General features: G+C 71.3%; 103 protein-coding genes (2 of these 103 cut by a window edge). 42 read left to right on the top strand and 61 right to left on the bottom strand.

Going from position 1 to position 113,658, the window contains the following annotated elements; translation table 11 throughout:
• Together KZC57_RS10965 and KZC57_RS10960 are read right to left on the bottom strand one after the other, a co-directional pair.
• A protein-coding gene (locus tag KZC57_RS10965) for a fumarylacetoacetate hydrolase family protein (protein WP_247641744.1) crosses the window boundary here: on the bottom strand, positions 1 to 529 show its 5' portion. 329 nt of this gene lie to the left of the window's left edge; the window shows 529 of its 858 coding nt (coding positions 1-529); it begins with the start codon at positions 527 to 529; the stop codon falls past the left edge of the window.
• Positions 530 to 539: 10 nt separating this feature from the next.
• Positions 540 to 1,514 (bottom strand): C-terminal binding protein, encoded by a 975-nt coding sequence (locus KZC57_RS10960; protein WP_247641743.1) that lies wholly within the window; start codon positions 1,512 to 1,514, stop codon positions 540 to 542.
• 77 nt (positions 1,515 to 1,591) lie between these two features.
• Between KZC57_RS10960 and KZC57_RS10955 the strand changes: the two genes are divergently transcribed.
• Positions 1,592 to 2,341, top strand: coding sequence for an SDR family NAD(P)-dependent oxidoreductase (locus KZC57_RS10955; RefSeq protein WP_144881537.1), 750 nt, complete (start codon positions 1,592 to 1,594; stop codon positions 2,339 to 2,341).
• The gene (locus KZC57_RS10950; RefSeq protein WP_062633303.1) at positions 2,334 to 2,684 is read left to right on the top strand and encodes a nuclear transport factor 2 family protein; all 351 of its coding nucleotides are present in this window, start codon (positions 2,334 to 2,336) and stop codon (positions 2,682 to 2,684) included. Before KZC57_RS10955 ends, KZC57_RS10950 begins: the two co-directional genes overlap by 8 nt.
• A 69-nt stretch (positions 2,685 to 2,753) precedes the next feature.
• Here the strand turns inward: KZC57_RS10950 and dinB are convergent, their stop codons facing one another.
• From dinB to KZC57_RS10895, 11 genes are all read right to left on the bottom strand, one after another.
• A complete protein-coding gene (dinB, locus tag KZC57_RS10945; protein ID WP_247641742.1) occupies positions 2,754 to 3,950 on the bottom strand; it encodes a DNA polymerase IV in 1,197 nt (398 codons plus the stop codon).
• A gap of 60 nt (positions 3,951 to 4,010) precedes the next feature.
• A complete protein-coding gene (locus KZC57_RS10940; protein WP_247641741.1) occupies positions 4,011 to 4,814 on the bottom strand; it encodes an SDR family NAD(P)-dependent oxidoreductase in 804 nt (267 codons plus the stop codon).
• A gap of 1 nt (position 4,815) precedes the next feature.
• Positions 4,816 to 5,892 carry an enolase C-terminal domain-like protein gene (locus tag KZC57_RS10935; RefSeq protein WP_247641740.1) on the bottom strand — a complete coding sequence of 359 codons (1,077 nt, stop codon included), beginning with the start codon at positions 5,890 to 5,892 and terminating at the stop codon, positions 4,816 to 4,818.
• Positions 5,889 to 6,647: an SDR family NAD(P)-dependent oxidoreductase gene (locus tag KZC57_RS10930; protein ID WP_060921272.1), complete on the bottom strand. Its 759-nt coding sequence runs from the start codon at positions 6,645 to 6,647 to the stop codon at positions 5,889 to 5,891. The genes KZC57_RS10935 and KZC57_RS10930 overlap by 4 nt, the downstream gene beginning before the upstream one ends.
• Before the next feature lie 110 nt (positions 6,648 to 6,757).
• A complete protein-coding gene (locus KZC57_RS10925; protein ID WP_247641739.1) occupies positions 6,758 to 8,146 on the bottom strand; it encodes a hypothetical protein in 1,389 nt (462 codons plus the stop codon).
• 34 nt (positions 8,147 to 8,180) lie between these two features.
• Complete coding sequence (locus KZC57_RS10920; protein WP_247641738.1) at positions 8,181 to 10,397, bottom strand: peptidase C14; 2,217 nt, start codon at positions 10,395 to 10,397, stop codon at positions 8,181 to 8,183.
• Positions 10,394 to 12,157 (bottom strand): ABC transporter ATP-binding protein, encoded by a 1,764-nt coding sequence (locus KZC57_RS10915; RefSeq protein ID WP_247641737.1) that lies wholly within the window; start codon positions 12,155 to 12,157, stop codon positions 10,394 to 10,396. Before KZC57_RS10915 ends, KZC57_RS10920 begins: the two co-directional genes overlap by 4 nt.
• A complete protein-coding gene (locus KZC57_RS10910) occupies positions 12,154 to 13,002 on the bottom strand; it encodes an ABC transporter permease (RefSeq protein WP_247641736.1) in 849 nt (282 codons plus the stop codon). Before KZC57_RS10910 ends, KZC57_RS10915 begins: the two co-directional genes overlap by 4 nt.
• Positions 12,995 to 13,957 (bottom strand): ABC transporter permease, encoded by a 963-nt coding sequence (locus tag KZC57_RS10905; protein WP_025104137.1) that lies wholly within the window; start codon positions 13,955 to 13,957, stop codon positions 12,995 to 12,997. Before KZC57_RS10905 ends, KZC57_RS10910 begins: the two co-directional genes overlap by 8 nt.
• Before the next feature lies 1 nt (position 13,958).
• Entirely contained in the window at positions 13,959 to 15,494 is a 1,536-nt protein-coding gene (locus KZC57_RS10900) for an ABC transporter substrate-binding protein (protein ID WP_247641735.1), read from the bottom strand.
• A 132-nt stretch (positions 15,495 to 15,626) separates the two neighbouring features.
• Positions 15,627 to 16,988 carry an MFS transporter gene (locus KZC57_RS10895; protein ID WP_060922907.1) on the bottom strand — a complete coding sequence of 454 codons (1,362 nt, stop codon included), beginning with the start codon at positions 16,986 to 16,988 and terminating at the stop codon, positions 15,627 to 15,629.
• A 152-nt stretch (positions 16,989 to 17,140) separates the two neighbouring features.
• Here KZC57_RS10895 and KZC57_RS10890 point away from each other — a divergent pair, with 152 nt between their 5' ends.
• The 3 genes from KZC57_RS10890 to KZC57_RS10880 are packed head-to-tail and all read left to right on the top strand — an operon-like array spanning position 17,141 to position 19,574.
• On the top strand, positions 17,141 to 17,791 hold the full coding sequence (locus tag KZC57_RS10890) for a GntR family transcriptional regulator (RefSeq protein WP_060922906.1): 651 nt from the start codon (positions 17,141 to 17,143) through the stop codon (positions 17,789 to 17,791).
• Between the two features lie 8 nt (positions 17,792 to 17,799).
• Positions 17,800 to 18,642, top strand: coding sequence for an SDR family NAD(P)-dependent oxidoreductase (locus tag KZC57_RS10885; RefSeq protein WP_247641734.1), 843 nt, complete (start codon positions 17,800 to 17,802; stop codon positions 18,640 to 18,642).
• A gap of 20 nt (positions 18,643 to 18,662) precedes the next feature.
• Entirely contained in the window at positions 18,663 to 19,574 is a 912-nt protein-coding gene (locus tag KZC57_RS10880; protein ID WP_247641733.1) for a phosphotransferase family protein, read from the top strand.
• A 27-nt stretch (positions 19,575 to 19,601) separates the two neighbouring features.
• Here the strand turns inward: KZC57_RS10880 and KZC57_RS10875 are convergent, their stop codons facing one another.
• Positions 19,602 to 20,189, bottom strand: a complete 588-nt coding sequence (locus KZC57_RS10875) for a helix-turn-helix domain-containing protein (protein ID WP_231919557.1) — start codon at positions 20,187 to 20,189, stop codon at positions 19,602 to 19,604.
• Between the two features lie 77 nt (positions 20,190 to 20,266).
• On the opposite strand from KZC57_RS10875, the gene KZC57_RS10870 reads away from it, so the two are divergent.
• The 3 genes from KZC57_RS10870 to KZC57_RS10860 are packed head-to-tail and all read left to right on the top strand — an operon-like array spanning position 20,267 to position 22,981.
• Positions 20,267 to 21,181, top strand: coding sequence for an NAD(P)/FAD-dependent oxidoreductase (locus tag KZC57_RS10870; protein ID WP_247641732.1), 915 nt, complete (start codon positions 20,267 to 20,269; stop codon positions 21,179 to 21,181).
• 25 nt (positions 21,182 to 21,206) lie between these two features.
• Positions 21,207 to 21,473 carry a hypothetical protein gene (locus KZC57_RS10865; protein WP_247641731.1) on the top strand — a complete coding sequence of 89 codons (267 nt, stop codon included), beginning with the start codon at positions 21,207 to 21,209 and terminating at the stop codon, positions 21,471 to 21,473.
• A 32-nt stretch (positions 21,474 to 21,505) separates the two neighbouring features.
• Positions 21,506 to 22,981 carry an APC family permease gene (locus tag KZC57_RS10860; protein WP_247641730.1) on the top strand — a complete coding sequence of 492 codons (1,476 nt, stop codon included), beginning with the start codon at positions 21,506 to 21,508 and terminating at the stop codon, positions 22,979 to 22,981.
• Between the two features lie 55 nt (positions 22,982 to 23,036).
• Here the strand turns inward: KZC57_RS10860 and KZC57_RS10855 are convergent, their stop codons facing one another.
• The 8 genes from KZC57_RS10855 to KZC57_RS10820 all read right to left on the bottom strand — a co-directional run bounded on the left by KZC57_RS10855 (position 23,037) and on the right by KZC57_RS10820 (position 32,485).
• Entirely contained in the window at positions 23,037 to 25,190 is a 2,154-nt protein-coding gene (locus KZC57_RS10855; protein WP_247641729.1) for a peptidase C14, read from the bottom strand.
• 104 nt (positions 25,191 to 25,294) lie between these two features.
• Positions 25,295 to 26,221 (bottom strand): GNAT family N-acetyltransferase, encoded by a 927-nt coding sequence (locus tag KZC57_RS10850; RefSeq protein ID WP_083370978.1) that lies wholly within the window; start codon positions 26,219 to 26,221, stop codon positions 25,295 to 25,297.
• On the bottom strand, positions 26,218 to 27,231 hold the full coding sequence (locus KZC57_RS10845) for a hydroxyacid dehydrogenase (protein WP_247641728.1): 1,014 nt from the start codon (positions 27,229 to 27,231) through the stop codon (positions 26,218 to 26,220). The genes KZC57_RS10850 and KZC57_RS10845 overlap by 4 nt, the downstream gene beginning before the upstream one ends.
• Complete coding sequence (locus KZC57_RS10840) at positions 27,228 to 28,313, bottom strand: dihydrodipicolinate synthase family protein (RefSeq protein WP_247641727.1); 1,086 nt, start codon at positions 28,311 to 28,313, stop codon at positions 27,228 to 27,230. Before KZC57_RS10840 ends, KZC57_RS10845 begins: the two co-directional genes overlap by 4 nt.
• Positions 28,313 to 29,347 carry an NAD(P)-dependent oxidoreductase gene (locus tag KZC57_RS10835; RefSeq protein ID WP_247641726.1) on the bottom strand — a complete coding sequence of 345 codons (1,035 nt, stop codon included), beginning with the start codon at positions 29,345 to 29,347 and terminating at the stop codon, positions 28,313 to 28,315. Before KZC57_RS10835 ends, KZC57_RS10840 begins: the two co-directional genes overlap by 1 nt.
• 21 nt (positions 29,348 to 29,368) lie before the next feature.
• Entirely contained in the window at positions 29,369 to 30,274 is a 906-nt protein-coding gene (locus KZC57_RS10830; protein WP_060923532.1) for a carbohydrate ABC transporter permease, read from the bottom strand.
• A complete protein-coding gene (locus tag KZC57_RS10825; RefSeq protein WP_247641725.1) occupies positions 30,271 to 31,176 on the bottom strand; it encodes a carbohydrate ABC transporter permease in 906 nt (301 codons plus the stop codon). The genes KZC57_RS10830 and KZC57_RS10825 overlap by 4 nt, the downstream gene beginning before the upstream one ends.
• Before the next feature lie 67 nt (positions 31,177 to 31,243).
• Entirely contained in the window at positions 31,244 to 32,485 is a 1,242-nt protein-coding gene (locus tag KZC57_RS10820; RefSeq protein ID WP_247641724.1) for an ABC transporter substrate-binding protein, read from the bottom strand.
• A 186-nt stretch (positions 32,486 to 32,671) separates the two neighbouring features.
• Between KZC57_RS10820 and KZC57_RS10815 the strand changes: the two genes are divergently transcribed.
• The 5 genes from KZC57_RS10815 (at position 32,672) to corA (ending at position 38,236) form a co-directional block, all read left to right on the top strand.
• A complete protein-coding gene (locus tag KZC57_RS10815; protein WP_247641723.1) occupies positions 32,672 to 33,841 on the top strand; it encodes an ROK family protein in 1,170 nt (389 codons plus the stop codon).
• Positions 33,838 to 34,857 carry a Gfo/Idh/MocA family protein gene (locus tag KZC57_RS10810; protein WP_247641722.1) on the top strand — a complete coding sequence of 340 codons (1,020 nt, stop codon included), beginning with the start codon at positions 33,838 to 33,840 and terminating at the stop codon, positions 34,855 to 34,857. Before KZC57_RS10815 ends, KZC57_RS10810 begins: the two co-directional genes overlap by 4 nt.
• Positions 34,854 to 35,876, top strand: a complete 1,023-nt coding sequence (locus tag KZC57_RS10805) for a Gfo/Idh/MocA family protein (RefSeq protein WP_247641721.1) — start codon at positions 34,854 to 34,856, stop codon at positions 35,874 to 35,876. The genes KZC57_RS10810 and KZC57_RS10805 overlap by 4 nt, the downstream gene beginning before the upstream one ends.
• Before the next feature lie 271 nt (positions 35,877 to 36,147).
• The gene (locus KZC57_RS10800; RefSeq protein WP_247641720.1) at positions 36,148 to 36,942 is read left to right on the top strand and encodes an SDR family NAD(P)-dependent oxidoreductase; all 795 of its coding nucleotides are present in this window, start codon (positions 36,148 to 36,150) and stop codon (positions 36,940 to 36,942) included.
• Positions 36,943 to 37,234: 292 nt separating this feature from the next.
• Entirely contained in the window at positions 37,235 to 38,236 is a 1,002-nt protein-coding gene (corA, locus tag KZC57_RS10795; RefSeq protein ID WP_025104158.1) for a magnesium/cobalt transporter CorA, read from the top strand.
• Positions 38,237 to 38,305: 69 nt separating this feature from the next.
• On the opposite strand, the gene KZC57_RS10790 is transcribed toward corA, so the two are convergent.
• Complete coding sequence (locus KZC57_RS10790) at positions 38,306 to 40,486, bottom strand: S8 family serine peptidase (RefSeq protein WP_247641719.1); 2,181 nt, start codon at positions 40,484 to 40,486, stop codon at positions 38,306 to 38,308.
• 152 nt (positions 40,487 to 40,638) lie between these two features.
• On the opposite strand from KZC57_RS10790, the gene KZC57_RS10785 reads away from it, so the two are divergent.
• Positions 40,639 to 41,166, top strand: a complete 528-nt coding sequence (locus KZC57_RS10785; RefSeq protein ID WP_060922753.1) for a hypothetical protein — start codon at positions 40,639 to 40,641, stop codon at positions 41,164 to 41,166.
• Between the two features lie 88 nt (positions 41,167 to 41,254).
• Here KZC57_RS10785 and KZC57_RS10780 read toward each other — a convergent pair whose 3' ends face one another.
• The 9 genes from KZC57_RS10780 to KZC57_RS10740 all read right to left on the bottom strand — a co-directional run bounded on the left by KZC57_RS10780 (position 41,255) and on the right by KZC57_RS10740 (position 52,498).
• The gene (locus tag KZC57_RS10780) at positions 41,255 to 42,997 is read right to left on the bottom strand and encodes a DUF11 domain-containing protein (RefSeq protein ID WP_060922754.1); all 1,743 of its coding nucleotides are present in this window, start codon (positions 42,995 to 42,997) and stop codon (positions 41,255 to 41,257) included.
• Positions 42,998 to 43,031: 34 nt separating this feature from the next.
• Positions 43,032 to 43,703: a hypothetical protein gene (locus KZC57_RS10775; protein ID WP_105949030.1), complete on the bottom strand. Its 672-nt coding sequence runs from the start codon at positions 43,701 to 43,703 to the stop codon at positions 43,032 to 43,034.
• A 77-nt stretch (positions 43,704 to 43,780) separates the two neighbouring features.
• Entirely contained in the window at positions 43,781 to 44,374 is a 594-nt protein-coding gene (locus tag KZC57_RS10770) for an exosortase/archaeosortase family protein (RefSeq protein WP_247641718.1), read from the bottom strand.
• Complete coding sequence (locus KZC57_RS10765; RefSeq protein WP_247641717.1) at positions 44,374 to 45,732, bottom strand: glycosyltransferase family 2 protein; 1,359 nt, start codon at positions 45,730 to 45,732, stop codon at positions 44,374 to 44,376. Before KZC57_RS10765 ends, KZC57_RS10770 begins: the two co-directional genes overlap by 1 nt.
• The gene (locus KZC57_RS10760; protein ID WP_247641716.1) at positions 45,732 to 45,956 is read right to left on the bottom strand and encodes an LPXTG cell wall anchor domain-containing protein; all 225 of its coding nucleotides are present in this window, start codon (positions 45,954 to 45,956) and stop codon (positions 45,732 to 45,734) included. The genes KZC57_RS10765 and KZC57_RS10760 overlap by 1 nt, the downstream gene beginning before the upstream one ends.
• Entirely contained in the window at positions 45,956 to 47,053 is a 1,098-nt protein-coding gene (gene wecB / locus KZC57_RS10755) for a non-hydrolyzing UDP-N-acetylglucosamine 2-epimerase (RefSeq protein ID WP_231919556.1), read from the bottom strand. The genes KZC57_RS10760 and wecB overlap by 1 nt, the downstream gene beginning before the upstream one ends.
• A 110-nt stretch (positions 47,054 to 47,163) precedes the next feature.
• Complete coding sequence (locus tag KZC57_RS10750; protein ID WP_247641715.1) at positions 47,164 to 49,260, bottom strand: DUF11 domain-containing protein; 2,097 nt, start codon at positions 49,258 to 49,260, stop codon at positions 47,164 to 47,166.
• Between the two features lie 103 nt (positions 49,261 to 49,363).
• On the bottom strand, positions 49,364 to 50,791 hold the full coding sequence (locus tag KZC57_RS10745) for a sigma-70 family RNA polymerase sigma factor (protein WP_247641714.1): 1,428 nt from the start codon (positions 50,789 to 50,791) through the stop codon (positions 49,364 to 49,366).
• A 117-nt stretch (positions 50,792 to 50,908) separates the two neighbouring features.
• Positions 50,909 to 52,498 carry a DUF5979 domain-containing protein gene (locus KZC57_RS10740; RefSeq protein ID WP_247641713.1) on the bottom strand — a complete coding sequence of 530 codons (1,590 nt, stop codon included), beginning with the start codon at positions 52,496 to 52,498 and terminating at the stop codon, positions 50,909 to 50,911.
• A 526-nt stretch (positions 52,499 to 53,024) separates the two neighbouring features.
• Between KZC57_RS10740 and KZC57_RS10735 the strand changes: the two genes are divergently transcribed.
• From KZC57_RS10735 to KZC57_RS10720, 4 genes are all read left to right on the top strand, one after another.
• Positions 53,025 to 53,762 (top strand): SGNH/GDSL hydrolase family protein, encoded by a 738-nt coding sequence (locus KZC57_RS10735; protein ID WP_144881567.1) that lies wholly within the window; start codon positions 53,025 to 53,027, stop codon positions 53,760 to 53,762.
• A 97-nt stretch (positions 53,763 to 53,859) separates the two neighbouring features.
• Complete coding sequence (locus tag KZC57_RS10730) at positions 53,860 to 54,600, top strand: peptidase E (protein WP_247641712.1); 741 nt, start codon at positions 53,860 to 53,862, stop codon at positions 54,598 to 54,600.
• The gene (locus KZC57_RS10725; protein WP_247641711.1) at positions 54,597 to 55,952 is read left to right on the top strand and encodes an anaerobic C4-dicarboxylate transporter family protein; all 1,356 of its coding nucleotides are present in this window, start codon (positions 54,597 to 54,599) and stop codon (positions 55,950 to 55,952) included. Before KZC57_RS10730 ends, KZC57_RS10725 begins: the two co-directional genes overlap by 4 nt.
• 1 nt (position 55,953) lies before the next feature.
• A complete protein-coding gene (locus KZC57_RS10720) occupies positions 55,954 to 57,288 on the top strand; it encodes a threonine/serine exporter ThrE family protein (protein ID WP_217583118.1) in 1,335 nt (444 codons plus the stop codon).
• On the opposite strand, the gene KZC57_RS10715 is transcribed toward KZC57_RS10720, so the two are convergent.
• The 5 genes from KZC57_RS10715 to KZC57_RS10695 form a co-directional block, all read right to left on the bottom strand.
• Positions 57,285 to 57,539, bottom strand: coding sequence for a type II toxin-antitoxin system RelE/ParE family toxin (locus tag KZC57_RS10715; protein WP_060923246.1), 255 nt, complete (start codon positions 57,537 to 57,539; stop codon positions 57,285 to 57,287). The genes KZC57_RS10720 and KZC57_RS10715 overlap by 4 nt on opposite strands.
• Entirely contained in the window at positions 57,536 to 57,799 is a 264-nt protein-coding gene (locus KZC57_RS10710) for a type II toxin-antitoxin system Phd/YefM family antitoxin (RefSeq protein ID WP_247641710.1), read from the bottom strand. Before KZC57_RS10710 ends, KZC57_RS10715 begins: the two co-directional genes overlap by 4 nt.
• A gap of 101 nt (positions 57,800 to 57,900) precedes the next feature.
• Positions 57,901 to 58,494, bottom strand: coding sequence for a DUF305 domain-containing protein (locus KZC57_RS10705; RefSeq protein ID WP_105949021.1), 594 nt, complete (start codon positions 58,492 to 58,494; stop codon positions 57,901 to 57,903).
• Between the two features lie 66 nt (positions 58,495 to 58,560).
• Entirely contained in the window at positions 58,561 to 58,950 is a 390-nt protein-coding gene (locus KZC57_RS10700; protein ID WP_247641709.1) for a DUF6153 family protein, read from the bottom strand.
• 44 nt (positions 58,951 to 58,994) lie between these two features.
• Positions 58,995 to 59,549 carry an ECF transporter S component gene (locus KZC57_RS10695; RefSeq protein ID WP_186326346.1) on the bottom strand — a complete coding sequence of 185 codons (555 nt, stop codon included), beginning with the start codon at positions 59,547 to 59,549 and terminating at the stop codon, positions 58,995 to 58,997.
• Between the two features lie 48 nt (positions 59,550 to 59,597).
• Between KZC57_RS10695 and KZC57_RS10690 the strand changes: the two genes are divergently transcribed.
• A complete protein-coding gene (locus KZC57_RS10690) occupies positions 59,598 to 62,159 on the top strand; it encodes a LuxR C-terminal-related transcriptional regulator (protein ID WP_247641708.1) in 2,562 nt (853 codons plus the stop codon).
• 52 nt (positions 62,160 to 62,211) lie between these two features.
• Here the strand turns inward: KZC57_RS10690 and KZC57_RS10685 are convergent, their stop codons facing one another.
• The 3 genes from KZC57_RS10685 to KZC57_RS10675 all read right to left on the bottom strand — a co-directional run bounded on the left by KZC57_RS10685 (position 62,212) and on the right by KZC57_RS10675 (position 70,921).
• Positions 62,212 to 67,410 (bottom strand): isopeptide-forming domain-containing fimbrial protein, encoded by a 5,199-nt coding sequence (locus KZC57_RS10685; protein WP_247641707.1) that lies wholly within the window; start codon positions 67,408 to 67,410, stop codon positions 62,212 to 62,214.
• Positions 67,411 to 67,649: 239 nt separating this feature from the next.
• Positions 67,650 to 70,154 carry an FtsX-like permease family protein gene (locus KZC57_RS10680; protein ID WP_247641706.1) on the bottom strand — a complete coding sequence of 835 codons (2,505 nt, stop codon included), beginning with the start codon at positions 70,152 to 70,154 and terminating at the stop codon, positions 67,650 to 67,652.
• Entirely contained in the window at positions 70,154 to 70,921 is a 768-nt protein-coding gene (locus KZC57_RS10675; RefSeq protein ID WP_144881576.1) for an ABC transporter ATP-binding protein, read from the bottom strand. The genes KZC57_RS10680 and KZC57_RS10675 overlap by 1 nt, the downstream gene beginning before the upstream one ends.
• Positions 70,922 to 71,029: 108 nt before the next feature.
• Between KZC57_RS10675 and KZC57_RS10670 the strand changes: the two genes are divergently transcribed.
• The 6 genes from KZC57_RS10670 to KZC57_RS10645 all read left to right on the top strand — a co-directional run bounded on the left by KZC57_RS10670 (position 71,030) and on the right by KZC57_RS10645 (position 75,416).
• Positions 71,030 to 72,274: a sensor domain-containing protein gene (locus tag KZC57_RS10670; protein WP_247641705.1), complete on the top strand. Its 1,245-nt coding sequence runs from the start codon at positions 71,030 to 71,032 to the stop codon at positions 72,272 to 72,274.
• On the top strand, positions 72,262 to 72,900 hold the full coding sequence (locus tag KZC57_RS10665; protein WP_247641704.1) for a response regulator transcription factor: 639 nt from the start codon (positions 72,262 to 72,264) through the stop codon (positions 72,898 to 72,900). The genes KZC57_RS10670 and KZC57_RS10665 overlap by 13 nt, the downstream gene beginning before the upstream one ends.
• A 231-nt stretch (positions 72,901 to 73,131) precedes the next feature.
• A complete protein-coding gene (locus KZC57_RS10660; RefSeq protein ID WP_247641703.1) occupies positions 73,132 to 73,482 on the top strand; it encodes a PadR family transcriptional regulator in 351 nt (116 codons plus the stop codon).
• 1 nt (position 73,483) lies between these two features.
• Positions 73,484 to 73,855, top strand: coding sequence for a DUF1048 domain-containing protein (locus tag KZC57_RS10655; protein WP_060923281.1), 372 nt, complete (start codon positions 73,484 to 73,486; stop codon positions 73,853 to 73,855).
• Positions 73,852 to 74,652, top strand: coding sequence for an ABC transporter ATP-binding protein (locus KZC57_RS10650; RefSeq protein ID WP_247641702.1), 801 nt, complete (start codon positions 73,852 to 73,854; stop codon positions 74,650 to 74,652). Before KZC57_RS10655 ends, KZC57_RS10650 begins: the two co-directional genes overlap by 4 nt.
• Positions 74,649 to 75,416, top strand: coding sequence for an ABC transporter permease (locus KZC57_RS10645; RefSeq protein ID WP_126894264.1), 768 nt, complete (start codon positions 74,649 to 74,651; stop codon positions 75,414 to 75,416). The genes KZC57_RS10650 and KZC57_RS10645 overlap by 4 nt, the downstream gene beginning before the upstream one ends.
• Before the next feature lie 135 nt (positions 75,417 to 75,551).
• On the opposite strand, the gene KZC57_RS10640 is transcribed toward KZC57_RS10645, so the two are convergent.
• The 6 genes from KZC57_RS10640 to KZC57_RS10615 form a co-directional block, all read right to left on the bottom strand.
• Positions 75,552 to 77,054 (bottom strand): lipase maturation factor family protein, encoded by a 1,503-nt coding sequence (locus tag KZC57_RS10640; protein WP_247641701.1) that lies wholly within the window; start codon positions 77,052 to 77,054, stop codon positions 75,552 to 75,554.
• Positions 77,055 to 77,110: 56 nt separating this feature from the next.
• On the bottom strand, positions 77,111 to 78,088 hold the full coding sequence (bsh, locus tag KZC57_RS10635) for a choloylglycine hydrolase (RefSeq protein ID WP_247641700.1): 978 nt from the start codon (positions 78,086 to 78,088) through the stop codon (positions 77,111 to 77,113).
• A 146-nt stretch (positions 78,089 to 78,234) separates the two neighbouring features.
• A complete protein-coding gene (locus KZC57_RS10630) occupies positions 78,235 to 79,143 on the bottom strand; it encodes a glycine betaine ABC transporter substrate-binding protein (RefSeq protein ID WP_247641699.1) in 909 nt (302 codons plus the stop codon).
• A 158-nt stretch (positions 79,144 to 79,301) separates the two neighbouring features.
• Complete coding sequence (locus KZC57_RS10625; RefSeq protein WP_060923286.1) at positions 79,302 to 80,261, bottom strand: proline/glycine betaine ABC transporter permease; 960 nt, start codon at positions 80,259 to 80,261, stop codon at positions 79,302 to 79,304.
• Positions 80,261 to 81,604, bottom strand: coding sequence for a glycine betaine/L-proline ABC transporter ATP-binding protein (locus tag KZC57_RS10620; RefSeq protein WP_247641698.1), 1,344 nt, complete (start codon positions 81,602 to 81,604; stop codon positions 80,261 to 80,263). The genes KZC57_RS10625 and KZC57_RS10620 overlap by 1 nt, the downstream gene beginning before the upstream one ends.
• Positions 81,605 to 81,935: 331 nt before the next feature.
• Positions 81,936 to 83,129, bottom strand: coding sequence for a methyltransferase (locus KZC57_RS10615; protein ID WP_247641697.1), 1,194 nt, complete (start codon positions 83,127 to 83,129; stop codon positions 81,936 to 81,938).
• A gap of 204 nt (positions 83,130 to 83,333) precedes the next feature.
• On the opposite strand from KZC57_RS10615, the gene KZC57_RS10610 reads away from it, so the two are divergent.
• The 4 genes from KZC57_RS10610 to KZC57_RS10595 all read left to right on the top strand — a co-directional run bounded on the left by KZC57_RS10610 (position 83,334) and on the right by KZC57_RS10595 (position 86,617).
• Positions 83,334 to 83,723: a GntR family transcriptional regulator gene (locus KZC57_RS10610; RefSeq protein WP_060923259.1), complete on the top strand. Its 390-nt coding sequence runs from the start codon at positions 83,334 to 83,336 to the stop codon at positions 83,721 to 83,723.
• The gene (locus tag KZC57_RS10605) at positions 83,720 to 84,637 is read left to right on the top strand and encodes an ABC transporter ATP-binding protein (RefSeq protein ID WP_247641696.1); all 918 of its coding nucleotides are present in this window, start codon (positions 83,720 to 83,722) and stop codon (positions 84,635 to 84,637) included. The genes KZC57_RS10610 and KZC57_RS10605 overlap by 4 nt, the downstream gene beginning before the upstream one ends.
• A complete protein-coding gene (locus KZC57_RS10600) occupies positions 84,637 to 85,323 on the top strand; it encodes a hypothetical protein (RefSeq protein ID WP_247641695.1) in 687 nt (228 codons plus the stop codon). The genes KZC57_RS10605 and KZC57_RS10600 overlap by 1 nt, the downstream gene beginning before the upstream one ends.
• A 175-nt stretch (positions 85,324 to 85,498) precedes the next feature.
• Positions 85,499 to 86,617 (top strand): aromatic acid exporter family protein, encoded by a 1,119-nt coding sequence (locus KZC57_RS10595; RefSeq protein ID WP_217583166.1) that lies wholly within the window; start codon positions 85,499 to 85,501, stop codon positions 86,615 to 86,617.
• A 1-nt stretch (position 86,618) separates the two neighbouring features.
• Here the strand turns inward: KZC57_RS10595 and KZC57_RS10590 are convergent, their stop codons facing one another.
• Positions 86,619 to 87,209: a transcriptional regulator gene (locus KZC57_RS10590; RefSeq protein ID WP_060923262.1), complete on the bottom strand. Its 591-nt coding sequence runs from the start codon at positions 87,207 to 87,209 to the stop codon at positions 86,619 to 86,621.
• A gap of 70 nt (positions 87,210 to 87,279) precedes the next feature.
• On the opposite strand from KZC57_RS10590, the gene KZC57_RS10585 reads away from it, so the two are divergent.
• Complete coding sequence (locus KZC57_RS10585) at positions 87,280 to 88,578, top strand: MFS transporter (protein WP_247641694.1); 1,299 nt, start codon at positions 87,280 to 87,282, stop codon at positions 88,576 to 88,578.
• Positions 88,579 to 88,593: 15 nt separating this feature from the next.
• On the opposite strand, the gene KZC57_RS10580 is transcribed toward KZC57_RS10585, so the two are convergent.
• Positions 88,594 to 88,812, bottom strand: coding sequence for an SCO4848 family membrane protein (locus KZC57_RS10580; protein ID WP_247641693.1), 219 nt, complete (start codon positions 88,810 to 88,812; stop codon positions 88,594 to 88,596).
• Positions 88,813 to 88,931: 119 nt separating this feature from the next.
• On the opposite strand from KZC57_RS10580, the gene KZC57_RS10575 reads away from it, so the two are divergent.
• Genes KZC57_RS10575 through KZC57_RS10560 form a run of 4 tightly spaced genes read left to right on the top strand, consistent with a single transcriptional unit; the run spans position 88,932 to position 94,122 of the window.
• Positions 88,932 to 89,555 carry an RNA polymerase sigma factor gene (locus KZC57_RS10575; RefSeq protein ID WP_231729557.1) on the top strand — a complete coding sequence of 208 codons (624 nt, stop codon included), beginning with the start codon at positions 88,932 to 88,934 and terminating at the stop codon, positions 89,553 to 89,555.
• On the top strand, positions 89,552 to 90,007 hold the full coding sequence (locus tag KZC57_RS10570) for a hypothetical protein (protein WP_025104190.1): 456 nt from the start codon (positions 89,552 to 89,554) through the stop codon (positions 90,005 to 90,007). The genes KZC57_RS10575 and KZC57_RS10570 overlap by 4 nt, the downstream gene beginning before the upstream one ends.
• A gap of 50 nt (positions 90,008 to 90,057) precedes the next feature.
• A complete protein-coding gene (locus tag KZC57_RS10565) occupies positions 90,058 to 91,629 on the top strand; it encodes a S8/S53 family peptidase (protein WP_247641692.1) in 1,572 nt (523 codons plus the stop codon).
• A 48-nt stretch (positions 91,630 to 91,677) separates the two neighbouring features.
• Positions 91,678 to 94,122 carry a CHAT domain-containing protein gene (locus KZC57_RS10560; RefSeq protein WP_247641691.1) on the top strand — a complete coding sequence of 815 codons (2,445 nt, stop codon included), beginning with the start codon at positions 91,678 to 91,680 and terminating at the stop codon, positions 94,120 to 94,122.
• 257 nt (positions 94,123 to 94,379) lie between these two features.
• Here the strand turns inward: KZC57_RS10560 and KZC57_RS10555 are convergent, their stop codons facing one another.
• The 5 genes from KZC57_RS10555 to KZC57_RS10535 are packed head-to-tail and all read right to left on the bottom strand — an operon-like array spanning position 94,380 to position 98,940.
• On the bottom strand, positions 94,380 to 95,156 hold the full coding sequence (locus KZC57_RS10555) for a DeoR/GlpR family DNA-binding transcription regulator (RefSeq protein WP_247641690.1): 777 nt from the start codon (positions 95,154 to 95,156) through the stop codon (positions 94,380 to 94,382).
• A complete protein-coding gene (locus KZC57_RS10550) occupies positions 95,153 to 96,085 on the bottom strand; it encodes a class II fructose-bisphosphate aldolase (protein WP_247641689.1) in 933 nt (310 codons plus the stop codon). The genes KZC57_RS10555 and KZC57_RS10550 overlap by 4 nt, the downstream gene beginning before the upstream one ends.
• Positions 96,082 to 97,026 carry a 1-phosphofructokinase family hexose kinase gene (locus KZC57_RS10545; RefSeq protein ID WP_247641688.1) on the bottom strand — a complete coding sequence of 315 codons (945 nt, stop codon included), beginning with the start codon at positions 97,024 to 97,026 and terminating at the stop codon, positions 96,082 to 96,084. The genes KZC57_RS10550 and KZC57_RS10545 overlap by 4 nt, the downstream gene beginning before the upstream one ends.
• Positions 97,023 to 98,015: an ROK family protein gene (locus KZC57_RS10540; protein WP_083370966.1), complete on the bottom strand. Its 993-nt coding sequence runs from the start codon at positions 98,013 to 98,015 to the stop codon at positions 97,023 to 97,025. Before KZC57_RS10540 ends, KZC57_RS10545 begins: the two co-directional genes overlap by 4 nt.
• Positions 98,016 to 98,040: 25 nt before the next feature.
• Positions 98,041 to 98,940, bottom strand: coding sequence for an SIS domain-containing protein (locus KZC57_RS10535; protein ID WP_247641687.1), 900 nt, complete (start codon positions 98,938 to 98,940; stop codon positions 98,041 to 98,043).
• Between the two features lie 282 nt (positions 98,941 to 99,222).
• Here KZC57_RS10535 and KZC57_RS10530 point away from each other — a divergent pair, with 282 nt between their 5' ends.
• Genes KZC57_RS10530 through KZC57_RS10520 form a run of 3 tightly spaced genes read left to right on the top strand, consistent with a single transcriptional unit; the run spans position 99,223 to position 102,399 of the window.
• Positions 99,223 to 100,467 (top strand): extracellular solute-binding protein, encoded by a 1,245-nt coding sequence (locus tag KZC57_RS10530; protein WP_105948999.1) that lies wholly within the window; start codon positions 99,223 to 99,225, stop codon positions 100,465 to 100,467.
• A 31-nt stretch (positions 100,468 to 100,498) separates the two neighbouring features.
• Positions 100,499 to 101,470, top strand: a complete 972-nt coding sequence (locus KZC57_RS10525; protein ID WP_060923387.1) for a carbohydrate ABC transporter permease — start codon at positions 100,499 to 100,501, stop codon at positions 101,468 to 101,470.
• A gap of 2 nt (positions 101,471 to 101,472) precedes the next feature.
• A complete protein-coding gene (locus KZC57_RS10520; protein ID WP_082750161.1) occupies positions 101,473 to 102,399 on the top strand; it encodes a carbohydrate ABC transporter permease in 927 nt (308 codons plus the stop codon).
• Between the two features lie 116 nt (positions 102,400 to 102,515).
• On the opposite strand, the gene KZC57_RS10515 is transcribed toward KZC57_RS10520, so the two are convergent.
• Complete coding sequence (locus KZC57_RS10515) at positions 102,516 to 103,679, bottom strand: ROK family protein (protein ID WP_247641686.1); 1,164 nt, start codon at positions 103,677 to 103,679, stop codon at positions 102,516 to 102,518.
• Between the two features lie 122 nt (positions 103,680 to 103,801).
• Between KZC57_RS10515 and KZC57_RS10510 the strand changes: the two genes are divergently transcribed.
• From KZC57_RS10510 to KZC57_RS10495, 4 genes are all read left to right on the top strand, one after another.
• Complete coding sequence (locus KZC57_RS10510; RefSeq protein ID WP_247641685.1) at positions 103,802 to 104,899, top strand: ROK family transcriptional regulator; 1,098 nt, start codon at positions 103,802 to 103,804, stop codon at positions 104,897 to 104,899.
• Positions 104,900 to 105,003: 104 nt separating this feature from the next.
• Positions 105,004 to 105,597 carry a short chain dehydrogenase gene (locus KZC57_RS10505; protein WP_083370964.1) on the top strand — a complete coding sequence of 198 codons (594 nt, stop codon included), beginning with the start codon at positions 105,004 to 105,006 and terminating at the stop codon, positions 105,595 to 105,597.
• Positions 105,597 to 106,139, top strand: coding sequence for a GNAT family N-acetyltransferase (locus tag KZC57_RS10500; protein WP_144881594.1), 543 nt, complete (start codon positions 105,597 to 105,599; stop codon positions 106,137 to 106,139). The genes KZC57_RS10505 and KZC57_RS10500 overlap by 1 nt, the downstream gene beginning before the upstream one ends.
• A gap of 67 nt (positions 106,140 to 106,206) precedes the next feature.
• Positions 106,207 to 107,913 carry a long-chain-fatty-acid--CoA ligase gene (locus KZC57_RS10495; RefSeq protein WP_247641684.1) on the top strand — a complete coding sequence of 569 codons (1,707 nt, stop codon included), beginning with the start codon at positions 106,207 to 106,209 and terminating at the stop codon, positions 107,911 to 107,913.
• Between the two features lie 9 nt (positions 107,914 to 107,922).
• On the opposite strand, the gene KZC57_RS10490 is transcribed toward KZC57_RS10495, so the two are convergent.
• Positions 107,923 to 108,222, bottom strand: a complete 300-nt coding sequence (locus KZC57_RS10490; protein ID WP_025104206.1) for a chorismate mutase — start codon at positions 108,220 to 108,222, stop codon at positions 107,923 to 107,925.
• 62 nt (positions 108,223 to 108,284) lie between these two features.
• Here KZC57_RS10490 and KZC57_RS10485 point away from each other — a divergent pair, with 62 nt between their 5' ends.
• Positions 108,285 to 109,511, top strand: coding sequence for an AI-2E family transporter (locus KZC57_RS10485; RefSeq protein WP_217583212.1), 1,227 nt, complete (start codon positions 108,285 to 108,287; stop codon positions 109,509 to 109,511).
• A gap of 165 nt (positions 109,512 to 109,676) precedes the next feature.
• Here the strand turns inward: KZC57_RS10485 and KZC57_RS10480 are convergent, their stop codons facing one another.
• From KZC57_RS10480 to KZC57_RS10455, 6 genes are all read right to left on the bottom strand, one after another.
• Positions 109,677 to 110,597, bottom strand: coding sequence for an ABC transporter substrate-binding protein (locus tag KZC57_RS10480; RefSeq protein WP_060922328.1), 921 nt, complete (start codon positions 110,595 to 110,597; stop codon positions 109,677 to 109,679).
• A 34-nt stretch (positions 110,598 to 110,631) separates the two neighbouring features.
• Entirely contained in the window at positions 110,632 to 111,351 is a 720-nt protein-coding gene (locus KZC57_RS10475) for an ABC transporter permease (RefSeq protein ID WP_060922327.1), read from the bottom strand.
• Positions 111,348 to 112,031, bottom strand: a complete 684-nt coding sequence (locus tag KZC57_RS10470) for an ABC transporter permease (protein ID WP_025104210.1) — start codon at positions 112,029 to 112,031, stop codon at positions 111,348 to 111,350. Before KZC57_RS10470 ends, KZC57_RS10475 begins: the two co-directional genes overlap by 4 nt.
• Positions 112,028 to 112,888: an ABC transporter ATP-binding protein gene (locus tag KZC57_RS10465; protein WP_105948996.1), complete on the bottom strand. Its 861-nt coding sequence runs from the start codon at positions 112,886 to 112,888 to the stop codon at positions 112,028 to 112,030. The genes KZC57_RS10470 and KZC57_RS10465 overlap by 4 nt, the downstream gene beginning before the upstream one ends.
• 52 nt (positions 112,889 to 112,940) lie before the next feature.
• Positions 112,941 to 113,243, bottom strand: a complete 303-nt coding sequence (locus KZC57_RS10460; RefSeq protein WP_060922325.1) for a DUF427 domain-containing protein — start codon at positions 113,241 to 113,243, stop codon at positions 112,941 to 112,943.
• Positions 113,244 to 113,378: 135 nt separating this feature from the next.
• Positions 113,379 to 113,658, bottom strand: partial view of an NAD(P)/FAD-dependent oxidoreductase gene (locus KZC57_RS10455; protein ID WP_105948995.1) — the final stretch only. 1,157 nt of this gene lie beyond the right edge of the window; 280 of the gene's 1,437 nt are visible here — the last part of the coding sequence; the start codon falls outside the window, past its right edge — the gene reads right to left on this strand; the stop codon is at positions 113,379 to 113,381.

Genomic DNA, 113,658 nt, shown 5'->3' with positions numbered 1-113,658 from the left:
TCCCCTTCGACCACTGTCCGCCGGAGACCTCGAGTTGATACGCGCGCTCGGACACGTCGTTCGAGATGGTGTAGCCGGCGATCACGTCGCGCGCGGCCTCGACGGAGGGCAGGTACCGCGCTGTGCGGCCGATGACGACCGCGAGCTCGACCTCCCAGTCGACCTTCTCCGCGCCCGGCGGCAGGAGCACGACATCGTCCGGACCCACGACCGTGTTCGGGTGCTTGAAGAACACCACCGGGTGTGCGGGCGGCTCGGCGCCGGACTCCGCCGCGTGCGCCGCGTAGTTCTGGCCGATGCAGATCACCGCGGTCGGCCGCGCCACGGGGGCGCCGACGCGCAGTCCCGTGGTCTCCACCTGCGGCAGGGAGCCGTCCGCGAGCGCCGCCCGCACGCGGACGATGCCGTCCGCGGCGAGGAAGGCGCCGTCGATGTCGCGGGTCAGGGAGCTGAGACCGCGCACCACGCCCTCGTCATCGCGGACGTATGGACGCTCGTGGCCGATCGCGCCGAGTCGCAGCAGTTCCATGGGAGTCCTCTCAGCGCGCGGCGGCGAAGGCCGGGTTGACGATGGGCACGGCCTCGCCGGCGAGCGAGCGGATCACGTTCTCGGCGGCGTGCACGGGAAGATCCTCCAGGGCCTCCGGGGAGTACCAGGCGGCGTGCGGCGTGAGCAGCACGGTGTCGAGCGCGCGCAGCGGGGACGCCGCGGGGAGCGGCTCCTCCGCGAAGACGTCGAGAGCGGCACCGGCGAGCCGGCCGTCGCGGAGCGCCGCGGCCAGGGCGTCCTCGTCGATGAGCGGACCCCGACAGGTGTTCACGATCACGGCGTCCCGCTTCATCGTCGCCAGGGCCGCGGCGTCGATCAGATGGCGGGTCTCGTCCGTCAGCGGCACGTGCAGGGTGAGGATGTCGGCGCGGGCGATCGCCGACGGGATGTCCACGGGCTCACAGCCCGCGTCGCGCACGGCGTCGTCGGAGGCGTACGGGTCGGCCACCAGCACGCGGAAGCCGAGCGCCCGGCACCCGCGGGCGACGATCGATCCGATGCGCCCGAAGCCGAGCACCGACACGGTGGTGGAGGACGGCCGCACGGCGAGCGGGCGGGCGTCGACCGCCTTCCAGACGCCCTCCCGCACGGCGCGGTCGTAGGCGGAGAGGCCGCGGGCCTGGGTCATGATCATCGCGACGGTGTGCGCGGCGACCTCTTCGATGCAGTAGCTCGGCGTGTTCGCGACGGCGATGCCGCGGGCCGCGGCGGCCTCGACGTCGATCATGTCGTAGCCGATGCCGACTCGGCTGATGAAACGGAGGTTCGGCAGCCGGTCCATGAGGGCGCCGTCGATGCGCGCCCACTGCACGACCAGCGCCTCGGCGTCGGCGCCGGCGGCGGCGATGTCGTCCGGGCTCCCGGAGGCGGCCCGCTCGGCACGGAGGCCGGCGGCGCGGAGGGTGTCTTCGATGACGGTTCCCGGGAGGTCGCAGTCGGTGACGAGGATGAGCGGCGCGGTCATGGATGCGATGCTATAGCATCTAGCAACTTCTCGTACAGCGCTGTCCCGAGAGCGCGTTCTTGCTATAGCGTTTAGGCATGACTGTTCGCCGCGCACTCGTCACGGGCGCCAGTTCCGGCATCGGAACCGCCGCCGCCCTCGAACTCGCCCGCGAGGGCGTCGCCCTCTGGATCACCTACGCCGGACGGGAGGCCGAAGCCGCACGCGTGGCGGAGGAGTGCCGCGCGGTGGGCTCCCCGGACGTCCACGTGTCGCGCCTCGACCTCCGCGATCCCGACTCCATCGCGGCGCTCATCGCCGAGATCACGGCGGCGTGGGACGACCTGCACGTCCTCATCAACAACGGCGGCGTCTGCCCCTACACCCCGTACCCCGAGATCGACATCGAGGAGTGGGACTTCGTCCTGGAGACGAACGCCCGCGGCACCTTCCTGCTCACCCGCGCGGCGCTCCCCCTGCTCCGGGCCGCCGACGGCGACCGCTCCGTCATCAACATCGCCTCGATCGCCGGGCAGGTCGGCGCGCTGCAGACGGGCATCCACTACGCGGCCAGCAAGGGGGCGATCCTCGCGATCACCCGCAGCTTCGCCCGGCACCTCGCCGCCGAGGGCATCCGCGTCAACGCCGTCACGCCCGGCCCGGTCGCCAGCGCGATCACGGATCAGCTCCAGGGCGAGGGCCGCGCGAAGCTCGAGTCGGGCATCCCCCTCGGCGCGTTCGGTCAGCCGGAGGACGTCGCCTGGATCATCGCGTCGCTCGCCTCGGAGCGGGCCCGCTTCATCACCGGAGCCACCTACGACGTCAACGGAGGAGTTCGCATTGACTGACCGCACCGCCCAGGACCGTTCTGCCCTCGACACCGTGCAGGCGCAGCTCGACGCCTTCAACGCCCACGACCTCGACGCCTTCGTCGCGACCTATGCCGACGACGCCGTGGTCACCGGGGTCGCGCCGGAGCCCCTCGTCGGGTCGGCTGCGATCCGTGCCTTCTACGAGCCGCGGCTGCAGAACCCGGAGCTCTCCTGCGTGATCGACACGAGCGTCCTGTTCGGCTCCCGCTGGGTCGTCGCGCAGGAGCGGGTCATCAACGCCGGCGTCGCCACGGAGACCATCGCGACCTTCGACGTGGTCGACGGCGTGATCTCGCGGGCGTCGATGCTCAAGGCCTGATCCGCTTCGAATCGCCCGATTGGCTGTATTTCCGGCCGGAATGGGACCATTCAGGCGATTCGAAAGGGGTCAGTGGTGCTCCGGCAGCACCGGGGACGACCAACCGGGGTCGCGGCCGAGCTGAGCGGCGCGGGAGACCGAGGCGGAGCCGTAGCGGTCGCGGAGCGTGTCGAGCACGGTGTCCAGACGGGACTCGTCGCCCCAGTCGATCGGCAGCTCGGGCGGGACGCTGTCCGCCGCGTCGAGCTGGGTGAGCGAGAGGCCGAGCAGGGTGATGCCGCGGCCGCTGATCTCGGGGTGCGCCGCGGCGAGGAGCGTGCGGGCGACGGCGAGCAGCACGGCGGTGCGGTCGGTCGGCGCCCGGAGCGACCGGGAACGGGTGGCCTTCGTGAAGTCGCCGAAGCGCAGGCGCAGCACCACCGTGCGGCACACGCGGTCGCCGTCGCGGAGCCGCCGCGCGAGCCGGTCGACGATCTGGGTGAGGATGACGTCGAGCTCCTCCGGCGACCGCGGACGGACGCCGAGCGCCCGCTGCGACCCGATCGATCCCCGGCGCCTGGTCGTGTCCACGGGTCGGGGGTCCCGCAGGCGGGCGAGAGCATGGACGTGCGCTCCGGTGGCCTTTCCGAGCATGCGCTCCGCGGTCGCCGCCTCGAGCTCCGCGAGCTGTCCGACCGTGCGGATGCCGTTACGGTGCAGCTTCTCCGCCGTCACCGCGCCGACGCCCCACAGCCGCTCGACAGGGAGCGGCAGCAGGAACTCCTCCTCCCGGTCGGGCTCGACGACGAGGAGTCCGTCGGGTTTGCTCACCGCACTCGCGACCTTCGCGAGGAACTTCGTGCGGGCGACGCCGACCGAGATCGCCAGGCCCGCCTCGGCGCGCACGCGCTCCCGCAACCGGACGGCGATGGCCTCGGGGGTGCCGGCGATGCGCCGTAGCCCGCCGACCTCGAGGAACGCCTCGTCGATGGAGAGCCCTTCCACGAGCGGGGTGGTGTCGCGGAAGATGCGGAAGACGTCCTTGCTGGCCGCGGAATAGGCCTCCATCCGGGGCGGCACCACGACGGCGTCGGGGCACAGCTCCCGCGCCTGCCGGCCGCCCATCGCGGTGCGGACGCCCCGCGCCTTGGCCTCGTAGCTCGCGGCCAGCACGACCCCGCCGCCGACGATCACCGGACGCCCGCGGAGCTCCGGCGCATCACGCTGCTCGACCGAGGCGTAGAACGCATCGAGATCGGCGTGCAGAACCGTCGCTTCCCCGCGCATCCCGTTCTCCCGTCGACGAGCGGATCGTCGCACGGACCGGGGACATCGGCGCGGTGGGGCTCAGGGAGCGGGCGGCGCGTCGAAGCGCTCCCGCAGCGCGGGGTCGAGCGTGATGTCGCCGAACGACGCCGTCCAGGCTCCGTCGACCGCGATGGACTGCCCGGAGAGGTAGGGGGCCTCGTCGGAGAGCAGGAACGCCGTCACCGCGGCGACCTCCTCCGCACGGGCGATGCGTCCCATCGGCGGACCCTCCGCGAGCAGGCGCTCCTCCGCCGCAGGGTCGGCCGCCCGGGCGATCTGCGCCTCCAGATGCGGGGTGCGCACGCCGCCCGGCGCGACGGTGTTCGCCCGTATGCCCACTCCGCCATATGTCACCGCGACACTGCGACTCAGGGCGTCGATGCCGCCCTTCGTGAACTCGTAGGCCGCGTGGTCCACGAAACTCGACCGCCCGTGGATCGACCCGATGTTGACGATCGCCCCGGCGACGCCCTGATCGAGGAATGCGGACACGGCCGCCGAGCACCCCCAGAGGTAGCCGAAGCCGTTGATGTCGACGATCTCCCGCACGACCGTCTCGTCGAGCTCGTGCAGCGGCGTGCGCTTCGTGATGCCCGCGTTGTTGACCCAGCCCGCCAGCGGAGCCCTGGCGCGCGCGGCGGCGGCGGCACGCTCGTGGGCGCTCCGATCGGCGGCGTCGCCGAGCACGACCTCGGCGACGATGCCCTCCTCCACAGTCCCGGAGCCGGGCGAGCGTTCGAGCCCGACAACGATCCAGCCGTCGGCGGTGAGCCGCGCGGCCACCGCGCGGCCGATGCCCTTGCCGCTGCCGGTCACCACGACGCTGCGCGGGGAAGGTGTCATGTCAGTCCCTCTCGAATCGGAAGACGGTGGGATCGAGGCCGAAGCCGAGCCCCGGAGCCGTGGGGGGCGTGACGGTGCCGGCGAACCGCGGCCCGCCCGTGACGAACGAGGGTGCGGGGTCGTAGGGATTCACCCCGCGGGCGAAGGTCTCCACCTGGATGCCGAGGTGCGCCGTGACCTCGGGATAGACGTGTCCGGACACGGGGACACCGCGCTCCGTCGCCCAGGCGATGAGCTCGCGCGCGGGAGTGATGCCGCCGATCGCGACGACGTCGAGGCGCAGCGCGTCGACCTCGCCGACCTCGACGAGAGCCCGGAGCACCGCGGGGTCGGTCACCTCGTCGCCCACCGCCACCGGCAGTCCGGTCTCCCGGCGGATCCGGGCCACGCCGGCCGCGTCCTCGGGGAGCAGCGGGTCCTCCAGCCAAGCCAGGCGCGGATCGCCCCATTGCGCGACCTCCGTCACGGCGGCCTCCGCGTCGGGCCAGCCGAAACCGACATCCACGACGAGTCCGGTCGAGGTGGGAAGCTCTGCGCCGAGGATCGCGAGCAGTTCGCGCATGTATGCCGGATCGGGAATGCGCGAGATCTTCACCTGCGCCCAGCCCTCCGCCTGCGCGAGCACCTCGTCCGCGACCTCCCGCGGCGGGCGCTGCGGAGACGGATACGCGGCGACGAGCATCCCCTCCCGCCGGGCGTCACCGGTGCCGAGCAGGGTCCACAGCGGCACGCCGGCCCGACGGGACGCGATGTCCCACAGGGCGATTTCGACGAGACCGATCGCCCGCCGCACGAGCCCCACCCGTCCGACGATCGCGCTGCCGCGGAGCATCCGGTCCCACGCGGCCGCCGGGTCGTCGGCGTCGAGCCCCACCGCGTGCGGGGCCACCAGGCGGTCGACGATCTCCGCCATCGGGGCCTCGCGCGACAGGCAGTAGGCGACCCCGGTGGTGCCGTCGTCCGCCGTCACCTGCACCGCGGAGTACTCCCGCCGCGTGACCGTCATCGCACCGAGCTGCAGCGGTGCCGGAAGGGGCAGGACCGCGGTGGCCGTGTCGATCCGGGCGACGGCGGTCATTCGGGCTTCTTCGCGAGGGGCACGCCGTAGTCCACCATGAAGCCGCCGTCGACGTACAGCGTCTGCCCGTTCATGTAGCGCGACTGGTCGGACACGAGGAAGCTCACGGCCGCGGCGATCTCACTCGCGTCGGCCAGGCGCTTCGCGGGGATGCGGGACAGGATCGTGTCGAGGCTCAGTGTCCCCTGCTCGACGCCCTGCCGGAACACCCCGGTGTCGACGTAGCCCGGGGCGACAGCGTTGACACGGACACCGCGCGCCGCCCACTCGGCTCCGGCCGTCGAAGTGAGTCCGATGACGGCGGCCTTGGTCGTGGCATACGGCGCCCGCCCCGCGGAGCCTCGCGAGGAGATGGAGGAGATGTTGACGATACGGCCCTCACCCCGGTCGAGCATGCGCTTCCCGGCAGCTTGGAGCGCCGAGAACACCCCGTGCAGGTTCACGTCCACGACCGCGGACCACTCGTCCCACGTGAGGTCTTCGATCCCACGATGACGCTGGATCCCGGCGTTGTTCACGAGCACCTCGATGGGCCCGAGCTCCGCCTCGATCTCGCCGAAGACCCGGTCGACGGCGGCATGGTCGGTGACATCGAGCTCCCGCCACAGGATCCCGGCGGGGTTCTCGCCCGCGGTGAGCCCGGGGACGCGATCCGTCGCGACGACGAGGTACCCATCTGCGGAGAGCCGCTGTCCGATCTCCCAGCCGATGCCGGCCGAGCCTCCGGTGACGATGGCGACGGGGCGCGCGGTCATGTCTCTCCTCTACCTCGGGGATTTGCTATAGCAACTCTATCCCGTTCGAATCGCGCAACTGGTTCGATTTCGGCCGGAAATGGAGCAAAGTGGGCGATTCGAAGGCGGGGCTACCCCAGCAACCCGGCCACGGCCGATACGGCGTGGGACTCCAGGAGTTCCAGGGCACCGGGAGCCAAGGGGGTCTGCCAGGACTGATAGGCACCGCGGTCGTAGGCCTCGCGGGTCGGGAGATACACGAACCCCGGGCCGTTCGTGAGGTTCATCACCACGATCGGCGTCTCCGGGAACCGTTCCCGCAGCGTCGTCTGCAGCCGCGAGTAGGCCTCGCCCGGGTGCCCCACGATCACGGCGTCACCGAGCCGCCAGGCCCACACCGGATGCGACACGGTCGGCCCCTCGATGTAGCCGTCGCGGAGGTTTCGCGCCCGTCCGAGGCGCTCCTCCCGCGACCGGGGGTCGATGTCCTTCCACTCCTCCGCGAGCTCGTCCAGGGTGGGCAGGTCGCGCAGCGGCAGCTCGACGGCCGAGACGACCCCCGCCGCCCCGTCGCCGCCGTCCGCCGGAGTCCCGGTCCAGATCGCGAGCGGAGCACCCGACTCCACGACACCGTCCAGCGTCAGCTCCTCACCGGGCACGGGCAAGCCGTCCAGCGCCGCGAGCACCGCGTGCCCGAGTGAGCGTCCGTGCCGGTCGGCCACCGCGACGTCGCCGGTGTACTGCTCCCGCGGGGCCAGCTCGCCCGAGGCCCCCTGCACGAACAGGCACGGTGCACCGGTGGCGGCCTCCACGATCTCGCGCATCGCGCCGACGTAGTCCGGCGACACCTCCCGGTTCTGCCAGGCCAGGGTCGTCGGATGGCAGGCGTAGTTCACCAGCGTCGCCCGCACCTCCCCGTCGACGCTGATCCGGCCGATGGTCACCGTATCGTCGGCGGTGCCCTGCGGGTTGTAGCCGACGAGCGCGCGGCCGTCGAGGTCGAGCTCACGCTCCGCCGCGAGGGTGCAGGTGCCCGTGGTCCACTCGATGAGCCCCGGTCGCGCGGCCTCCAGCGCCTCACGCCCGGCGGCGATGCCCGCGGCAGCGAGAGCCTCCAGGTACCCGGGGATGAGCTCCCCGCCCGGCAGATGCGCATCCGCGGCACAGAGCACGGCCCCCGCGTGGGTGTGCGAGAGGGAGAGCATGAGCTGATCGGCATCGAGGCCCAGACCGTCGAGGATGGCCCCGCGCACGCCCTGCTCATCGGCGACCCGGCGCCACCACGTGCCGTCCACGGCGAGCAGCACCCGCGGCCGCTCGTCCGCGGCCACCACGGCGAGCGCGGTCAGCTCGAACGGCCGGTGCGCCCCCTCCGAGCGCTCCCAGTCGGCCGGGCCCCAGTTCTTGGCGCGGATGCCGACGGGCGGGGTGATGTCGCGCCGGGCGACGCCGATGCGCGCCCGCGTGCGGGGGATGCGGATGCGGTCTCCGAGGTGCGTCGCGGCTGCCGTGTGATTCACGCGTGGTCCTCCCTGATGTCCATGATGCCGTCCGTCACGCGCTCGCCAGCACGTCCGCGATGACGACGCGCGGCCCGGCCTCCGGGAGCGCGGTCTCGACGCCGCGCTCGACGATGTCGCTGTACAGCAGCGTCGACGGCTCGGCGAATCCGTCCGCCAGCCGCACTCGTCCCCCGGCGAACTGGCTGCCGGTGACGCGGGCGTGATTGACGCCCGTGCCGATGTCGAGGTGCGCCGCGCCCTTCGGCACGGTCGAGGTCACGCCGCTCACCCGCCAGGTGACGAGGCCGGCACCGGCGGCCCTGCTCAGCAGCGCGCCGTCCGTCCGCTCCGTGGACAGCTCGACGCCGTCCAGAGCGACGAGCTGATCCCGCACCGCGGTCGCGGTCAGGCGCACGTCGCGCACGGACCCGCCGCGGATGGTGACGCGGGAGGCACCGAGCTCGAAGGGCGCACCCGCCGCCGGGCCGCTGAGGCGGCAGTCCACGAACTCGACCGGCCCAGACCCTCGCGCCTTGACCCCGTCGATCCCGGTGATCGTGCAGTCCACGAAGCGCACGGGAGCCGTGACCGGGGTCTGCACGAGCACCTGGTCCTTCGGCAGCGCGAAGGTGGAGTCCGCGATCACGGTCGGCCGCGACGAGCGCTGCGACCGCTGTCCGATCGCCAGGAGTCCGGCGGTGCACCCGCGCACCTGGGCACCGTCGGCGTTGATGGTCATCGTCGCCTGCGGATCGAAGGTCGAGCGGCCGATGACCCGCACGTTCTCCAGCGTCAGATCGCTGATCTTGGTCCCGGCGACGAACCAGGAGCAGACGTGGTCGCGCACCGTGATGCGCTTCGCGGCGGTGCCCCACTGCGCCCCGGAGTTGGCGATGTCCATGAGCCCGGAGTTGCCGATGAAGGTGAGGTCGTGCTCGTACTGGCCGTGCGTGGTGAAGGGGTTGCCGCCCTGATCGTCGCCGTCGCCGTGGCAGTTCTCGACGATGCAGTAGGCGCTGGCGGTGAGGTCGTTCAGGTGCCGGGCGTTCGACGACGTGCAGTCGCTGACCCGTCCGTAGAGGCTGTAGATCTGCTGCGTGAGGTAGCCGGCGCCGCCGTAGAACACGGTCGGCGGGTTCTCCACCGAGCAGCGCTCCGTCGTGAAGTGCGTGTTCCACCGCCGCATGATCACGGGCCACCAGGTGCGGCTCGCGTGCACATCGGCGACGTCGCAGTGGATCGCGTACTCGAAGGCGATCGGGTGGGAGCCGGTGAGCTCGCGGGAGTCGGGGAAGGAGCCGTCGGTGGGACCGTCGAAGGGACCGGCCCCCAGGAACCGCATGTTCGCGATCCGGACGCCCGCGACCGGTTCCATCTGCCGCCAGATGAGCTTCCGCCCCTTGTCCAGCGGCCAGCCATTGAGGTAGTCGATGCGGATGTGGGTGCCGTCGATCTGCTGCGTCACCTGCACGAACCGCTGCAGCTCGCGCTCGTCCGCACCTCCTCCGGCGACGGGATCGCACTGCACCGCCCACCAGGAGTCGACGGGGAACCGGGAGGCATCCGGCACGGCGACGGCGTCGGTCAGCTCCGGCCAGGCCTCGGCCAGCGCGTGCTCGACCGTCACGTCCTTCGACACCCCGGTGAAGAACATCACGGCGCCGAACGGGTTGTCGTGCGTGTTCTTCTCGATGCCGTCGGTCGTGATGAGGTGTCCGCCGAAGTCGATCTCGACGTACGACCGGGTGAAGCGGTGTCGTCGCTGGAACAGGAGATCCGTGCTCGCCTCGATCCGGCGGATGCGGGGATCGTTCACCATCGCCGCGAGCGCATCGTCGGCCGGCTTCTCCGGTCCCGTGATGCCGAAGACCCGGAAGTCGACGGTGCCGTCGTGCTGCAGGATCCAGCGGGTGTCGTGCTTCCCCGCGATCACGGTGCCGCCGTTGGGCGCGGTCTTCGCGTTCTCGCTGCCCACGTACACGAGCAGCCCGGCGTCGCCCGGCTTCCGGTACCCGGCGACGATCGCCACCTCGCCGTCGCGGGCCCGGAGGCGGCCGAGGTCGGCGACGGACTCCGCTCGCGTGACGTCCTTGGCGCCGGCGGCGACCGGGGCGGCCTGCGCCGGTGCCGTGCTCGCGAGCGCGCCCGCTGTGCCGAGCGCGACCGCGCCGAGCCCGGCCATGAGCGCGCGGCGGCCGGTGGACCGCACCGCCGCGCCGGCACCCGCGGTGTCCGCCGCGGGCCCCGTCCCCTGATCCGTGATGGTCATCGTCGTCCTCCTCGTCCGGCGGTCGTCGCGGGGACCGCACCCGTCTGCCCGCCGTGGGTCTGCCAGAGCGCCGCGGCCTCCGCACGCCGTCGGCGCTCGAGGACCGGGTCGGCGACGGGGATCGCCGCCATGAGCCCGCGCGTGTACTCGTGCTGCGGATTCGCGAAGAGCGCGTCGCGCGCGCCGATCTCGACGATGCGGCCCTGCTGCATCACGGCGACCGTTGAGGACATGTACCGGATCACCGCCAGGTCGTGGCTGATGAAGAGATACGTGAGGCCGAGCTCGGCCTGCAGCTCCCGGAGCAGATTGAGCACCTGCGCCTGGATCGACACGTCGAGCGCCGACACCGATTCGTCCAGCACAAGGAACTCCGGCTCCAGCACGAGCGACCGGGCGATGGACACGCGCTGGCACTGCCCGCCGGACATCGAGCGCGGCAGCCGGTGCGCGAACTCCTCGTCCAGGCGCACGCGGTGCATGGTCTCGCGCACCTTCTCGGCGCGGGAGGCCCGGGTGCCGATGCCGTGGGCACGCAACGGCGCCTCGATGATCTGCGCGACGGTCTGCCGCCGGTTCAGGGCCGAGAACGGGTCCTGGAACACCATCTGCATGCGCTTGCGCAGCCGCCGCAGCTCCTCGCCGCGGAGGTCGTGCGGGCGCTGCCCGTCGAAGACGACCGTCCCGCCGTCGATGCCGCCGAGCGCGAGCACGGCCTTCGACACGGTCGACTTGCCGGAGCCCGACTCGCCGACGAGCCCGACCGTCTCGCCGCGCCGGATCCGGAACGACACGTCGTCGACCGCGGTCACCCGGCGTCCGGAGCCGAGCGTGAACACCTTCGACACGCCCTGCACGTCCACCAGCACGTCGCCGGACTCCCGCGCCCGGTCCACGGCGCTGATCGACCCGGCCTCGGCGAGCGGCTCCGTCCCGCGTTCGAGCACCTCCGCGGCGGTGCGGATGGGCTGCTGCACGTCCACCGTGAGGTCGACGACCGCGCCGAGCAGCGCCTGCGTGTACGGGTGCTCGGGGGCGGCGTAGATGCGGTCGACCGGGCCCTCCTCGACCACGCGCCCGTGCCGCATCACGTGGATGCGCTCGCAGAACCCGGCGGCGACGCCGAGGTCGTGCGTGATGAGCACCACCGCGGTCCCGTGGTCCTCCGCGAGCCGGTCGAGGAGGTCGATGATCCGGGACTGCGTCGTGACGTCGAGGGCCGTGGTCGGCTCGTCCGCGATGAGCACGGCGGGTCGAGACGACATGGCCATCGCGATCATGACGCGCTGCCGCATCCCGCCGGAGAACTCGTGCGGGTACTGGCCGAGACGCTCCTCAGGGAGCGGCACCCCGACCTCGGTCAGCAGCTCGACGGCCCGCGCGCGGGCGGCCGCCGCCGAGACCCGGTCGTGCAGCCGGATCGCCTCGACGAGCTGGTGCCCGATCGTGCGGACCGGGTTCAGCGACGACATCGGGTCCTGGTAGACCATCGCGATCTCGCCGCCGCGCACGCGGGTCATCTCCCGCGGGCTCAGCGTGAGCAGTTCGCGGTCGCGCAACCGGATGCTGCCGCCCAGGGTCGCCCCGTCGTTCAGCCGCATGATCGACAGCGCCGTGAGCGACTTGCCGGAGCCGGATTCGCCCACGAGGCCGATGCGCTCCCCGGGCCGCACCGCGAACGTGATGCCCTGGACGGGCATGACGTCCCCGTAGGAGACGGTGAGGCCCTGCACCTGCAGGACGGGCGTGAGGTCGGTCATCGGCCCCTCCCCTTCCGATCGCCGCCGAACTGGTCGGCGAGCACGTTGAGCAGCCAGATGGTGACGAAGATGAACAGGGCGGGGAACAGCACGTACCCGATGGACTGGTACATCTTCTGGTAGCCCTGCTGCACGAGCGTGCCCCAGGTGGCCTCGGGCGGCGCGATGCCGAGCCCGACGAAGCTCATCGACGCCTCCAGGAGGATCGCGTTGGCGGCGTTGATGGCCGCCTGCACGACGATCGGCCCCTTGGCGTTCGGCAGCACCTCGGCGAAGAGCAGCCGGCGGCGGGTCGAGCCGAAGGCCACGGCGGCGGTGAAGTAGTCCTCCTGCAGTTCGCTGAGCACCGACGACCGCACGAGCCGCGCGGTGGTCGGCGTGAGGAGCACCCCGATGATGACGGCGAGCTTGACGGGGTCGGCGCCGAAGGCGGAGATGAAGACGAGCGCGAAGAGGATCTGCGGGATCGCCATGACCGTGTCGGCGAGGCGCATGAGGATCTCGTCGACCCAGCCGCGCGCGAACGCCGCCGCCATTCCCCAGGCGATGCCGAGGACCATGGCCACGAGCGTCGCGCCCCCGGCGATGAACACGGTGAGCTGGCCGCCGTAGAGCACGCGGCTGAAGAGGTCGCGGCCCAGCTCGTCGGTCCCGAAGAGGTGCGCCGCCGAGGGTCCGGCGAACCGGTCGGACGACTGTGCCGCGGGGTCGTACGGGGCCAGGAGCGGGGCGAGCACGCAGGCGAGGACGATGATCGCCAGCAGCCCCAGCGGGATCCAGGAGGCGACGGCGACCCGTCGCCGCGGACGCGCCGAGCGCAGCGCGAGGGTGAGGGTGTCAGCCACGGCTGCTCCTTGCACGAAGACGCGGGTCGAGCACCCCGTAGAGGAGGTCGACGATGAGCGTGGTGAGGATGAACATCGCGGAGATCAGCAGCACGACCGACTGCAGCACCGCGTAGTCCCGCTTGAAGACGGCGTCGATCGCGAGCGACCCGAGGCCGGGGACGCCGAACACGTACTCCACGATCACCACGCCGCCCAGGGTGTAGCCGACGATCAGGCCGAGCATGGTGAGCCCGGGGATCAGGGCGTTGCGGAGCGCGTGGCCGAGCACGACGCCACTCGCCGACTGTCCCTTGCCCTTCGCGGTGCGGATGTAGGGGGCGTCCAGCACCTCGACCATCGAGGCCCGGAGGAACCGCATGAGCAGCGGCGCCGCCGCGAAGGCGAGGGTGAGGCCGGGGAGGATCATGCGCACGAGATTCTCGGCGGGGTCCTCCGCGAACGGCGTGTAGCCGCGGGCCGGCAGCACCTTGAGCTGCACGGCGAACACGACGATGAGCACGATGCCGATGAGGAACTGCGGAAGGGCCATGCCCGCGGTCGAGATCGCGGTGAGCACCCGGTCGACCACGCCGAGCGGACGCAGCGAGGCGAACACGGCGGCCGGGGTGGCGATGAGCACGGCCAGGAGCACGCCGATGAGGGTGAGCTCCAGCGTCGCGGGAAGGCGCTGGGCGATGAGCTCCGTCACCGAGTACTGGTTGAAGTAGGACTGACCGAAGTCGCCCGTGAAGACGCCGCCGATCCAGCGCAGGTACTGCTCGATGACGGGGGCGTCGAGGCCGGCCTCCTCCCGGAGCCGGGCGATGGTCTCGGCATCCACGCCCGGCGTCGAGCCGAGGCGGGTGATGACGGGGTCGCCCGGCAGCAGCCGGAGCACGACGAAGACGAGGAGCGAGGTGGCGATCAGCATCGCGATGCTGATCGCCACCCGCCGGAGGACGGAGAGGACCACGTCAGCCCTTCAGCTGCGCGCCCTCGAGGTGCAGCTGTCCGCCGCCCTCGACCCACACGCCGTCGACCGCCGTGCTGGTGGCGGTGACGACCGTCGACTGCAGGGGCACGATGAGCGGCACCTGCTCGTTGATGATGGTCTGCACGGTGCCCCACTTGTCGGCCCGCGCGGTCTCGTCCGGCTCGGCCACAGCATCCGCGAACGCGGTCTGGAAGTCGGGGTCGACCCAGTTGCACTCGCACCGCCCCTCCAGGTAGAAGTTCAGCGAGTAAGCCGGCTCGGGCGGGGTGGACTGGAAGTTCGGCACGATGTACCCGGGGTAGCTCTTGCCCGCGGGGTAGAACGCGTCGACCCAGGTGCCGATGTCGTTGTTGTCGATGGTCAGCGTGATGCCGATCTCCTTGAGGCTCGCCTGCAGGATCTCGCCGCTCGTGTTCCACTCGGGGTACTGTCCGGCCACGCCCCACCAGGTGAGCGTGCTGCCCTCGGTCACCCCGGCCTCGGCGAACAGCTCCTTCGCCTTGTCCAGGTCGTAGGAGTAGTCGGTCAGCTCGCCGCCGAACCAGGGGTTCACCTCGCCGAGCGCGTTGTTCGTCGGCGAGACCGTGCCCTGGCCGTAGTAGGCCGCGTCGAGGATGGCCTCGCGGTCGGTCGCGTAGGCGAGGGCCTGCCGGGCGCGTACGTCGTCGAACGGCGGCGACGTCGTGTCGATCTCCCACGACGGCCACTGGCTCGGGTTCTCGGGCTTCACCAGGGCGATGTCGCCGCCCTCCAGCCCCGCCACGTCGCCCTGCGGCACGGACCACAGCACGTCGATGTCGCCGGAACGGAGGCCAGTGACCGCGGCGGTGGACTCGGCGGCCTTCACGATCGTGATCTCGTCGAGCGCCGGGGCCTCGCCGAAGTACTCCGGGTTGGGGACGAGGGTGAGGCTGTCGTCCGGCGTGAAGGCGTCCACGACGTACGGACCGGTGCCGATGGGTTCCTTGTCGATGGTGTCGAGCGCGTCGACGTCGATCATCTTCACCCAGACGATGCCCGCGGGGAAGGTCGCGATGGGCTCGGACAGGGTCACCACGACGGTCTTCTCGTCCGGCGCGGTGACGTCGGTGACCATCGAGATCTTGTTCTTCTCCTGCGTCGCCGTGTCCGGGTCGAGGTAGTAGTCGAACACGGCCACCGCGTCGTCGGCGGTGAAGTCCTCGCCGTTCGAGAACGTCACGCCGTCGCGGAGCGTGAACGTCCAGGTCTTCTGGTCGGCGGACGCCTCCCAGCTCTCGGCGAGATCGCCGACGATCTCGCCGGACTCGTCGGTCTTGGTGAGGCCGTTCCACAGCAGCGGGAACAGCACCTCCTCCCACGCGAACGTGCGGATGGCGGGATTGAGCTGCGGGATGCCCTGCGCGGCGGCGACGGTGAGGGTGCCGCCCTCCTGCGCCTGGCCGTCGGGGGTGGATGAGGTGCTGCAACCAGCGGTGATGAGCGCGGCGGTCAGCAGCATCGCTGCTCCGCCGAGCCGAACACGACGACGCGACATGGGTGCCTCCAAGGTCGGGTGGTGCTTCGGGTAAGGGTGTTGCGCTATAGCATGTAGCAAAAGCGCAGGGGCGTCTAGAGCGAACCGGGCCGGCGGGGTCACGTTCTCGTCACGACCGCCGACCCGGACCGGTCATCGCCGGGCGGTGGACGCCTCGACGGCGAGCGCGGGCGCCGTCGTGAAGTCCGTGCGGCGGCTGAGCACGAAGGCGATCGTCGCCCCGAGCAGCGTGAGCCCCGAGATGAGGAGCAGGCCCCACACCGCCGATCCCGTGGTCTCGCTGATCCAGCCGATCGCGTAGGGTCCCGCGAAGCCGGCGAGGTTGCCGACCGAGTTGATGAACGCGAGGCCGGCCGCGGCCGCCGTGCCGGTGAGCACCATGGGCGGCAGGCTCCAGAACAGCGGGGTGGTCGAGAAGAGCGCCGACATCCCGACGCACAGCGCTGCGAGCGCGAGCACCGGCGTGCCCTGGGCCGCGACCGCCGCGATGAGCGACAGGGCGGTGATGCTGAGCGTGATGCCGATCTGCAGCGGGATGTTGCCCTGCTTCCGGGCGGCGCGCTCCCACGGCAGCATCACGAGGGCGGCGCACAGGTTCGGCAGCGCCACGAGCCACCCTGTGGTCGCGTTCGAGAAGTCGCCCATGCTCTTCACGATCGTCGGCAGCCACATGCCCAGCCCGTAGGCACCGAACACGACGCCGAAGAAGAGCACGATGAGCGTCCACAGGCGGCCGTTGCGGAAGACCTCCCCCAGACGCAGGCGTCCGTGCCGCTGCTCGGTCGCCTGGGTCTCGGCGGCGAGCGTGTCGGTGATCCAGCGCTGCTCGGCGGGGGTCAGCCAGCGCGCGTCCTGCGGGCGGTCGGGGAGCCAGAAGAACACGACGAACGCGAGCAGCACGGCCGGGATGCCCTGCAGCAGGAAGACGAGCTGCCAGCCGTCCAGGCCCCACAGCCCGTGCAGCTCCAGCATCCAGCCGGACAGCGGCGCGGCGACCGCGTTGGCGATCGGGTTCGAGAGCACGAAGACGGCGAGCACCTGCGTGCGGTACTGCCGCGGGAACCACAACGTGAGGTAGAGCAGCACGCCGGGGAAGAACCCAGCCTCCGCGATACCGAGGATGAAGCGCGCGATCGCGAACTGCGTCGCGTCCTGCACGAAGGCGGTCAGCGCGGCGACGATGCCCCACGAGATCATGATGCGGGCGATCCACTTGCGGGCGCCGAACTTCTCCAGGAGCAGGTTGCTCGGCACCTCGAACAGCAGGTAGCCGATGAAGAAGATGCCCGCCGCGAAGCCGAAGGCGGCCTCGGTGATCTGGAGGGCGGCGGTCATCTCCAGCTTCGCGAAGCCCGCGTTGTTCCGGTCGATGTAGGCGACGAGGTAGAGCAGTCCGAGGAACGGCCCCAGCCTCCAGATCGCCTTCTTCATGGCGGCGGCTCCCACCGCATCCTCCGCGGCGCGCGCCTGCGCGAGGGTCTCTCTGCCGGACATGACAACTCCTTCGTCATCGGTTTCGGGTTTTGCTATAGCATCTAGCACCGCGCGGTTCCTGTCCAGTCCCGGCCTCATGCCATAGCATCGACCGAGCGAAGGAGCCCCCGCTCGACGAGCACCGGGCCGCGCGAGATCGAGAAGGGCCCCGGATGCGCAGCGTGTCGGATCAGAACATCGCCGAGCAGGTCACGGACGAGCTGCGGGCGGCGATCCACTCCGGAGAGCTCGCCCCCGGCGAGCGCCTCGTGGAGCGCAAGCTCGCCGACCGTCTCGGCGTCAGCCACATCCCCGTGCGCGAGGCCCTGACCCGGCTCGCCGAGGAGCGCCTCATCACCCGCGAGCCCCGCCGCGGCGCCCGCGTCGCCCAGCTCAGCGCGCAGGACCTGGAGGAGATCTCGAGCCTGCGGATCGTGCTGGAGCAGTTCATGGCGATCCGGGTGCAGGAGCGGTGGAACGACGAGTCGGCGGCCCGGCTGGAAGCGATCATCCAGGCCATGGCGGCGGCGGCCCCGGGCGATGTGGCCGAGGTCCTGCGCCAGGACCGCCTCTTCCACGAGACCCTCGCCGACCTCGCCGAGCACCGGTTCCTCGACGAGCTCAGCGCCCAGCTCCGTGGCCGGATCGCCGGGTTCATCCAGGCGGCCAACTCCGCCCTCGACCCCGCCGAGCAGGAGGAGCACGTGCGCAGCCACCAGCAGATCGTCGACGCCATCGCGACCGGCGATCCGGAGCAGGCGCGCGCGGTGATCGCCGAGCACGTGACCAGGGCCGTCCGCCGCATCACGCCGTCGGCCGAGTGAGCGCCGCCGTGGCCGCACGCACCATCGTGCTGACCGGAGCCTCGGACGGGATCGGCGCCGCCGCCGCCCGCCAGCTCGCCGGGTCCCCGCACCGGCTGCTCCTCGTGGGCCGCTCGCCCGACAAGATGCGGGCCGTGGCGGAGGAGACCGGCGCGGAGTGGTTCACCGCCGACTTCGCGCGCCTCGACGACGTGCGCGCGCTCGCCGCGCAGCTCGCGGACGCCGTGGGTGCAGAGGGCATCGACGTGCTGGCCAACAACGCCGGCGGCATCTTCGGCGACCGCACCCCCACGGTCGACGGGCACGAGAAGACCATGCAGGTGAACCACCTCGCCCCGTTCCTGCTGACGAACCTCCTGCTCCCGCAGCTGCTCGCCGCCCGCGGCGCGGTCGTGAACACCTCCAGCGTCGCCCATCGCCTCTTCGGGCATCTCGACGTCGACGATCTCGACAACACCCGCCGGTACTCCCCGAACAAGGCCTACGGCGACGCCAAGCTCGCCAACGTCCTGATGGCGAAGAGCCTCCACGAGAAGTGCCATGCGCAGGGACTCAGCGCGGTCGCCTTCCACCCCGGCACCGTGGCGACGAACTTCGCCGCCGAGTCGTCGAGCATCATGCGCCTCGTCTACCGCACCCCGCTGCGCCGCCTCGTCCTCATCGGCAGCGACCGCGGCGGCGCGACGCTGCGCTGGTTCCTCGAAGGCACGCCGGGCGAGACCTGGATCTCCGGCGGCTACTACGACGAGCGCGTCCTCAGCACCCGCGTGAACCCGCAGGTGCACGACCCCGCTCTCGCCGAGGCCCTCTGGCGGCGCAGCGCCGGGCTCGTCGGCGTGGCCGGGTACTGAGCGCCGTCTACGCTGGGGCGATGGCGCGCCTCGACTGGACCCAGCTCCCTCCCGCTCTCCGGGCCCGGGTCGAGGAGTTCGCGGGTTCCCCGGTGGTACGGGCGCAGTCGCAGGACGGCGGCTTCTCCGCGGGACTGGCCTCACGGCTGACCTTCGCCGACGGACGGCGGCTGTTCGTCAAGGCGGTGCAGGAGTCCGCGGAAGGCACGTTCGCGCTCTACGTACGGGAGGCCGAGGTGCTCGGCGCGCTCCCCCGCTCCCTCCCCGCCGCGCACCTCGTCGACGCCTTCACCGCGGACGGGTGGGCGGTGCTTCTCATCGAAGACGTCGAGGGTCGTCATCCGGAACGCTCGGCCACCGCGCCCGACACCGCGCACGTCCTGGATGCGATCGCCGCCCTGGCCACCGCCGAGGCGCCGCGCACGCTTCCCCGCCTCGCCGACGAGCTGCACGACGACTCCGGATCCTGGCGGCGGCTCGAGGAGGCCGGGCTCCTGGAGACGACCACTCCGTGGTGCGCGCAGAACGTCGACCTCCTCCGCACGGCGGCGGAACGCGTGCGCACCGCGGTCGCGGGGGATCGGCTCCTGCACGGCGACCTCAGGGCCGACAACATCCTCATCGACGCCTCCGGGCGGGCGCGCCTGCTCGACTGGCCGTGGGCGGCCCGAGGTGCGGGGTGGGAGGACGCCCTCCTCTACCTGCTCGACCTCCGCGTCGAGGACGCCGCAGCCGAGGTCGGCCCCCTGCTCGATCACCCGGCCTTCGCCGGGTCCACCACGGAGGACCACATCGCCCTCCTGTCCGCCGCGGGCGGCGCCTGGTTCGAGAAGTGCCGTCTTCCCGCGCCGGACGGGATGACGACGCTCCGCGATTTCCAGCGCCGGGAAGCGGTCATCGCCACCGACTGGATCGCCGAGCTCGTCCGCTGATCGCCCCCGAGACGGGGGCGTCCGCCGTCACCCCTCGGGCTGCGCGCCCGACTCGCCCGCGTGGACGCGTTCGCCCTGTCGGCCGAACAGGCTGAGCACCTCGGCGGGCTCCCCGTCCGCGCTCCCGAACCAGTGCGGCACGTGCGTGTCGAACTCGGCGACCTCTCCGGCCGCCATGCGCAGATCGCGCGTGCCGAGGATCAACCGCATGGTGCCGCTGAGCACATAGAGCCATTCGCGCCCCTCGTGCGCCCGGGGACGCGGAGTCACCTGGCTCCCCGGGATGAGGATCTTCCAGGCCTGGACCGGGCCGGCGTGCGGGGTCAGCGGCACGACGATCCGGCCGTGCACGCGGCGCGGCTTCAATCGCACGCGCGGATCGCCGACGTCGGGCGCCCCGACGAGGTCGTCCAACGGCACCCGGTGGGCGCGGGCGAGCGGGAGGAGAAGCTCGAGGCTCGGTCGGCGTTGCCCGGTCTCCAACCGCGAGAGCGTGCTCGTGGAGATCCCCGTGGCGTCGGCCAGGTCGGTCAGCGTCATCCCCCGCTGCTTCCGGAGCCACCGCAACCGCGGGCCCACGCCGTCGAGCGTCGCGTCGATCTCGTCCCCCTGCACGTCCTCAGTCTGGCCGCATTTCCCAGGAGCAGCAAAGAAGTTTGCCGCCCCGGCACCTCCGGGGCGACTCTCGTGGCATGAAGAGATTCGATGTGCTCATCGTCGGCGGCGGTGCCGCCGGCCTCAGCGCCGCCCTGGTCCTGCTCCGCGCTCGACGCACGGTCGCGATCGTCGATGCGGGGGAGCCCCGCAACGCCCCCGCGGCGCATCTGCACGGCTTCCTCTCCCGGGACGGCGCCGCGCCCGCTGCGCTGCTCGCGAGCGGACGCGACGAGGTCGCGGGCTACGGAGGCACGATCATCGACGGACGCGTCGCCGAGCTGTCCCCGGGCTTCACGGCCACCCTCGACGACGGGCGACGGCTGGAGGCCCGGCGGGTGCTGGTCACCACGGGCCTGCGCGACGAGATCCCCGACATCCCGCATCTGCGGGAGCGCTGGGGGCGAGACGTACTGCACTGCCCGTACTGCCACGGCTACGAGGTGCGGGATCGCGCTCTCGGGGTGATCGGCGGCACGGCTGCGTCGGTCGCCCACGCGCTCCTCATCGCCCAGTGGTCCGCCGACGTCGTCTATTTCCCCCACACCCGGCCACTCACGGACGACGAGCAGGAACGTCTCGACGCGCGCGGCGTCCGGGTGCATCCGGGGGAGGTCTCCCGCCTCATCGTCGAGGCCGACCGCCTCCAGAGCGTGGAGCTGGGCGACGGCACCCGCGTCGAGCGCGCCGCGGTGTTCGTCCGCCCCGAGATGCGCGCTCACGACACCCTCCTCCGCGCTCTCGGCTGCGAGACCGACGAGAACGGGTGGGTCCGGCACGATGCCGGCGGACGCACGAGCGTGCCAGGGGTCTCCGTCGCCGGGAACGTCGCCGACCCGCGCGCGCAGCTCATCACCGCGGCCGGACAGGGCTCCGCCGCCGCGATCGCCCTCAACGCCGACCTCACCGACGACGACCTCGCCGCCCAGCTCGCCGCCCACCGCTACGCCTGACCCCCGAAAGAGAAGGAACACAGCAATGTCCGCAGCACCCGCCCCGACGGCGACCCCCGTTCCTCCGCCCACGCAGCACCAGCTCGCGCTGATGATCTGGATCGCCGTCTTCCCGACCCTCACGGTCTTGAACCTCGTCCTCGCCGCCCCGCTCTCCGGACTCCCGATCGTCGTGCGCACGCTGGTGCTCGTCACCGTCGCCGTCCCCCTCGTGATCTACCTGGAGATGCCGCTGCTGCACCGCGTCCGCCGCCGGATCCACGGTCTTGTGACGGCGCGTCGGCGAAGGTAACGTTCTACCGTTCCTGACGAGAGAAGGCGACGATGCCCCGGACAGATCGACCCCGTTCCACGACGTCCGTGTGGCGCCGCAAGCCCGTCAGCGACATGACGGAGGAGTCGGGCGGAAGCGGTCTGTTCCGGACGCTCGGGCTCTGGCAGCTCACCGCGATCGGCGTGGGCGGCATCGTCGGCGTCGGGATCTTCTCGCTCGCCGGGCTCGTCGCCCACGGCGATGCGACGACTCCCGCCGTGGGCCCCGCCGTCGTCCTCTCCTTCCTCATCGCCGGGCTTGCGTCGGCAGCGGCCGCGCTGTCGTACGCGGAGTTCGCCGGCATGATCCCGCGGGCCGGTTCCGCCTACAGCTACGGCTACGTCGCGCTCGGCGAGCTCGTCGGCTGGTTCATCGGCTGGGACCTGCTCCTGGAGTACGTCGCCATCGTGGCCGTCGTCGCGATCGGCATCTCCGGCTATCTGGACGCGTTCCTCTCCGGATTCGGGCTGGAGCTGCCGACCGCGATCACGGAGACCGCCGACCAGCCGGGCGGCATGGTCAACATCCCGGCCATCCTCATCTGCCTGTTCGTGACGTTCCTGCTCAGCCGCGGCACCCGCACGTTCGGCCGCTTCGAACTCGTCGCCGTGGCCATCAAGATCCTCCTCGTGGTGTTCATCGTCGTCCTCGGCGTCTTCTTCATCGACCCCGCCAACTACGACCCCTTCCTGCCGAACGGCTTCGGCCCCGTCTTCACCGGTGCCGCGACGGTGTTCTTCGCGGTGTTCGGCTACGACGCGATGAGCACGGCCGCCGAGGAGGCGAAGGACGGGCGTCGGCACATGCCGAAGGCGATCATCCTGTCCCTCGTGATCGCGATGGTGCTCTACGTCGCCGCGACGCTCGTGCTCACGGGCATGCAGAACTACCAGGACATCGATCCGAAGGCGGGCTTCGCCTCGGCGTTCACGGGCGTCGGGCTCCCGGTCGTCGCCTCCGTCATCTCGGTGTTCGCCGTCGTGTCGATCCTCACCGTGATGCTCACGTTCCTGCTCGGCGCCACGCGCGTGTGGTTCAGCATGAGCCGCGACGGACTGCTCCCCGGCTGGTTCGCGCGGGTCGACCGCCGCGGCGTCCCGCAGCGGGTCACCTGGATCGCGGGGCTGGGCGCGGCGTTCTTCGCGGGGGTGTTCCCCATCCGCGCCGTCGCCGACCTCACGAACATCGGCATCCTCGCCGCCTTCGTCGTCGTCTGCATCGCCGTGATCGTGTTCCGCTACACCAAGCCGGAGGCGCCACGGACGTTCCGGCTGCCGTTCATGCCCGTGGTCCCGATCGTCGGCGTGGGCTTCTCGCTCTTCCTCATCTCGCAGCTCCACCCCGAGACGTGGCTCCGGTTCGGGGTCTGGCTCGTGATCGGACTCGTCGTGTACTTCGCCTACAGCCGCCGGCACTCGCTCCTGAACCCGGACAGCCCCCGGCACCGCCCGGGCACGACTTCGGAGACCCCCGGCGACACGCCGTAGGCGGGGCCGGGGAGGCGGCGGGTCGCGCCGCAGCTCCGAAGTCGTGCCCGGCGGATCAGCCGACGACGAGGTTGGCGGTGTCGACGACGCGGTCGCCCTCGGCGGGGAACGCCGTACGGGTGACGCCGGCCTCCACGTTGCCGGTGTGCAGCAGCGTCGACCCGGTGCCGAAGGCGCCGTCGCGGAGCTCCAGGGCGCCGCCCTCGAAGCGGTTGCCGACCGCGCGGTAGTGGGTCGCGCCGCTCGTCACGGCGACGTGCGTGGTCGCCCCCTCGGCCCGGAAGGTGCTGTCGCCGAGCGTCAGGTGCAGCTCGCCCGCGCCCGACCGCGACACCGTCGTCCCGCCCTTCGCCGACACCTCGGAGCCCGCGATCTCGACGACCTGACGGTCCTTCGAGGCCGCCGCGATGCGGGCGTTGCGGAGCGTCGAGCCTTCGATGCGCAGCTTGCCCGTCGCGGAGGCGATGGGGGCGGCGTCGTCCGCCGCGGTGAGGGTCGAGCCACGGAAGGTGACCGCACCCGGCCCGTTGATCTTCATGCCGCCCACGCGGTCGAGCACCGTGTCGACGAAGGTCACCGGCGTCTTCACCGTCGCGTTGGTGAGCTCGCCCGGAGCGACGAACGTGAAGTGCGAGTCGGCGATCACGGTCGGGCGGGCGGAGTTGTCGGACGCCTGGGTGATGATGAGCGTGTCCGACGCGGTGCAGCCCCGCAGCTGCGCGCCGTCCGCGTTGATCCACAGCATTCCTGAACCGGACAGCGAGGGCTTGCCGATCACCTGCACGTCCTCCAGCGTCAGGTCGGTGATACGCACCCGCGCGACGAACCATGAGCACACGTGCTTGCGGACGGTGATGCGCTTGGCGGCCGAGCCCCACGCGGCGCCCGAGTTGGCGAACGTCATGAGGCCGGAGTTGCCCGTGTAGGTGAGGTCGTGCTCGTACTGGCCGTGGGTGACGAACGGGCCCTGGTCGTCGCCGTCGCCGTGGCAGTTCTCCACGAGGCAGTAGGCGCTCGCGGTGAAGTCGTTGAGGTGCCGGGCGTTCGCGGTGTGGCAGTTGGCGACGTAGCCGTACAGGCAGTAGATCTGCTGCGTCAGGTAGCCCGCGCCGCCCCAGGTGACGGAGGTCGGGTTCTTCAGCGTGCAGCTCTCCGTGGTGAAGTACGTGTTCCACCGGCGCTGGATCAGCGGCCAGAAGGTCGCCGTGCCGTCGATGTGGTCCACGTCGCAGCGCACCGCGTACTCGAAGGCCAGCGGGTGCGACCCCGTGTACTCGTCCGTCCCCTTGCCGAGGAACTTCAGGTTCGACACCGTCACGTCCTGCACCGGCTTCACGTGCCGCCAGGTCATCGTGCGGTCCTTGCCGAGCGGCCAGCCGTTCTTGTAGTTCACGCGGATGTGCCGACCGTCGACGATCTGGGTCACCTGCACCAGCCGCTGCAGCTCGCGCTCCCAGCGGCCCGACAGCGCGTTGACCTCGGCGGCGTACCACTCTCCGACCGCGAAGAACGACGAGTCGGCGACGGGGAAGATGTCGGCGAGGTCGGGCACGTCCTCGCCGAGCTTCGCCTCCTGCACCGCGTCGGTCACCTCGCCGCGGAAGAACATGACGGCCGCGAAGGGGTCGTCCTTCCCGGCGTTCTCGATACCCTCGGTCGTCATCAGGTGGTTCCCGAAGTCGAAGGCGATGTTCGACCGGGAGAACTTGTGGCGGCGGACGAAGTTGAGGTCGGTGTGCGCCTCCACGCGTCGCACCCGGGCGTCGCCCACCATCGCATCGAGCGCGTCGTCCGCGGGCGCGGAGGCGTCCATGATGCCGAACTTCCGGAAGTCGACCGTGCCGTCGTGCACGAGCACCCAGGCTCCGCCCTTCGGCCCCGCGAGCACCGTGCCGCCGTTCGCCGTGGGGGCGTCCTTCTTCACGAAGCGGTAGAGCCCGTCGCCGCCGTCGCCGGGGGTCGCGTAGCCGCTCGTGCGCACGAGGTCGCCCTCCTTGCCTTTGCGCGTCGCGAGGGCGGTGGCGACGCCTCCGTGCGCGACGTTCTTCGAGCCCGACGACTCCTGCGGCACGGCGGGTCCCGCGGCCTGGGCCGCGGCGGGCGCGCCGATCGCGGCGACCCCGCCCAGGGCGGCGGCGCCGAAACCGGCGAGCAGCATCCGTCGACTGCGCATCGCCGCGGTCTCGGTGGTGGTGTCCAGCTGGGTCATGCTCATCCTCCTTGCGGCGTCCTCGCCGCGGTCAGGCGTCCGGCCCTCGGCCGGATCGCGGTCACCGATCAGTCCCCGATCCCCAGCGCTCTCCGAGCGGATGCTCAGAAGTAGTCGCCCGCCGTGAAGTGGCGGATGCCGTCCACCCGGGCCTGGCGGCGAAGCGGGCGGATCATCCCGGTGCGGTCGTCCTGCCGCACGGCCGCGGGAGCGAACGCCCGGACGGCGGCCTCCTCCGCGGCGAGCGCGGGGACGGCCAGCTCGCAGGTGCGGACGCCCGCCGCGGCCCAGTCCGCGGCCACGGCCTCCAGCAGGGTGTGCCGCACCGCGGCCGGATCGGCCACGGTGGGATCGGTCGCGCTCTCGTGCAGCAGCCCGATGCCGTCGCGCACCTCCGCCACCGCGTAGCCGACCGTCGCCTCCGCCTCGGCGAGCCGATACAGCGTGGTGCCACGCAGCCGCACCTCCGCCATCGTCCAGTCGCGGTCGCCGCGCACCGGAGCGAGCACGACCACACCGGTGCGGGAGCGCTCGTAGACCTCGCGCAGCGGGCCGAGGACACCGAGTCCTACGCACTCGCGCGCGACCGAGGCGGACTCCGGGGCCGTCGCCGACGCCGCCCACGGCCCGGCGAAAGCACGGGGCATCGAGAAGGTCGTGAAGCCGCTCGACCGGTACACGTCGGGGGTTCCGGTGAACAGCAGGGCCCAGTCGGCGTCACCCGCCGCGTCCAGGGTGGCGGCCACGAGCCGGCGGGCCAGGCCCCGACCGCGAGCCCGCTCGGCGACCGCCACACTGCCGATCGCGTGCACCCGCGCCACACCGCCGTCCGATTCCCGCAGGCGCTTCGGCAGTCCGAAGATCGACCCGCACACGCCCTCGTCGTCTTCCGCGACGAGCGTGTGGCTCAGCCGCTCGTCGTCCACGAGCCACTGGTCCGGCGCGAGGGGCGGTGTGAAGGCGGCCGCCCACAGTGCCGCGAGGGCGGGCTGGTCCTCCGCCCGCGCCGACCGCACGACTACGGCGCTCATGCCATCGAGGAGAGCTGGGCGCGGTCGACGGCGTGTGCGAGCGGCCGCCCCGCAGCGAAGGCGTCGAGCTCGTCGGCGACGATCCGCCCCTGCCGCAGTCGGCCCTCCCTGGTCCCGGCCGCGCGGTGCGGAGTGAGCAGCACGCGCGGTGCCGAGCGGAAGGGACTCTCCGCGGGGAGGGGCTCCTCGTCGAACACGTCGATCGCGGCGCTCAACCGGCCGCGCCGGAGCTCGGCGAGCAGGGCGGCCTCGTCGACGAGCCAGGAGCGCGCCGTGTTCACCAGGCCCGCGCCGTCCGGCATCAGGGCGAGTTCGCGTGCACCGATCAGGTGATGCGTCTCGGGCAGGGTCGGGGCGTGCACCGCGACGATCTGCGCGCGACGGAGCGCCTCGTCGAGCGTCACGAGCTCCGCCCCGAGGGACGACGCCTCGGCCGCGTCCAGCGTGGGGTCGACGAGCAGCGGCTGTGCGCCGAGCGCCCGGAGGAGCTCGAGGTACGCCCGCCCGGTCCGGGAGGCGCCGATGACCGCGATGGGCGCGCCGAGGATCTCGTGCTGCACCCCGACGGCCTCCGCGTCCCACCAGCCGCTCCCGGCGCGCAGGGCGTCGTGCATCTCGGGCACCCGGTGCAGCAGCGCGAGCGTGAAGGTCAGCGACACCTCCGCCACCGACCGGGCCATACCCGCCCCGGCCTGCGTCACCCGCACGCCGCGGTCGAACAGCTCGTCGGTCGCGAAGGGCTTGATCGTGGCCCCGGTGTGCGCGACGAGCTCCAGCTTCGGGAGCGTGGCGAGCACGGCGTGATCGAAGGGACCCACGCCCCAGCTCGTCACCACGACGCGTGCCCCGTCGAGCACCGCATCCGTGAGCCGGTCCACCCGCACGAACGTCCCGCCGAGCCGCGCCGCGACGGCCTCCAAGCGCGCCGCGTCCTCGGGCGAGAAGAACTCCGCGAACAGCTCGGCGGAGACGACCGCGACCACGCTCGGAGCGCCCGTGCCGGCGGTCATCGCAGCCAGGCCTCGAGGTTCTCGGCGATGAACGCGTCGTCGTTGAGCTCCGGATACGCATGCCGGACGCGGGCGATCTCCTCCGCCTGTCCCGGCGAGAGGCCCTCGGCCGGGTCGAGGCACCAGATGCCTTCGAGAAGCCCCTGCTGGCGGAGCATCTCGTGCACCCCGGCGATGACCCCGTGGAAGTCGTTGCCCGGGTCGAACACGGCCTGGTTCACGTCCACCATGTCCGAGGCACGGCGTCCCACCTCGCGGTAGGCCTCCGCGTCTCCCGCCAGGGCGCGGTGCACCCGCTCCAGCAGCGCGACCGCTGCGTGCGTGCCGACCGCCCACTGGCCGAGCAGCCCGCCGACGAACCGGAGGGTGCGGCGCCCGGACGGGGAGTCCACGTGGAACTCGGAGAGCAGGTCGGCGACGATCGCGTCGTCGTTGCCCGTGTACAGCGCGATCTCGTCCGCGCGTCCCGAGGCGGCCACGCCTCGCACGAGCTCGAGAGTGCGGTAGCGGTCGAAGGGCGCCGCCTTCACCGCGACGACGGACGGGATGGCGGCGAACTCCCGCCAGAACTCGCGGCCGAGCACCGGTCCGCCGATCGCGGTCTGCAGGTAGAAGCCGACCAGCGGCAGCACCTCGCCGACGGCGCGGGCGCGGTCGAGCAGGGCACGCTCGTCCGCACCCGCGACGCGGGGACTCACCAGCACGGCGTCGTAGCCGAGGGAGCGGGCGAGCTCCGCCTCGGCGACCGCCTGGGCCGTGTCGCCGGCCACGCCGGCGATGCGCACGAGGGTCGCGTCGCCGCGGGCGTCCATCTCCTCCGCGGCCAGCGCGAGCACCGGCTCGAAGAGCGCGTGCTCCGGGTCGCGGATCTCGAACTGCGTCGTGTGCACGCCGATGGCGAGGCCGCCGGCCCCGGCGTCGAGGTAGTAGCGGGAGAGCGCCCGCTGCCGGCGCTCGTCGAGCGTGCGCGCGGCGGTGAGGGCGAGCGGATGGGCCGGGATCACGGCGCCGCGGGCGAGGGTCGCGGCGGCCTCAGGGCGCAGCGACGGCACGGTCGCGGTCCGCGCAGCGGCGTCGGTCATCAGAACTTCCCGTCCCGTACGGCCCACTTGGTGGGCTTGGCGATCATCGGCAGTCCGTCGCGGATCCAGCCGGCCTGCATGCGGATGAGCTCCTCGGCGGAGACGGACGGGTAGCCGAACAGGGCCATGCAGCGGCGCGCATCGCTGAGCAGCGCGGTCGACTGCGGCTCGTCCACGATCTCGACCTCCCGCTCGAACAGTTCGCCGAAGCGGTGGGCGATCGAGGAGACGCTGAGCAGCTCCGGGCCGGTGAGGTTGATCACGAAGGGGTCGGTGGAGGCATGCACCAGGCTGCGCAGCACGACCTCGTTCGCGTAGCCCTGCCAGATCACGTTGACGTTGGCGGTGGCGACCGAGACCGGCTCGCCCGCGTGCACGGCGCTGCCGATGTCGGCGAGCACCCCGTAGCGGAGGTCGACGGCGTAGTTCAGACGGATGATCGCGACCTTGGTGCCGCGCTCCTGCGCCCCGAACTCGAAGACGCGCTCCCGTCCGAGGCAGGACTGCGCGTACTCGCCGATCGGCGCGGGCGTGGTCTCCTCGGCGGCACCGCCCGAGGCGGCAGGGACGAACGGGTACACGTTCCCGGTGGAGAGCACCGAGATCGCGCTGTCGCGGTACCGGCGGGCGATGCGGTCGGGAAGGGCCGCGTTGACCTCCCACGCCCAGGAGGCGTTGGTCGCGGCACCGAACTTCGCGCCCACCATGAACACCACGTTCGGGGCGTCGGGGAGACCGGCGAGGTCGTCGTTCTCGATGAGGTCGAACGGCACGACGCGGACCCCCGCGGCCTCCAGGCGCTCGCGGATGGCGGCGTCGCCGAAGCGGGAGACCGCGTACACCGCGTCGTCGGTGCGGCCGGCGGCGTCCAGGCCGCGCCGGGCGAGCATCGCCAGGGTTGGTCCCATCTTGCCGCCGGCGCCGAGGATCACGAGGTCTCCGGAGCCCTGGGCGAGGTCGGCCACGAGCCCGTCGCTCGGGGTGGCCAGCGCCTCCTCGAGCTCGGCCTCGGAGGCGAATGCGTACTGCGTCATTGTCGTGCGGTTCCCTTCTTCTCAGCCCTTGATCCCGGTGCCGGTGACGCCCTCCTGCACGTACCGCTGAGCGATGAGGTACGCGAGGAAGATCGGCAGCAGCGCCACGACGGAGCCGGCGAGCATGGTGCTGAGCGGCACATCCTGCTGCTGCAGCGACGAGATGCCCACGGTGAGGGTGAACATCGAGTTGGACTTGGCGATGATGAGCGGCCAGAGGAAGTCGTTCCAGTGCCAGAGGAAGACGAAGATCCCGAGCGTCGCGAGGATCGGCTTGCACAGCGGCAGCACGATCCGCAGGAAGATGCGGAACTCGCCGGCGCCGTCGATGCGGGCCGCCTCGAACAGCTCGTCGGGAAGGCCCTGGATGAACTGGCGCATGAGGAAGACCGCCTGCGCGTTCGCGAGCGTCGGCAGGATGAGGCCCCAGTAGGTGTCGATGCCGCCGAGGTTCGCCATGAGGATGAACGTCGGGATCAGCGTCACGTGGAACGGCACCATGACCATCGCCAGGAACGACCAGAACATGACCTCCTTGCCGCGGAAGCGCTTCTTGGCGAAGGCGTATCCGGCGAGCGCGGAGAGGAACAGCACCGCCACGACCGACACGAGCGAGTAGACGAGCGTGTTGAACAGCCAGACGAGGATGTTCTGCCCGGCGAGCACCTGCTCGTACGCCTCGAACGAGATGTCGTTCCAGGGGAGCAGCGAGCCGGGGAGCTCGACGAGCATGCCCGGCTTCAGGCTCAGCACGACCATGGCGTAGAAGGGGAAGAAGCTGAGGATGCCGGCGAGGCTCAGCCAGATCCAGCGGACGGCGATGCCCCAGCCGGTCGGCTCGAGCGCGCGGAACGAACGGCGCTTCCGCGCGGCGGGACGCGTCGCGGGCGGCGTCGTCTGCGTCGGCGGCTGCAGGAGGGCGGTCATTTCTGCTTTCCGATCACGAGGCGCTGGATGAGGGCGACCAAGAGGGTCATGAGGAACAGGGCCACGCCCACCGCGGCCGCGTAGCCGTAGTCGAAGTAGCGGAAGCCCTGGTCGTAGAGCATGTAGACGAGCGAGTAGCTCGCGTTCGCCGGCCCGCCCTGGGTCATCACGTAGATGACGTCGAAGACCTGGAAGGCGGCCGTCGTCTCGATCACCGCGAGGAAGAAGAACGTCGGGCGCAGGTGCGGGAGGATGATCCACCGGAAGCGCTGCCAGGCGTTCGCGCCGTCGACCAGCGCCGCCTCCTCCAGCTCGCGCGGCACGTCCTGCAGGGCGGCGATGAGGATCATCATCCCGTAGCCGAACCGGGACCAGACGCCCACGACGACGATCGCGGGGATCACGAGCACGGTGCTGCCGAGCCAGGAGCCGCCGAGACCGAGCGGGGCCATCAGCGCGGACCACGGGCCGTTGGCGGAGAAGATCCAGACGAAGATCGAGCCGGCCAGCACGAGCGAGGTGATGACGGGGAGGAAGAAGATCGAGCGGAAGAACCGGGCGCCGCGGAAGGCGCGGCGCACGCCGAGGGCCATGATCGTCGACAGCACGAGCGCGATCGGCACCGCGAAGACCGTGTAGATGAGGGTGGTCCCCAGCGCCCGCCAGAACAGCGGGTCGGCGACGAGGCGCTGGAAGTGGTCGAGGCCGCGCCAGGCGATCTCGCCGGAGATGTCGTAGTCGAAGAAGCTCAGCGCCACACCCGCGATGCTCGGGCCGAAGCGGAAGGCGATGAACAGCAGGAAGGCGGGGAGCACGAACAGGAACGCGACGCGCGCTTCCCGTCGGGCGAGCACCCGGGCGACCCGTCCTGCGGGCTTCGGCGCCGTGGTGGCCGTCGTCATTGTCGATTCCTCACGTGGGGGGCGGGAGAGAGGGGGCGTGCGGCGGGTACCCGCACGCCCCCGGGTGTCACTTCTGCAGCAGCGGGGCTGCGGCGGCCGCGGCGTCCTTCAGGGCGTCGGCCGGGGACTTCTGGCCCAGCAGGGCGGCCTGGATCTCCGGCGAGAGCACGCCCATGAGCGCACGGGAGCTGGCGTCGAGCTCGCCCACCGTGGTGTCGGGGACGTACTTCTCGACCTCGCCGAGGAGCGGGTCGTCGGCGTACAGCGGCTCGGTGGTGCTGAGCGCGGAGAAGTAGCCGGCGGCCTTGAGGTACGGCTCGACGACGTCGGCGCCGGTCGCGAACTCGGCGAAGGCCGCTGCGGCCTCGGGGGCCTTCGAGCCCTTGAGCACGGACAGCGAGCCGACGGTGCCGTAGGCCACGGACTCCTTGTCGGTCAGCGGCGCGAGGACCTTGACGTTCTCCTCGCCCCAGAACGGCGCGACCTCGGTCACGGCGTTGTTCCAGGTGCAGGCGACCTTGCCCTGGGCGATGGCGGTCTGCTCCAGCGGGACGTTGGTGGTGAGGGCCTCCGGGTCGAGCGCCCCCTCCTCGGCCAGGTCGGTCAGGAAGGTGAGGGCCTCTTCACCGGCCTCGCTGTCGAAGCCGACCTCGCCGTCCTCGGTGTAGACCTCGCCGCCGGCCTGCCACAGCAGCGGGTAGTAGGTGAGGTTGAGGGTGTTCTCGGCCGACGCCGGGTAGTTGAGGGCGTACATGCCCTTGTCGACGAAGGCCGGGGCCATCTCGGCGATGTCGTCCCACGTCTCCGGGTACTCGGTCACCCCGGCGGCCTCGAACGCGGCCGCGTTGCAGATGAGCGGCTGCGCGCTGGTGAGGATCGGGGCGCCGAGGATGTCGCCGCCGAGCGTGACCGACTCCTTGACGTTGGGGAGCAGGTCGCCCTGGCGCTCCTCGCTGAGCAGGTCGTTCAGCGGGGCGATCGACTTCTGGTACGCCGCGAGCTGGTCGGGGATGAGGTAGACGACGTCCGGTCCCTTGCCGGCGGCGATCGCCGTCTGCAGGGCCTCGTCACGGTTCGCCCACGGGAAGATCTCGTACTTCACGTTGACGTTCTCGTTCTCCTTCTCGAACGCCTCGATGGTCGAGTCCCAGAAGTCCTTGTGCACCGCCTCGTCGGCGATGACGGGGTAGAGCCAGACCGTGATGTCCTGCTCGCCCTCTGCGGTGTTGCCTCCGCCGGCCGAACATCCGGCCAACAGGGTGGCGGCCGCGACTCCCGCGACGACGCCGGTGATCTTGCTGACGCGCATGGTGCTCCTTTGCGTAAACCGTGCTGAGTACGGTTCATTATGACATTGGCTTTGGATAATTCGTCAAGCACAAGTTCTCAGAGCCTTGTTTCGGCCGTGTTTCTCGGCCGTGAACAACAATCCCCGATCTGAGAATCGGGTGTGCTAATTTGATCGCACCAACGGCGGAGACGAAGGAGGGACCCGATGGGCGCGACCAGTCCGCTCTCGATCGTGGCGCGGTCCGCACTCCGGCTGCGCGACGCCGGACCGGCGACGGTCAGCGACCTCTCCCGGTCGCTCGACGTCTCCCGCACCTCCGTCGAGAACGCCGTGGCGGTGCTCTCCGACTCCGGCCTCCTCGTCGACGCCCCGGCGCAGGTCGGCGGAGGCGCCGGTCGGCCCGCCCGCCGCTACTCGTTCCATGCCGCCGCCGGTGTGGTGGTGGGCGTGGACATCGGCGTCGCGAGCGTCCGGGTCGTCGTCGCGGACCTCGCGGGGGTGGTCATCGCTCAACGCACCTTCCCCGGCGTCGCGGAGCAGCCAGACGGCCCGGCCAAGCTCGCCGCCGTGATCGACGACGTGCGACGCACACTCGCCCGGCTCTCGCTGCCGCGCACCGGTCTGCGGGCGATCGGCGTCTCCCTGCCCGGCATCGTCGACGACGACGGACGGGTCACCACCTCGGTCGTCATCCCGGAGTGGTCCGGCATCGACATCGGCTCGCAGCTGCGCCAGGCGTTCGGCTGCCCCGTGGCGGTCGACAACGGCGTGCGGCTCGCGGCCGTCGCGGAGCATCACCTCGGCGTCGCACAGCTCGTCGACGACGTCATCTATCTCTCGGTCGGCAACCGCATCGCCATGGGCCTCATCCTCGGTGGCCGCCCCCGGCGCGGCATCCACAACGCGGCGGGAGACATCGGCCGCCTCGCCTTCCGGGGCCTGAACACCGAGACCGGGCAGATCTCGTGGCGCACCGCCCCGACCGCCGCCGAGGTGTTCGCCCTGGCGCGCAGCGGGGAGCAGGCCGCCCGGCAGGAGCTCGACGGCTTCATCGACGAACTCGCCCACGGGATCGCGACGCTGATCATGACGGTCGACCCCGCCATGGTGGTGATCGGCGGTGGACTCTCGGCCGCGCACGAGCAGCTGCTCGACCCTCTGCGCGCCGCCCTGCCCGGCCACCTGGGGCTGCCGTTCCAGGTGCCCGTCGCGGAGGCACGGCTGGGAGCGGAAGCAGCCGCCCACGGCGCCGTCGTGCACGCGTTCCAGCGGCATCCGGGCGACATCTACGGCATCGAGGACATGCCCGCCCCACCGATCACCCCCCTGCCGCACGACCCCGCGGCCGGCGACGACCCCGAGGAGAAGCAGTGAGCACGTTGAAGGTCGGACTCATCGGCGCGGGCGGGATCTCCCGCGTGCACGCCGACGCCTGGCGGGCGCTCGGCGTGCAGGGCTTCGTCACCTCGAAGGAGGGCGCGGAGGAGATCGCCGCGGAATACGGGTTCGAGGTCGTGGCGGACGTCGACGCGCTCCTGGAGCTGGTCGACGTCGTCGACATCGTCACGCCGAGCAGCACCCACGCCGATTTCGCCCTTCGGGCCATCGCCCGGGGGATCGACGTGATCTGCGAGAAGCCGCTCGCCGCGACCGCGGAGGCCGCCGCCGAGGTGACCGCCGCCGCAGCCGCCGCGGGAGTGCGGCTGTTCCCCGCGCACGTCGTGCGCTACATGGGGGAGTACGCCCGCATCAAGGCCGGCATCGACGCCGGGCAGATCGGCACTCCTGCCGTGCAGCGCTTCCGTCGCCTCGGCGCCGCACCCCAGGCCCCCTGGTTCTTCTCGGAGCGGGCGGGCGGCGGCGTCATCCGCGACCTCATGATCCACGACATCGATCAGGCGCTGTGGTTCGCCGGGCCGGTCGACAGCGTCTACGCGGTGCAGAACCCGCCGACGGTCGACGACCGCGTTCCGGCCCCGGTCACGGCGCATGTCGTGCTCACCCACCGCAACGGGGTCATCAGCCACGTGCACGCGAGCTGGGTGCAGCCCGGCATGCCGTTCCGCACCAGCGTCGAGGTCGCCGGTTCCGAGGGGCGCCTGCGCTACGACAGCGCCGAGGACCACACGCTGCGCACCGACGCCGTGCTCGTCGAGGGCGCGACCGACTACCTCCCCCCGATGTCACCCGAGGAGAGCCCGTACTACGCGGAGATCGCCGACTTCGTGGCCGCCATCGCGGAGGGACGCGACGCCGCCGTGGCCCCGGAGGACGGCATCCAGGCGGTCGCGGTCGCCGAGGCCGCCTACGCCTCGATCGCCTCCGGAGCCCCGGTCACCCTCCCCGCTTCGTCCCCCGCCGTCGCCGTCGCCGAGGAGGCCACCCGATGACCGCTCCCCGCCCGCTGCGGATCGCCGTGCTGTCCTTCGCGCACACGCACGCCCTCAGCTACGTGCACGCGCTGCAGCAGCTGCCCGGTGTCGAGCTGATCGCCGCCGACCCCGACGGCGTCTCCGCCCCGGACGACGCTCCGCGCGGTGCCGCCCTGGCCGCGGAGCTCGGGGTCGCGTACGTCGAGACCTACGACGAGGCCTTCGCCTGGGGCCCGGACGCGGTCGTGGTGGCCGCCGAGAACTCCCGTCACCGCGCCCTCGTCGAGCAGGCCGCCGCGGCCGGCGTGCACGTGCTGTGCGAGAAGCCGCTGGCGACGACGGTCGAGGACGCGATCGCGATGCGCGACGCCTGCGACCGGGCGGGCGTGCTGCTCATGGTGGCGTACCCGGTGCGCTTCTCCCCCGCGGTGCGCGACGCCGTCGCCGAGCTGCGCAGCGGACGCCTCGGGAATATCCTCGGCGTCACCGGCATCAACAACGGCAAGCTCCCGCAGGACCGGGCCTGGTTCACCGATCCCGCGCTCGCCGGCGGCGGTGCCCTGGTCGACCACGTCGTGCACTGCGCCGACCTCCTCGACGATCTCCTGGGTGAGCGGGCGCAGACCGTCCGCGCGGTGTCGAACAGCATCCTGCACGGGGAGCGGGACCTCGCGGTCGAGACCGGGGGCCTCGTGACGATCCAGTACCCGAGCGGGGTGATCGCCACGATCGACTGCTCGTGGAGCTGGCCGCTGAGCTCGCCGACCTGGGGCGGCCTCACCCTCGAGGTCGTGGCCGAGCGCGGGACCGTGACCGTGAGCCCCTTCGCGAAGGGCGTGGCCGGACACGATGCCCACGGCGAGACCTGGACCCCGGTCGGGGCCGACCTCGACGCCCTGCTGCTCGAGGAGTTCGTGCAGGCCGTGCGCGCGGGCCGTCAGCCCCAGCCCGACGCCGGTGTCGGCATCCGCACCGTCGAGATCGTGAAGGCCGCGCAGGAGTCCGCTTCCCGCGCCGGCACCCCCATCCCCCTCTAGCCCCCGCCCGCACCCGCCCGCCCCGCCCACCTCGCGGGATCAAAAACGCTCCCACTCCCGTCCCCCCAGGCGCGTTTCCCGTCCCGCACGTGCCGCGTCCCGCCGTGCGGGATCAAAACCGCGCCTTCCACTCCCGTCCCCGGCCCGTTTCCCGTCCCGCACGGAGACGGCATGTCCCACTCCCGCCCCGCACGGAGGCGGAGAGCGGGCGGGCATGAAACCGGCGCGGCGGGCGTTGCACCGGAGGCCGCAGCGACACGGAGGAGACATCATGCGCATCGACCTCGCCGGGAAGACGGCCCTCGTCACGGGTTCGACCCAGGGCATCGGACTCGCCATCGCCACGACTCTGGCCGATGCGGGAGCTCGGGTCGCCGTCAACGGCCGGAACCCCGAGACCGTGTCGTCGGTCATCGCCGCGCTGCAGGAGGAGAACCCGGACCGGAACCTCGTCGCCGCGCCGGGCGACGTCACCACGGAAGACGGCGCCGCCCGCGTGCTCGCCGCCACCGGAGACGTCGACATCCTCGTCAACAACCTCGGCATCTTCGGGGCCACCCCCGCGCTCGACATCTCCGACGACAAGTGGCGCCGGTACTTCGACGTGAACGTGCTCGCCGCCGTCCGGCTCATCCGCGCGACCCTGCCCGGCATGAAGGAGCGCGGCTGGGGTCGGGTGCTCGACATCGCCAGCGACTCCGCGGTCGTGATCCCGGCGGAGATGATCCACTACGGGATGTCGAAGACCGCGCTGCTCGCCGTCTCCCGGGGGTTCGCGAAGGAGGCAGCCGGCACGGGTGTGACGGTGAACTCGGTGCTCGCGGGACCGACCCACACCGGCGGCGTGGAGGACTTCGTCTACTCGCTCGTGGATCCGCAGCTGCCGTGGGAGGAGGCCCAGCGCGAGTTCATGCGCGTGCACCGTCCCCAGTCCCTGCTGCAGCGGCTCATCGAACCGGAGGAGATCGCGAACATGGTCGCGTACCTCGCGTCCCCGCTCGCCTCGGCGACAACGGGCGCGGCCGTCCGGGTCGACGGCGGCTACATCGACGCGATCGTCCCCTGACCCCTTCGAATCGCGCACTTGGCGGCATCTGCGGCCGGAATGGGGCCATTCGGGCGATTCGAAACGGAGGAGTAAGCTGGCCCCGGAGAAGCACGGAAAGGCGGTGATGGCGATGTCCGACGATAGTAACGACGCCGCCCTCGCTGCGTCGCGCTTCCCGGCACCCACGCGTTGAGCTCCTGCTCCGCGTCCGTGCCTCTCGCCTCGCAGTCATCGGCGGCGTCTCCCGCCCCCTGACGAATCCGCACGCGAGACAAGCGTCTGCGTGCGCCCGCGAGAACGGAGCCGCATCATGGCGCTCATCGACAACGGCGTGTACGTCCACGGACGTCGCGTGGAGACCCCGAAGAACCTGGACGAGACCTACCGGATGCTGGACGCCGCCGGCGGGATCGCGTGGATCGGCCTGTACCGGCCGAGTCCGGAAGAGGTCGCGTCCGTCGCCCGCGAGTTCGATCTGCATCCGCTCGCCGTCGAGGATGCGCTCTCGGGGCATCAGCGCTCCAAGGTGGAGCGCTACGGCGACACGCTCTTCGCCGTGCTGCGCCCCGCCCGATACCGCGACAAGGAGGAGTCGATCGAGTTCGGTGAGCTGCACCTGTTCATCGGCCCCGACTTCGTGGTGACGATCCGCCACGCGGAGTCGCCGAACCTCGCCGCGGTCCGCCGCCGGATGGAGGCCAACCCGGAGCTGCTCGCGATGGGACCGGAGGCGGTCTTCTACGCGATCCTCGACGAGGTCGTGGACGAGTACGAGCCCGTCGTGGCGGGCCTGGAGAACGACATCGACGAGATCGAGGACCAGCTCTTCGGCGACAGCGACGACGACGCCCTCTCCCGCCGCATCTACGAACTCTCCCGCGAGGTCATCAACTTCCAGCGCGCGGTGCACCCGCTGAGCGGCATGCTGGAGTGGCTGCGCCGCGGATCGGAGAAGTACCGGATCGACGAGGAGCTGCAGCGCTCCCTCCGCGACGTGCTCGACCACACGATCCGCGTGAACGAGCGGGTCGACTCGTTCCGTGCGATCCTGGAGAACGCCCTGACGGTGCAGTCGGCGCTGGTCGCCCGGCGGCACTCGGAGGCGGGGCTCGCCCAGAACGACGAGATCAAGAAGATCTCCTCGTGGGCGGCCATCATCTTCGCGCCCACGCTCGTCGGCACGGTCTACGGCATGAACTTCGACGTGATGCCCGAGCTGCACTGGGCGTTCGGGTATCCGATGGCGATCGGGGCGATGGCCGCGTTCGCGGTCGGGCTCTACGGGGTGTTCAAGTACAAGAGGTGGCTCTGACACGCAGGCCGTCACGCCGGTTCAGGCCCTCGCTTCCGGAAAGCGCCTGAACCGGCGTGACCGCCTGTCTCATCGAACAGCGATCACGGGGAATGCCGGCTCGTCGCCGGAGGTCGCGGGGATCTGCAGCTGGGCCTTCTCCGCGGATTCCAGCGTGAGGGTCCATCGCAGCCCGCGGGCCGTCCGCTCGACCTCGCCCACCGTCGGCACCGGGACCTCGACGTCCTCGAAAGCCGTCAGATCGATGTCGACGACCGCCCGTCCGCCCGCCGCCCCGGCGTTGGCGAGGTCGAGGAGGATGAGCGTGTCGTGCGTGGCCCCGGGCTGCGGGGAGAGCTCGACCGAGTAGCCGATCGCCGACTTCGTGTGCACCGAGAACCGCACGGGCGCCGTGAGGGCCGAGGTGTCGCCGCCGACGATCGTCCTGGCCACGACCTCATACGTCCCCTGCGTCAGCGGTGCGTCCACGGTCCAGGTGCCGTCGTCGCGCACGGTCACGAACCGCAGGAACGGCGTCAGTTCTCCGTCGCGCACGTCCACGCGGACCCGGGAGCCCGGGACGCCGGTACCCGAGATGGTCGTCGTGGTCGCGGTGATCGTGGCCCCGGCCTTCGGGGTGAGGATGGTCGGCGTGGCCGGGGAGGTGCGAATGACGATGGGAGCCCTGGCCTCGCCGGCGATCAGGGTGCTCGGCCCGGCCGGAGCATCCGCGGGGACGGGGAACACGGTCGCGAACCGTCCCTGCGCATCGGTCTGCACCGGCATGGTGGCGGTGCCCACGCGGAGCTCCACGGTGCTCCGCGGCGCATGCCCGCTGCCGGTCACCCGGAAGGGCTGCCCGGTGAGCGCCACGCGGGAGTAGACCCCGACAGCGGGGACGGAGGTACCGATGTCGGCATCCATGAGTCCGGCGCCCACCCGATCCGGTCCCTCGTCGGCGACGCCGTCGGCCGTGGCCCTGATGCGACGCGTGACCTCGTCGGGAGTGAGCGTCGGGTCGGCGGCGAGCATGCGAGCGGCGAGCCCCGCGACGTGCGGCGAGGCCATGGACGTACCGGGGAACAGGGCGTAGATCGAGCCGTCGTCCTGGCGGGTCACCGCGGACCAGACGACTCCCGGGGCGGTGACGGTCACCTTGCCTGCGCCGTAGTTGGAGAATCCGGCCATGACGACGGCGCCGCTGGTCTCGTCCTGATCGGCGGCGGCGACGGAGATCACGTCCGGCAGTCCGGCAGGGGCCTTCAGGCAGGAGGAGTCGACGGCACGCGGCTCCGGGGCCCCGTCGTCCGGGCTGAGGACGTCGGTGGTCATGGTGGCGAGGTCCTGGCTCTCGTTCCCCACGGCGGCGACGTTGACGACGCCCTGGTCGTGCGCATAGGCGTACGTGCGGCGGAGGGCTTCCAGCGCGGCGGACTGCGTGTCCTCGCCGGCGCACCACACGTACCAGGCGTCGACGTAGTAGCTGTGGTTCACGACGGGGATGTCGTGTCGGACCGCCCACATCGTCGCGCAGATGCTGGCTTCGGGGTAGATGTGCCCGGTCTGGTTGTCGACCTTGATGGCGGCGACTCGCGCATCCGGGGCGATGCCGCGGACGCCGGAGCCGTTCGCGGCACCGGCGATGCTCCCTGCCACATGGGTCCCGTGGGCACCGACGAACCCCGCGCGCGGCTGCCACGCGGCAGGCCGGGTGTCCGGGACGCCGTTGACCCCGCACCCGACGGAGAGCGCCGGGTCGATGCGGTCGGCGAGGTCGGGATGCCCGGCGTCGATGCCGTTGTCCGCGACCCCCACGACCACGCCTGCGCCGCCCGGGGTCGTCGCGCCGACGGCGACGGTGTCCCACGCGGTGCCCTCGGCGGGCATGGCCTCCGGCTCCTCGGTGACCCCGGCTGCCGATACCGCCGGCTCGGGAAGGCGATCCGGCGTGGTCGACGTGCGGGTGGGGCCGACGGACTGCACCCACGGCTGAGCGCGGAGCTGCGCCGCGAACTCCCCCTCGGGCGCCCGGACGACGGTGACCCCGATCTCCGGGTACGAGATCAGCAGCGTCCCTCCCGCGTCGGCGATGGCCGCGCGCAGCGTCTCGTCGCTCGCCGCACCGGGGGCGGTGTTCACGACCCAGTTCAGGGCGGGGGCGTCGGGGGCGACCTCCGCCGCCGCCGGAAGCGCGGATGACGGGATCGCCAGGGCGAGAACGGCGCCGACGGCGAGCGCGACGCCGATGCAACGGGAGAGGGGACGGGTCACAGCAGCCTGCCTTTCGAATGCGGCCGGGGGCCGTCGAGTCGGGATGGTCCGGTGAACAAGAGGCGGAGGGGGCGGATCGATTACGCGCGTCCGAGATTCCGGTCGCGGAAGAACCAGGGCCCACGGCGGGCGAGATGCGCGAGACTGGAAGCATGGCGCTCGATCTCCTCCTGTCCCGCATCGTCGAGAGCGGTCTGCTCGAAGACCCCGTGTCCGAGAACGGTCTCGTCTACGGCCGGGCGAGCCTGGATGCCGCCGGCACCGTCGTGAACGTGAACGTCGACCCCGAGCTGGAGGGCGACGAGACCGCGGAGGACCTGGATCCGGACGAGCTCGTCGCGGCCATCGCGCGCGTGCTCTCGATGAGCGAGAAGCGCTGGCGGGCGATCGTCGAGGAGGTCGCGCTCGACATCGAGGACGCGGTGCAGGACGAGCCCGTCGTCGAACAGATCGACCTGCGGGACGACCTCGAGGCCACGTCGGTGGTCGTGTTCGCGGACGCCGTGCTGCTGGCGTTCGTCGCCCCCAAGCAGTTCCCGGAGTCGCGCATCCTGGTGCAGCTCGATGAGGAGCTCGAGGTCGACGGCATCGAGGTGCGCGAGCCCGACGGCACCGAGGTCATCGACGTCGACACGCTCGACGAGCTGATGGACCTCATCAGTCGCGCCGACCGCGACTGACTCACTCACACGCGGAAACAGGCGAACGCGCGAGCACAGGCCACCCCCAGAAGAGGGGCCTGCACCCGCGCGTCCGCCTGAGTGCCGGCTAGCGCGCGCTGCCGTAGTAGGTGACGTTCGGGAAGGCGAAGCCGTCGCCGTTCCCGTTCCAGACACCGGTGAAGGTGATCACGACCGTCTCACCGGAGGCGAGGGGTCCCTTCCAGTCGATGCTGTCGCCGCTCACGGTGACGGTGCCGCGGTTGGCCGTCACGCTCGACGGGTTCCAGCTGGAATCGTCGAGGATGCCGGCCAGCGTGTACGCGATCTCCGCGTTCGCCGAGTCGACATTGCCGTTGTTGCCGAACTCCATCCGATACGTCACGGCCTGACCCGGCGTCGGGTCGGTCGGGTTCGAGTTGAACGTGTACTGGAAGAACTCGCGCTTGACGGTGTCGGTGTCGGTCGCGCAGACGTTCGCCGCGTTCCCGGCGACCGCGCAGGCCTGGTTGGTCAGCGCCCCGGGAGGAGCCGACTGGTTGACCTTCGCGTTCACCTTCAGCGTGACCGACTGCCCGGGCGCCAGCGTGCCGAGGTTGGCGGTCACGTTGCGCCCGGAGGCGCTCACCGTCACTCCCGACGGGCCGCTGCCCGAGACGAAGTCGAGACCGGCCGGGAGCGGGTCGCTGACCACGACGTTCGTGGCTGCGCCGTCTCCGGTGTTCCGCACGACGATGTCGTACGTGAGGTCCTGGCCGAGCTTCACATCACCCTGGCCGTCGTCCTTGCTGATGGTCAGCACCGGCGTCGTCTTCTTGGTGATGGTGGTGTCGTCCCAGTCGCACGCCTGGTTCGTGGAGGTCGCCACGGCGCACGCGTTGTTGCGCAGGTTCCCGATCGGCGTCGCATCGCCGACGGTGGCCTTCACGGTGATCGTCGAGGACGCCCCGGGAGCGAGCGACGGGATGGTCCCCTGGACGCGCTGCCCGCTGACCGAGACCGTCCCGGTCGTGCCGGCGGTGTACGCGGCGGTGATCCCGGTGAGCCCGGCCGGCAGGTCATCGCTGACGACGACGTTGCTCGCCGCACCGGTGCCGGTGTTGCGCACCACGATGTCGTACGAGAGCTGGTCGCCGATCACGGCCGTGTCGCGGTGGTCGTTCTTGTCCACCGTCAGCGCGGGCGCCGTGGGCTTGTCCACGTCGATGTCGATGCTGTGCAGGTCGCTCGGCACCTTCGTCCACGTCGGCACGAGCCCGAGGAACGCGCCCTTCGAGCGCATGCTGAGCTGGAACTCGACCTTCGAGACCGTGCCGTTGACCTGGACCGTGCCGGTCTTGGCGGCGAAGGAGGTCGAGGTGATCGTGTTCGACGTCACATCGAGGTTCCCGCTCACGGTGCTCAGGCTCACGCCGGAGGTCTTCAGCGTGTACTTCGCCGACGACTGCACCACGCCGCCGATGGAGTAGACGTCGCCGCCGAGGTTCGCGAGGGTGATCTTCGGGTTCGTGACCTGCTGGCCGAAGTCGATCACGACGTTTCCGCGGACGCACTCGATGCCGTTCTTGCAGGGGAATCCCTCGTTGAGACCGATGACGTTGAGGCCGAGCTCTCCGCCGTCGCGGACCGTGGCGAGGTTGACGACGTCGCCCGAGCCCTTGATCTGCACCTTGTCGGTGGTCGTGATGCGGGCCGTCGCGCCGGCGGCCGACGCGGTACGGGTGTCTCCCGATCCGCTCCAGCCGTTGACGTCGGCCGCCGAGGCGGCGGGGGCACCCGCGAGGGCGCCCGCCGCCAGAGCGGTGAGCACCCCCACGGTCAGCGCACCCCGAAGAAAGGATGTCTTCTTCACAGGTCTCTCGTCCTCCGTCTCTGTCCGGCGCCCGTCACCGGTTCGCCGAGGGACGACGGCGCAGCGCGAACGCGCCCGCGGCTCCGACGGCGATCACACCGGCTCCGGCCAGCCCGACGGCCGGATCGGCCACCGGTACCGGGGGACGCTCGGCGAAGGTGTGGCCGTAGTTGTAGGTGAAGCGGTGGTCGTCGGTGAAGACGCCGCCGGTGTAGAGCACCTTGGCGCTGTTGGTGATCTGCGGACCCCAGTAGTCGGCGTCGACGGTGAACGTCGCCATCGGGGTCACGATGCTGGTGCCTCCGTCGTGCGTGACGTTGAAGGTCCAGACAACGTTGCCTCCGACGAGCTGACCGCCGCTGGTCGCCGATGCGAAGGTCGTGTGCGCCGGCACGGGCAGGATCACCTTGTAGACGCCGTCGATCTGCTCGTCGTTGACGAGCTGCACGATGGCGCCCTCCTTGATCTCCGATCCCGGCGTCACGCCCGTCGCAGCCGTCTGGGTGGCTCGACCCAGGTAGCCGCGGGTCGAGGCCTGGCCGTCGACGTCTTCCGTGCTGCGGACGGAGGAGACCCCGCCGCTCGACGTGGTGCTCGGGGAGTCCGGCTCGTCGGCGGCCATGGCCCCCTGTGCGCCGAGGAGCGAGCCCCCGACGATCAGCAGGCCGACACCGGCGCTGCACGCGGTCTTGAGGATGCTCTTCATGATGAAGCCTCTTTCTTGATGTGGACACGACGAGCAGAGTGCTTCGCCGCGAATGAGACGGAGGGGGCGACGGTCGATTACGTCCGGGGACGACGAGTATTCCGGCGCTGAGGGGCACGGACTCCGATGATCAGGAGCATGACGACGAGTCCGACGACGTAGCCGAGCACGCCGACGAGCGACCCCACGAAGACATGGCTCACCTTGTACCCGGGATCGAGACCCCAGGTCTGGGTGGCCCAACCGATCAGCACGAGCCGCAGCATGTTGACCGCGAAGACGATGCCCCACATCGCCGCGAGCCCGCCGAAGAGCCGGCTCCACCGCACGCGGGTGAAGGCGAGGATGACCGCGGCGACCACGGTGAGGGGGAGGCCGATCAGGAGCGCCGTGCACTCGACCGTGATCTGCAGGGCGATCAGGTCTCCGGTCGGGGTCCGGACGAGGTAGTGCTCGCCGATCGCTGCACGCTGTCCCTCGACGAACGGCGAGAGCAACCACGTCGCGACGACCGCCTCGATGGCGCGGAAGGAGGTGTTGACCGCCAGGAGCGCTCCCCCCGCGGCGAGCATCAGCAGCGCCACGACCACGCGCGCGGCACGGTTCGGCGGCGACACCCGATCCAGTCGGCGAGCGCGGAGGGCGGGCAGGGTTTCGGTGACGGCGGTCATCAGGCCTCCACGGCGACGGATCCGTTGACGACGACGTGGGCCTCCGCATTGCGGCGTGTCTTGGCCCATCCGTTCTTGCCCCGGACGATGCGCAGGAACGCCCGCGCGATGCAGATGTACATGTAGTAGACGTAGAGCCACACGCCGAGCCCCCACCCCAGCGCCGTCAGCCAGCTCGCCTGGGGTTCGCAACGGATCTTGTAGACGAACCCCCAGACGGCGAACGGGGCGACGGAGAAGGCGAACAGCAGTCCGAGGACGCCGAGGGTGTCGCCGAGCGCGACCTGGAAGAGCTCCGGCTGCTGCACCCAGTACCCGACCTGGGCCCCGAAGAGGATGAGGAACGAGAGTCCGCCGAGCATCTGGAGGAACGGCAGCACGAGGTAGTACACCGTCTCGATGACCCCGGCGTTGTCGACGTACGGCGACTTCACCACCTCGCGGATGTACTTGACGCACTGGATGTTCCCCTGCGCCCACCGGGTGCGCTGCGTGAGCAGGCGACGGATCGACGGAAGCGCCTCCTGGTTCACGTGCGTGTCGTAGACGTGGCGGACCTGGTAGCCCGCCAGCACGACGTGCACGCCCAGCTCGTAGTCCTCGAGCAGGGCGCCGTGCCACGGTTCGCCGAACGTGTCGCCGATCGCGTCGAGCACGGAGAGCCGGGTGAACTGCCCGTTGCCTCCCAGCCCGACCGTCCCCGTCTTGGCCCGCAGCGACTGCATCGCGGCGATCGTGGTGCGGAACTCGAGATCCTGCATCCGCAGCAGGAACCGCGCGAACATGTTGGCGAACCGACCACCGTGCGGGTACGGCTTCGGGTCGTCGCGATTCTTCATCCACACCGCGATCTGCGCCGCCCCCACGCTCTCGTCGCCGAAGATGTCGTCGGCCGCGCAGATCTCGAGGGCGTTGGGCTCCATCTCGCCGTCCGCGTCGATGACGACGACGACGATCCGATCATGGTCGGCGTCGGCGGGGAGCCAGCCGAGGAGCTGATGGTAGGCGGCGTTGAGGGCGTCGCCCTTGCCGGTCCGCGCCTCGGGTCGCCGCCGCTGGACGAGATGCACGTGCTCATCGGCGTCGGCCCAGCGGGTGACGATCGCCGCCGTGGCATCCTCGCTGTCGTCGTCGATCACCCAGACGTGGGCCCCGGGGAAGTCCCGCCGCGCCCGCGACACGGTGGTGTCGATGACCGCCTCCTCGTCCCGACACGGGATGAAGAAGTGCCATTCGAAGTGCGCGGGGTCCCCGGGGACGGTCTTCGGATAGCGCAGATAGGGGATGAGGATGAACAGGACATACGTGACGAACGCGACGCCGAGCAGGACCGTGAACGCGTTGAGCACCGGGAACATCAGGGAGTCCTCACCCGCACGGGATCCTCTTCCGGCGCGACGGATCGGCGGATCGGGCGAGGAGCCGGCGACGATCGCCGCAGCAGGCGGGTGCGCAGGAGCAGTCCCGCCCCCACGGTCACCGCGATCCCCGCCGCCATGACCACGGTGGTCATGGATTCCGGCCCGGTGGCGGCAAGGGCGCCGACCGTGGCGAGCGGAGTGGTCAGGGCGTTGCTGTACATCAGGACTCCTCGGGGCGGGGCGGGGCGACGGTGGTGCGGATATGCGCCGCGATGCGCGCAGTGGCCTGGCCGTCACCGAAGGGCGACGGCACGGTGGCGAGTCGGGCGAGGGTCGGCTCCACCGCATCCAGCAGGGTGGCGGCCGCAGCGGCGAGCTCCTGCGGTGAGACCAGCCGCGTGAAGGAGCCCAGCGCCTCGGGGCGCTCGGTCGAGTCCCGGACGACGAGGACGGGGCGCCCGATCACCGTCGCCTCCTCCTGGATACCTCCGGAGTCGGAGACCAGCAGGGCGGCATGCGCGGCGAGCGCGAGGAACCGCTCGTAGGGAAGCGGCTCCTCGGCGATCAGCGCGTCCAGGAGATGCGTGGCGTCCAGCGTGGTGAGCATCGCCCTGGTGCGTGGGTGCACCGGGAACACGACGGGCCACCCCGATGCCGCGATGGCATTGAACGCACGGAGCGTGGCCAGGAGGTTCTCCGGCGTGTCCACGTTCTCCTGGCGGTGCAGGGTCGCGAGGACGTAGCCGGCGCGAGTCAGTCCGAGCTCGGCGAGCACCTCGGCATCGCCGTCCGCCCCGGCGCGCTGCGCACGCACCGCCTCCACCACCGGGTTGCCGGTGACCAGGATGCGGGCATCGTCGATGCCCTCGGCGAGGAGGTTGGCGCGGTTCGCCTCGGTCGCCGCGAACAGGTCGTCGGCGATGTGGTCGACCATCACCCTGTTGTGCTCCTCGGGCATCCGGCGATCGTTCGCCCGGAGTCCTGCCTCCACGTGCCCGAGGCGGACTCCGGCGGCGTTCGCGGCCAGAGCGGCGGCGAACGTCGCGTTCGTGTCCCCCTGGACCACGACGTACCGCGGCTCGAAGCGCGTGACGGCCTCGGCGATCTGCTCGGCGGCGCGCCCGATCTGAGCGGCCCGCGGGAGACCTCCGACGTGCAGCTGGAGGTCGACCCGCTCGATCCCGCAGGCCCGGAGGAACACCCGGGACATCCCCGGGTCATAGTGCTGACCGGTATGGACGACGAAGGCGGCGTCTCCCAGTTCCCGGACGAGGGGGGCGAGTTTGATGATCTCGGGACGGGTCCCGAAGACGATCATGACGGAGCCTTTCGGCAGCGGAACGGACGAAGTGGACTGTGAGAAGTGCATTTCTGGGTACCTCGATCAGCCCCCGGAGGGAGGTCCCCCGTGGCTGACGCGATCAGTGGTTATCGGTGGGTCGCGCGACGCGCGGAGACGATGAGGAGCAGAGCCCCACCTGCCAGCAGCGCGATCGCGGGGAGGACGGAGAGCGGCGTGCCGCCGGTCTGGGCGAGCCCTGCGGCCGCAGGGGCACGGACGACGGTCGCTGCGCACGACCACTGCGCGTCGTCCGCGCAGGCGTGCGCCGCCGACAGCGGCGGCAGCGCCGGAAGGCCGGACAGGTCATCCGGGACGGCGATCCCGGCCTGGACCGCTGCCGCCCGCAGACCGGCGATCATCGACTCGTCGTAGGCCACGGTGGCGCGGTTGACGATGGTGCCCTCCGCGTCGCGCGGCAGCTGGGCACGCAGGGTCATCGTGGCGGACTCCCCCGGTCCAAGCTCCGGCACCACCCAGCCCACGCGGTCCTGCACGGCGACCCCGCCGGTCGAGGCGGCGATGAACCGTGCGCCGTCCGGGAGATCGTCGACGACGGGGATCTGGGTCGCGGTACCGGGGCCGACGTTCGACACGGTGATCGTGTAGTCGAGGATGGATCCGGCGACCGCCGCGGATTGCGCGACCGTCTTGTCGATCTCGAGCGAGGCGAGCGCGGCCACCGCGGTCAGGGCGCACGCCTGCTGCGGGTCGTCAGGGCACGGGGTGGTCACCGTCGGCGCCGGCGTTCCGGCGGGCGCATCCGCAGGGTTCTGCACGGTGGCGCGGTTGAGGAGCTGCGCCTCGTCCAGGCCCCCCGGGGTGGTTCCGGTCACGTGCAGCGCGACCTCGCCCCCGGCGGGGACCTCGGGCAGCGTCCAGCGGACGGTGCCGTCGGCGACCACGCCGCCCTGATCGACCGAGACCGCCGTCAGGGCCGGCGGCAGGAGGTCGGTCACCGGGACGTCGTTCGCCGGACCCGCGCCGGCGTTGGCGACGACGAGGGTGTATGTCAGCACCTCATCGTGCCCGGCGACCTGCTTGTCGACCGTCTTCGCGAGCGACAACGCCGGCAGGGCGGCGACCGTCGTGGCGGCGCAGGCGGCACCCGCGTCGTCCGCACACGGCGTCGCCGACGTGGGTGCGGGCGTCTCGGCCGGGGCATCGGCGGGATTCTTCACCACGGCGCGATTGACGAGCGTGCTGCCCGCACCCGCGCGATCGACCGTCCCGAGAACATGCAGGGTGCTCGTGCCGCCGGCAGGAAGGGCGTCGATCGTCCACGTGACCGTGCCGTCCGCGACGACGCCGCCCTGATCAGCCGTCACATCACGCAGCCCGGCGGGAAGGGTGTCGGTCACGGGCACCTGCCGGGCGTCCGCCTCGCCGGAGTTCCGGACGGTGATGGTGTAGTCGAGGGTCTCGCCGGGCGCGGCGGCCGCCTTGTCCACGACCTTCGCGATCGAGAGACCGGCGAGCTTCGGGTCCGGTGTGGCGGTGGCCGTGATCCCGAGCGCGTAGCCGTCGGTCGCCGTCGTCTGCATGCCGCCGAGGGCGAAGCGGGCGACGTCGAAGACGATGCGCGTGATCTTGGTGCCGGGGACGGTGAAGCTTCCGCAGCCTCCGGGGCGGGAGGCTGCGGTGCAGGAGATGCGGAGGTCGCCACGGACGTACCCGTCGCCTCCGTCCACGAAGGTCGCGCCGTCGGAGACGACCGCGCGGGTGGCGCCGCCGTCCGCGGAGGCGAAGCGCATGCCATCCGCGATGGCGATCCCGCCGAGCCCGGTACCTCCGGTCCCGGCGCCGAACTCGGCGATGTGGATGGCGGGATCATCGACGGGGCGGTCGAACGTGATCGTGAGCTGTCCCTCGCCGCACCGCGACGCCGTGCCGCAGTTCGCCTTCGAGTGCACATCGAGCGTCGCGAGGTCCTTCGCCGAGACACCGGCGGCGTACATCGCGTCCGTGCCACTCCAGGAGCTCAGCGTCTTGCCCTCGCCCCCGAAGATGCGCGAGCCGCCCGACAGTGTCGCCGTGGCGACTGTGCCGTCCGGCAGCGTGAACCTGCCGGTGTTCGCGTCGACGATGGTCGCCGCTCCCGACGCGGCGGTCGCGGGGGCCGCGGCGACGACGGCACCGAGGGCGAGCAGCAGTCCGAGCACGAAGGCGCCCGATCGTTTCCTCATGGCGATGTGATTCCAATCTCGATCTCTTCATCCGCTGGTATCCGGAGATGGCGGACTCCTACAGGACAGCGAGGCGCAGGGGTGATTACGCGCGGTTCCGAAATCAATCCACGATGACCACCTCGGCCGTCGCGGCCCCGGAGACTCCGGCGATGTTGGACTGCGCGAAGCTCAAGGTCACCGCGGTCCCGGCCGGGACCGGGTAGGCGTCGACCTCGAAGCTCGCCTGCCACCGTTCGTTCGCCGCGCAGGTACCCGCCGCGAGCGTGGCGCCGTACGCGGACACCGTCAGGTCGGCGCCGGCCTCGCAGGCCACGGTGACAGACAGGAGCTTGGTGCGTGAGACCTGGCCCGGGACGGAGATGAGGACCGGCGGGCTCGGCACGGTCGCCTCGGGAACCGGGTCCGGCGCCGGCTCCGGATCCGCCGGTGGCTCCGCCGGGGCCGGCGGCTCGGATTCCCCCGGAGGCTCCGTCGTCTCGGCAGGCGTCGCCACCGGGGCGGGGGCCGCCGAGGGCGATGCCGGCGGGGTGGGCACGCTCCACGTCACGACCTGACTGGCGGCGGGGGTCGCGACCACCGCGGTGCCGCCCACGACCGTGGCGACGACGGTCGCCGCCAGAGTCGTCGCGGCGACCGCGGTCACGATGGCGACGGTGGCCTTCGCCGCGGCGATGCCCGCGACCGGAGCAGCGATCGCCGGCGGTAGCGGTGCGGCGCTGGCGGAGAGTCCCGCCGAGGTCAACGACTGCCAGATCTGCGCGCCCGCCCCCACGGCGATGCCGGCGGGGAACAGGACCGACAACATGCGCGAACTGGCGTGACGGGCTTCGTCGGCCTTCGCGCGGCAGTCGGCGCACTCGTCGAGGTGGGCGTGCACGCGGGCGGTGTCTCGAGGCGTGAGTCGCTGGCGGGCGTGCGCGCCCAGCTTCCCCATCGTCCACTGGCACTCTCGCGATGCCGGCGGACGAGCGGCGACGTGCGCGGTGATCCAGGCCTGCCGGAGCCCCTCTCTGGCCCGGAAGGCGAGGACCGCGGCGGCGCGCTCGCTGATGTCGAGGCGCTTGCCGATCTCGTGCATCGACAGGTGCTCGACCTCGCCGAACCACAGCACGTCCTGCCAGCGCTCCGGCAGGGCCAGGATGGCCTGGGAGACGAGAGAGGCGTCGAAGTCGGCGTCCGCGGCGGCGTCGGTGCTGTTCGGATCCTCCACCGCCTCGATGTACTCGATCGGCACTTCGCGGCGGGCACGGCCCCAGCTGATGGCGAGGTTGCGCATGGTGGCGAACAGGTAGGGCTTGAACGCGGCCGTCGGCCCCTTCCCTGCCTGGATCGCCTGGTAGATGCGGGTGAACGACTCCGCGACGAGGTCGTCGGCATCGGCCGACCACCAGTAGCTGCGCGCCACAGCCGCGGCCGCGGGCGCGTACCGCTCCCACAGTTCCGCATAGGCCTGCTCGTCCCCCCCGCGGACGCGGCCCAGCAGGTCGGCATCGCGTTCTCTGTCTTCGTCTCTGCGTTCGTCGCTCATGGTGTTCCCTTCCCCCAGGGCATCAGTCGGCGAGGTGACGGACCTCGCCCGTGCGTTCTCGCGCCGACGCGGGGTGCGGCCGACAGACGTCGGCCGCACCCCGCACGGCACGTGCGATCAGCGGTTCCCGCGGCGTGCGCGTCGCGCGGCCGCCAGTGCACCCCCCATCCCCAGCAGCAGCACCCCGGCGACCAGACCCGTGACCGCGATCTCCCCACCGGTCGAGGCCAGCGATTTGCCCGGAGTTCCCGGCGTGGTCGGCGTGGTCGGCGTGCCGGGCGTGGTCGGAGTGCCCGGCGTCGGCGGCGTGGTCGGAGTGCCCGGCGTCGGCGGCGTGGTCGGCGTCGGCGGCGGCGGCACGACGGACACCGGGTTCTGCACACTCACGGCGACCGTCTCGTCCCCTACGGTGAACCGCTCCGGACTGATCGTCGGAGTGCCCCAGGCGATGCCGGCCACCGACTCGGGCGTGCGCTCGCGGACCGTGACCTCCGCACCGACCGGCAGCGCCGGGCTCGTTACCGGCGATCCCGCCTCGAGCGTGAGCACCCCGGAGCCCGCCGGGAAGCCCCGGCCCGCCGGATACGCGTACTCCAGCACATACCGGGTCTCGGCAGGGATCCGCTCGGTCGCGGCCGCCTCACCGTCGAGGGTCTTCAGCGCCGTGAACCGCCCGACCCGCGTGCCGTTCCCCGTCCCCGAGCCCCCGTGGCGGGTGACCTCCGACGTGACCGTCGACGAGGTCTCGGTGCCGACCCGGATCTCGGCCGCGTTGCGGTAGCTGCCGGCCGCGCCGTCGTCGGTCACGCGCGAGAGATAGTGCACGTTGTAGAAGGCCCCCTCGCGGGCGGTGAAGGTCACGGTGGTGCCGTCCGCGGAGACGGTGTAATCGGAGGCCGGGGCCTCGGTGATCGGCCCCGGCACGACAAGACCGCTGGGGAGCGTCTCCAGGCCGGTGGCCACCCAGAGCGACGGGTAGCGCTCGCCGGCGGCGGATTCGCGCAGGAGTTCCTGATCCGGACCGATGATGTCGGTGACGACGACCTCTTGACCCGCGACCATGCCCTTCGCTCCCGCACCGACGGCGACGTCCCAGGCGATGGTGTCGGAGGAGTTCTGATACTCCCCGCTCTTGAAGTCGGTCCGCCCGCGGAAGTCGCAGTCCGTCGAGCAGGCGAAGGGGTCCGGCTTCACGTCCACGGCGGCCGTGACGTCGCCGAAGTCGTAGGTGACCGTGGTGGTCTCCGTCACCTCGGTGGTCACGGTCGCCCAGAAGGAGAAGCCACCGGAGAGACCGACGGGGTGCTCCTGCAGGTAGGTGCCGTCGATGTCGCAGACGAGCTGGGTGGCGGTCGTGACGCAGCTCCCGGCCTCCTGGCCATCGTCGTCGAGCAGCGGGAACGCGTCCGGCAGCCCGCGGAGACCCTCGGGGAGATCGACGACGAACCCGGCTGGTGCCACGGGGTCGTCCGGCAGAGACCAGCTCCCGGTGAGCTCGGCCTTCGTACCGCTCGCGACGGCCTTCTCCCTGAAGGCGAGCGACGACACCGTCGCGCTGGTCGTGTACGGCGGCGCCGCCGTCGCGACGACGGGGGCGAGCAGGGCTCCGACGATTCCTCCGACGATCACGGCGAGGGCGGCGACGCGGCGGGCGACGCGGCTCCTCCGCCCCGAGCGGGGTCGGACGGGTGGCGAATGGGTCAGCATGTGTTCCTCCGGTGACAGCCGCGCGCACGCGACGTGGGCACGGTCGAAGATGAGACACGGCGAAGCCCGGCGTACTACGCGGGCTCCGCAGGATTGCGGAACCCGACGACGCTCGCCGCGCGCGTCTCCACGCCGCACGGAGCGGCGCACCCTTGCTCGCGGCGATGCCGCGAGCTCTCCCCCGGCCCGCAAGGTTCCCCTCCCTCGAACAGGCCGCGAACGACGGTACCCCTCATGCGGCGGATCACAGGTGTTCGCAGCCGCGCGTATATCGGCGTTCCGGAATGGGTCGACGGAACGCCCCCGAGACCGGGGATGTGCGGCGGGCCGGGGGAGCAGCCCGCCGCACGAGGGACTCGATTTCTCCACATCGTCGGGTTGGGGATTCGACGATGTCCTGGGCCGCGGATCCCGTCCGCGCTCACATGCCCAGCCTCGCCCCTCGGGAAACAGGACGGGAACGATGCCGGGGCATTACGCCACCCCGTCAGGAAGCAGGTCGCGGGCGACGGATAAGCTCTGAGGCGTGCCGATCGCCCCCTCCGCCTCCCCCGCCACCGCCTCCGACGACCTGGGCCGCCTCGCCGCCGCCCTCCGCGACCCCGCACCGTTGAACTGGATCATCACCGGCGACTCGATCACCCACGGCCTGGTTCACACCCAGGGTGGGCGCAGCTACCCGGAGCACCTCCACGAGCTGGTCAGGGGCGAGCTCGAGCGCGTCCGCGACATCGTCCTCAACACCGCGATCAGCGGCAACCGGATCGTCGACATCCTCGACGACTGGGAGCGTCGGGTCGCGGGCTGGCAGCCGGATGTCGTGACCCTCATGGTCGGCACCAACGACGCCTCCGACGGCGGACCACGACCGGTCATCTCGCCGGAGGACTACGCCGCGTCTCTGCACGACTTCGTGCGCCGGGTACGCGGGCTCGGCGCCATCCCGGTGCTCCAGACGCCGCCCGCCATCGACGTCCGCAATGCTCCGGAGCGGGCGCGGATCGCCGACTTCGCCGAGGCCGTCCGCCGGGTCGCTTCCGCGGAGGACGTGATCCTCGTCGACCAGCACGCGCACTTCGCGGAGCTGGGGAACGGCGGCGTGCCGTGGGGCCTCATGAACGATCCGTTCCACCCCAGCGCGGTCGGCCACGCCGCCCTCGCCCTCGAGCTCGCCCGCGTGCTCGGCATCGCGCCGGAGGGCCCCCGCGCCCGCACGACCGCCCTCCTCGAAGGCATGGTGGGCACGGCCCGCGTCTTCGGCTGAGTGGCCCGGATTCACCCGGCCAGGGTGACCGCTCTGGACGGCGGTGACGGCGCGACGCTAGGTTGAGCGCATTCACATCCGACAGTGAGGTGGGGGCATGTCGCACGTCGTCGCAACCGGGGCCGGCAAGGCCATGATGGAACGTCGGAACGATCCGACGCACGAGTACATCCTGAAGCTCACCGGCAAGGAGCGTCCCCGGGTCCTCTTCGTCGGGACCGCGACCGGCGACGACACCGCCTACATCGTGAGCTTCTACTCCACGTACGACTCCGACAGATGCGCGCCCCATCATCTGCCGCTGTTCCACCGCGCGGTCGACGACCTCGCCGGCTTCGTGAAGGGCTTCGACGTCATCCACGTCGGCGGGGGGAACACCGCCAACATGCTCGACGTCTGGAAGCGTCAGGGGCTCGACGTGATCATGCGCGAGATGTGGGAGGACCCCTCTTCGAACGTCGTGTTCACCGGAGGCAGCGCAGGCGGCATCTGCTGGTTCGAGGGCGGCACGACCGACAGCTACGGCCCCACGCTGCAGGTGCTCCCCGAGGGCCTCGGGTTCCTGCACGGCAGCTTCTGTCCGCATTACGACGCCGAGGACCAGCGCCGGCCCCTCTTCCACGCCTCGCTCCTCAGCGGCGAGCTGTCGACCGGGTACGCGGTGGGCAATCTGCAGTCGCTCCACTTCGAGAACGGCGAGTTCGTCACCGCGGTCAGCCCGGTCGAGAACGCGCTGGCGCTGAAGGTCCAGGCGGTCGACGGGAAGATCGTCGAGACCGAGCTGCCGGTGCAGGTCCTCGCCGGATCCGCGCCGATCGTGAAGGGGCCGTCGTCGTGAACGACAGCGTCTGGATCCTCGTCGCGGAGCTCATCGTCGTCGTCCTGGCGATCTTCATGGGCACCCGCACGAGCGGGATCGGCCTGGGCGTGTGGGGCCTCGTCGGCGTCGCGGTGCTCGTGTTCGTGTTCGGGGAGGCCCCCGGCAACGCCCCGGTCGATGCCGTGTTCATCGTCATCACGGTCATCACCGCGGCCTCGACCATGCAGGCCGCTGGCGGCATCGACTGGATGGTGTCGGTGGCCGCCAAGGTCATCCGCAAACGGCCGAAGTCCGTCGTCTTCCTCGCACCGGCGATGTCCTTCCTCTTCACGGTCGGCGCGGGCACCGGCAACATCTTCTACCCGCTGCTGCCGGTGATCTACGACGTCTCCTACCAGCAGAAGATCCGACCGGAGCGGGCGCTGTCGGTCTCGGCCGTCGCCTCGCAGGTCGGCATCCTGTGCTCTCCGGTCTCCGCCGCCACCGCATCGATGGTCGTGCTGCTCGCGCCGCAGGGCGTCGACCTCGGCGGCCTGCTCCTCATCATGTGGCCGGCCTCCATCGCGGGCCTGCTCGTCGCCGCGCTGGTCATGATGCGCCACGGCAAGGACCTCGAGGACGAACCGGAGTACCAGAGGCGCCTGGCGGAGGGACAGATCAAGCCGCCCGTGGTCGACGCGCACGAGAACAAGCTCCCGGCGACCGCCGTGCTGTCGGCCTCGCTGTTCCTCGCCGGCGTCGCGGTGATCGTGTTCTTCGGCCTGTTCGAGAACCTCCGTCCGATCATCGGCACCGACGACGACGGCGATCCGCTGCGCCTGAGCGTCACGGTGATCATCGAGGTCGTCATGGGCATCATCGCCGCACTGATCTTCGTGTTCTGCAAGGTGAAGGCCGCCGACGTGCCGAAGCAGTCCACCTTCCCCGCGGGCATCGTCGGCGCCATCGCCCTGTTCGGCATCGCCTGGCTCGCGAACACGTTCGTCGCCGCGAACCAGACCCTCATCGTCGACGGGCTCGGCTCTGTGGTCTCCGGCTCCTCCGCCTTCCTCGGAGCGCTGCTGTTCGCGCTGGCGCTGTTCGCCGTCGCCATGCTCACGACCAGCCAATCGAGCGCCACGAACGCGATCGTCCCGATCGGCATCACGATCGGTCTGCCCGCCTCTCTGCTGGTGGGGCTGTGGCCGGCGGCGATGGGCATCTACACGCTGCCCGCCAACGGCAGCCAGGTGGCCACGGTCGCGTTCGACCAGACCGGGACGACGAAGATGGGCAAGTTCGTCCTCGACCACTCGTTCCAGCTGCCGAACCTCGTGTACGTCGGCACGGCCATCATCGTCGGGGTGGCGCTGTCGTTCCTGTTCTGGTGACATGACCGACGTCGTCGACCGTTCGGCGCTGCGGCAGTTCCTGCTGGGGTTGGCGCAGGGGATGAACGCGTCGGCGGAGTCCGTCGACCGCATCCGGGACACGATCGCCGAGGTCGCCACGGCGTCCGGCGGAGACGGCGCCGACTTCGTCGTCCTGCCCACCATCATCATCGTGGAGACGGGGGACGCGGAGGAGCAGCGGGTCGCGTTCCGCTCGGCCACGAACGCCTCGTTCCGCTTCGATCAGATCGCCGCGCTGTACGACCTCATCGCGCAGGCGAAGACCGGCGACGTGGACCCGCTGGACGGCATCCGGCGGCTCAACGAGATCGGGGCGATGCGTCCGCGCCTCGGCTGGTTCACCCGGACGCTCGGCCACGCCATCCTCACGACCGGCCTGGCGCTCCTGCTCGCACCGACCTGGCAGGGCGCCCTCGTCGCCTTCGTGCTCGGATTCGGGATCGGCCTGCTCAAACTCGTGCGCTCCCCCACTCTGCAGCTCGTCATGCCCATCGCCGCGGCCTTCGTGTGCGCGGCTGCGGTGTTCCTCCTCGCGGAGGTCATCGAGATCGGCGACCCGATCCGGCTGTTGATCGCCCCGCTGGTCACCTTCCTCCCCGGTGGTGTGCTGACCACGGCGACGGTCGAGCTCGCGGCCGGGCAGATGATCTCCGGTGCATCCCGCCTCATCTACGGCTTCGTGCAGCTCGCGCTCCTCGCCTTCGGCATCCTCGCCGCCGGTGCCGTGGTGGGCGTCTCGAGCGATTCGTACGAGGCCCTCGACGCCTCCTCGTCGTATCTGCCCTGGTGGGTGCCGCTGCTCGGCATCCTCGTATTCGCACTCGGCAACTATTTGCACTTCTCCTCCCCGCCGTCCACGTTCGGGTGGGTGCTGCTCGCCCTGGTCGTCGCGTACCTCGGCCAGTGGGCGGGAACGGAGTTCATCGACCCGGCAGTGGGCGGGTTCGTCGGTGCGGTCGCCGTCACCCCGGTGGTGTTCTGGATCGCCGGGCTGCGTCACGGAGCCCCCTCGCAGCTCACGTTCCTCCCGGCGTTCTGGCTGCTGGTGCCCGGCGCCGCCGGGCTCGTGGGGCTCACCGAGGCGGTGGCGACCGACAACGGCCTCGCCGACTTCACCGCGGCCCTGGTGTCGGTCATGTCGATCGCGCTCGGCGTGCTCATCGGCACGGCGCTCTATCGCGTCGTGCACCATGGCGCGGAGGAGTTCGTCCAGTTCGCCGTCGCCCCGCCTCCCACCGAGGACGAGGAGCCCGCGCCGACCCTCTGGCACCGCCTCTCTGCTCCGCTGCGCCGCCTGCGCCGCCGCGACGGCTAGCGGTACACCTCGCGACGGTGGCCGGCATGCACGACGACGATCGTCAGGATCCCGTCCTCGATCCGGTAGAGCACCCGGTAGTCGCCCGTCCGCACCCGCCACTCCGGTCGGCCGGTGAGCTTGCGGGCCGCGGGGGGCCGCGGGTCTTCGGAGAGGAGCTCGATGACGGCCTCGATACGTCGCCTCCCCTCGGGAGGGAGCTTGCGGATCGCCCGCACGGCGACCGGCAGGACCTGGACGTCGTAGGTCACGGCACGAGCCCGAGGTCCCGCTTCACCTCTTCCCAGGGGATCGGCGTCTCATCGAGTCGCGCGGTCTCGTCCCAGGCGGCATCGACCGCGCGGATGTCGGCCAGTTCCTCCGCACCTTCGAGGAGTCGCTCCAGCAGGCTGGCATCGATGACAGCGGCCACCGGGACGTTTCGTCGGGTGAGGTAGACGGGCTCTTCACGCGCCTCGTCGATGATGGACGCCAGCCGCGCCCTGGCCTCCGTGATCGCGATCTCGCTCATGGGTACATGATAGTGCGAAATGTACAGAACAGCGCGGAATGGACAGATCGCGCACGGGCGACGGGCCCCGCGTCGCCTGCGCGACGCGGGGCCGGTGCCGATCAGAGCGTGGCGAGGATCTCCTTCATCTCCGCGATCTCGGCGGTCTGCGCGTCGACGATGTCCTGCGCGAGGGCGACCGCGTCGGCGTTCTCGCCGTCCGCGACCTCCGCCTCGGCCATCTCGACCGCGCCCTCGTGATGCGCGATCATCTGCTCCAGGAACAGTCGGGACGCCTCCGGGCCCGCGGCGGCCTCGAGCGCGGCGAGGTCGTCGTCGCTCATCATGCCGTCGCCGTGATCCATGTCGGCGGGGTCACCCGCCTCGGCACCCCAGTCGTCGAGCCAGCCCTGCAACTGCTCGATCTCGGGCCCCTGAGCGGCCTTGATCCGCTCGGCGAGGTCGGCGACCCGCGGATCGACATCATCCTTCGCGAGCACGATGTCGGACATCTCCACGGCCTGCTCGTGGTGGACGACCATCATCGACGCGAACATCGCGTCGGCCTCGTTCGCTCCGGTCAGCGGGGCGTCCGAGGTGGTGTGATCCATACCGGAGTGGTCGGCCGGCCCGGCAGGTGCGGTCGAGGCGCACCCGGCGAGGGCGAGGGTCCCGGCCAGCACGAGGACGGCGGCGGCAGTGGTTCGATTGGTCATTTCTCTCTCATCTCTGTCTGTCGGAAGGGCGTCCGCGGTCGCGGCGCCCAGGCGCATCGGCGCCGATCAGGTCCGACTGATGCAGAGGATGTGGAGTGAGGGAGGACGAAGCGGGGCGGCGCCCGGCTCCACGGGCGAGCGGAGAGCGCGGAGCAGGGGTCCGGTCAGGAGAGCGCGAGAGGGGCGCAGCAGCAGGAGGAGCCCGCCGAGCAGGGCGAGGACGCAGGCCGCCCCGCCATCGTGTACAGGATCACCCGGGACGACGGCCTCGTCCGCTCCGCCCGCCTCGTGCGCTGCCGACGCTCCGGGGTGCGCGGGGCCCGCGTGCCCCGCGACGGCGTGCGCCCCCGGGGTGCCGTGGGTGTCGAGGGCGTGCATGCCGAGGAGGCCGAGGAGGACGCCGCCAACGAGGAGGACGGCGAGCATCGCTCCTTGGAACGCGCGACGACCGACCATGTGTCTATGGTACCCCGTGGGGGTATCTCGACCGGCATACCGGCTCAGCGGGCGACGCCGGCGCGCCGCAGCAGCCGGCGGACGGCGAGGACGACACCGGCCACCGCGAGCTCGCCGACCACCCGCCCCAGCAGCGTGCCGATGAGCACCGGCGGAACGAGGTGCTCCGGGGAGAAGACGGGGAGGGCGACGACGAAGAGCACCGCACCGGTCACGGCGCCGGCGAGCAGGACACGGGCCGGGCGGACGGGGGCGTCGCGCCGGAACGGCAGCGCCAGGTCGAGGACCACGCCGCCGAGGACGAGCGGAACGACGCCGAGCAGCCCGATGGGCGACACCGCGACCGTCAGCACACCGGTCACGAAGGCGGCCAGCGTCGCCATCCCCGGCACGCGGGTGATGACGCGCGCGAGGAAGGGCAGTGCGGTGTGCACGGCCGCGACCAGGGCATACGCGGGAGGGGAGGCGGCGGCCAGCACGCTCGTGATCGGCACGACGGCCAGGAAGACGAGGGCCTGGACCGCGCCGAGCGCGGCGCTCACGAGGAGGGCGCTGGTCGGCACGCGGCGGGAGGACACGGGGGCTGTCGGACCACTCACCCCTCCGAGCCTAGAACCGTGGGCGGGTTGGATATCGTAGGGGTGGGGATGCGTACCTGGGGAGGGACGATGCCGGCTTTCGGCGCGCAAGGGGACAAGAGGTTGCCGCGGGTTTCCGCGCACGTCATCGGACGTCCGCGGGTGAACGCCGCGCTGGACGACGGAGCTCCGCTCACACTGCTGCGCGGAGCCGCGGGCTCCGGGAAGACCACCGCCTTGGTGGGCTGGGCCTTCACCTCCCCCGACCGCGTCGTATGGCTCACGGCCACGCCCGCGCTGGCGACGAGCGCGGCCCTCGCCGCCGCCCTGCTGCGGGTGCTGCGCGGCGCGGGGGAGGCCGTCGGCGGCGGCCATCGTGCCTCGGACACCGGGGAGGGGTGGCCGGCCGTCGCCCAGTACCTGTGCGATCACCAGGAGCCTCTCATCCTCGTGCTCGACGACGCCGCCGCGCTCGACCGGGATGCGGTCTTCGACCTGTGCCGCACGGTCGCCGTCCCGCCGCACGTCCGCCTGATCGTCGCCACGAACCGCCCCAGCCCGTTCGACAGCGAAGGCATCGGCCTGGTGATCGACACCGCGCTGATCTCTCCGGAGGACCTCGCGTTCGACACGGACGAGATCCGTCGCGCGCTCGACGTCGACGGGGACACCGCCGTCGCCGTGCGGGAGGCGACCGAGGGGTTCGCGGCGGTCATCCGCGCCGTCGCCCTCCGCGGCCGAGTCCCCGACGGCGCGACGATCGTGGAGGTCGCGACCGCGGCGGTCGACGACTACCTCCGCAGCCGCATGGAGGAGGGCACGTTCGGCGCCGGCGTCCTCGAAGGCCTGATCCGGATCAGCATCACGGACACCGTCGATCTCCCGTTGGCCCAGGCCCTCAGCAGTGATCCCGACATCGGCGCCGCCCTCGACGAGGCCGAGGCGTTCGGCTTCGGGCGGTGGTCGACGGAATCCGGGCGCCGGACCTTCACGATCGCCGCGCCCGCTCGCGCACTTCTGCGCCGCGACCTCCTGGAGCGCTTCCCGGCCGAGATCCGCCTGCTCCGGCGCCTCGCGATCGAGGGTGCGCTGCGGCGCGACGCCCCCTTCGAGGGGCTCCGCCTGGCGATGGAGGAGGACGACCTCCACCTCGCCGCCCACGTCATCATGTCGGGCTGGAGCCACCTTCTGGATCACGACGGCCGCCGGGTCGTGGCGCTGCTGGGCGACCTGCCCCTCGCGCGGCTCAAGCAGGAGCCGCTGGTGGCGATGCTGCTGGGCATCTGCCTCAACGCCAACCGACTCCGCCGGGTGCGCGGCCTGCAGCTGCTGCGGATGGCGATCTCCGCCGCGAACGCCCGGCGGAGCGCCCTCTCGCCGACGGAGCGCCTGTTCATCTGGACCGCGGAGAGCGCGGCGCTGCGGGTGGTCGGGATGCCCGAGCGGGCCGGGCAGGTCGCGGCCCGCGCGCTCGCGCTGTACACGGAGACCTCGGAGTCGCAGTGGCAGCAGTACGCGATCGAGATGCCGCTGCTGTGTACGCACCTCGGGATCTCGCTGTACTACGGCGGTCGCCGCGATCAGGCCCTCCGCCTCTTCGACGAGGCCGCCGCCCTCGCCGCATCCCAGGGCACAGGCAACGCCTTCCACGCCGTGAGCCTGCTCAGCGGGATCCACGCCCTCAACGGCGACCTCCCGGAGGCGCGGCACTACGTCGAGATCATCCGGGACGGCTCGTGGGACCCCGCCCTGCTGGACGGGTATCGCGGCACGTTCTACCGCGTCGCGGAAGCGATGCTCGCCGTGGAAGAGGGCGACCTCGCCACGGCCAAGCAGCACGTGCGCGCCTTCGAGCCGCACCGGGCGACGAGCGAGCACTGGACGACGATGGCGACCGTGGAAGCCTGGATCGCACTGCACGACGGCGACGCCGCCGCCGGACTGGAGCGTCTGGAGTCGTTCGGGAGGATGCGCGGGCGCGAGGCCGGAGCGGCGTCGGCACGCCAGGCATTGAGTCGCCCCCGGATCCTGCTGCACCTCGCCCTCGGCGACGTCCGCGCCGCGCGCAGCGTCAAGCAGCGCGACGCCGGGACGGACCGGTTCGGCACCCTCCTGGAACGGGCCAGGATCGCCCTGATCGACGGTCGCGCTCCGGACGCGGTGCGACTGCTCGCCACGACGCGCCTCGAACCGACGACCTCCCGCGAGCGCGCCGAGGCCGCCGCGGTGCACAGTGCGGCGCTCCACCGCGTCAGCCCCGCCGCTGCGCAGGCTGTGACAGAGGCGCTGCACGCCCAGCTCGCCGATCGGGACCTGCGCACTCCGCTGGCCCTGCTGGGCGCCGAGGACTTCGCCGCCGTCCGGGCCGACCTCGCCCCGGTCGGCGACCCGCCGCTGCCCACCCGCTCGGCGTTGCCGTCGTTCGCGGCGCGCCCGAAGCTCTCCTCACGGGAGCAGGTGGTGCTGCACGCGCTCACGACCGGGGCACCGCTGCCCGAGATCGCCGCGGAGCTGCGGGTCTCGCCGAACACCCTGAAGACGCAGCTCCGCAGCATCTACCGCAAGCTCGGCGCGGCCAACCGCACGGAGGCGCTCGAACAGGCCGCCCGGCACGGACTCCTCCCGGGATGACGAAAGCCCCGCCCGTCGGACACGACGGGCGGGGCCTCCTTCTTCGGAACCGTCAGCTCTGCATGCGGCGACGTCGCACCACCAGCAGCACCGCGCCGCCGATCAGCAGGGCGATCGCGAGGCCGAGGATCCACGGCGCCAGCTGTCCGCCGGTGAGGGCGAGCGGCGTCAGCACCCGGTTCTCGGTCGTGCTCGTCGGCGGGGTGATCGTCCCCCCGCCGGGAGGCGTGGCCGAGGCGGTGGCCACGTTCCGCAGCGTCGCCCCCGCCGCGTCGGCGTGCACGGTCACCGCGTAGGTGATCACGACGCGCTCTCCCTCGGCGAGGCTGCCGGTCCAGCGCAGCGTCGTGCCGTCGATCGTCGGCGCGGCCACCACACGGTCACCCACCGTGGCGGTCGCCGTGCCGCGGAGGTCGGCATGCCGCAGCACTCCGGTCAGGTCGTCCGTGACGACGACCTCGTCCAGACCCGTCTCGCCGGTGTTGGTGCCGGTGAGCGTGTACGTCACGACGCTGCCCGTCGCGACGGCGGAGCCGGATGCGGGGTCGGACGACTTGACGAACGTGAAGCCCGGGGTGCCGACGGGGTTCTCCGTCGTCACCGGCGGCGGGGTGCGCTCGGCGCCGCCGGGAGGCGTGGCCGTGCCCTCGACGGTGTTCGCGATGATCGCACCGCCGGCGTCGCCGTGCACGGTCACCGAGTAGGTGATCGTGACGCGCTGGCCGACCGCGAGGTCACCGGCCCAGGTGAGCTCGTCGCCCGCGACGACGGGAGCAGACGTGGTGCCGTCGCTCAGGGTCGCCGTCGCGTCGCCGTTGTAGGCGGCGTGGGCGAGCACGGCCGACAGGTCGTCGACGATGCGGACCGGAGCCAGCGCCGTCTCGCCCGTGTTCACGCCGGTCACCGTGTAGGTGACGACGCTGCCCGGGTCGACCCGGGTGCCGGAGGCGGGATCGGCGAACTTGCGCAGCTCGAAGCCGGGCTCGTTGACGGGGTTCTCGGTCGTCGCCGGCGGCGTCTCGATCGGCGGCACGCCACCGGGCGGGGTCGCCGAGCCGGAGGCCGAGTTCTCGAGGACGGCGCCGCCGGCATCCGCGCGCACGGTCACCGAGTACGTGATCGTGACGCTCTCGCCGACCTGCAGCGCACCCGTCCAGGACAGGCGGTCCTCGGCCACCGTCGGCGCGGTCGTCGCCGTGCCGCCGATCGTCGCGGTCGCGTCGTCGTTGTACTCCGCGTGCGCCAGGACACCGGAGAGGTCGTCGGCGATGGTGACGGGGTCGAGAGCCGTCTCGCCCGTGTTCACACCGGTCACCGTGTAGGTGAGGACGCTGCCCGGGTCGACCGCCGTGCCCGCAGCCGGGTCGACGCTCTTCGAGACCGAGAATCCGGGCTCGTTGACCGGGTTGGTCGTGACACCGGGCGGCGGCGTGATCGTCGATCCCCCCGGCGGGGTCGCCGTCGCGGACGCCGCGTTCTCGATCACGGTGCCGACGCCGTCAGCGCTCACCGTCACGGAGTAGGTGACGGTCACGGTCTGGCCGACCGCGAGCGCCCCCGTCCACGACAGCTCGGTGCCGTCCAGGGTCGCGGGAGCCGCAGCGGCACCCGCGATGCTCGCCACGGCATCCGCGTTGAACGTCGCGTACGGCAGCACACCGGACAGGTCGTCGGTGATCGTCACCGGGTCGAGCGCCGTCTGGCCCGTGTTGGCCGCGGTCAGCGTGTAGGTGAGCACGTCACCCGGGTCGACAGCGGTACCGGCGGCGGGGTCGACGGTCTTGGCGAACGTGAAGCCGGGCTCGTTCACCGGGTGCTCCGTGCTCGACGGCGGCGGCGTGATCGGCGTGCCGGGAGTCGTGGGACTCTCGGGGTCGCTCGGGTCGGCGGGGATCAGCGGGGTCGCCTCTCCGGTGGCCGTGTTCGCGATGGTCTCGCCGCCGGCGGTGGCGTCGACGGTCACCGAGTAGGTGATCACGACGTCCTGGCCGGGGCGCAGCACGCCGTTCCACGAGAGGGCGCCGTCGGCCACGCGGACGTCGCCGCGGGTGGCGGACACGTCGTCGTTGTACGACGCGTGGGCCAGCGCCGCGCGCAGGTCGTCGCCGATCTCGACGGGGTCGAGGACGGTGTCGCCCGTGTTGCGGCCGGTCACGGTGTAGGTGATCACGCTGCCGGGGTCGACGCGCGTGCCCGTCGCCGGGTCGGCCGTCTTGGTGACGGTGAACCCGGGGGTCGCGACGGGGTGCTCCGTCGTCGCCGGCGGGGTCTCGACCGGGGTGCCCGGCGTGGTCGGGCTCTCCGGGTCGGTCGGGTCGGTCGGGATCAGCGGGGTGCCCTCACCGGACACCGTGTTGCGGAGCAGCACGCCGGTCGCATCCTCGTCCACCGTCACCGTGTAGGTGACGTCGACGCGGTCGCCGGGAGCGAGCGTCCCGGTCCAGGTGAGCGTGGTGCCGGAGAGCGCGACGGATCCGGACGAGGCCTTCGCGTCGCCGCCGTACTCCGCGTTCGCGAGGACGGCCGAGAGGTCGTCGACGATGGTCGCGGGGTCGAGGACCGTGTTGCCGGTGTTGACGCCCGAGACCGTGTACGTGAGGGTGTCGCCCGCGCGGACGGCGGTGCCGGAGGCCGGGTCGGCCGACTTCGAGACCTCGAAGCCGGTGTCGACGACGGGGTGCTCCGTCTCCGCCGCGGGCGGGACGATCGGGGTCCCCGGGGTCTTCGCTCCGGAGGGGTCGGCGGGGTCGGTCGGGATCTGCGGCGTGGCCGATCCGGTGACGACGTTGTGCAGCAGGGCCTTCTCGACACCCGCATCCACCGTCACCGTGTAGCGGATCGTGACCGATTCCCCGCGCGGGATGGCTCCGGTCCAGGTGAGGGTAGCGTCGGCGACCCGCACGGAGCCGCGGTCGGCCGTGACGTCGTCGTTGTAGCCGGCGGAGCCGAGCACGCCCGACAGGTCGTCGACGATCTCCGCGGGATCGAGGTCGGTGTCGCCCGTGTTGGTGCCGGTGATCGTGTAGGTGATCGTGTCGCCCGCGGACACGGCCGTGCCGGAGGCGGGGTCGGCCGACTTCGAGATGGTGAAGCCGGAGCCGATCACGGGGTGCTCGGTGGTGACCGTCGGCGGGACGATCGGCTCACCGGGAACCTGCGGCCCGGTCGGGTCGCCGGGATTCGGGGTGGTCGGCGTACCCGATCCGGTCACGCTGTTGCGCAGGATCTCGCCGGAGGTGTCGTCGCCCACGGTCACCGAGTACGTGATCGTCACGGTCTGTCCGGGCTGGAGCGTTCCGGTCCAGGCGAGGGTGTTCCCGGTCAGGGTTGCACCGCCCGTGGTCACGGTCGTGCCGCCGACCGTGGTCGTGATGTCGTCGTCGAAGGCGGCGTTCGCGAGCACGCCGGAGAGGTCGTCGGTGACGGTCACCGGGTCGAGGACGGTCGCGCCGGTGTTCGTGCCGGTGACGGTGTACTCGATGGTCTGGCCGGGCTCCACCACGGTGCCCGCGGCGGGGTCGGAGGTCTTCGCGACCTCGAAGCCGGCGACCGGGTGCTCGGTGGTGACGGCCGGAGGCGTGGTCGGGGGCAGCCCCCCGGGCGGGGTGCCCGATGCGGTGACGCGGTTGGCGATGCGCTCGCCTTCCACGCCCTCGTCGACGACGACGGAGTACGTGATCGTGAGCACCTGCCCGGGCTCGAGAGCACCGGTCCATGCGAGGTCGTCGCCCGTGACGGTGGCGGCGCCGGACGACACCGGGTCACCGTCGATCGTCGTCGCCACGTCACCCTGGTACGCGGCGTTGGCGAGCACACCCGACAGGTCGTCGCTCACGGTGACCGGGTCGAGGCGGGTGTTGCCGGTGTTCTCGGCCTGCACCGTGTAGGTCAGTCGCTGGCCGGCCTGCACCGCAGTGCCGTCGGCGGGGTCGGAGGTTTTGCGGAGAGCGAGGTCCGGCGCGAGGCGGACGTTCGTGTACGTGCAGGTGACGTCGGTGCCCAGCGGACCGGCCGGCTGGGTGACCTGTCCGTCGGCAGTGACGGCCACCGGGGTGGTCGAGCCGTCGGCGTTCACCTGCCGGCAGACGAGGGAGGCGTCGTACTTCGTGAGGTCGGTCGAGCCCGCCGCCGATTCGGAGAGCCGGAAGGTGTCGCCCTGGTTCGTGAAGACGGGACCGGCGTAGTCCGGCTGCAGACCGGAGCGGTCGCCGCGGGTGACGGCGTCGGTCTGCGCGACCTGGTAGCCGGCCGGCGACTGCACCCGGAGGCCGAACTGATCGGTCGCGGCGTGGCGGCCCTCGGGGAGGTCCTTCTTCAGCGTCAGCGTGTTCGGGAACGTGCAGCTCGCCATGTCGGTCGGCGAGAAGGTGCCGAGCTGGGTCGTGTTGACCGTCTGCCCGCGCGGCAGGTCGACCTCGATGATGCGGTTGCCGCCGCCGGAGACCGAGACGAAGATGTGGCCGAGGTTGCCGAACGCGATGCCGTTGCCCTGCACGCCGGCGCCCATGTCGTGCACCTGCTTGGCGTCGATCGTCGCGGTGCTGGGTTCGAGCGTGGCCGGGAGGTCGGAGGAGTAGATGAAGTTGTCGGCGACGAGCACGAGCTGACCGGAGGCGCTGAAGGCCATGTCGCCGTTGGCGCCGAACGCGCTGCTGCCCGTGGTCGGACGGAGGGTTCCGACCTGCACGTAGTCCTGCGGCGTGACCTTCTCGTTCCACGCGTAGAGGTTGATGGCGCCGTTCACCGTGCCGCTGGCGAAGTAGTAGACGCCGGTCACGGGGTGCACGGCACCGCGCAGCACCGAGGAGTTCAGCGTGAACGTCGTCTGCGCGGTCGTGTCGGTGACGCGGTCGTGCTTGGCCAGCGTCTTGGTTCCCGCGGCATTGGTGACCGTGTAGGCGTACCGCCCGGTCGAGGAGAGCCCGAGGGCGTTGTTGGAGTGGTTCGCGCCGAGGTTGATGGAGCCGAGCGTGCCGCCGTCGCCGGGGGCACCGCCCTGCTCGTTCACGGCGAACTCGCGCACCTCGGTGGCGCTCTGCACGTACACCGCTCCGGGCGTGCACAGGAACGGCTCCGCCGCGGCGGCCGGTGCGGCGGTCAGCGCCCCGCCGACGACGATCATCGACGACGCGACGAGCGCCGTGCTCACGGCACCGCCGATCAGCCTCTTCGTCCGGCCCCGCCAGCGGCTGTGCCGCTCCGGCGGAAGGCCATCGGACGTGCGGTCCTTGCGGGCAACACGGAATCCCATGACTGCTCTCCCCATTCATCGCGTTCCGGCACGCATCCGCGCACACGGAAGCCCCCGCCCCCTCAGGCGACCGCCGAGCACCCTTTCGGGCAGGGTGGACTCGGTCCGGGCCTCCGCCAGCCTGCCGGTCCGCCGCGGAGCCCTCCGGCCGAAGCGGGGGAATTCACCCCTCCTTTTCACCCCGGGCGCACGCCGGAGGGCGCACCGGGATCCCGATGCGCCCTCCGGTGGTCATGGGCCTACTCGCGGGAGCCGATCTCCTCGATCGGACGACGACGCAGCGCGGCCTCCGTCGCGACGCGCAGCGCGACGAGGGCCAGCGCCCCCATGCCGCCGATGATCGCGAGGGAGCCGAGCACCGGCATCGCCGGGAGCGGCTGCCCGGAGATGCCGTAGCTCATGCCCATCAGCGGCGGGATCGCCACCAGCACGCCGAAGACCATCGAGAGACCCGCGATCAGGATCGCCTCGGTGCGCATCGTGGCGCGCACCTGGCCCCGGGAGGCGCCGATGAGCTGCAGCAGGGCGAACTCCCGGGACCGCTCCCCCGTCGCCATCACGAGGGTGTTCACGACGGCGATCGCGATGTACCCGAGGATGACCAGCAGGCCGATGAGGCTCACCCACCCCTGCTGCGAGACGGCTCCGGTCGTGCTCGCCTTCTGCCCCGACCCCGGGGCCACCTGCAGACCGTCGGCGGCGAGGGCGTCGGCCGCGCCCGAACCGTCCACCGACACGAGCGCGAACGAGTCGAGTCCTGCGGAGGTGTGCGCGCGGATGTGGTCGGCGGCCATGGTGAGATCCCCGAAGCCGAGACCTCGTTGGTAGATGCCGACCACGGTCGCCTCCAGGGGTGAGCCGTCGCCGAGCGCGCCCGTCACCGGGTCGCCGATGTCGAGGCCGAGCGTGTGGGCCATATCGGCGCTGACGGCGACGGTCGTACCGCCGTCGAGGGCGGCGAGAGACCCTTCCCGCACCCGCAGGTCGAGCAGGCCGTCCACCGTCGCCGGGTCGACACCCTGCAGCACGTACTCCGTGCGTTCGACCGTGCCTTCGATGTCGAGCGAGTCGATCACCGCGGTGCTGACGACCACGCCGGTCGCGGCAGTCACCCCCGGCTTGCCGCGCAGCCCGCCGACGACGTCGGGGGAGAGCCCGGCCGGGGCCGCCACCCGCAGGTCGGCGATGACCCCGGCCCTCGCCTGGGTCGCCGCCTCGTCCGCGACGATCGCCGGCCCGCCGATCTGCACGAGACCCAACCCGATACCGAGGGCGATCGGGAGCACGGCGGCCGCCATGCGCCGGCTGCCCGCGGTGGTGTGGGCGGCGGCGAGGAATCCAGCCGCCGAGGAGCGGCGCAGCACGGGGCCGACGAGGCGCACGCACAGGGCGACGAGCCACGGCCCCAGCAGCGCGAGAGCGACGATGAGCAGGATCGCCGCACCGGCCGACGCACCGACGGCGGCGTCTCCGCGGACGGTCAGAGGGACGGTGGAGATCGAGACCCCGGCGGCGGCGAAGACGATCCCGGTGATGACGCGGGGCAGCCCGATCGGACCAGGACCCGTCGACGACTCGCGCAGCGCCTCGATGGGATCGAGGCGGGCAGGACGCCGCGCGGCGATGCGCGCCGCACCCCAGGCCGAACCGAGCACCAGCACCAGGGCGGCCAGTGCCGGGAACGGGCTCAGCGCGAGGGCGAAGTCGCCGGGGATCACGCCGCCCGCGACGAACGCCGACTGCAGCGCGGAGGACAGCAGGTACCCCGGAGCGATCCCGAGCAGCGCGGCGACGACCGCGATCGTGAGCACCTCCCTGGCGATGAGGGAATGCACCTGCGACGAGGTGGCCCCGACGGCACGGAGCAGCGCGTACTCGCGCCGACGCGCCTGCACCGACAGCGACAGCGTCCCCGCGACGATGAAGAGGGCGACGAGGATGCAGGTGCCCACGAAGGCGCTGCCGATCGCGACGAGCAGGGTGCGTGCCGCCGCCGAGTCGAGGAACTCCACGTCGCCGCGGGCGTCTCCGGTCCGGGCGACCAGCTGCGGGAACGCCTCGCGGATCGCGGTCGCCACCGGTTCGGGGTCCCCGTCGACGAACACGCCCAGCGCCTGCGCGGCGCCGCCGTGCGGGTCGAGGTCGCGGATGCGCTCGTCCGTCAGGAACACCGGTACCGCGCGCTCCGGCACGCTCTCCGCGGACACCAGACCGACGACCGTGTACATCGCCGCGATGCCGCCGTGGGCGAGCGGAAGGGTGTCGCCCACGGCATGGCCGGCACCGGCGAGCACCACGGCCTCGTCACCGGCAGCGGGTTCTCGGCCTTCCGCGAGCGTGAAGCCGGTGAGCGCCGTCGCGGACCAGGGGTGCGCCTCGACCACGGCATCCGTCGTCCCGTTCCGGAGCGCCAGGGGCACGGTCACGTCGGCGACCACGGCCTCGACTCCGGGCAGCGCGGCGATCTCCCGCGCGGCGTCGTCGGGAACGGGGGCACGCTCACGCAGCGGCACCGGCAGGTCCTCCGGCACGTCGACCTGCTGCGCGGCCCCGACGACCACCTCGGCGGCGGTGTAGCGCTGCGGGGCGAGGCCACCGCGGATGCCCGACTCGACGAGCACGCCGAGCCCCGTGACGAGCGCGCTCGCGACGAAGATGGCGACGAACACCCCGGCCAGACTGCGCCGATGGTGACGGAGGTCGGCGCGGACGATGCGCCCGAGCCCGAGGGTCGAGGCGGACATCACCACTCCCCCAGCGTGCTCATGCGATCCGTGATCTGCTGCGGGCTGCCGCCGTCGAGATGTCCGGCGAACGCCCCGTCGGCGAGGAAGATCACCCGGTCGGCGTGCGAAGCCACCACCGGGTCGTGCGTGACGACCACGACGGTCTGGTGCAGTTCCTTCGCGGTATGGGCGAGGAGATCGAGGACCTGCTTCCCGGTGCGGGAATCCAGGGCGCCGGTGGGCTCGTCGCCGAACACGACGTGCGGTCGTGTGATGAGCGCCCTGGCGATCGCGACGCGCTGCTGCTGTCCGCCGGAGAGCTCGGCGGGGCGGCGGTGGCGGCGGTCGGTGAGGCCCACCGCGTCGAGCAGGGTCTCCAGCCAGCGATGATCCAGGCCCTGCCGGCCGAGGCGCAGCGGGAGGGTGATGTTGTCCTCCACGCTGAGCGCCGGAAGCAGGTTGTAGGCCTGGAAGACGAACCCCACGTGGTCGCGGCGGAAGGCCGTGAGCTGCCGGGGCGTGAGCGCGGAGATCTCGGTGCCACCGAGGTGCACCGTGCCGCTGGTCGGGCGGTCGAGCCCTGCGGCACTGTGCAGCAGGGTGCTCTTGCCCGAGCCGGACGGCCCCATGATCGCGGTGAACGAACCCCGCGCGATGACGAGGTCGATGCCGCGGAGGGCGGTCACCCGGGCGCTGCCGGAACCGTAGGTCTTGACGAGGCCGCTGAGGCGCAGGGCCTCGGCCGGGGCCGCTTCGACGAGCGGCGGAGAGGAGAGGAAGGTCATGCTTCGACGGTAGGAACGCCGGGCGACCGCCCCCATCCCGCCCGGTCCCGCATCGATGGTGGAGCTGGCTCTACCGCGGGCGGCGGGGCGCTCGGGCAGACTTGCAGGGTGAAGGACGGATGGATGCGCCGGTGGCTGCGCGGATGGCTGCCCGATGCGCGGTTCCTCGCCGTCGAACTCGGCGCCTCCGTCGTGTCCCTCGCGCTGTTCTGCGTCATCCTCGTGCTGCTGCCGCTCATGCTCATCACCGGCGGGGTGCTGTTGCTTCCGCAGGTCGTGCAGGTGCTGCACGCCTGGAGCGACCGCGCGCGGCGACGGATCGGACGACGACGCGGGGAGGATCTGCCGCCACTCGGGCGCACGCTGCCGCGCGGCGCGACGATCGACGAACGGCTCCGCTTCGCCTTCTCCCGCACCACCGCCCGCGACGCCCTGTGGCTCACCGTGCACGCCTTCCCGGTGATGTGGCTGTCGCTGCTGACGCTCGCGCTGCCGTTGTCCGCCGTCAACACACTCGCGGTCACCTGGTACTGGCAGTTCGCGCCCGCCGACGACCCGGTCGGCTCGCCGTACCCCGTCACGTCGTGGGAGCTCGCGTGGACCATGCCGCTCGTCGCCCTCGCCTACGCGGTGGCTGCGCTGTTCCTCGTGCCGGTGGTCGCCCGACTTGTGGCCTTCGTCTCGGCGAGGCTCCTCGCGACGCCGCAGAAGTCGCGCCTCGCCGCCCGCGTCGACGCGCTGACGCTCAGCCGCGCGGCCGCGCTCGATGCCCACGCCGCCGAGCTCCGGCGCATCGAGCGCGATCTGCACGACGGCGCCCAGAACCGCCTGGTGAACGTCGTGATGATGCTGGGGATCGCGGAGCGCGCCCAGGAGACGGGTGGCGACGTGCTCGAGCCGCTGCGGCGCGCGCAGGACGCGGCGACCGATGCCCTCGCCGGCCTCCGCCGCACGGTGCACGACATCTATCCGCCGATCCTCGACGAACTCGGGCTCGAGGGGGCGCTCGCGTCGCTCGCCGGGCGCAGCGTCGTGCCGTGCACGCTCGACGCCGCGCACATCGGCCGAGTGCCGGCAGCGGTCGAGTCGGCGTCGTATTTCGTGGTCGCGGAGGCGCTGACCAACGTGAACAAGTACAGCGCCGCCACGCGAGCCGCCGTGCGCGTGGAGCGGGAGGGCGAGCTGCTCCTCATCACGGTGGAGGACGACGGGGCCGGCGGCGCGATCGAGCGTCCGGGCGGAGGCCTCGCGGGGATCCGGCGCCGGGTGGAGGCGTTCGAGGGCACGATGGACCTGTCGAGTCCCGCCGGGGGACCCACCATCCTGCGGACGGAGCTGCCATGCGGATCGTGATCGCGGAGGACGACACCCTGCTGCGGGAGGGCCTCGCGCTCCTGTTGCGCAGCGAGGGCTTCGACGTGATCGGCGCCGTGCCGGACGCGGACGGGTTCCTCGCCCTCCTCGACGAGGCCGATGCGGCGGTGGTCGATGTGCGGATGCCGCCGACCTTCACCAGCGAGGGGCTCAAGGCCGCGGCCGAGGCGAGAGCCCGCCGCCCCGGCTTCCCGGTGCTCGTGCTCTCGGCGTACGTGGAGGACCGTTACGCGGGGGAGCTCCTCGCGGCGGGGGCGGACGGCCTCGGCTACCTGTTGAAGGAGCGCGTGGGCAAGGTCGCCGCGTTCGTCGACGCCCTGCGCCGGGTGGCCGCCGGGGGGACCGTGATGGACCCCGAGGTCATCTCGCAGCTCATGAGCCGGCGTCGCGCCGACGACCCCGTGCAGACCCTCACTCCGCGGGAGCGGGAGGTGCTCGGGCTGATGGCCGAGGGCCTGGACAACACCACCATCGCCGCACGCCTGTTCGTGACGGAGACCGCGGTGAGCAAGCACATCGGCAACATCTTCGCCAAGCTCGGCCTCGCCGCCAGCGACAGCGGCCACCGCCGCGTCCTCGCCGTCCTCGCCTATCTCCGCAGCTGACGCCTCCGCTCCCTCCCCTCTTTCGCTGAGACCCCGGGTTGTCGTCGACGCCCCGGGGTTTTCGCGTCGCCACCCGGGGGTCTCGCCGCGTACCCGGGGTCTCGGCGAGAAGAGTGAATGAGAAAGTTCAGTATTCTGTGTTGCTAAGTACCGGTACTCAGTGTTACTTTGTACCGGTACCCAGCAATACTGAGTACCGAACGGAAGACACAGGAACGAGAGGAGGGGACGATGGGCAAGCAGATGACCGAGATGCTCAAGGGAACCCTGGAGGGCATCGTGCTGGCCCTCCTCGCCGAGCAGCCGGCCTACGGGTACGAGATCACCGCGCGCCTGCGGGAGCACGGATTCACCGACACCGCGGAAGGCACCGTCTACGCCCTGCTGGTCAGGATCGAGCAGAAGAAGCTCGTGGACGTCGAGAAGGTGCCGAGCGAGAAGGGCCCGCCCCGCAAGGTGTACACCCTCAACGCGCAGGGCCGCCAGGAGCTGGAGGAGTTCTGGACGACCTGGGACTTCCTCCGCACGCACATCGAACGACTCAACACGAACACCACGAACACCACGAACAAGGGGAACTGACATGGCCGCCAAATGGATCGAAGCGCTCACCGGATCGCTCGAGCAGAAGAAGCAGTACAAGCAGGCGAAGGCGCGGATCGAGGCTCTGCCGGAGCCGTACCGCACGGTCGCCAACGCCCAGCACCGCTACACGATGTACTACGGGGGGATCACCGACGGGGACACCCTCGTGCAGATCTTCCTCGACCTCGCCGACCTGTGGGAGCGCGCCGCGATCGACGGCACCCCGATCGACGACATCATCGGCGACGACCCCGTGGAGTTCGCCGAGAACTACGCCGAGGCCTACGGCGGCACGCAGTGGGTCGACAAGGAGCGCGCGCGGCTGAACAACGCGGTCGCGGAGGCGAGGAAGAAGGAGGACGAGTCATGACGACGCCAGCCCTCTCGGTGCACGGCATCGAGAAGTCGTACAAGGATCTGCACGTGCTGCGCGGCGTCGACTTCGAGGTGGAGCGGGGATCGATCTTCGCCCTCCTCGGGTCGAACGGCGCGGGAAAGACCACCATGGTGCGCATCCTCTCCACGCTGCTCACGGCCGACGCGGGCACGGCGACGGTGCAGGGCATCGACGTCGCGGCGAACCCGGTCGGAGTGCGCGAGCGCATCAGCCTCACCGGACAGTTCGCTGCGGTCGACGAGATCCTCACCGGACGCGAGAACCTGGTGCTGGTCGCGAAGCTGCGGCATCTCCCCGACGCCGGCGCCGTGGCCGATCGGCTTCTCGCGCGCTTCCGGCTCACCGAGGCCGGGGGCCGCAAGGTCGGCACGTACTCCGGAGGGATGCGGCGCCGGCTCGACATCGCGATGAGCCTGGTCGGCGACCCCGAGGCCATCTACCTCGACGAGCCGACCACGGGCCTCGACCCCGAGTCGCGCATCGAGGTGTGGGACGTCGTGAAGGAGCTCGCGGGCGGCGGCACGACCGTGCTGCTCACCACGCAGTATCTCGATGAGGCGGAGCAGCTGGCCGACCGCATCGCGATCCTGCACGAGGGCCGCATCATCGCGAACGACACGCTCGCCGGACTGAAGCGGCTCCTTCCGCCCGCGAAGGTCGAGTACGTCGAGAAGCAGCCCACCCTCGAGGAGATCTTCCTCACCCTCATCGGCCCTTCGGGCCCTTCGACAGGCTCAGGGACCCAGGTCCAGAGAGGAGATGCAGCATGACCACGCACTTCGCCGCCGACACGGCGACGCTCACCGGCCGCTCCATGCGGCACATCTTCCGCAGCCCCGACACGATCATCACCACCGCGGTCACCCCGATCGCCCTGATGCTCCTGTTCGTGTACGTCTTCGGCGGCGCGCTCCAGCAGAGCACCGGCGCCGAGAACTACGTGAACTACCTGCTGCCGGGGATCCTGCTCATCGCGATCGCGTCGGGCATCGCCTACACGGCGTTCCGGCTGTTCACCGATATGCAAAGCGGCATCTTCGAGCGGTTCCACTCCATGCCGATCGCCCGGTCGAGCGTGCTGTGGGCCCACGTGCTCACGTCCCTCACGGCGAACGCCATCACCCTCGCGATCATCTTCGGGGTCGGGTTCCTCATGGGCTTCCGCACCGGCGCGAGCGTCTGGGCCTGGCTCGGCGTGATCGGCATCCTGATGCTGTTCACGCTGGCGCTCACGTGGCTGGCGATCATCGCCGGCCTGAACGCGAAGACGGTCGACGGCGCGAGCGCCTTCTCGTATCCCCTGATCTTCCTGCCGTTCATCAGCTCGGCGTTCGTGCCGACCGACACCATGCCCGCACCGGTGCAGTGGTTCGCGGAGAACCAGCCGGTGACCTCGATCGTCGACACCATCCAGGCGTTGTTCGCGGGGGAGCCGGTCGGGTCCGACATCTGGGTCGCTCTCGCCTGGTGCGTCGGGATCCTCGTGGTCGCCTACGTGTTCGCGATCATCTCGTACCGGAAGAAGGTCAGCTGATCGACGTCAAGCGAGACGGAACGCTCCGACCGGGGACTCTCCCCGGCCGGGGCGTTTCGCCGCGCTCGGCGGCCGTCCGAATCGCCTGAATGGCTCCATCCGGCCCGGATTTGCCGCACAGTGCGCGACTCGAAGTCAGCGGAGACCGACCGGACCGAGCACCACGCGCCGACCGGTCCGGACCCAGACGGCGCCGTCGACACGGTGCTCGGCGCGGGTCGTGAAGCGGTAGCGGTACGAGACGGCGCGCACCCACCGCGGCCGCTCGCCGTCGAAGGGGTCCACGCGCAGCATCCGCAGCGTCGGGGCATCCGCCTCCAGGAGCCGCACGAGGAACACGGAGAACCAGTCGTCCAGCGAGTGCCCGAGCGGCAGGAACCACATCAGCCAGTCCAGCCGCAGGTGATACGGGGCGAACTGCCGCGGGATCCGCCGCACGTCCCCCGGCTTCCCGCGGAACTCGTACTCGCGCCAGTGCCGGCCCTCCTCGTCGTCCGACCCCTCCACGACGATCTCGATCCGCTCCCGCGTGACCGTGCCGAAGGCTCCGTAGGCGTTGGCGAGCTGCCAGCGGTGAAAACTCGCGTTCATGAGCTGCCGTCGAGCGAAGAGGTTGCGCACGGCGGGCACGCTCAGCACGACGAACAGCACCCCGACCGCCGAGGTCACCACGACCCACCACAGCGGCATGCCCGACACCGTCCACGGCAGCGAGGTCTCCGGCGTCCGCTCCGGAGTCCCGATGCCGGGGAGGCCGATCGCGGAGAACCCGAGCACGATCGTCGCCCCGTTCAGCCACGCGAAGTTCCCGGTGAGCACGAGCCACAGCTGCGTCGCGATCACGATGCCGCCGGCGACGGCGCCGACCCACGCGACCCCTTCGACAAGCTCAGGGACCCAGCCACCGCTGTCGGGGAGCCAGAGGGACAGCAGCGGGGCGAAGAGGAAGAACGGCACGACCAGCTGCGCGACGTGGTTACCGACGACCTCGAGCTTGTGGAGCCACCGCGGCAGCAGATGCGCCTGGCGGCTCAGCGGCCCGGGCATCGGCTGGGTCTCGTGGTGGAAGGTCATCGCGGTGAGGTCGCGCCACTCGCGTCCGCCGCGGATCTTGATCATCCCCGCACCGAACTCCAGCCGGAACAGCAGCCACCAGAACAGCACGATCACCACGGTCGGCGGCGGCTGATCGTTCGAGCCGAGGAAGGCCGCGAGGAACCCCGCCTCCAGCAGCAGCATCTCCCACCCGAAGGAGTAGAACGTCTGCCCGATGCTCACGACCGACATATAGCCGAACCACAGGGCTAGGAAGGCGAGCATCGGCACCCACGGCGGTCCGAGCTGCGGCACCCCGGCGATGAGCAGGGCGGCGATGACGATCCCCGCCCCGCACAGCGCGACCAGGCGCCGGTCGGTGTAGCGGACGCGAGTGAAGAGCGTGGGGTGCAGCAGCTTCCGGCGCTCGCGCTTCTGCGCCACCCAGTCCAGCAGCACGGGCGCGGGCAGGAGCCCGTGCTCACCGAGGAGCGGACGGAACTGGTTGAGCGTCGAGACGAACGCCACGAGGTACAGCGCCGCGATGCCCCGCTGCAGGACCTCGCGGGCGAACCCGAAGTCGACCGCCGCGAACCCGTCCACGGCCACAGGCTACGCCGCGGCCGCCCGCCCGATGAGGGGGTTGCGCGGAGCGGAGATCAGTTCTGCATCACGATCTGCTGCCCCTTCACGAGCGGATACGCCGCGAGCTCGGACCCGTCGAGATCCTCCTTGTGCATGTCCACACCGGTGATCTGGCTGTTCTCGTAGGTCGTGTAGTAGTACACGCCCGTGGCGGTGTTGGCGCACGACGAGTAGATGGTGATCTCGTACTTCTCCTCATCGCCGACCTGCACGCACCCGCGCTGCTGGGCGACAGAGCCGAGGATCTGGAAGAACTGGCTGATCGACTCCGACTCCGTCGTCCCGCACACCGAGTTCATGCGCGTGAACACCGCCTTCACGAACCGCGACGATGACGACAAGTCGCCCGGAAGCCCGATCCCTCCCATGCCGCGACTGTAGAGGTCCATCGGCACGTCCGAGGCGAACGTGTTCTCCGGCTGCCGCTTCGAGAGGTGCTGATAGTCGTTGACCCGGAAGCTCTGGATGTCGAACGTGGGGTTGTTCGTGAGCACGCCCCACGGGTTGTCGTAGACCTTGAGGCCGCCGCGCACGCTCTCGACCGTGATCGATGCGCTCTTGTCGGCGATGATCCAGTGCAGCGGCGACAGCGGGAACTCCGGGCTGAAGTCGATGTCCACGAGACTCACCGACCGCAGGGCCTCTCTCACCTCGGCCACCGTCTCAAACTGTCCGAGGACCCAGGGGATGAACTCGAACGGGGTGACCTCGGTGTCCCCCGACCCCGGCGCCGGGTAGTGCGCGTTGTCCGGGAAGTTGAGCCCCGCCATGCCGAGCCCCTTCTCGTTGACCGCGTCGTAGTAGAGCGGGTAGCCGTCGGCGATCGTCGCGATCCCGATGATCGCGTGGTGCGTCGGCATCGACGGCAGCCGGTGGAACGGGAACGGGAAGTTCCGCGGTGTGACGGTCACGGTCTCGTTGTACGAGAACTCCAGATCGAGATTCCTCCCGAAGTAGTGGTCGGCGGTCGTGAAGCTCAGTCCTGTGCACATGGTCGTGTCCCCCCATCCGCGGGCCGGTCGACCCGCCGGTTTCGCGCCATGCTTCCACCTTCCGCACCCGAATGTAAGTGGGGCCACCCACGACGAAGGAGGGCCTCCCGGTGCGGGAGACCCTCCTTCGAGACGTGCGACGGGTGTCAGCTGGTGACAGTCCAGTCGAACTGGTCGCCGTACTCCTCGAGCCACGCGTCGACCGCGTCGGCTTCCTTGCCCTCGCCGTACTCGTTGACCACGAGGTCTTCGAGCGCGCCGTACTGCTCGTCGTCGAGCTTGATCTTCTCGATCAGCTCGGCCGCCTCGGGGAACTCGTCCGCGAAGCCCGCGGTGCCCAGGAAGTGCAGGCCCTCGGCCTTGCCCATGGCGCCCTTCGGGTCTTCGAGGTCCTTCACGGGGAAGACGTCGTTGGCCCAGAACGGACGCCACAGCGTGACGACGATGTCCTCCTTCTTGTCGGTCGCGGTCTTCAGCTCGGTGAGCATCGCCGCGGTCGACGAGGTGACGAGCTCGTACTCGCCGTCGAGGCCGTACTCGGGCATCATCTTCTGGGTCTGGGCGGTCAGGCCCGCACCCGGCTCGATGCCGTAGATCTTGCCGTCGAAGTCGGCGCCCTTGCCCGCGAGGTCCTCGATCGAGGTGAGCTCGGAGTACTCCGGCACCGCGAGGGTCAGCTTGGCGTTCTCGTAGTACTTGCCGAGGTCTTCGATGTCGTCGCCGTACTTGTCCATGTACGAGGCGTGGGTGAGTTCCGGCCACGCCGACGGGTAGATGTCGACATCGCCCTGCGCGAGCCCGGTGTAGAGCGGGCCGGCCTCGGTGAGCGTCTTCATCTCGACCGTGTAGCCGATCTTCTCGAGCTGGTCCTGCAGGAGGTAGGCGGTGCTGAGGCCGTCGGTCCAGGAGGGCAGGAACCCGAGGGTGATGGTGCCCTTGTCGTCGGCGCCGTCGCCGCCACCGCTCGTGCCGCCGGCGCCGTCGCCGCTGCATCCGGCGAGGGTGAGCGCTGCGGCAGCCCCGAGGGCGGTGATGGTCAGGATCTTCTTCTTCATGTGACTCTCTCTCTTGCGTTCCGTATGTGATTCAGGAGGTGCGGACGAGGCCGCGGGACAGCTGTGCCGGGATCGAAACCGTGCCGGGATCCGCGCCCCCGCGCCCCTTTTCCGTCCCACACCGGACGAAAGGGGGTGGGGGACGGGGCGGGGGGGGCTCAGGCGCGGGCGAGCTCGGATTCGGTCGAAGCCTCCTCGGCGGGCGCGGAGGCTGCGGGCTCCGACGCCACGGGGGCGGAGGGCCGGGACGAACCGCGACGCTTCAGCATGCCGAGGAGCGAGGAGCGATTCTCGCCGGGGGCACCCAGAGCGGCGGTCACCCGGTCGAGGAACACGGCGATGAGCACGACGCCCAGTCCGGCCTCGACACCCTTGGGGATGTTGATGGTCGAGATCGCCTCGACGACCATCTTCCCGAGCCCGTCGGCACCGGCCATGCCGGCGATGACCGCCATCGACAGGGCGAGCATGATGACCTGGTTGACGCCGGCCATGATGGTCGGCATCGCGAGGGGAAGCTGGATCCCGCGGAGGATCTGCCCCGGCGTCGCTCCGAAGGCGTGGCCGGCCTCGACGGTCTCCGCGTCGACGCCGCGGATGCCCAGCTCGGTCAGGCGCACGCCGGGAGGCAGCGCGAAGATCACGGTGGCGACGAGTCCGGGCACCACGCCGATGCCGAAGAACACGATCGCCGGGATCAGGTACACGAAGGCCGGCATGGTCTGCATGAAGTCGAGCACCGGCTTGAGCGTCGCGCGCACGGTCGCATTGCGCGCCGACCAGATGCCGAGCGGCACCGCGATCAGGACGGCCACGACGGCGGCGACGAGCACCAGGGCGAGCGTCTGCATCGCCGGGACCCAGAGGTCCATGGCGACGATGAGCCCGAACGACAGGATCGTGCCGATGGCGAGCTGCCACGAGCGCACGAGCCAGGCGATCAGCGCCGCGATCACGATGATGACGGCGAAGTGCGGCGTGAGGAGCAGACGGGTGAGGCCGTCGACGAGGAAGCTCACCACGAACGAGACCGCGTCGAGCAGGCCGTCGAGGTTGGCGGTGATCCAGTCGACACCGGCGGCGACCCAGTCGCCCACGGGGATGCGGAAACCGTCCATCAGCGCACCTCCTCCGTGTCGACCTGGGCCCCTGAGGCGAACCCGCCCTGGGTCCCTGAGCTCGTCGAAGGGCCGGGCTCGGCCGTCCACCCGTCGTCAAGCACGGCGTCGATCTCGGCCTGGGGCATGGGGGTCATCGGCAGCAGGATCTCCTCGGTCGCTCCGGGCCCGGGACCGAGCGCCGCGAGCAGGGTGACGCGCGGGATCACGCCCGCGAGGCGGCCGTCGGCATCCGTCACCGCGAGGGGCAGCGGCGACTCGACGGCGGGGACGAACAGGTTCATGAGGACGTCGTCCTCGCGCACGCTCTGCAGCACCGGCTTGATGATCGAGTCGAGGCGCGTGGCGCCCTGTCGCACGAGCTTCACGGCGTCGCGGTCGGTGACCACGCCGACGAGCTGGCGGTCCTTGCCGACCACGTAGGTCGCCGACATGTAGGCGTCGCGCATCTGGCGGAGCGCGGTGCGAGGACCGGCCGACTCGGCGACGACGGGGCGCGGACGCTCCATGACGTTCGCGGCGGTGAGCACCCGGGCACGGTCGACGTCCTGCACGAACTGCTCGACGTAGTCGTTCGCCGGGTCCATGAGGATGTCCTCCGGCGTGCCGATCTGCACGATGCGGCCGTCGCGCATGACGGCGATGCGGTCACCGAGGAACATGGCCTCGTTGAGGTCGTGCGTGATGAAGACGATGGTCTTCTGGAGCTTCTGCTGCAGCTCCAGGAGCTGCTCCTGCATCTCGCGGCGGATCAACGGGTCGAGCGCGCTGAAGGCCTCGTCCATGAGCAGGATGTCGCTGTCGGCCGCGAGGGCGCGGGCGATGCCGACGCGCTGCTGCATGCCGCCGGAGAGCTCGGACGGCAGCTTGTCGCCCTGGCCCTCGAGCCCGACGAGGGCGAGGATCTCCTCGGCCTTGGCCTGGCGCTCGGCCTTGCCGACGCCCTTGAGCTCGAGCGGGTAGGCGACGTTCGCGGCGACCGTGCGGTGCGGCAGCAGCGCGAAGTGCTGGAACACCATCGAGATGCGGTCGCGGCGGATCTCCCGGAGGCGGGCGGCCGGGATCCCGGTGATGGGGTCGCCCCCTACGGTGACGGTGCCGGCGGTGATGTCGTGCAGGCCGTTCAGCATGCGGATGATGGTCGATTTGCCCGATCCGGACAGGCCCATGATGACGAAGATCTCACCGCGGTTGACGGTGAAGCTGGCGTCGATGACGGCGGCGGTCCCCGCGTCGGCGACGGCGGCACGGCTCTCCCCGGCCTTCAGTCGACGGACGGCGGCGCTCGGATTCCTCCCGAACACCTTGTACAGATGGCGCGCTTCGAGTGCTGTTTCGGACACGTTTCCCCTGCGGCTCGGCCTTCGGGTGGCTGAGCCTGCTTCGGTCACGTCCGGGTGATCCTCACGAGGCCGTTCGACGTCTTCGCTGTGGCGGCACAGGCGGCGGATTTCGGATCCGCCGCAGAGGGGATCGACCGTACGCCCACGCCTCTTCGCCGCACAGCTCATCGAAGGAAGGACGTGACCGCGGACTGGTCTATGGGCCGTCAGGCCCGCCAACCAACGTAACGAAATGGCCGGTCAGCGGCAAATCCTGCGCTACGGACGTGCCCGGGTTTCCGCCGCTGACCGGGGGATAGTACGAGCGTCTAGCAATCTCGGCGCACCGCGTTCACGGGCGTCGGACGGTGCGCGTCACGGTGAACTTCGGGGTGCGCCGGAGCTGCTCGGTAGGGCCGAGGCGCCGGGTCAGCTCGGCCCGATAGCCGAGGCTCGAGTTGTACACGGTGAACAGCTCGCCGCCGGGGCGGAGCAGACGCGCGGCGGCTTCGAACAGGCGGGTCGCGGCGCCGGCGTGCACGCTGGCACCGAGGTGGAACGGCGGATTCAGGAGCACCGTGTCGAAGCTCCCCGCGGCGAGCGCCGAGCCCGCGTCGTCGTGGGTGACCTCGACCCGATCGGCCACCCCGTTCGCCGACGCGGTGGCACGGGCGGAGGCGACGGCGGCGGCCGAGCGGTCCGTGGCGACGACCCGGTCCCGCGGGAAGGCGAGTGCCCAGGACGCGGCGAGCGCGCCGGTCCCGCAGCCGAGGTCGAGGACGCGGCGCCCGCCGTTCACAACTCCGGAAGAACGGCTGCTCTCGCCGCCGTTCCGCTCGTCCTCGGCGCGTGTCACCTCTGTTCTCCTGAGTTGTGGACCACCCAGGCCGAGCACCTCGAGCAGGACCCGGGTGCCGATATCGAGGCGGGACCCGGCGAAGGCGCCGCCGTGGGCCACGAGGACGAGGTCGCCGTGCCGCGCGGAGACCGGGAACGGCGGCGACTCGGGCACCGGGAGCGGCTCGGAGGCGACGAGCAGCCGCGACTTCCGCTCGGCGCGCTGCGCCTGGACCTGGGCGAAGCTCCGCCCCAGCACCTCGTTCTGCGCCAGAGTCATGTGCTTCACTCGACCGCCGGCGACGAGCACCACGTCAGGCGCAGCCCACCGGGCGACCGCATCCGCGATCTCCTCCAGTTCGGCGAGGGCCTTCGGGAGCTGCAGCAGCACCAGTTGTGCACCGGCGAGCAGGCCCTCGTCGAGTTCGTGCGGGGTGAACCCACCGATCCCGAGCTCCTCGTCGTTGCGGGCGAGCGCGCGGCGTCCGGTCGCGAGGTCCTGGTGCACCCGGATCCCGGAGCGCCCGGCCGCCGCGAGAGCCAGCGTGATCGCGCCGTACTCGTCGCCGATCACGACCGTCTCGGACCCCGGCACGTCGAGAGCGAGCGCCCGTTCCACCAGCAGCAGATCGGTCGCATCGTGGGCCTGGAGGTTGTCCGCCTCGACGTCGGGCCAGCGACGCAGGCGACTGTAGGGGAACTCCGGCACCAGCCCACTGTACGCGGCCTGCCTCACCCCCTCCCCGTGCACAACTTCGGAGCTGACGGCCGACACGCCGCCAGAACCGACCGACGGGCGGCATGTCGACGGAGATCTCCGAAGCTGCGCCCGCCCACATACAGAGGGATTGACACCGTGGCTGGTTCCGTGGTTACTTAGTCAAGTAAGTAACCCAGCAACCACGGAGGACTCGTGATCGAAGAAGGCAAGCCGCTCTTCCTCCAGATCGCCGAGCAGATCGAGGACTCCATCCTCGACGGCTCGCTGGCCGAGGAGGCGCAGGCCCCTTCGACGAACGAGCTCGCCGCGTTCTACCGCATCAACCCCGCCACTGCCGCGAAGGGAGTCGCCATGCTCACCGACAAGGGAGTGCTACACAAGCGCCGAGGCATCGGCATGTTCGTCTCGGAAGGCGCCAGGGACCTGCTCCTCGGCGAGCGCCGCGCGGCCTTCGCCGACCGCTACATCGACCCGCTCCTCGCGGAGGCCCGCACGCTGGGCCTCGGCGCGGAAGACCTCGCGGACCTGCTCCGTCAGCGCGCCGCATCCGCCCCCACCCCAGAAGGGAAGAACCCCGCATGACCGCCGTCATCGAGGTGCAGAACCTCACCAAGCGCTACAAGGAGAAGCGGGCGCTCGACAACGTGTCGCTCGCCCTCGAGGGAGGCTCGATCTACGGGCTGCTCGGCCGCAACGGCGCCGGGAAGACGACACTCATGTCGATCCTCACGGCCCAGAACTTCGAATCCTCCGGCACCGTGAAGGTGTTCGGCGAGCACCCGTACGAGAACGCGCATGTGCTCGGCCGGATCTGCTTCGTCCGGGAGAGCCAGAAGTACCCGGACGATGCGACCCCGCGGCACGCGTTCGCCGCCGCCCGCCTGTTCTTCCCGCACTGGGACCAGGGCCTCGCGGACGAGCTCATCGCGGAGTTCCAGCTGCCGATGAAGCAGACCATCAAGAAGCTGTCCCGCGGGCAGCTCTCCGCGGTCGGCGTGATCATCGGCCTGGCCTCCCGCGCCGAGATCACGTTCTTCGACGAGCCCTATCTGGGACTCGACGCGGTCGCCCGGCAGATCTTCTACGACCGTCTCGTGGAGGACTACGCGGAGCACCCGCGCACGATCATCCTCTCCTCGCACCTGATCGACGAGGTCGCGAACCTCATCGAGAAGGTCATCGTGATCGACAACGGCCAGATCCTCCTCAACGAGGACACGGATGCCGTCCGCGACCGCGCCGTGACCGTCGTCGGGGATGCCGCGAAGGTCGACGCCTGGGTCGGCGATCGCGAGGTGCTGCACCGGGACGAGCTCGGTCGCGTCGCCTCCGTCACCGTGCTCGGCGCCCTCACCGCCGACGATCGCGCGGAGGTGCGGGCCGCCGGCCTCGACCTCGCCCCCGTCTCGCTGCAGCAGCTCATCGTCCGCCTCACCCAGAAGGCGGAGACCCGCACCGGCACCAGCGCCGACGCCACCACGGAAGGAGTCCGCTGATGCGACGCACACTCAACGTCATCCGCCTGCAGCTCATCAACCGGCAGACCTTCGTCTGGGTGCCGCTGATCATCCTCGCCTCGGCCGTGGTGATCTCGGTCCTCATCTACGCGATGATCCCCGGCGACGCCCCCAAGTACGGCGGAGGCGGCCAGGCACCGCTGTGGTACTTCTTCGCGATCGGGCTGTCGGCCATGACGCTGACCTTCCCGTTCTCCCAGGCCATGAGCGTCACCCGGCGCGAGTTCTTCATCGGAACCCTGCTGACCGCGATCCTCGGCAGCGCGCTGCTCGGTCTGCTGTTCCTCCTCGGCGGCGCGATCGAGCTGGCCACGAAAGGGTACGGCGTGAACGGCTGGGTGTTCCACCTGCCGTGGCTGTGGGAGGCCGGACCGCTCGGAGCCTTCGTCGTCTACTTCACCCTCGCCCTGTTCTTCTTCGTGGTCGGGTTCACCGGCGCGACCATCTATAAGAGCTGGGGCCCGATGGTGCTCACCATCGTGGGCGTCGCCCTGGCGCTCCTCCTCGTGGGGGTCGTGTTCCTCGTGACGCGGCTCGAGCTGTGGGGCGACGTGTGGCTCGGCATCCTCGACCTCGGCGCCGTGGGCCTCGCCCTCTGGGGGCTCGTGGTCGTCGCCGTCCTCAGCGCCGTCTCCTTCCTCGCGTTCCGCCGGGCCACGCCCTGACGCGACGACCGGAATCCGCCGATGCCGCGGCCGCGCACCCCGCGCGGTCGCGGCATCCGCGTTCGGCCGCCCTCTACCCGGCGACCCGAGGCGGGGCAACCCGGTGGCCGCGCGCCGCCTACCGCCCTATCCTCGCCAGAGATGGACCACCCGACCGCCGCGAGGAGAGGATGACGTGACGCCCGACCTTTCGCGCCTGCGCGTCCGCGAGCGCCGCTCGTACCTCGCCCGCACCGTCCGTGAGGCGGTCCGCCCCGCCCGTCTGCTCCTCGTGGCCAAGACGGCACTCGCCGTCGGGCTCGCGTGGACGATCGCGCCGCACATGCCGGGGGTCACCGACGAGTACCCGTATTACGCACCCCTGGGCGCGCTCGTGAGCATGTACCCCACGCTCATGGGGTCCATGCGGTCGAGCCTGCAGACCCTGTTCGGTCTGGCCACCGGCATCGGTCTGGCCGCGGTGATCGTGCTCACGGTCGGGCCGACGTGGTGGACGATCCCGCTCGTGGTCGGCCTCGGCGTCCTCGTCTCCGGCACCGGCTGGTTCGGTGTCGGCAAGGAGTACGTCCCGATGGCGGCGCTCTTCGTGCTCATCATCGGCGGTCAGAACGCGGACGACTACTCCCTCGGCTACCTGGCCCAGATGGGGGTCGGGATCGTCATCGGTCTGGTCGTGAACCTCCTCTTCGCCCCCGCCCCGCTCATCGGATCCGCCGAGGCGCGGGTGGAGGAGTTCCGACGACAGCTCGCGGGGCACCTGCACGACATCGGCTCCGCGGTCTCGGAGTCGTGGCCGCCGGAGACCGCACAGTGGGCCGACGATGCCGCAGCGCTCGCCGAGACCACCGCCGACCTCCGTGCCGCCCTGGCCGAAGCCGACGAGAGCGTCCGCTACAACCCGCGCGCACGCCGCCGGCATGCGGGAACCGCCCACATCCACGAGCAGCTCTCCACCCTCGACCGGATCGCGCACCTCATCCGGGACATCGCCGACGCGACGGCCGACACGATCTGGGAGCGTCCGGCGGCCATGCCCCTGGATCCGGCCCTGCCCGAGCCGTTGTCGGCGGCCTGCCACGCCGTCGCCGACGTCATCGCGGAGGACGACCCCGCCTCGAGCGCGGCGCATCGCCGCCGCGCGGAGGCGGCGCGCGCGATCCGGCTGCTGCTGGAGAAGGTCGACGACCGCACGTTCGACGTGCGCAGCTCGATGGGACCGGGCGTGCTGACGGCGATGCACCTCCGCCGCATCCTCATCCTCAGCGGCGAGCGCCTCGACGACGAAGACGAGTGAGTCAGATGGTGTCGTCGGCGACGACGATGTCCAGCTGCCAGTGACGGCCCGCGGGGTCGGTGTCGTCGTGCGCGTCGTCGGCGGCGGAGAGCACGTCATCGATCTTGTGCATCACGTCGTCGAACTCGGCCTCGGTCAGTCGGATGGTGCGCTGCACGAACGACGCGTGCACGTCGGCGGTGCGACCGGACACGTACTCGGGCGTCCAGGCCACCACACGGCGGAGCAGGTCGACGTGGTCCTCTGCGAGCGCGGCCACCACCGCATCGCCGAGCGCCTCGTCCGCGACCGGATTCTCCGGACCGCCGACGGTGAGGGCGCCCTTGCGTCCCGTCCACACGCGGTCGCGACGGTCTCTGGCCTGCTCCGGAGCCTCCTCGATGAGCCCCGCCTCGGCGAGCACCCGCAGGTGGAAGCTGGCGCTGTTGGCCGGCACGTCGAGCGCGCCGGCGATGTCCGCGGCGCGCAGGAAACCGCGGCGCGCGATGAGGCGGAGGATCTGGCGGCGTAGCGGGTGTGAGTAGGCCTTGAGCATGGCCGACGTCATGAAGGCGGCGTCCTCCCGAGAGGTCTTCTCCGCGTCGTCAGCCATTCCCCGATCCTAGTCACGCAAATGCGCACGAACAGTTGCGCAATTATTCTTGCGGAACTATCGTCGAGCCATGAGCACGACGAGCACTCCGCACCGCCTGTGGCAGAACACGCGCTACCTCACCTGGCTCGTGAGCGACACGAGCAAGGGGCTCGCCTCGGCGCTCTTCGGGTTCGCGGTCCCGCTCCTCGCGCTCGTCATCACGAACGACCCCGCACAGGCCGGCATCATCGCGGGGGCGGGCATGGTGGCGCGGGTGCTGCTCACCCTCGTGGGCGGGATCATCGCGGACCGGCACCGGCGCATCGTGCTCATGCTCGTCGGCTCGATTCTGGGGATCGTGCTGGCCGGGGCCTTCACCCTGCTCGCCCTCGGCGGCGCCCTCACCTTCGCGACCCTCCTCGTGATCGACGTGCTGCTGGCCGCGCGGAGCGGCCTCTTCGACGTCGCCGGCGAGAGCGCGCTGAAGGAGATCGTCCCGGACGACGCGATGGGGCGCGCGCAGGCCGCGAACCAGGGGCGCGATGCGGCCCTTCAGCTCGCCGGCGGCCCGCTGGGCGGCCTGCTCCTCGGTGTAGGCGGCTGGCTCGTCGGCGCGGTCATGACCCTGTGCCACCTCGTCGCCGCCATGACCGCCGGGCTCCTCGGGCGACAGGTCCGGCGCGCGGGCATCGCCGACGTCGGCGCTCTGGACGAGGACGACGGCGGCGCGCCCCCCGCGCGCCCGAACGCCTGGCGGGAGTTCCGCGAGGGCTTCGGCTGGCTGCTGTCCCGCCCCGACCTCGGCGGCGTCATGCTCATCATGACCATCGTGAACCTCGGCTTCAACGCCGCGATCACCACGGCCGTCTATGCGCTGCAGCAGGCGGGCCATTCCGAACTCCTCATCGGAACCGTCAGCGCGGCCATCGGTGCCGTGATGCTCGTCGGCGCGATCGTCGCCCCCCTCCTCGTGCCCAGGATCCCGGCGGGCGTGCTCACGATCGGCGGGCTCGCAGTGGTCGCCCTCGGCGCCGTCGTGCTGTCGTTCGCGTCGGCACCGTGGACCGTCGCCGCCGTCCTCGGTGCCACCGTTCTCCTCGTCCCCGCCCTGAACGCCGGGATGATGGGCTACTTCATGGTGGCCACGCCGTCACGTCTGCTGGGACGCGCGAACAGCGCCATGGGGGTCCTCGCGATGGGCGCGATGCCGCTCGCCCCGCTCATCGCCGGCTTCGGCCTGGCCGGGCTCGGACGACAGGGCACCATCCTCATCTGCGCGGCCCTGTGCGTGGTGGCCGCCGCCCTCGCGATCGGGAACCGCGCCCTCCGCAGCCTCCCGGTCGAGTCTCGCTGGGCCGCGCACGCCGCCCGGTACGAGGGGGACTGAGGTGGAGACACTGCGCTAGGGCGCGACCGCGAGCACGGTGATCCCCGCCGCCGCGGAGGCCACGGCCAGCACCAGCGCGATCGCGATGAGGATGACGTGCACGCGGAGGAACGGGGTGGCCTTGCCGTTCTCGTCCCTCGCACGCGGGTCCTTCGCGACGCGGGTGTAGAACCGCGGCCAGACCAGCACGTTGAAACCGGCGTTGAGGAACAGCACGACGACGAGAGCGATCACCCCTCCACGCTAGCGAGGGCGGCGTCGCACCACGGATCGGGCCGTCGGAATTCTTGGACGGCGACATGTATCACCGAGCCCTTGCCGTGCTCCTGGTAGGTGTGATCACAATGGGCTTCATGATCGACGGTGCCCCCGGCGCCGCCTTCGATCCGGCATCCGACGACGGGCGTGCACGCTGGGAACGCGCCGCGGACCTGTTCGATGCGTGGCGCGATGGCGACGGCCGCTCGATGGACGACCTGGTGCGACTGATGACGCCCGTGCTCTGGCACGTCGTGCGCGCCTACGGCCTCGAACGCACCCTCGCGGAAGACGTCGTGCAGACGACCTGGCTCCAGCTCGTGCGCGGCCACGGCGCCATCGCCGACTCGCGTGCCGTCTCGGCCTGGCTCACGACCACCGCCCGCCGCGAGGCCTGGAAGGTCGGCAAGGCCGTCGGTCGCGTCGACACCGCGGAATCCGACGACCTGGACGCCCTCCTTCCGGAGCAGGCGTCCGCCGAGGAGCACGCCGCGCTCGACGACGAGAACCGCCGACTCTGGGCCGCCGTCCGCCGCCTCGCCGAGCGCTGTCAGCGCCTGCTCCGGGTGATCGCCTTCGAGGACCGCCCGGACTACGCGCGCCTCGCCCGCGACCTCTCCATGCCGGTCGGCAGCATCGGCCCGACCCGCAGCCGCTGCCTCGCGAAGCTCCGCGACCTCCTCGACGCCCCGGCCACCCGGACGGAGGGACGATCATGAGCGATGAGGACGACGCCCGACTGTTCGCCCGCCTGCGCAGCCTCTGGAGAGAGGTCGATCCGGTCCCTGCCGGGCTGATCGACCGGATGGTCGCCGCGGTCGCCGCGGACGGGCTCAACCGCGAGTACGCGCTGCTCACGCTCGTGGAAGGCCAGCTCGGCGCGGTCCGCGGCGAGACCGACGCCCTCACGCTGCAGTTCAGCGACGGCAGCACGAGCATCCTCCTCCACGTCACGACGACCGCGTCCGGGCGACGGCGGATCGACGGCTGGGTGGACACCGCCGCCGCGGAGATCCTGTTGCTGCAGGGCGAGCGCGAGCGCCGCACGACCCCGGCGGAGACCGGCCGATTCGTGTTCGACGAGGTGCCGTCCGGGCTCAGCCGCGTGCGCCTGACCGCGACGGTCGGCGACGAGACCCGCACCCTGGAGACCCCGCAGTTCGAGTTGTGACCCCGCGTCGCCGGCGCCGTCGCCGGCGATGCCCACGGAGAGGATGACCGATGGAGCAGCCCCAGGGATGGACCTGGCAGGACCGCGCGGAGGGATCGATCCGCCGCGGCACCGCCCTCGACCCCAGCACGGAACCGGTGGACGGGATCCGGGCGTTCCCCACCGCGTACCTGCCCGAGCGGCTGCTCATCACGCGCGCCCTGGACGAGCAGGAGGCGTACGACCGCGAGCTGCGCGCCTTGAGGGATGCCGCGGACTCCTTCGGCTGGCGGCTGGAGGTGGAGTCGCCGGAGCGCGAGATCGGGAACGGCGAGCTCGTGCCGGGTGTCGCGGGGTTCCTGCGGGCACGCCTGACCACGCCGGATGAGCCGACCAGGGGCGAGTCCCCCGTGGCGCCCGACGCCTGGCGGGTGCTGCAGCGCGCGCGCCGGCTGTCGCGCTCGACCATGCCGCGGACCAGCCTGGAGCACGTGCTCTCGATCGACCCGGTCGGACTCAACCCGTTCACCCGGACGAACCCGTTCACGCGGACGAACCCGTTCACGCGGACGAACCCCGTCCGCGGTGCCGCTCCCGGCGGAGGCGGCAGCGACGACTACCTGGAGCCCGGACGCGGGGCGCGGCAGCCGGTCACCTGGCTCGGCCCCGCTCCGGCTCGAGCAGCCGCTCCGAAGCGCGGACGACGACCGGTCGTGGCGATCCTCGACACCGGCTGCGGGGAGCACGCCTGGCTGCCGTCCGACATCGTCACCCGGCACGTCGAACTCGACGGCGTCCCCGTGGGCTTCACGGACGACGCCGACCCCGAACGCTACCCCGACCTGTACGGGCAGCTCGACGGCGAGATCGATGCGGTGGCCGGTCACGGCACCTTCATCGCGGGCCTCGTGCGTCAGGCCGCCCCGGACGCCGACATCCTCTCCATCCGCGTCGCCGGCGCGCTCGGGGTGGTCGACGAGAGCACGCTCCTGGAGACCGTGGCACAGGTCGTGGAACTGCTGCGGCGGCACCGCGAGGACCCGACGACCGGCTTCCCGATCGACGTGCTCAACCTCTCCCTCAGCTACTACCACGAGACCCCGACCGACGGGCTCTTCAGCAGGACCCTGTACGAGCTGCTCGCGAAGGCCAGGGAGCTCGGCTGCGTGGTCGTCTGCTCGGCCGGCAACGACGCGATCGACCGGCCCTCGTTCCCCGCCTCGCTGTGGCCGTGGCCCGGCGCCGACAACGGGCTGCCGTCCGACGACGGCGCTCCGCACGTGTCGGTCGGCGCCCTGAACCCGTCGGCGCACTCCGTCGCCCTGTTCTCGAACGTCGGCCCCTGGGTGCAGGTGTACGCCCCGGGCGCCGCCGTGGTCAGCACCTCGCCCGCCTTCGTCGGCGGCGCGCAGGCCGCGACCCGCGCGGACATCGACGGGCTGCCGCGCGAGACGCTCGACCCGGACGACTACCGCGGCGGCTTCGCGGTGTGGAGCGGCACCTCCTTCGCCGCTCCGTGCATCGCCGGTCGGGTAGCGGCCCAGCTCGGCGCCGTCCCGGCCGCGGGGGTGAAGCCCGCCGTCGCCGGGAAGGCCGTCGCCGCCGTGCTGAAGTCCCTGCCGACGCCGCACGAGAGGTCCTGACACCTCGCACCCTTCCGCACGACCGCTCCGGCACGGCATCCTGGACGGATGCCCCTGTCCGCGAGCGCGCTGCACCGACGCGGCGTCGAGGCGGCCAACGCCCGGCAGTTCACCCGCGCCCGGCGGGAACTGGAGAAGGCCGCCGCCCGCACCGACGACGCCGACCTCCGCGCCCGCATCGACGGGACGGCCGCCTACGTGCTCGCGCAGACCGGCGAGCCCGCGGCGGCGGAGGCGCTGTGCCGGGAGGCGCTGGACCGTGACGGGCTGCAGGCCGAGACGGTCGCCCTCCTCGGCGGGCAGCTCGGCGCCCTCCTCATGCACGGGGGCCGGATGGAGGAGGCCGAGGCGAGCCTGACCACCGCGATCGACGCCCTGGCCGCGACCGGGACCGAGACCTCCGCGCTCGCCAACTGCCTGATGAACCGGGCGGTCGTGCGGATGCAGCGCCATCACCTGGAGACTTGCATGGCCGACCTCCGTCGTGCGATCGGGATCTACGAGGCGCACGACGAACGGGACTCCCTCGCCGAGGCCATGCACAACCTCGGTTACGCCGCGCTCCTCGGCGGCGACCTCGTCTCGGCGCTGCGCCTGATGGCCGAGTCCCGGCCGACGTTCGCCGCCACCAGTGCCCTCGCCACCGCCATCAGCGACCTCGACCGCGCCGAGGTGCTCCGCGACGCCGGGCTGACGACCGAGGCGGAGGCGCTGCTCGCCCAGGTGGCCGTGCAGTTCGGCGCCCAGCGGATGCGTCAGGCCCGTGGGGAGGCGGAGTTCCACCTCGCCCGCTCGCTCGTCCGCCACGATCCGCGAGCCGCGGCGCGGGCGGCGCGGACGGCCGCCCGCCGCTTCACCGCCCTCGGCAGCAGCGGCTGGGCGGCCCGCGCCGCGGCGGTGGAACTGGAAGCGCGACAGCGGATCCGGCCCGATCGCCCCCTCGACGCCGCCGCGTGGGAGCAGGTGGCGCAGGAGCTCGACCGGAGCGGCTTCCGCACCGAGGCCACGGCCCTGCGGTTGAGCGCCCGCCGCGACGGCACCGGTCGTCTCCCCCGCATCCCCGCCTCGGCCCCGACGCCGCTGCGGCTCCGCGCGCAGGAGGTGCGCGCGGCCCGCGCCGCCGGACGCGGTCGCGACGGGGAGGCGCTGCGCGCCGCGGCCACCGGGCTCGACCTGCTGTCGGCGTGGCAGCGGTCGTTCGGCGCCCTCGACCTGCAGGCCTCCGTCGCCATGCACGCCAGCGACCTCGTGTTCACGGGACTCGCCGCCGCCGTCCGCCGCCGCGACCCGGCGACGCTCTTCGAGTGGTCCGAGCGCGCCCGGCATCTCAGTCAGCAGGTCGCCCCGGTCCGCCCGCCGCACGACGACGCTCTCGCCGCCGACCTCGCCGAGCTGCGGATGCTGCGCGCCGACCTCGCGGGGGCGGACTGGACGACCGACCCCACCGTCCGCGCGCTCCGCGACCGGGTGCGGGAGCGGCAGTGGTCGGCCACCGGCTCCGGGGCGATGCGGGAACGTCGGACGCTGACCGAGGCCTCCGCGCTCCTGCCGGCCGACACGGCAGTCCTGGCCTACGTCTATACCGGCGCCGACCTGCACGGGGTGGTGGTGCAGCCGGACGGCGCGACCCTCGTCGACCTGTCCTGGCCGCGGGTGCGGACCGCCCTCGACGGCCTGCGCGCCGACCTCGACATGGCCGCTCTCACCCGGGACGGCGCGATGGGGCCGGTGACCGCGCGCGCTCTGACGGCGCGTCTCGCTGTCCTCGACGACGAGCTGCTCGGGCCGATGCGCCGGGCCGCCGCGGGCGCCGCGCGGTTCGTGATCACCGTTCCCGGCATCCTCGGCGGGGTGCCGTGGGCCATGCTCCCCGGCATGCACGGCGTGCCGTTCACCCTCGCGACCTCGGTCTCGCGCTGGCTCGACGGGGCGGCTTCGGCCGCCTCGACCCCGCGCGTCGGGTTCGCGGCGGGACCACGGGTGGCGCGGGCCGCGGAAGAGGTCCAGCGCGCAGCGGAATCCTGGGCGGGACGAGGGACGACCCGGACGCTGCAGGGCCCCTCCGCGACCGTGACCGCCGTCACGGAGCTGGCGGCCTCCGTCGACGTGCTCCATATCGCTGCGCACGGACGCCACGCGGTCGACAATCCGCTGTTCTCCGGGTTCGAACTCGCCGACGGGGTGCTCTTCGGCTACGACGTCGACCTCATCGCCCGGGTGCCGCGGACCGTGATCCTCTCGGCGTGCGAGCTGGGTCGCTCCTCCGTGCGCTGGGGCGAGGAGGCCCTGGGCATGACGCGGGTGTGGTTGCACGCGGGCGCGGAGGCGGTGATCGCGGCCCCCGTCACGGTGCCGGACGACGACGCGTGCGAGCTCCTGACCGCGGTCCACGAGGGTCTCGCCGGCGGCGCGTCCCCCGCCGACGCCCTGGCGAGCGCCGCGCTCATGACGGGGGTTTCCGCCCCGTTCCAGTGTCACGGCAACGGATTCTGACTTTTTTCCCGGATCGAGGTATCAGAATCGCACCCGCCTTCTCCTGTTCTTCGGAAGGTGTCGAGCGAAAGGCCTCGAAGGGAGAGGCACGAGGGAGGCGCCGTCGGTTCTGGGGAAACGCCGCTGGGGAGCGGGAAGACGAGACGGACACCATCTGCTCCGGGAGCGTCGCGGTATGCAGCTGCGATGCTCCCGCAGGGCCTCGGCGATCTGGGGACGCCGAGGCCCTCGGGGCGTCCGCGTGCGGCCGGAGGGCCTCAGGCGAGGAGGACGGAGTACCCCGCGGCACGCAGCGCGTCGACAGCGGCCTGGTCGGATCCTCGATCGGTGATGACCGTGGCGAAGAGCTCCGGCCCGCCGACGGTGGAGAAGGCCTCGGCGCCGAGCTTGCTGCCGTCGGTCACGACGACGGCCCGCCGCGCCCGCTCCGCCATCATCCGGTTCACCGCCGCCTCGCGCTCGTCCTGCGTGGTCGCCCCGGCTGCCGCGTCCATCCCGTTCACGCCGATGAACGCGAGGTCCAGCCGCACCCCGCGGAGCAGCTGCTCGACGAACGGGCCGACGAGCTCGTAGGTGCGCGAGTGGATGACCCCGCCCGTGACGACCACCTTGATCTCCGGCCGGGTCGCGAGCTGGGCGGCGATGTTCACGGCATTGGTGACCACCGTGATCCCGCCCTCCGCCGCCAGATCCTCGCGGGCGGCGAGCGCGGCCGCGATGGCCGTGGTCGTCGTGCCTCCGGAGAGCCCGACCACCATGCCGGGGGTGACGAGCCCCGCCGCGGTCTGCGCGATGCTCTCCTTCTCGTGCGTGCGGAGATGGCTCTTGTAGCGGAGCGGCAGTTCGTAGGCGACGGTCTGGGCCACGGCACCGCCGTGCGTGCGGGTGAGCAGCCGCTGCTCGGCGAGGGAGTCGAGGTCGCGGCGGGTGGTGGCCGGGGAGGCTCCGAACCGCTCCACCAGCTCCTCCACCGTGACCTCTCCGTCCGCCGCGAGGAGGTCGAGGATCGCGTGCAGTCGGGCCGCGCGCTTCACCGGTCGTCGTTTCGCGTCGAGGTCGCAGCCGTGCCCGGAACCTCTGCGACTGGAGCGGGATTCTCCGACGGCAGCAGGGCGAACAGTCGCAGCATCCGGGCGGCTTCGTCCGCGAGGGCGGCGCGTGCGGGAGCGAGGTACTTGCGGGAGTCGACGAGACGCTCGTCGGCGGCGAGCACCTCGCGGACCGCCCGCGTGAAGAAGCCGTTGAGATGGGTGGAGACGTTGACCTTCGTCATCCCGGCGCGCACGGCATCGGCGATCACGGCGTCGGCCACCCCGGACGAGCCGTGCAGCACGAGGGGCACATCCGTCCCGTCGGCGGCGGCACCACGCAGGGCCGCACGCAGGCGGGCGATGAGGTCGAGGTCGAGGGAGGCGGTGCGGTCGGTCATGGCGTGCGACGATCCGACGGCCACGGCGAGGGCGTCCACACCGGTCGCGGCCACGAACGCCCGCGCCTCGTCCGGATCGGTGCGGACACCGGGGGCGTGGGCGCCGTCCTTCCCGCCCACCTCGCCGAGCTCGCCCTCCACGTACACCCCCGCCGCGCGGGCCCGGGCGGCGACCTCGGCTGTCAGCGCCACGTTCTCGTCGTAGGGCAGCGCGCCGCCGTCGAACATCACCGAGCCGAACCCGAGGGACACGGCTTCGTCCACGAGCTCCGGTCGCTCCGCGTGGTCGAGGTGCACCGCCACCGGGGTCTCCGCGCGTCGTGCCGCGGCGAGCGTCGCGAGGGCGATCGGCTCCAGACCGCCGTGGTAGTCGGCGCAGTTCTGCGAGATCTGCAGGATCACGGGGAGCTGCGCGAGCGCGGAGGCTCGGACGAGGCCCTCTGCGGTCTCCAGATGGATGACGTTGAACGCGCCGATGCCGGTGCCGGCGGTGGCAGCCGCGGAGACGAGCTCCCGAGCGGAGACGAGGGTCACGAAGGGTCCTTCCGGAAGGAGGCGGGGTCGGGGCGGGAGACGCGGAGCCGCTCCTCGAGCGCGCGCCAGCGGGGGGAGATGTCGCCGGCGAGCGGCATGAGGACGGCGGCTGCCGACCACGCGGTCGCGCGACGGAGGATGACCTCGGGGTTGCGCTCGCCCTCCGCGGTGAGCACGGCGCAGGCCGCGACCGCAGCGTCTCCCGCCCCGGTCGGGTTGCCGGAGAGCGGCTCGTCGAGTCGGGCGTGCAGGAGATCGGTCGGGGTGACCGCGAGCATGCCGTCGGCCCCGAGCGACAGGAGCACGAGCTCGGCGCCCCGGGCCAGCAGCGACCGCGCGCCCTCGACGGGGTCGCTGATGCCGGTGGCCTCGGCGAGCTCGGCGGCGTTGGGCTTGAGCACGGCGGCGCCGGCGTCGGCGGCGCGCAGGAGGGCCGGGCCGGAGGTGTCCACGATCACGGGGACGCGGGCGTCCGCACCCACCGCGACGAGCATCGGCACGAGCGAATCCGGCGCTCCCGGCGGAAGGCTCCCGGAGACGACGAGGACCCCGGCGCCGGGAAGCCGGTCGACGATCTCCGCGAGAAGCCCGCCCCACTCGGCATCGGTGGGGTTCACCCCTCGTTCGTTGACGATCGTGGTGTCGCCCGCGGCCTCGTCGACGAGGGCGATGCTGCGACGCGTGTCGGCCGCGACGGGCACGAGCACATGGGGCACGCCGCTGGCCGTGAGCTCCGTGGCGAACTCCGCGCCGACCGGACCGCCGGCCGTGGTCAGCGCGAGGACGGACGCCCCCTCGGCGTGTGCGACCCTGGCGACGTTGAGGCCCTTGCCGCCGGCGCGGGACGCTCCGGTCTCGGCGCGGTGCGTCCCGCCGGCGACGAGACGGTCGACCTGCCACGTGAGGTCGAGCGCGGGGTTCGGGGTGACGGTGAGGATCATGCGAGCTCCCTGGCGCGAAGGGCGGCGCCGATCAGTCCCGCGTTGCCGGACAGCTCGGCCGGGACGAGTGCGGGGAGGCGGTGGAAGCTGAGGCGGGCGGCGAGGCGGGACCGCAGCTCGTCGAAGAGCGCGCCGCCCGCCCGCGACAGTCCGCCGCCGATCACCACGGCCTCGGGGGCGACCACGGCGGTCAGCTGCGCGAGCGACAGGGTGAGCGCGTCCAGCGCCGAGTCCCAGATGTCGGCGGCGACCCGGTCACCGGCGGCCGCTCGGGCGATGACGTCCTTGGCGCCGTCCGGCGCCGTGCCCGTCGCCTCCCGGTAGCGGCGCGCGATGGCTCCCGCCGAGGCCACGGCCTCCAGACAGCCACGGGCACCGCACGGGCACACCGGTCCGTCGGCGATCGGGGAGTGCCCGATCTCGCCGGCGTAGCCCCCGGCCGTGTAGGGGCGGCCGCCGACGAGCAGGGCCCCGGCGATCCCGGTGCCGATCACGAGGATCACCGCGTCGTCGTAGGCCCGCGCGCCGCCCAGCTCGTGCTCCGCCCAGCTCGCGGCGCGGACGTCGTGGTCGAACGCGACGGGGAGGCCGAGACGCTCCGCGGCGAGCGCGCGCAGCGGCGCGTCCCGCCAGCCCATGTTGCTCGCGAACACGCCGATCCCTGCCGCGGCGTCGACGATTCCCGGCACCACGAGCCCGGCGGCGCGGGGCACCACGTCGGGATGCTCGTCGCGGAGCTGCGCGGCGAGCACCTGCAGCCGGTCGAGCAGCGCGGGGGTGCGGTCGCCGTCGGCCGTGGGAGTCGGCGTGCGGCGGAGGCCGAGCGCCCGTCCTTCCGCGTCGAACAGTGCCGACTTGATGTCCGTCCCGCCGACGTCGAAGGCCAGGACCGGCGACCCGGCGCCGAGCGTGCGCACCGCGGCGAGCTTCTCGCCGGCCTCGTCCCTCGCGACGTCGGGGATGGCGTCCGCGGCGTCGTTCGGGGTCATCGCGCGGCTCCGGGGATCGCTGGCGTCATGCATCCAGGATGACGGATCGCGTGAGGTTGCGCGGCTGGTCGGGGTCGAGCCCACGGGCCACGGCACGGTCGAGGGCTGTGCGGTGCAACCGCACGAGGTCGGCGAGCGGGTCGATCGCGCGGTGCTCGAAACGGGCGCCCGTGGCGCGCACCTCCGCGGCCAGTCCTTCCGGCGCCTCTCCGAACTGCCACGTCACCCGGCCCGGCGCGGCGATGGCGATCGGACCGTGGCGGTAGTCCATCGACGGGTACGCCTCGGTCCACGACTGCGACGACTCGCGCAGCTTCAGGGCGGCCTCGTGGGCCAGGCCGATCGTCCAGCCCCGCCCGAGGAACGTGTACTGCTCGGCGTCGCGCAGCTCGGTGTCGTCGCCCTCCTCGGCGAGCACGGCCGTGGCGTCGGCGATGGCCCCGGAGAGGTCCTCGCCCAGCGACGCCCGGAAGAGAGCGAGCGCGGTCGTGGCGAAGCGCGTCTGCACCACCGACTGCTCGTCGGCGAACGGCAGCAGCACGGCGTCGTCGACGAGCGAGACGAGCGGGGAGTCGGGGTCGCCGATCACGCCGATTGTGCGGGTGCGCCCCTTGATGCGGTCGACGAGTTCCAGCACCTCGGTCGTGGTGCCGGAACGGGTGAGGGCGACGACCGCGTCGTAGCCGCGGTCGATGAAGGCCTCGGACGCCGCGAACGCATCGGTCTCGCCGTGACCGGACGACTCGCGCAGCGCGGCGTACGACTGGGCCATGAACCACGAGGTGCCGCAGCCGACGACCGCGACCCGTGCCCCGCGAGCCGGCAGCAGCGCCTGCTCGGCGGTGAGCTCGGCGGCGGTGGCCCACATCTCCGGCTGGGAGCGGAGCTCTTCGCGCATGTGCGCGCCGGGCAGCGAATCGGTCATGATGAGGCCTTTCGGACGAGTTGTTGCGTACTTGTGATTGTTTCGGGCTTAATCCGATCATAGTATTTCGTCCCAAGAGAGCAACATCTTGATTTGTTTGTTTGCCTGACAAATAATCGGGACGAGTTCCCCCGAGCCCCCGCTCGGACGATCGCGACCACCTCGGCGGCGTGATCATCACGCACCGTCGCGTGGAGTGTTCTGCGACTGTGCACCACCCCCCTCTCCGGAGAGCGGATCCCGCCCGCTGGAGCAGCACCCACAGTGAGGAATGCAATGCCCATGAACAAGTCACGGCGATACGGGGCCGCAGCGGTCGCGGCCGTCGCCACGCTGTCGCTCGCATCCTGCGGTTTCGGTGGATCGGGAGGAGACAGCGGCGGCGGCGACGACGCCAGCACGCTCGACCTGCTCGTCCCCAGCTACTCCGACGCCACGAAGGGCCTCTGGGAAGACGTCATCGACGGTTTCACGAAGGACAACCCCGACATCAAGGTCAACCTCGAGGTGCAGTCGTGGGACAACCTCGAGAAGGTCATCTCCACGAAGGTCCAGGCGGGCGAGGCGCCCGACATCTACAACGGCGGCCCTTTCGCGGGCTTCGTCGAGGACGAGCTGCTCTACCCGGTCGAGGAGGTCGTGTCCGACGACGTCTACTCCGACTTCCAGGACTCCTTCCTCGCCAACGCCGAGGTCGACGGCACGGCCTACGCCCTGCCGATGATCGCCTCCGCGCGTGCCCTGTTCGTCAACAACGACCTCCTGTCCCAGGCAGGCGTCGAGGCGCCGACCGACTGGGACTCCCTGCTCGACGCGGCGACCAAGGTGTCCGGGCTCGGCGGCGGTGTCGCGGGCTACGGCATGCCGCTCGGCTCGGAGGAGGCGCAGGCCGAGGCCGCCGTGTGGCTCTGGGGCGGCGGTGGATCCTTCGGCGACGCGTCGGAGATCACCATCGACACCCCGGAGAACCTCGTCGGCGCCGAGCAGATCAAGAAGATGATCGACGCCGGGGCGACCCAGGCCGACCCCGGCTCCACGCAGCGCTCCCCGCTGATGGACATCTTCATCCAGGGCAAGATCGGCATGCAGGTCGGCCTGCCGCCGACGGTCGGCCAGATCGCCGACAACAACCCGGACCTCGACTACTCGATCGTGCCGATCCCGACCAAGGACGGCTCGCCGTTCACCCTCGGCGTCATGGACCAGCTCATGGCGTTCGAGAACGACGGCGACAAGCAGGAGGCGATCACGAAGTTCCTCGACTACTTCTACTCGCCCGAGGTCTACGTGCCGTGGGTGCAGGCGGAGGGCTTCCTCCCCGTCACGAAGTCCGGCGCCGAGGAGCTGTCCGGCGAGGAGGCCCTCAAGCCGTTCCTCGACGTGCTGCCCGACGCGCAGTTCTACCCGTCGACCAACCCGAAGTGGTCGGCAGCGGACGGCGCCTTCAAGTCGCTGTTCGGACAGATCCAGGATCAGCCGGCGGCCGATGTGCTGAAGCAGATCCAGGACCAGGTGGACGCGGGCTGACCCGCGGAACGGAGAGGTTCGGGAATCCCCCATGAGCCAGACGACAGAATCCTCGAACCTCGCGGGGGCGGCCACCGGCCGCCCCCGCACCCCGGACGCCGGGACGGCCGTGCGCGGTCGCCCCGGCGGGCGGGACCTCCTCCAAGCGCTGCCGTGGATCGCCCCCGCGCTGGTGCTCATCATCGGCGTGGTGCTGTTCCCCGCCGGTGTCATGTTCTTCAACTCCACCCGCGACATCTCGCTCTCGGGCCTGGACAAGGGCTCGGTCGGCTTCGACAACTTCGTGACCGTCTTCACGTTCCCGGAGTTCTGGCCGATCTTCGTCCGCACGATCGTCTGGGTCGTGTCGGTGGTGCTGTTCACGGTCGTGATCTCGCTCGGCCTCGCGCAGATCCTCAACAAGGCGTTCCCGGGGCGCCAGCTCGTGCGGATGGCGGTCATCGTGCCGTGGGCCGCGTCCGTGGTGATGACCACGATGGTCTTCTACTACAGCCTCGAGCCGTACTTCGGGGTCTTCAACAAGTTCCTCTACGACATCGGGCTCTCCGACGACGCGGTGGGCTACGGCTGGACGAAGAACCCGACGACGGCGTTCGCGTGGTCGATCGTCATCGCGGTGTTCGTGTCGCTGCCCTTCACGACCTACACGATCCTCGCCGGGCTCCAGGCGGTCCCCGCCGATGCGATCGAGGCCGCCAAGATGGACGGCGCCGGAGCGGCCCGCACCTACTGGTCGATCGTCCTGCCGCAGCTGCGCAGCGCCCTCGCCGTGGCGATCCTCATCAACATCATCAACGTCTTCAACTCGCTGCCGATCCTCAAGGTGATGACCGGGTCGATCCCGGGCTACGGCGCCGACACGATCATGACGCTCATCTTCAAGTACATCGAGCTGCAGAAGAAGGTCGACGTCGCGAGCGCCCTGTCGGTCGTGGCCTTCCTCATCGTGATCGCGATCGTCGCGGCCTACGTCAAGATCGTCAAGCCCATGAAGGAGGTCTGATCATGACCGTGACCGAGACCGCCCTCGTGACCACCGCCGACTCCCGCGGACGACGCACCCCGCCCATCCCCGGCCGCCGGCGCCGCTACACCGCGGATCAGGTGTCGCTGCCCCGCGTGATCCTGCGCACCGCCGCCGGGTTCCTCGTGCTCGCGATCTTCGTGCTGCCGTACCTCATCATGTTCTTCGGATCGGTGAAGACGAAGGCGCAGATCCGCTCGGTCGACCCGACCTACCTCCCGGTGGAGTGGCACTGGGAGAACTACCTCACGATGTGGTCGACGCCCGAGACGCCGCTGCCGTACAACCTCGTCTCGACCATCGTCATCTCCGTGTTCGCGACGCTCCTGGTGCTGCTCGTGTCGCTCCCCGCGGCGTACTACACGGCCCGGTTCCGCTTCCCCGGCCGCATGGTGTTCCTGTTCCTCGTGATCGTGACGCAGATGCTGCAGCCGGCGGTGCTCACGTCGGGTCTGTTCCGGCAGTTCACCGTCCTCGGCCTCGGCGACACCTGGACCGCCATGATCTTCATCAACGCGGCCTTCAACCTGTCGTTCGCCGTGTGGATCATGCACTCGTTCTTCGCCGGCATCCCGAAGGAGGTCGACGAGGCGGCGCAGATCGACGGCGCCGGACGCCTCACGGTCCTGTTCCGGATCAACCTCCCGCTCGTCTGGCCGGGCATCGTCACCGCGATCGTGTTCACGTTCGTGGCCTGCTGGAACGAGTTCGCCGCTTCGCTGGTGATCCTGTCGACGGACAAGAACCAGCCGCTGTCGGTCGCCCTCACGAAGTTCGTCGGTCAGTACGAGACGAGCTGGCAGTACGTGTTCGGCGTCTCGATCGTGGCGATCCTGCCGGTCATCATCCTCTTCATGCTCATCGAGAAGCGCCTGGTGGGCGGCCTCACCGCCGGCAGTGTGAAGTAACCCAGTAACGCGTCCGGAACACCTGCACGACCGCGGCATGCGTGCAGGTGTTCCGGACGGGTCCGGTCGTGCACCCGTATCCGGGTCGTGCAGCAGGAACGTCGGGGACGGCGAGGTCAGGGGCGGGGGCCGCCGGCGCGGAGCTGGTCGGGACTCCACCGCACGCCGAGGACGGCGGTGAGGGCGGCCTGCGCGGTACCCGCGGACGGGGTGACACGCGGATCGGCATATCGGATGGGGACGTCGGCGGTGCCGCGGGCGGGATAACCGCTCTCGGCGCGGACCCGCTCCAGGAACCGGGGGCCGAGCTCCGTCGCAGGACCGCCGATGACGACCTCGATGGGATCGAGCAGCGCCCCAATGAGTTTGATGGCGCGGGCCAACGCGCGGGCCCCATCGTCGATCAGTGCCTGATCCGCACGGGAGACGAGAGCGCGGACGGCCGGCACGTCCAGCGCGTCCGAGAACTCCTCCCCCAGCATCGGTCCCATCGCAGCCGCCGACTCCAGGCAGCCGCGACGGCCGCAACGACAGGGACGCGCGGCATCGCCGAAGACGACCTGCACGTGACCGATCTCCCCGGCCCGATCACGGGGCCCCGGCGCGAGCTCGCCGTCGAGGGTGACGGCGGCGCCGATGCCGCCTCCGCTGTGGATGAACAGCCGGTAGCCCGAGGGCGCGGCATCCAGCCCCGCCTCCGCGATGGCCTCGGCGTCGACGTCGTTGACGAGGAGGACCGGGACGCCGGTGATGCTCTCGAAGCGGTCCGCGAGCGGGACCTCGTGCCACTCCAGCTGCACGCTCTCCAGCACCGTGCGACCGTCGGTCGTCCCCGGGACCTGCACGCCGACCGCGAGCAGCCGCGCGCCGTAGGCAGCCACCACCTCGGCGACGGTCTCGTCCAGCACCCGGTCGCGTGTCTGCGTCGTGTAGGAGACGCTGCGGCGGGCGACCTCGGAGCCGTCGAGGGCGACGAGCGCCAGGTACGCACTGGTCGGCTGCACGACGAGCACGAGGATCAGATGATGCTCCGCGTCGATGCTGAGCGTGGTCGCGCGTTTGCCCCCCGTGCTCACCGCCTGCTCGCCCTCCGCGATGAGCCGGTGCTCGATGAGTTCCGCGACGAGGGACGACGCGGTCGCCGCTGTGAGGCCGGTCGCCCGCGCGATCCCTGCGCGCGTCTGCGAACCGGACGCCTGGAAGACGAGTTGGAGCGCCCGCCGCAGGTTCGCTCGCCGAACCGCCGCCTGGGTGTCCAGCGCGTCGTCGTGGGTGAACATCTGCGAGTTCCTTCTCGGGGCCGAGGTCCGTCGATTGACAGCGCGCGTACCGCTCCGTACGCTCGGTCCGTTAGTTTATTCATTGAACTTAGTCAGCCCGAGCCTCGATCGGGAGGAGCATCATGCGCTACCCCCAGATCCTAGAGCGCCCCGCCGATCGGGCACGAGCCGCGCAGGCGTCGTCCAACGGCCACGCCCGCGGCATCCGGGAACGCAACCGCGCCCTCGTCCTGCGCACCCTCATGGAGCAGTCCGCCCTGAGCCGCGCCGATCTCTCCCGGCTCACCGGCCTCGCCCGCCCCACCGTCTCCGAGGTCGTGCGCGACCTTCTCGCGGACGGTGTGATCCGGGAGAGCGGACCCAGCCAGGAGTCCCGGCCGGGGAAGCCCGCCGTGATGCTCGAGTTCGACCAGCGTGCCGTCCAGGTCATCGCGCTCGACCTCTCCGCACCCGACGACATCGTCGGCGCACTGGCCTCGCCGGACGGCCGCCTCGCGCACCGCCTCCGCCGGCCGCGCACCCCGGACGCCGCTGCCGCCATCGCCGGTCTCGTCGCCGAGCTGCGGGCCCTCACTGACGGTCCCGCGCTCGGCATCGGCATCGGTGTGCCCACCGGCTCCTCCGCGCTGCTCGGTCTCGGACCGCGACTCGCGGAGATCCTCGACGCCCCCGTGCACCTCTTCGACGACGCCGATCTCGTGGCCGACGCCGAGCAGCGGTTCGGTGCCGTCGGCACCGACTTCCTCCTCGTCCGCCTCGGGACCCGCATCGGCACCGCGATCCGCGTCGTCGGCGACGACGGCGCCCCGGTCGAACGATCCATCGGGGCCCGCGAGCTCGCGCACGTCGGTGCCGGCGGCGAGCCCGGCGAGGCCTGCCTGTGCGGCCGCGAGGGCTGCGTCCACGCGTGGGCCGGGGCTCCCGCCGTCGCCCGGCGCCTGGACGCCTCGGGAGCGGACCGCCCGCAGGTGCTCGCCGCCGCGGGTGCGCGGCTCGGCACGTCGCTCTCGGTCATCGCCGCCGCCGTCGACCTGCCGACGATCGTGCTGAGCGGTCCGGACGGGATCGTCTCCCCGGAGTTCGTGGACGCGACGGCCGCCGCGGTCCGAGCCGCCTCGCACCCCTCTCTCGGGCCCACCGTGGTGCCGAGCGCGGTCGACGACGCCGTCCTGCTCGGCGCGGCGACCCGCGTGGTGGCCGCCGAGTTCAGCCCGCGCTGACGGACGCGCCCGTCATCCGTCCTCTCCCGCCCGGAAGGGATGGGAGACTCGATCCCGCGGGGCGGCGACCCGTCGCCTCGGTCCGTCCTGGGAGAGGAATCCGCATGAAGGCACTCGTGATCGGCGCGACCGGCAGCATCGGCGGGGTCGTCGCCGCCACCCTCGACGTTCGCGGACACGAGGTCGTGCGGGCGTCCCGCTCCGGCGAGCAGAGCGTGGACGTGACCGACCCCGCCTCCATCCGCAGCCTCTTCGAGCGGGTCGGCCCGGTCGACGCCGTCGTGGTCGCCGTGGGCTCCGTGCCCTTCAAGCCGCTCACCGATCTCGACCGCGACGACTATCTGTCCGCCTTCACCGGGAAGACCCTCGCGCAGCTCGACGTCGTGCGGATCGCCCTCGACCACGTGACCGACGGCGGCTCCCTCACCCTCACCAGCGGCGTGCTCGCGCGAGAGCCGATCGCGTCGGGAGCGGCGGCGGCGATGGCCAACGGCGCCCTGGAGTCGTTCGTGATCACGGCGGCAGCCGAGGCCCCGCGGGGCATCCGCATCAACGCGGTCTCGCCCGACGTGCTGGCGAACTCCCCCGGGTACTTCTCGACCTTCCCCGGGCACCGCCCGGTCACCGACGACGAGGTCGGCCAGGCGTACGTGCGCGCGGTCGAGGGCATCGTCACGGGGCGGGTGCTCACCGTCTGATGGCGCTCTCCCTCACTCCCGTCCCCGCGCTGTCCACCGAGCGACTGGACCTCGTGCCGCTCGGACCCGAGCATCTCGACGGCACCTGGGTGGCGCTGCAGGAGCCCGAGGTGCTGCGGTTGACCGGCACCCACGCGCGCTTCACCCGCGAGGGCGTCGAGACCTGGCTCCGGTCGCTCGACGACCGGGACGACCGGGCGGATTGGGCGATCCTCCGTCGCGAAGACGGCGCGCACATCGGCGAGGTGGTCCTCAGCGACCTGGACGAGGACAATGGCTCGGCCGGTTTCCGCATCGCTCTCGCCGGCCCGCAATGGTTCGGCGCCGGATACGGGACGGAGGCGACGCGCGCGGTCATCCGTCACGCCTTCGACACCGTAGGACTGCACCGCGTGGAGCTCGAGGTGTACGCGTTCAACCCGCGGGCGCAGCGCGCCTACGAGAAGGCCGGGTTCATGGTCGAGGGCCGGCGCCGGGAGGCGCTGCGCTGGGACGGCGAATGGGTGGACGCGATCGTCATGGGCATACTCGCGGACGGGTGACTGCACGCCGAGCGGTGGTGAGCGCAAGGGGGAGGCGGAGCACAGGTCCATGTCGGAGGATGAGGGCATGACCGACGCGCCGCTGTCTTCCCGTCCCTGGCTCCGCTCCTATGCCGAGGGCGTGCCGGCCGACATCGACGAGCCGACGCAGACCCTGCCGCAGATGCTGGCCGCCGGCATCCGGCGGTACTCGCGTCGCCCCGCCCTCGAGTTCTTCGGCGCCGTCACGAGCTATCGGGAGCTCGGCGAGCAGATCGACCGCGCCGCGGAGGGACTCCGCCACCTCGGGGTCACGAAGGGCGACCGGGTGGCGCTGGTGCTGCCGAACTGCCCGCAGCACGTCGTCGCGTTCTACGCGGTCCTGCGTCTCGGCGCGATCGTCGTCGAGCACAACCCGCTCTACACCGCGCGCGAGCTGCGGCATCAGTTCGAGGACCACGGGGCCCGCGTCGCGATCGTGTGGGACAAGGTCGCCGATACCGTCGCGGGGTTCCCCGACGATCTCCGGGTCGGCCACATCGTGAGCGTCGACCTCACGGCGGCGATGCCCCTGTCGAAGCGCCTCCTGCTGCGACTCCCCGTGCCGAAGGCCCGGGCATCGCGGGCGAAGCTGACCAGCACGCCACGCGCGCGCCACCTGACGCCGTGGAAGAAGCTCGTGTCGCACCGGCGGCTCCCCCGCCGCACCCCCGGGCCGTCGCTGGGCGACACCGCCGTCCTGCAGTACACGAGCGGGACGACCGGGCTTCCCAAGGGCGCCATCCTCACCCATGCGAACCTGCGGGCCAACGCGATGCAGGGGCGGGCCTGGGTGCCCGGACTCCGCAACGGCGAGGAGACGTTCTACGCCGTGCTGCCGCTCTTCCACGCCTACGGACTCACCCTGTGCCTCACGTTCGCGTTGAGCATCGGGGCGAAGGTGGTGCTGTTCCCGGCCTTCGATGTGAGCCTGGTCACGGACGCCGCCCGCACGAGCCCGCCGACCTTCCTCCCCGCGGTGCCGCCCATCTACGATCAGCTGGCCCGCGCGGCCGGACGCGGAACGGTGGACCTCTCCACGGTGCGGTTCGCGATCTCCGGGGCCATGAGCCTCCCCGTGGCGACGGTGCGACGCTGGGAGGAGGCCACCGGGGGACTGCTGGTCGAGGGGTACGGGATGACCGAGGCCTCCCCCGTCGCGCTCGGAAACCCGATGGGTCCGACGCGGCGCCCCGGTACCGTCGGCGTCCCGTTCCCGAGCACGGAGATCCGTGTCGTCGACCCCGACGACCCCGATGTCGACGTACCCACGGGTGAGCCCGGCGAACTGCTGCTGCGCGGACCGCAGGTCTTCCAGGGGTATTGGGGGCGCCCCGGCGAGACGGCCGAGACCCTGTTGCCGGACGGCTGGCTCCGCACCGGCGACATCGCCGAGGTCTCTCCCGACGGGTTCGTCACCATCGTCGACCGCCGCAAGGAGCTCATCATCACCGGCGGCTTCAACGTCGCGCCCAGCGAGGTGGAGAGCGCGCTGGAGGCCCACCCGGACGTCGTCGCGGCCGCCGTCGTGGGGCTCCCTCGGGCGAGCGGCGGCGAGGAGGTCGCCGCCGCAGTGGTGCTCCGCGAGGGCGCGGCGGCGGACATGGACGCGCTCCGTGACTTCTGCCGCACCCACCTGACCGCCTACAAGGTGCCGCGCCGGATCACCGCCGTCGACGACCTCCCCCGGTCGCTCATCGGCAAGGTGCTGCGGCGCGAGGTGCGCGACCGGCTGCTCGCCGAGCGCGGGGCCTGACGCGCGGGCTCAGCGCCCCTCGGCGGCCTCGGTGTGGTGGCGGATGACCTCGGCCACGACGAAGTTGAACCACTTCTCCGCGAACTCCGGGTCGAGGTGGGCGTCCTCCGCGAGCGCGCGGAGCCGAGCGACCTGCTGCTCCTCGCGGTTCGGGTCGGACGGCGGCATCGCGTGCTCGGCCTTGAGGTGTCCCACCTGCTGTGTGGCGCGGAACCGCTCCGCGAGCAGGAAGATCAGGGCCGCGTCGATGTTGTCGATGCTCGCACGCAGCCGGAGCAGTTCGGCCTTCGGATCCTCAGCGGCAGTCATGCCCCTACTCTAGAGCCGCGGATCACCCGGCCTCCGACGAGGGGCACCGCTATCGTGTGCTCATGAGCAACGACCAGTCGCCGGCCTCCGCTCCGCATGACGGCCAGGGCGGTCCCGCCCCGGACTCCGTCCCCGCCCCCGTCGACGCCGCGCTGGTCGGTGCCGCGGTGGAGGCGCCAGACGCCGCCGCGAAGCCGTCCGTCCCCGTGGTGATCGAGCCGACCACGCCCAGTCGCTCATTCTGGACGCGGATCGATCGGCCGTTCGTCTTCGGGTTCCTCGTGACCCTCGGCGGTCTCGGGGCGATCGTGATCGGCAGCGCGCTCTACAGCCTCTCCACCGTCCTCATCTACATCGCTCTCGCCCTGTTCGCCGCGCTCGGTCTCGACCCGGCCGTCCGCTTCCTCGAGCGTCGCGGCATCTCCCGTGCGCTCTCCGTCGTCGTGACCATCCTCGCCCTCATCGTCGTCGTCGCCCTCGTCCTCTGGATGATCGTGCCCATCGTCGTGGATCAGATCGCCGGGTTCGTGAAGTCGGTTCCCGGCATGATCCAGGACTTCACGAAGTCCGACCTCTACGCCACCCTCGACGACCAGTTCGGCGACCAGTTCCAGGACCTCGTGTCGGAAGTGGAGGATTTCCTCTCGGACTTCAGCAATCTCGCGACGATCGGCGGCGGGGCGCTCCAGGTCGGCGCGTCCATCGCGAGCGGTATCTCGGGCGCGATCGTGGTGCTCGTGCTGACGCTGTACTTCCTCGCGACCCTGCCGGCCATGCGCCAGGGGCTGCTGCGCCTGGTCCCGGCCCGCGACCGCGGCCGCGCCGGCGACATCTCCCAGCAGATCACCGACTCCGTGGGCGGCTATGTGATGGGGATGGTCGTCCTGGCGTTCTGCAACGCGACTCTCGCCCTCATCCTCTACACCGTGCTGGGCTTGCCGTTCCCGCCGCTCATGGCCGCGATCGCCTTCTGCGTCACGCTCATCCCGCTCGTCGGCTCGGTGCTGTTCTGGATGATCGGCACCATCCTCGCGCTGTTCACGAACCCGATCGCCGCGCTGGTCTTCGCCGCCATCTACCTCGTCTACATGCAGATCGAGGCGTACGTGCTCACCCCCCGGGTCATGAACAAGGCGGTGGCCGTGCCGGGCTCGCTCGTCGTCATCGGCGCCCTCGCCGGCGGCACGCTCCTCGGGCTGCTCGGCGCCCTCGTGGCCGTGCCCGTCACCGCCTCGATCCTCATCATCGTCAAGCAGGTGGTCGTGCCGAAGCAGGACTCCCGCACCTGATCCCACCCCCGCCCAGGGCACAACTTCCGAGATCCGGGGCGACACACCGTCAGCCCGGGGTCCTCCGCGGCGTGTCGGGCGCGATCTCCGAAGCTGTGCACGCCGGCGGTCGAGGACGACGAAGCGCCCGCCCCCTGAGGGCCGGGCGCTTCGCGGGGAGACGATTCAGACGAGGTCGTTGTCCGTCAGCCACTGCTTCGCGATGTCCTCCGCCGACTTCTGGTCGACCGTGCTCTGCACGTTGAGGGCGACGAGCTCCTCGGCGGTCAGCTTGGCGCTGATGCCGTTGATGACGTCGGCGATCTCGTCGGCCACGTCGCTGGAAGCGATCGGGACGACGTTCGAGGCCAGGATGATGTTCTCCGGGTCTTCCAGCGCCACGATGTCCTCGGTCTGGAATGCCGGATCGGCCGAGTAGATGTCCGCGACCTGGATCTCGCCGGCGAGCAGCGACTCCAGCGTCGTGGGACCGGTAGCGGAGAACGCCAGGTCGACGCCGTAGACCTCCTTGGCCGCCGCGGGACCGTACGGACGCTGCTCGAACTCGGGAGCCGCGCCGATCGTGACCGGGGTGGTGACGTCTGCGAGGTCGGCGATCGAGGTGAGGTCGTTCTCCTCGGCGAAGCTCTTGAGCACCGTGTAGGTGTCCTGGTCGGAGGCCTCGGCGTAGTCCAGCGCGGTGAGGCCGTCCGGGAGCGCGTCCTTCAGGGCCGCGTAGACGTCGTCCGGGCTGGTGGCGGTCGCATCCTTGTCCAGGTACTCGAGCAGGTTGCCCGTGTACTCGGGGAACAGGTCGATCGCCCCGGACTCGACGTCCGGCATGTAGGCGTCGCGCTGGCCGATGCTGAACTGGCGGTCGACGTCGAAGTCGGCGGCCTCGAGCGCCTGCGCGTAGATCTCGGCGATGATCTCGTTCGAGTAGTAGGCCTGCGAGCCGATGACGATGGTGTCGCTGCCACCACCGTCGCCGGCGTCGTCGGTGGGCGCGTCCAGCGGGTTGCTGTTGGCGCAGCCGGAGAGGGCGAGGGCGGCGGCGAGCGCGACGCCGCCGGCAAGGGCGAGGCGGGACTTTCGTGCGGTGAACATGGACTTCCTCTTCTCTGGGGGACGATGCTGTGGTTCAGGCGGGTGCGGCCGCGGGGGCGGTCGCCCGAGCGCGGCGTCGTTGCGGACGGGTGCGCACACCGCGGGGCACCGCGGCGTGCTGGGCGAGCGCGAGCAGGAGGTCGACGAGGAGCGCGAGCACCGCGACGAGGATCGCGCCGCCGAGCACCTGGTCGAAGCGGCGGAGCGGGATGCCCTGGATGATCGGCCAGCCGAGGCCGCCGAGGTTCACGTAGGCCGCGATCGTCACCGTGGCGATGACCTGCAGCAGCGCCGAGCGGAGGCCGCCGACCAGCAGCGGCATGCCGAGCGGCACCTCGACCTTCCAGAACACCTGCCAGCCGGTCATCCCCATCGCCCGCGCGGCGTCGATGGTTCGGCGGTCGACCGCCTCCAGGCCCGTGTAGGCGCCGGCCAGCAGGGACGGGATCGCCAGGACGACGAAGGTGATGATCGCCGCGAGGGGCGTGCGCAGCACCCCGAGCAGGAGCACCAGCAGCACCATGAGGCCGAAGGACGGGATGGCGCGGGCCGCTCCGGAGACGGCGACCGCGATCTCCCGCCCTTTCCCGGTGTGCCCGATGAGCCAGCCGAGCGGTACGGCGATCACCGCGGCGATCAGCACGGAGATGACCGTGTAGAAGACATGCTGGCCGAACAGGACGGGGAGGGAGTACGTCCCGACCCAGCGGTCGGGTGAGAACAGCCAGGCGAAGGCCTCGGTGAACACGTTCATGCGGCCGTCCTCAGCGTGATCGTCCGCCGCGCAGCGGCAGGGGTGGCCGCCGCCCGCGTCCACGGCATGAGGGCCCGCCCGAGGAGGACCAGCAGGAGATCGATGACCAGGGCGATGACGACGACGGCGACGATGCCGGTGAAGACCTCGGCGAGGATGCGGCGCTGGAGGCCGTTCGTGAACAGGTAGCCGAGGTTCGTGACGCCGACGAGGATGCCGACCGTCGCGAGCGAGATGGTGCTCACCGCCGCCACTCGGAGGCCCGCGAGGATGACCGGCCCGGCGAGCGGGAAGTCGACCGTCCAGAAGCGGCGGAACCCGCCGTAGCCCATCGCGACCGCCGACTGCCGGATCGCGGGGTCGACCGAGTCCAGGCCGTCGGATACCGCGCGGACGAGGATCGCGATCGCGTAGATCGTCAGGCCGATGACGAGGTTGGCCGGGCTGCGCGCCGGGTAGCCCGCCACCGACGGCAGCAGGATGAGGAGGGCGAGGGAGGGGATCGTGTAGAGCAGCCCGGTGAGGACGATGACCGGACCCTTCACGAGCTGATAGCGCCAGGCCACCCACCCCAGCGGGAGCGCCAGCACGAAACCGAGCACGATCGCGATCGCGCTCTGCTGCAGGTGCACCGCGGTGAGCTCGAGGATCAGCCCGAGGTTGTCGCCGACCCAGTTCACGGGGCCGCCCTCACCGTGTCGGCTCCGTCGACCGCGCCCTCCGGCGCGTCGACGATCGCTCCCTGCGTGCGCCCCTCGGAGTCGACGACGACGGTTCCCCGCGGAGTCTGCTTGAGGTGCAGCGCACGGCGGCCGCGGTCGGCTCCGATGAAGGACGAGACGAAGTCGTCGGCCGGGTTCTCGATGATCTCGCTCGGGCTGCCCACCTGCACGATCCGGGCGCCCTTGTCGAGGATGACGACCTGGTCGCCGAGGAGGAAGGCCTCGTCGATGTCGTGCGTGACGAACACGACCGTCTTGTCGAGCTCGTGCTGCAGCCGCAGGGTCTCCTGCTGGAGGTCGGCGCGCACGATGGGGTCGACCGCACCGAACGGCTCGTCCATGAGGAGGATGTTCGGGTCGGCGGCGAGTCCGCGGGCCACCCCGACGCGCTGCTGCTGACCACCCGACAACTGACTCGGATACCGCTCGGCGAGCGCCTGGTCGAGGCCGACGGTCGTGAGCAGCTCGCGAGCACGCTCATGCGCCTGCCTACGCTTCACCCCGTTCAGCCGCAGCACGGTGGCCACGTTGTCGATGACGGTGAAGTGCGGCATGAGCCCGGAGTTCTGCATCACATAGCCGATGCGCCGGCGCAGGGCGACCGGGTCGCCCGACAGCACGCTCTCCCCGTCGATCTCGACCTCCCCCGACGTCGGCTCCACCATGCGGTTGATCATCCGGAGCAGGGTGGTCTTCCCGCAGCCGGACGATCCGACGAACACGGTGGTCTTGCGGGAGGGCAGCACGAGGCTGAAGTCGTCGACGGCGAGCGTCCCGTCGGGGAAGCGCTTCGTGACGTTGCGGAACTCGATCATGAGGGTGTCTCTCCGACGGTCGTGCGGACGTGCGGTCGTGCGTCGTGCGGGACTAGGCCGAGACCTCGACGCCCGGGGCGAAGGCGACGTAGCCGGAGAAGTCCTTGCCGACCCGGTCGAACGCCGACGGATACGGATGCGGATACGACCACGCGAGATCCTTGTGCAGCTCCCCGTCGACCTGGACGGAGTAGTACTGGCACTCGCCCTTCCACGGACACGTGTACGGGGTGGGGCTCTCGACGAGGGCGTCCGGCGCGACGGATGCCGGCGGGAAGTACCAGTTCCCCTCGATGCGGATGAGGTCGTCCTGGTCGGCCTCGGCGATGACGTTTCCTGCGAGTACAGCCTTCATGGTCCTGCCTCCTCGGATGTGGGTTCGAGCGTATAAGACGGGTGCGACATCCGGCACCGGGTTGCGCGCGGGGTCGTCAATCTGGGACACAATGCGCGTCCTGTTCGTCACGCGACCGGAATCGGATTGCCCGGATCAGGCCGAGTCGCGGCCGTAGCCCTCCAGCAGGCGCAACCAGATCTCGCTGATCGTGGGGTAGGAGGGCACGGCGTGCCAGAGTCGGGCGATCGGGACCTCGCCGACGATCGCGATGGTCGCGGCCTGCACGAGCTCGGCGACCTCGGGGCCGACGAACGTCGCACCGACGACGACGTCGCGGTCGGTGTCGACGACCAGGCGCGCCTGCCCGGCGAAGCCATCCTCGTACAGGCTCGCGCCCGCCACCCACCCGAGGTCGTAGTCGACGACCCGGACG

The organism is Microbacterium sp. KSW4-4, assembly GCF_023091185.1.
GTDB classification, from domain to species: domain Bacteria; phylum Actinomycetota; class Actinomycetes; order Actinomycetales; family Microbacteriaceae; genus Microbacterium; species Microbacterium paraoxydans.
The sequence above is the reverse complement of the archived record's forward strand: the minus strand, read 5'-3'. Positions and strand labels throughout refer to the sequence as shown.

Coding starts and splice junctions, on each gene's coding strand:
- KZC57_RS10960 (WP_247641743.1), bottom strand. CDS start 1,514: ATGACCGCGCCGCTCATCCTCGTCACCGACTGCGACCTCCCGGGAACC.
- KZC57_RS10955 (WP_144881537.1), top strand. CDS start 1,592: ATGACTGTTCGCCGCGCACTCGTCACGGGCGCCAGTTCCGGCATCGGA.
- dinB (WP_247641742.1), bottom strand. CDS start 3,950: ATGCGCGGGGAAGCGACGGTTCTGCACGCCGATCTCGATGCGTTCTAC.
- KZC57_RS10940 (WP_247641741.1), bottom strand. CDS start 4,814: ATGACACCTTCCCCGCGCAGCGTCGTGGTGACCGGCAGCGGCAAGGGC.
- KZC57_RS10935 (WP_247641740.1), bottom strand. CDS start 5,892: ATGACCGCCGTCGCCCGGATCGACACGGCCACCGCGGTCCTGCCCCTT.
- KZC57_RS10930 (WP_060921272.1), bottom strand. CDS start 6,647: ATGACCGCGCGCCCCGTCGCCATCGTCACCGGAGGCTCGGCCGGCATC.
- KZC57_RS10920 (WP_247641738.1), bottom strand. CDS start 10,397: ATGACCATCACGGATCAGGGGACGGGGCCCGCGGCGGACACCGCGGGT.
- KZC57_RS10915 (WP_247641737.1), bottom strand. CDS start 12,157: ATGACCGACCTCACGCCCGTCCTGCAGGTGCAGGGCCTCACCGTCTCC.
- KZC57_RS10900 (WP_247641735.1), bottom strand. CDS start 15,494: ATGTCGCGTCGTCGTGTTCGGCTCGGCGGAGCAGCGATGCTGCTGACC.
- KZC57_RS10895 (WP_060922907.1), bottom strand. CDS start 16,988: ATGTCCGGCAGAGAGACCCTCGCGCAGGCGCGCGCCGCGGAGGATGCG.
- KZC57_RS10890 (WP_060922906.1), top strand. CDS start 17,141: ATGCGCAGCGTGTCGGATCAGAACATCGCCGAGCAGGTCACGGACGAG.
- KZC57_RS10880 (WP_247641733.1), top strand. CDS start 18,663: ATGGCGCGCCTCGACTGGACCCAGCTCCCTCCCGCTCTCCGGGCCCGG.
- KZC57_RS10870 (WP_247641732.1), top strand. CDS start 20,267: ATGAAGAGATTCGATGTGCTCATCGTCGGCGGCGGTGCCGCCGGCCTC.
- KZC57_RS10865 (WP_247641731.1), top strand. CDS start 21,207: ATGTCCGCAGCACCCGCCCCGACGGCGACCCCCGTTCCTCCGCCCACG.
- KZC57_RS10860 (WP_247641730.1), top strand. CDS start 21,506: ATGCCCCGGACAGATCGACCCCGTTCCACGACGTCCGTGTGGCGCCGC.
- KZC57_RS10855 (WP_247641729.1), bottom strand. CDS start 25,190: ATGACCCAGCTGGACACCACCACCGAGACCGCGGCGATGCGCAGTCGA.
- KZC57_RS10850 (WP_083370978.1), bottom strand. CDS start 26,221: ATGAGCGCCGTAGTCGTGCGGTCGGCGCGGGCGGAGGACCAGCCCGCC.
- KZC57_RS10845 (WP_247641728.1), bottom strand. CDS start 27,231: ATGACCGCCGGCACGGGCGCTCCGAGCGTGGTCGCGGTCGTCTCCGCC.
- KZC57_RS10840 (WP_247641727.1), bottom strand. CDS start 28,313: ATGACCGACGCCGCTGCGCGGACCGCGACCGTGCCGTCGCTGCGCCCT.
- KZC57_RS10835 (WP_247641726.1), bottom strand. CDS start 29,347: ATGACGCAGTACGCATTCGCCTCCGAGGCCGAGCTCGAGGAGGCGCTG.
- KZC57_RS10830 (WP_060923532.1), bottom strand. CDS start 30,274: ATGACCGCCCTCCTGCAGCCGCCGACGCAGACGACGCCGCCCGCGACG.
- KZC57_RS10825 (WP_247641725.1), bottom strand. CDS start 31,176: ATGACGACGGCCACCACGGCGCCGAAGCCCGCAGGACGGGTCGCCCGG.
- KZC57_RS10820 (WP_247641724.1), bottom strand. CDS start 32,485: ATGCGCGTCAGCAAGATCACCGGCGTCGTCGCGGGAGTCGCGGCCGCC.
- KZC57_RS10815 (WP_247641723.1), top strand. CDS start 32,672: ATGGGCGCGACCAGTCCGCTCTCGATCGTGGCGCGGTCCGCACTCCGG.
- KZC57_RS10805 (WP_247641721.1), top strand. CDS start 34,854: ATGACCGCTCCCCGCCCGCTGCGGATCGCCGTGCTGTCCTTCGCGCAC.
- KZC57_RS10800 (WP_247641720.1), top strand. CDS start 36,148: ATGCGCATCGACCTCGCCGGGAAGACGGCCCTCGTCACGGGTTCGACC.
- corA (WP_025104158.1), top strand. CDS start 37,235: ATGGCGCTCATCGACAACGGCGTGTACGTCCACGGACGTCGCGTGGAG.
- KZC57_RS10785 (WP_060922753.1), top strand. CDS start 40,639: ATGGCGCTCGATCTCCTCCTGTCCCGCATCGTCGAGAGCGGTCTGCTC.
- KZC57_RS10775 (WP_105949030.1), bottom strand. CDS start 43,703: ATGAAGAGCATCCTCAAGACCGCGTGCAGCGCCGGTGTCGGCCTGCTG.
- KZC57_RS10770 (WP_247641718.1), bottom strand. CDS start 44,374: ATGACCGCCGTCACCGAAACCCTGCCCGCCCTCCGCGCTCGCCGACTG.
- KZC57_RS10765 (WP_247641717.1), bottom strand. CDS start 45,732: ATGTTCCCGGTGCTCAACGCGTTCACGGTCCTGCTCGGCGTCGCGTTC.
- KZC57_RS10760 (WP_247641716.1), bottom strand. CDS start 45,956: ATGTACAGCAACGCCCTGACCACTCCGCTCGCCACGGTCGGCGCCCTT.
- wecB (WP_231919556.1), bottom strand. CDS start 47,053: ATGATCGTCTTCGGGACCCGTCCCGAGATCATCAAACTCGCCCCCCTC.
- KZC57_RS10750 (WP_247641715.1), bottom strand. CDS start 49,260: ATGAGGAAACGATCGGGCGCCTTCGTGCTCGGACTGCTGCTCGCCCTC.
- KZC57_RS10745 (WP_247641714.1), bottom strand. CDS start 50,791: ATGAGCGACGAACGCAGAGACGAAGACAGAGAACGCGATGCCGACCTG.
- KZC57_RS10740 (WP_247641713.1), bottom strand. CDS start 52,498: ATGCTGACCCATTCGCCACCCGTCCGACCCCGCTCGGGGCGGAGGAGC.
- KZC57_RS10730 (WP_247641712.1), top strand. CDS start 53,860: ATGTCGCACGTCGTCGCAACCGGGGCCGGCAAGGCCATGATGGAACGT.
- KZC57_RS10720 (WP_217583118.1), top strand. CDS start 55,954: ATGACCGACGTCGTCGACCGTTCGGCGCTGCGGCAGTTCCTGCTGGGG.
- KZC57_RS10710 (WP_247641710.1), bottom strand. CDS start 57,799: ATGAGCGAGATCGCGATCACGGAGGCCAGGGCGCGGCTGGCGTCCATC.
- KZC57_RS10705 (WP_105949021.1), bottom strand. CDS start 58,494: ATGACCAATCGAACCACTGCCGCCGCCGTCCTCGTGCTGGCCGGGACC.
- KZC57_RS10700 (WP_247641709.1), bottom strand. CDS start 58,950: ATGGTCGGTCGTCGCGCGTTCCAAGGAGCGATGCTCGCCGTCCTCCTC.
- KZC57_RS10690 (WP_247641708.1), top strand. CDS start 59,598: ATGCGTACCTGGGGAGGGACGATGCCGGCTTTCGGCGCGCAAGGGGAC.
- KZC57_RS10685 (WP_247641707.1), bottom strand. CDS start 67,410: ATGGGATTCCGTGTTGCCCGCAAGGACCGCACGTCCGATGGCCTTCCG.
- KZC57_RS10680 (WP_247641706.1), bottom strand. CDS start 70,154: ATGTCCGCCTCGACCCTCGGGCTCGGGCGCATCGTCCGCGCCGACCTC.
- KZC57_RS10675 (WP_144881576.1), bottom strand. CDS start 70,921: ATGACCTTCCTCTCCTCTCCGCCGCTCGTCGAAGCGGCCCCGGCCGAG.
- KZC57_RS10665 (WP_247641704.1), top strand. CDS start 72,262: ATGCGGATCGTGATCGCGGAGGACGACACCCTGCTGCGGGAGGGCCTC.
- KZC57_RS10660 (WP_247641703.1), top strand. CDS start 73,132: ATGGGCAAGCAGATGACCGAGATGCTCAAGGGAACCCTGGAGGGCATC.
- KZC57_RS10655 (WP_060923281.1), top strand. CDS start 73,484: ATGGCCGCCAAATGGATCGAAGCGCTCACCGGATCGCTCGAGCAGAAG.
- KZC57_RS10650 (WP_247641702.1), top strand. CDS start 73,852: ATGACGACGCCAGCCCTCTCGGTGCACGGCATCGAGAAGTCGTACAAG.
- KZC57_RS10645 (WP_126894264.1), top strand. CDS start 74,649: ATGACCACGCACTTCGCCGCCGACACGGCGACGCTCACCGGCCGCTCC.
- bsh (WP_247641700.1), bottom strand. CDS start 78,088: ATGTGCACAGGACTGAGCTTCACGACCGCCGACCACTACTTCGGGAGG.
- KZC57_RS10630 (WP_247641699.1), bottom strand. CDS start 79,143: ATGAAGAAGAAGATCCTGACCATCACCGCCCTCGGGGCTGCCGCAGCG.
- KZC57_RS10625 (WP_060923286.1), bottom strand. CDS start 80,261: ATGGACGGTTTCCGCATCCCCGTGGGCGACTGGGTCGCCGCCGGTGTC.
- KZC57_RS10605 (WP_247641696.1), top strand. CDS start 83,720: ATGACCGCCGTCATCGAGGTGCAGAACCTCACCAAGCGCTACAAGGAG.
- KZC57_RS10600 (WP_247641695.1), top strand. CDS start 84,637: ATGCGACGCACACTCAACGTCATCCGCCTGCAGCTCATCAACCGGCAG.
- KZC57_RS10590 (WP_060923262.1), bottom strand. CDS start 87,209: ATGGCTGACGACGCGGAGAAGACCTCTCGGGAGGACGCCGCCTTCATG.
- KZC57_RS10585 (WP_247641694.1), top strand. CDS start 87,280: ATGAGCACGACGAGCACTCCGCACCGCCTGTGGCAGAACACGCGCTAC.
- KZC57_RS10575 (WP_231729557.1), top strand. CDS start 88,932: ATGATCGACGGTGCCCCCGGCGCCGCCTTCGATCCGGCATCCGACGAC.
- KZC57_RS10570 (WP_025104190.1), top strand. CDS start 89,552: ATGAGCGATGAGGACGACGCCCGACTGTTCGCCCGCCTGCGCAGCCTC.
- KZC57_RS10565 (WP_247641692.1), top strand. CDS start 90,058: ATGGAGCAGCCCCAGGGATGGACCTGGCAGGACCGCGCGGAGGGATCG.
- KZC57_RS10560 (WP_247641691.1), top strand. CDS start 91,678: ATGCCCCTGTCCGCGAGCGCGCTGCACCGACGCGGCGTCGAGGCGGCC.
- KZC57_RS10545 (WP_247641688.1), bottom strand. CDS start 97,026: ATGATCCTCACCGTCACCCCGAACCCCGCGCTCGACCTCACGTGGCAG.
- KZC57_RS10540 (WP_083370966.1), bottom strand. CDS start 98,015: ATGACCCCGAACGACGCCGCGGACGCCATCCCCGACGTCGCGAGGGAC.
- KZC57_RS10535 (WP_247641687.1), bottom strand. CDS start 98,940: ATGACCGATTCGCTGCCCGGCGCGCACATGCGCGAAGAGCTCCGCTCC.
- KZC57_RS10530 (WP_105948999.1), top strand. CDS start 99,223: ATGAACAAGTCACGGCGATACGGGGCCGCAGCGGTCGCGGCCGTCGCC.
- KZC57_RS10525 (WP_060923387.1), top strand. CDS start 100,499: ATGAGCCAGACGACAGAATCCTCGAACCTCGCGGGGGCGGCCACCGGC.
- KZC57_RS10520 (WP_082750161.1), top strand. CDS start 101,473: ATGACCGTGACCGAGACCGCCCTCGTGACCACCGCCGACTCCCGCGGA.
- KZC57_RS10515 (WP_247641686.1), bottom strand. CDS start 103,679: ATGTTCACCCACGACGACGCGCTGGACACCCAGGCGGCGGTTCGGCGA.
- KZC57_RS10510 (WP_247641685.1), top strand. CDS start 103,802: ATGCGCTACCCCCAGATCCTAGAGCGCCCCGCCGATCGGGCACGAGCC.
- KZC57_RS10505 (WP_083370964.1), top strand. CDS start 105,004: ATGAAGGCACTCGTGATCGGCGCGACCGGCAGCATCGGCGGGGTCGTC.
- KZC57_RS10500 (WP_144881594.1), top strand. CDS start 105,597: ATGGCGCTCTCCCTCACTCCCGTCCCCGCGCTGTCCACCGAGCGACTG.
- KZC57_RS10495 (WP_247641684.1), top strand. CDS start 106,207: ATGACCGACGCGCCGCTGTCTTCCCGTCCCTGGCTCCGCTCCTATGCC.
- KZC57_RS10490 (WP_025104206.1), bottom strand. CDS start 108,222: ATGACTGCCGCTGAGGATCCGAAGGCCGAACTGCTCCGGCTGCGTGCG.
- KZC57_RS10485 (WP_217583212.1), top strand. CDS start 108,285: ATGAGCAACGACCAGTCGCCGGCCTCCGCTCCGCATGACGGCCAGGGC.
- KZC57_RS10480 (WP_060922328.1), bottom strand. CDS start 110,597: ATGTTCACCGCACGAAAGTCCCGCCTCGCCCTTGCCGGCGGCGTCGCG.
- KZC57_RS10475 (WP_060922327.1), bottom strand. CDS start 111,351: ATGAACGTGTTCACCGAGGCCTTCGCCTGGCTGTTCTCACCCGACCGC.
- KZC57_RS10465 (WP_105948996.1), bottom strand. CDS start 112,888: ATGATCGAGTTCCGCAACGTCACGAAGCGCTTCCCCGACGGGACGCTC.
- KZC57_RS10460 (WP_060922325.1), bottom strand. CDS start 113,243: ATGAAGGCTGTACTCGCAGGAAACGTCATCGCCGAGGCCGACCAGGAC.